This window comes from Candidatus Amarolinea dominans (assembly GCF_016704685.1).
In the GTDB taxonomy this organism is placed as follows: domain Bacteria; phylum Chloroflexota; class Anaerolineae; order SSC4; family Amarolineaceae; genus Amarolinea; species Amarolinea dominans.
Map to the genome: position 1 here is coordinate 57672 of NZ_JADIZS010000012.1, position 115343 is coordinate 173014.

General features: G+C 63.2%; 93 protein-coding genes (2 of these 93 cut by a window edge). 51 read left to right on the forward strand and 42 right to left on the reverse strand.

Going from position 1 to position 115343, the window contains the following annotated elements; translation table 11 throughout:
- From IPF85_RS08825 to IPF85_RS08855, 7 genes are all read right to left on the reverse strand, one after another.
- A protein-coding gene (locus IPF85_RS08825) for a hypothetical protein (protein WP_343407709.1) crosses the window boundary here: on the reverse strand, positions 1–836 show its 5' portion. Its footprint begins 1786 nt before the window's first position; 836 of the gene's 2622 nt are visible here — the first part of the coding sequence; it begins with the start codon at positions 834–836; its stop codon lies beyond the left edge, outside the window.
- A 161-nt stretch (positions 837–997) separates the two neighbouring features.
- Positions 998–1126: a hypothetical protein gene (locus tag IPF85_RS08830; protein ID WP_343407710.1), complete on the reverse strand. Its 129-nt coding sequence runs from the start codon at positions 1124–1126 to the stop codon at positions 998–1000.
- 167 nt (positions 1127–1293) lie between these two features.
- Positions 1294–3780, reverse strand: coding sequence for a Smr/MutS family protein (locus IPF85_RS08835; protein WP_343407711.1), 2487 nt, complete (start codon positions 3778–3780; stop codon positions 1294–1296).
- A gap of 112 nt (positions 3781–3892) precedes the next feature.
- Positions 3893–4378: a MaoC/PaaZ C-terminal domain-containing protein gene (locus tag IPF85_RS08840; protein ID WP_343407712.1), complete on the reverse strand. Its 486-nt coding sequence runs from the start codon at positions 4376–4378 to the stop codon at positions 3893–3895.
- A 383-nt stretch (positions 4379–4761) separates the two neighbouring features.
- Positions 4762–5664: a PfkB family carbohydrate kinase gene (locus tag IPF85_RS08845; protein WP_343407713.1), complete on the reverse strand. Its 903-nt coding sequence runs from the start codon at positions 5662–5664 to the stop codon at positions 4762–4764.
- Between the two features lie 8 nt (positions 5665–5672).
- A complete protein-coding gene (locus IPF85_RS08850; protein ID WP_343407714.1) occupies positions 5673–6464 on the reverse strand; it encodes a hypothetical protein in 792 nt (263 codons plus the stop codon).
- Positions 6465–6496: 32 nt separating this feature from the next.
- A complete protein-coding gene (locus tag IPF85_RS08855; RefSeq protein WP_343407715.1) occupies positions 6497–6715 on the reverse strand; it encodes a helix-turn-helix transcriptional regulator in 219 nt (72 codons plus the stop codon).
- An 81-nt stretch (positions 6716–6796) separates the two neighbouring features.
- On the opposite strand from IPF85_RS08855, the gene IPF85_RS08860 reads away from it, so the two are divergent.
- A complete protein-coding gene (locus IPF85_RS08860; RefSeq protein WP_343407716.1) occupies positions 6797–7684 on the forward strand; it encodes a DNA adenine methylase in 888 nt (295 codons plus the stop codon).
- An 86-nt stretch (positions 7685–7770) separates the two neighbouring features.
- Here the strand turns inward: IPF85_RS08860 and IPF85_RS08865 are convergent, their stop codons facing one another.
- The 3 genes from IPF85_RS08865 to IPF85_RS08875 form a co-directional block, all read right to left on the reverse strand.
- Complete coding sequence (locus IPF85_RS08865; protein ID WP_343407717.1) at positions 7771–8844, reverse strand: ABC transporter ATP-binding protein; 1074 nt, start codon at positions 8842–8844, stop codon at positions 7771–7773.
- A gap of 4 nt (positions 8845–8848) precedes the next feature.
- Positions 8849–11155, reverse strand: coding sequence for an iron ABC transporter permease (locus IPF85_RS08870; RefSeq protein WP_343407718.1), 2307 nt, complete (start codon positions 11153–11155; stop codon positions 8849–8851).
- A gap of 80 nt (positions 11156–11235) precedes the next feature.
- Positions 11236–12276 (reverse strand): ABC transporter substrate-binding protein, encoded by a 1041-nt coding sequence (locus IPF85_RS08875; protein ID WP_343407719.1) that lies wholly within the window; start codon positions 12274–12276, stop codon positions 11236–11238.
- Positions 12277–12579: 303 nt separating this feature from the next.
- On the opposite strand from IPF85_RS08875, the gene recN reads away from it, so the two are divergent.
- The 14 genes from recN (at position 12580) to IPF85_RS08945 (ending at position 26551) form a co-directional block, all read left to right on the forward strand.
- Entirely contained in the window at positions 12580–14388 is a 1809-nt protein-coding gene (gene recN / locus IPF85_RS08880; protein ID WP_343407720.1) for a DNA repair protein RecN, read from the forward strand.
- An 8-nt stretch (positions 14389–14396) separates the two neighbouring features.
- Entirely contained in the window at positions 14397–15023 is a 627-nt protein-coding gene (locus IPF85_RS08885) for a Uma2 family endonuclease (protein WP_343407721.1), read from the forward strand.
- 31 nt (positions 15024–15054) lie between these two features.
- Positions 15055–15963, forward strand: coding sequence for an NYN domain-containing protein (locus IPF85_RS08890; protein WP_343407722.1), 909 nt, complete (start codon positions 15055–15057; stop codon positions 15961–15963).
- A gap of 13 nt (positions 15964–15976) precedes the next feature.
- Positions 15977–17842 carry an oligoendopeptidase F gene (gene pepF / locus IPF85_RS08895; protein ID WP_343407723.1) on the forward strand — a complete coding sequence of 622 codons (1866 nt, stop codon included), beginning with the start codon at positions 15977–15979 and terminating at the stop codon, positions 17840–17842.
- Positions 17839–19221 carry a dipeptidase gene (locus tag IPF85_RS08900; protein WP_343407724.1) on the forward strand — a complete coding sequence of 461 codons (1383 nt, stop codon included), beginning with the start codon at positions 17839–17841 and terminating at the stop codon, positions 19219–19221. Before pepF ends, IPF85_RS08900 begins: the two co-directional genes overlap by 4 nt.
- A 30-nt stretch (positions 19222–19251) precedes the next feature.
- Positions 19252–19455 (forward strand): YwbE family protein, encoded by a 204-nt coding sequence (locus tag IPF85_RS08905; protein ID WP_343407725.1) that lies wholly within the window; start codon positions 19252–19254, stop codon positions 19453–19455.
- A complete protein-coding gene (gene rho / locus IPF85_RS08910; protein ID WP_343407726.1) occupies positions 19448–20542 on the forward strand; it encodes a transcription termination factor Rho in 1095 nt (364 codons plus the stop codon). The genes IPF85_RS08905 and rho overlap by 8 nt, the downstream gene beginning before the upstream one ends.
- Positions 20543–20576: 34 nt before the next feature.
- Positions 20577–21257: an NADPH-dependent F420 reductase gene (npdG, locus tag IPF85_RS08915; RefSeq protein ID WP_343407727.1), complete on the forward strand. Its 681-nt coding sequence runs from the start codon at positions 20577–20579 to the stop codon at positions 21255–21257.
- A 22-nt stretch (positions 21258–21279) separates the two neighbouring features.
- Positions 21280–21423, forward strand: coding sequence for a hypothetical protein (locus tag IPF85_RS08920; RefSeq protein WP_343407728.1), 144 nt, complete (start codon positions 21280–21282; stop codon positions 21421–21423).
- The gene (gene cofE, locus IPF85_RS08925; protein WP_343407729.1) at positions 21405–22166 is read left to right on the forward strand and encodes a coenzyme F420-0:L-glutamate ligase; all 762 of its coding nucleotides are present in this window, start codon (positions 21405–21407) and stop codon (positions 22164–22166) included. The genes IPF85_RS08920 and cofE overlap by 19 nt, the downstream gene beginning before the upstream one ends.
- 57 nt (positions 22167–22223) lie before the next feature.
- Entirely contained in the window at positions 22224–23048 is an 825-nt protein-coding gene (locus IPF85_RS08930) for a DUF4058 family protein (protein WP_343407730.1), read from the forward strand.
- A 40-nt stretch (positions 23049–23088) separates the two neighbouring features.
- Positions 23089–24033 carry a sugar ABC transporter permease gene (locus IPF85_RS08935; RefSeq protein WP_343407731.1) on the forward strand — a complete coding sequence of 315 codons (945 nt, stop codon included), beginning with the start codon at positions 23089–23091 and terminating at the stop codon, positions 24031–24033.
- The gene (locus IPF85_RS08940; RefSeq protein WP_343407732.1) at positions 24030–24842 is read left to right on the forward strand and encodes a carbohydrate ABC transporter permease; all 813 of its coding nucleotides are present in this window, start codon (positions 24030–24032) and stop codon (positions 24840–24842) included. Before IPF85_RS08935 ends, IPF85_RS08940 begins: the two co-directional genes overlap by 4 nt.
- Positions 24843–25213: 371 nt before the next feature.
- Positions 25214–26551 carry an ABC transporter substrate-binding protein gene (locus IPF85_RS08945; protein ID WP_343407733.1) on the forward strand — a complete coding sequence of 446 codons (1338 nt, stop codon included), beginning with the start codon at positions 25214–25216 and terminating at the stop codon, positions 26549–26551.
- A 91-nt stretch (positions 26552–26642) separates the two neighbouring features.
- Here IPF85_RS08945 and IPF85_RS08950 read toward each other — a convergent pair whose 3' ends face one another.
- On the reverse strand, positions 26643–27635 hold the full coding sequence (locus tag IPF85_RS08950) for a hypothetical protein (protein ID WP_343407734.1): 993 nt from the start codon (positions 27633–27635) through the stop codon (positions 26643–26645).
- Between the two features lie 592 nt (positions 27636–28227).
- On the opposite strand from IPF85_RS08950, the gene IPF85_RS08955 reads away from it, so the two are divergent.
- The gene (locus IPF85_RS08955) at positions 28228–29031 is read left to right on the forward strand and encodes a DUF1670 domain-containing protein (protein ID WP_343407735.1); all 804 of its coding nucleotides are present in this window, start codon (positions 28228–28230) and stop codon (positions 29029–29031) included.
- Positions 29028–29837, forward strand: coding sequence for a DUF1670 domain-containing protein (locus IPF85_RS08960; protein WP_343407736.1), 810 nt, complete (start codon positions 29028–29030; stop codon positions 29835–29837). The genes IPF85_RS08955 and IPF85_RS08960 overlap by 4 nt, the downstream gene beginning before the upstream one ends.
- Before the next feature lie 272 nt (positions 29838–30109).
- Here IPF85_RS08960 and IPF85_RS08965 read toward each other — a convergent pair whose 3' ends face one another.
- The 5 genes from IPF85_RS08965 to IPF85_RS08985 all read right to left on the reverse strand — a co-directional run bounded on the left by IPF85_RS08965 (position 30110) and on the right by IPF85_RS08985 (position 36219).
- Complete coding sequence (locus tag IPF85_RS08965) at positions 30110–30937, reverse strand: SDR family NAD(P)-dependent oxidoreductase (protein ID WP_343407737.1); 828 nt, start codon at positions 30935–30937, stop codon at positions 30110–30112.
- 44 nt (positions 30938–30981) lie between these two features.
- Positions 30982–32694 (reverse strand): thiamine pyrophosphate-binding protein, encoded by a 1713-nt coding sequence (locus IPF85_RS08970; protein ID WP_343407738.1) that lies wholly within the window; start codon positions 32692–32694, stop codon positions 30982–30984.
- Between the two features lie 90 nt (positions 32695–32784).
- Positions 32785–34110 (reverse strand): MFS transporter, encoded by a 1326-nt coding sequence (locus tag IPF85_RS08975; protein ID WP_343407739.1) that lies wholly within the window; start codon positions 34108–34110, stop codon positions 32785–32787.
- A gap of 64 nt (positions 34111–34174) precedes the next feature.
- Complete coding sequence (locus IPF85_RS08980) at positions 34175–35404, reverse strand: alcohol dehydrogenase catalytic domain-containing protein (RefSeq protein WP_343407740.1); 1230 nt, start codon at positions 35402–35404, stop codon at positions 34175–34177.
- A gap of 2 nt (positions 35405–35406) precedes the next feature.
- Complete coding sequence (locus IPF85_RS08985) at positions 35407–36219, reverse strand: sulfite exporter TauE/SafE family protein (RefSeq protein ID WP_343407741.1); 813 nt, start codon at positions 36217–36219, stop codon at positions 35407–35409.
- Positions 36220–36480: 261 nt separating this feature from the next.
- Between IPF85_RS08985 and IPF85_RS08990 the strand changes: the two genes are divergently transcribed.
- The 12 genes from IPF85_RS08990 (at position 36481) to IPF85_RS09045 (ending at position 54630) form a co-directional block, all read left to right on the forward strand.
- Positions 36481–38127, forward strand: a complete 1647-nt coding sequence (locus IPF85_RS08990) for an aspartate:alanine exchanger family transporter (protein WP_343407742.1) — start codon at positions 36481–36483, stop codon at positions 38125–38127.
- A 246-nt stretch (positions 38128–38373) separates the two neighbouring features.
- Positions 38374–39792, forward strand: coding sequence for a glycosyl hydrolase (locus tag IPF85_RS08995; protein WP_343407743.1), 1419 nt, complete (start codon positions 38374–38376; stop codon positions 39790–39792).
- Positions 39793–39972: 180 nt separating this feature from the next.
- Positions 39973–41064, forward strand: coding sequence for a sialidase family protein (locus IPF85_RS09000; RefSeq protein ID WP_343407744.1), 1092 nt, complete (start codon positions 39973–39975; stop codon positions 41062–41064).
- Between the two features lie 56 nt (positions 41065–41120).
- On the forward strand, positions 41121–43157 hold the full coding sequence (locus IPF85_RS09005) for a hypothetical protein (protein WP_343407745.1): 2037 nt from the start codon (positions 41121–41123) through the stop codon (positions 43155–43157).
- A 677-nt stretch (positions 43158–43834) separates the two neighbouring features.
- On the forward strand, positions 43835–47335 hold the full coding sequence (locus IPF85_RS09010) for a S8 family serine peptidase (protein ID WP_343407746.1): 3501 nt from the start codon (positions 43835–43837) through the stop codon (positions 47333–47335).
- A 458-nt stretch (positions 47336–47793) separates the two neighbouring features.
- Positions 47794–48801, forward strand: a complete 1008-nt coding sequence (locus tag IPF85_RS09015) for a PstS family phosphate ABC transporter substrate-binding protein (RefSeq protein WP_343407747.1) — start codon at positions 47794–47796, stop codon at positions 48799–48801.
- Between the two features lie 173 nt (positions 48802–48974).
- Positions 48975–49931, forward strand: a complete 957-nt coding sequence (gene pstC, locus IPF85_RS09020) for a phosphate ABC transporter permease subunit PstC (RefSeq protein WP_343407748.1) — start codon at positions 48975–48977, stop codon at positions 49929–49931.
- 31 nt (positions 49932–49962) lie between these two features.
- Positions 49963–50847 carry a phosphate ABC transporter permease PstA gene (gene pstA / locus IPF85_RS09025; RefSeq protein WP_343407749.1) on the forward strand — a complete coding sequence of 295 codons (885 nt, stop codon included), beginning with the start codon at positions 49963–49965 and terminating at the stop codon, positions 50845–50847.
- An 11-nt stretch (positions 50848–50858) separates the two neighbouring features.
- On the forward strand, positions 50859–51680 hold the full coding sequence (gene pstB / locus IPF85_RS09030) for a phosphate ABC transporter ATP-binding protein PstB (protein ID WP_343407750.1): 822 nt from the start codon (positions 50859–50861) through the stop codon (positions 51678–51680).
- A gap of 68 nt (positions 51681–51748) precedes the next feature.
- Positions 51749–52435, forward strand: a complete 687-nt coding sequence (gene phoU, locus IPF85_RS09035) for a phosphate signaling complex protein PhoU (protein WP_343407751.1) — start codon at positions 51749–51751, stop codon at positions 52433–52435.
- A gap of 61 nt (positions 52436–52496) precedes the next feature.
- On the forward strand, positions 52497–54167 hold the full coding sequence (locus IPF85_RS09040; protein WP_343407752.1) for a CHAD domain-containing protein: 1671 nt from the start codon (positions 52497–52499) through the stop codon (positions 54165–54167).
- 13 nt (positions 54168–54180) lie between these two features.
- Positions 54181–54630, forward strand: coding sequence for an arsenate reductase ArsC (locus IPF85_RS09045; protein ID WP_343407753.1), 450 nt, complete (start codon positions 54181–54183; stop codon positions 54628–54630).
- A gap of 36 nt (positions 54631–54666) precedes the next feature.
- Here IPF85_RS09045 and IPF85_RS09050 read toward each other — a convergent pair whose 3' ends face one another.
- The 12 genes from IPF85_RS09050 to IPF85_RS09105 all read right to left on the reverse strand — a co-directional run bounded on the left by IPF85_RS09050 (position 54667) and on the right by IPF85_RS09105 (position 68221).
- On the reverse strand, positions 54667–55356 hold the full coding sequence (locus IPF85_RS09050; protein ID WP_343407754.1) for a hypothetical protein: 690 nt from the start codon (positions 55354–55356) through the stop codon (positions 54667–54669).
- Between the two features lie 30 nt (positions 55357–55386).
- Entirely contained in the window at positions 55387–55623 is a 237-nt protein-coding gene (locus tag IPF85_RS09055; RefSeq protein ID WP_343407755.1) for a hypothetical protein, read from the reverse strand.
- Between the two features lie 79 nt (positions 55624–55702).
- Positions 55703–56584, reverse strand: a complete 882-nt coding sequence (locus tag IPF85_RS09060) for a nucleotidyl transferase AbiEii/AbiGii toxin family protein (RefSeq protein ID WP_343407756.1) — start codon at positions 56582–56584, stop codon at positions 55703–55705.
- 2 nt (positions 56585–56586) lie between these two features.
- Positions 56587–57189, reverse strand: a complete 603-nt coding sequence (locus IPF85_RS09065) for a type IV toxin-antitoxin system AbiEi family antitoxin domain-containing protein (protein WP_343407757.1) — start codon at positions 57187–57189, stop codon at positions 56587–56589.
- 229 nt (positions 57190–57418) lie between these two features.
- On the reverse strand, positions 57419–57577 hold the full coding sequence (locus IPF85_RS09070) for a hypothetical protein (RefSeq protein WP_343407758.1): 159 nt from the start codon (positions 57575–57577) through the stop codon (positions 57419–57421).
- Positions 57578–57908: 331 nt separating this feature from the next.
- On the reverse strand, positions 57909–58397 hold the full coding sequence (locus IPF85_RS09075) for a type ISP restriction/modification enzyme (RefSeq protein ID WP_343407806.1): 489 nt from the start codon (positions 58395–58397) through the stop codon (positions 57909–57911).
- Positions 58398–59353: 956 nt separating this feature from the next.
- On the reverse strand, positions 59354–61384 hold the full coding sequence (locus IPF85_RS09080) for a hypothetical protein (RefSeq protein ID WP_343407759.1): 2031 nt from the start codon (positions 61382–61384) through the stop codon (positions 59354–59356).
- Between the two features lie 128 nt (positions 61385–61512).
- Positions 61513–62679: a Fic family protein gene (locus IPF85_RS09085; RefSeq protein WP_343407760.1), complete on the reverse strand. Its 1167-nt coding sequence runs from the start codon at positions 62677–62679 to the stop codon at positions 61513–61515.
- Positions 62679–63953 (reverse strand): C-terminal helicase domain-containing protein, encoded by a 1275-nt coding sequence (locus IPF85_RS09090; protein WP_343407761.1) that lies wholly within the window; start codon positions 63951–63953, stop codon positions 62679–62681. The genes IPF85_RS09085 and IPF85_RS09090 overlap by 1 nt, the downstream gene beginning before the upstream one ends.
- Positions 63908–65881 (reverse strand): phospholipase D-like domain-containing protein, encoded by a 1974-nt coding sequence (locus tag IPF85_RS09095; RefSeq protein WP_343407762.1) that lies wholly within the window; start codon positions 65879–65881, stop codon positions 63908–63910. The genes IPF85_RS09090 and IPF85_RS09095 overlap by 46 nt, the downstream gene beginning before the upstream one ends.
- Positions 65882–66112: 231 nt before the next feature.
- Positions 66113–67267 carry a lipocalin-like domain-containing protein gene (locus tag IPF85_RS09100; RefSeq protein ID WP_343407763.1) on the reverse strand — a complete coding sequence of 385 codons (1155 nt, stop codon included), beginning with the start codon at positions 67265–67267 and terminating at the stop codon, positions 66113–66115.
- Positions 67268–67429: 162 nt separating this feature from the next.
- Positions 67430–68221: an SDR family oxidoreductase gene (locus IPF85_RS09105; RefSeq protein WP_343407764.1), complete on the reverse strand. Its 792-nt coding sequence runs from the start codon at positions 68219–68221 to the stop codon at positions 67430–67432.
- Between the two features lie 342 nt (positions 68222–68563).
- On the opposite strand from IPF85_RS09105, the gene IPF85_RS09110 reads away from it, so the two are divergent.
- Positions 68564–69187, forward strand: a complete 624-nt coding sequence (locus tag IPF85_RS09110; protein ID WP_343407765.1) for a histidine phosphatase family protein — start codon at positions 68564–68566, stop codon at positions 69185–69187.
- A 14-nt stretch (positions 69188–69201) separates the two neighbouring features.
- Positions 69202–70923 carry a DNA polymerase/3'-5' exonuclease PolX gene (gene polX / locus IPF85_RS09115; protein WP_343407766.1) on the forward strand — a complete coding sequence of 574 codons (1722 nt, stop codon included), beginning with the start codon at positions 69202–69204 and terminating at the stop codon, positions 70921–70923.
- A 15-nt stretch (positions 70924–70938) separates the two neighbouring features.
- Here the strand turns inward: polX and IPF85_RS09120 are convergent, their stop codons facing one another.
- From IPF85_RS09120 to IPF85_RS09135, 4 genes are all read right to left on the reverse strand, one after another.
- Positions 70939–71124 carry a dockerin type I domain-containing protein gene (locus tag IPF85_RS09120; protein WP_343407767.1) on the reverse strand — a complete coding sequence of 62 codons (186 nt, stop codon included), beginning with the start codon at positions 71122–71124 and terminating at the stop codon, positions 70939–70941.
- 22 nt (positions 71125–71146) lie between these two features.
- Entirely contained in the window at positions 71147–71551 is a 405-nt protein-coding gene (locus IPF85_RS09125; RefSeq protein ID WP_343407768.1) for a type II toxin-antitoxin system VapC family toxin, read from the reverse strand.
- Positions 71548–71823, reverse strand: coding sequence for a hypothetical protein (locus tag IPF85_RS09130; protein WP_343407769.1), 276 nt, complete (start codon positions 71821–71823; stop codon positions 71548–71550). The genes IPF85_RS09125 and IPF85_RS09130 overlap by 4 nt, the downstream gene beginning before the upstream one ends.
- A gap of 122 nt (positions 71824–71945) precedes the next feature.
- Positions 71946–74300, reverse strand: coding sequence for a glycosyl hydrolase family 18 protein (locus tag IPF85_RS09135; protein ID WP_343407770.1), 2355 nt, complete (start codon positions 74298–74300; stop codon positions 71946–71948).
- A 28-nt stretch (positions 74301–74328) separates the two neighbouring features.
- On the opposite strand from IPF85_RS09135, the gene IPF85_RS09140 reads away from it, so the two are divergent.
- Positions 74329–74673, forward strand: a complete 345-nt coding sequence (locus IPF85_RS09140) for a hypothetical protein (protein WP_343407771.1) — start codon at positions 74329–74331, stop codon at positions 74671–74673.
- A 188-nt stretch (positions 74674–74861) separates the two neighbouring features.
- On the opposite strand, the gene IPF85_RS09145 is transcribed toward IPF85_RS09140, so the two are convergent.
- The 3 genes from IPF85_RS09145 to IPF85_RS09155 all read right to left on the reverse strand — a co-directional run bounded on the left by IPF85_RS09145 (position 74862) and on the right by IPF85_RS09155 (position 80239).
- Positions 74862–77897: a hypothetical protein gene (locus tag IPF85_RS09145; RefSeq protein ID WP_343407772.1), complete on the reverse strand. Its 3036-nt coding sequence runs from the start codon at positions 77895–77897 to the stop codon at positions 74862–74864.
- Positions 77898–78308: 411 nt separating this feature from the next.
- The gene (locus IPF85_RS09150; protein WP_343407773.1) at positions 78309–79544 is read right to left on the reverse strand and encodes an ATP-binding protein; all 1236 of its coding nucleotides are present in this window, start codon (positions 79542–79544) and stop codon (positions 78309–78311) included.
- Positions 79545–79546: 2 nt separating this feature from the next.
- On the reverse strand, positions 79547–80239 hold the full coding sequence (locus IPF85_RS09155; protein WP_343407774.1) for a response regulator transcription factor: 693 nt from the start codon (positions 80237–80239) through the stop codon (positions 79547–79549).
- 161 nt (positions 80240–80400) lie between these two features.
- Between IPF85_RS09155 and IPF85_RS09160 the strand changes: the two genes are divergently transcribed.
- From IPF85_RS09160 to IPF85_RS09180, 5 genes are all read left to right on the forward strand, one after another.
- On the forward strand, positions 80401–81240 hold the full coding sequence (locus tag IPF85_RS09160) for a hypothetical protein (RefSeq protein ID WP_343407775.1): 840 nt from the start codon (positions 80401–80403) through the stop codon (positions 81238–81240).
- Between the two features lie 347 nt (positions 81241–81587).
- Entirely contained in the window at positions 81588–82736 is a 1149-nt protein-coding gene (locus tag IPF85_RS09165; protein WP_343407776.1) for a hypothetical protein, read from the forward strand.
- Positions 82733–83422 (forward strand): VTT domain-containing protein, encoded by a 690-nt coding sequence (locus tag IPF85_RS09170; RefSeq protein WP_343407777.1) that lies wholly within the window; start codon positions 82733–82735, stop codon positions 83420–83422. Before IPF85_RS09165 ends, IPF85_RS09170 begins: the two co-directional genes overlap by 4 nt.
- A 187-nt stretch (positions 83423–83609) precedes the next feature.
- Positions 83610–85640, forward strand: a complete 2031-nt coding sequence (locus tag IPF85_RS09175) for a (Fe-S)-binding protein (protein ID WP_343407778.1) — start codon at positions 83610–83612, stop codon at positions 85638–85640.
- Between the two features lie 505 nt (positions 85641–86145).
- The gene (locus IPF85_RS09180; protein ID WP_343407779.1) at positions 86146–91668 is read left to right on the forward strand and encodes a hypothetical protein; all 5523 of its coding nucleotides are present in this window, start codon (positions 86146–86148) and stop codon (positions 91666–91668) included.
- A gap of 110 nt (positions 91669–91778) precedes the next feature.
- Here the strand turns inward: IPF85_RS09180 and IPF85_RS09185 are convergent, their stop codons facing one another.
- A complete protein-coding gene (locus IPF85_RS09185; RefSeq protein ID WP_343407780.1) occupies positions 91779–92363 on the reverse strand; it encodes an MgtC/SapB family protein in 585 nt (194 codons plus the stop codon).
- A 170-nt stretch (positions 92364–92533) separates the two neighbouring features.
- On the opposite strand from IPF85_RS09185, the gene hrcA reads away from it, so the two are divergent.
- From hrcA to IPF85_RS09210, 5 genes are all read left to right on the forward strand, one after another.
- Positions 92534–93550 carry a heat-inducible transcriptional repressor HrcA gene (gene hrcA, locus IPF85_RS09190; protein WP_343407781.1) on the forward strand — a complete coding sequence of 339 codons (1017 nt, stop codon included), beginning with the start codon at positions 92534–92536 and terminating at the stop codon, positions 93548–93550.
- 35 nt (positions 93551–93585) lie between these two features.
- Positions 93586–94137: a nucleotide exchange factor GrpE gene (locus tag IPF85_RS09195; RefSeq protein ID WP_343407782.1), complete on the forward strand. Its 552-nt coding sequence runs from the start codon at positions 93586–93588 to the stop codon at positions 94135–94137.
- Positions 94138–94210: 73 nt separating this feature from the next.
- Complete coding sequence (dnaK, locus tag IPF85_RS09200) at positions 94211–96187, forward strand: molecular chaperone DnaK (RefSeq protein WP_343407783.1); 1977 nt, start codon at positions 94211–94213, stop codon at positions 96185–96187.
- Complete coding sequence (gene lipA / locus IPF85_RS09205) at positions 96132–97103, forward strand: lipoyl synthase (protein ID WP_343407784.1); 972 nt, start codon at positions 96132–96134, stop codon at positions 97101–97103. The genes dnaK and lipA overlap by 56 nt, the downstream gene beginning before the upstream one ends.
- A gap of 9 nt (positions 97104–97112) precedes the next feature.
- The gene (locus IPF85_RS09210) at positions 97113–98801 is read left to right on the forward strand and encodes a M3 family oligoendopeptidase (RefSeq protein ID WP_343407785.1); all 1689 of its coding nucleotides are present in this window, start codon (positions 97113–97115) and stop codon (positions 98799–98801) included.
- Positions 98802–98940: 139 nt separating this feature from the next.
- Here IPF85_RS09210 and IPF85_RS09215 read toward each other — a convergent pair whose 3' ends face one another.
- Positions 98941–99357, reverse strand: a complete 417-nt coding sequence (locus tag IPF85_RS09215) for a VOC family protein (protein ID WP_343407786.1) — start codon at positions 99355–99357, stop codon at positions 98941–98943.
- A 149-nt stretch (positions 99358–99506) separates the two neighbouring features.
- On the opposite strand from IPF85_RS09215, the gene IPF85_RS09220 reads away from it, so the two are divergent.
- Entirely contained in the window at positions 99507–100457 is a 951-nt protein-coding gene (locus IPF85_RS09220; RefSeq protein ID WP_343407787.1) for a site-specific DNA-methyltransferase, read from the forward strand.
- A 100-nt stretch (positions 100458–100557) separates the two neighbouring features.
- On the opposite strand, the gene IPF85_RS09225 is transcribed toward IPF85_RS09220, so the two are convergent.
- Positions 100558–102081 carry a hypothetical protein gene (locus tag IPF85_RS09225; RefSeq protein WP_343407788.1) on the reverse strand — a complete coding sequence of 508 codons (1524 nt, stop codon included), beginning with the start codon at positions 102079–102081 and terminating at the stop codon, positions 100558–100560.
- Between the two features lie 342 nt (positions 102082–102423).
- Positions 102424–103101, reverse strand: a complete 678-nt coding sequence (locus tag IPF85_RS09230; protein ID WP_343407789.1) for a Crp/Fnr family transcriptional regulator — start codon at positions 103099–103101, stop codon at positions 102424–102426.
- Positions 103102–103402: 301 nt separating this feature from the next.
- Between IPF85_RS09230 and IPF85_RS09235 the strand changes: the two genes are divergently transcribed.
- Positions 103403–103711, forward strand: a complete 309-nt coding sequence (locus IPF85_RS09235) for a hypothetical protein (protein WP_343407790.1) — start codon at positions 103403–103405, stop codon at positions 103709–103711.
- A gap of 37 nt (positions 103712–103748) precedes the next feature.
- Here IPF85_RS09235 and IPF85_RS09240 read toward each other — a convergent pair whose 3' ends face one another.
- Both IPF85_RS09240 and IPF85_RS09245 read right to left on the reverse strand, forming a co-directional pair.
- Positions 103749–104474 (reverse strand): response regulator transcription factor, encoded by a 726-nt coding sequence (locus IPF85_RS09240; RefSeq protein ID WP_343407791.1) that lies wholly within the window; start codon positions 104472–104474, stop codon positions 103749–103751.
- A gap of 23 nt (positions 104475–104497) precedes the next feature.
- Complete coding sequence (locus IPF85_RS09245; protein ID WP_343407792.1) at positions 104498–106069, reverse strand: ATP-binding protein; 1572 nt, start codon at positions 106067–106069, stop codon at positions 104498–104500.
- A gap of 140 nt (positions 106070–106209) precedes the next feature.
- Here IPF85_RS09245 and IPF85_RS09250 point away from each other — a divergent pair, with 140 nt between their 5' ends.
- The 7 genes from IPF85_RS09250 (at position 106210) to IPF85_RS09280 (ending at position 115294) form a co-directional block, all read left to right on the forward strand.
- Complete coding sequence (locus tag IPF85_RS09250; RefSeq protein ID WP_343407793.1) at positions 106210–107514, forward strand: O-antigen ligase family protein; 1305 nt, start codon at positions 106210–106212, stop codon at positions 107512–107514.
- A gap of 3 nt (positions 107515–107517) precedes the next feature.
- Positions 107518–108252 (forward strand): sortase, encoded by a 735-nt coding sequence (locus IPF85_RS09255; protein ID WP_343407794.1) that lies wholly within the window; start codon positions 107518–107520, stop codon positions 108250–108252.
- A gap of 29 nt (positions 108253–108281) precedes the next feature.
- The gene (locus IPF85_RS09260) at positions 108282–110024 is read left to right on the forward strand and encodes a polysaccharide biosynthesis tyrosine autokinase (RefSeq protein WP_343407795.1); all 1743 of its coding nucleotides are present in this window, start codon (positions 108282–108284) and stop codon (positions 110022–110024) included.
- A gap of 113 nt (positions 110025–110137) precedes the next feature.
- The gene (locus tag IPF85_RS09265; RefSeq protein ID WP_343407796.1) at positions 110138–111217 is read left to right on the forward strand and encodes a lysylphosphatidylglycerol synthase transmembrane domain-containing protein; all 1080 of its coding nucleotides are present in this window, start codon (positions 110138–110140) and stop codon (positions 111215–111217) included.
- Between the two features lie 5 nt (positions 111218–111222).
- Entirely contained in the window at positions 111223–112809 is a 1587-nt protein-coding gene (locus IPF85_RS09270) for a sugar transferase (RefSeq protein WP_343407807.1), read from the forward strand.
- Between the two features lie 87 nt (positions 112810–112896).
- Entirely contained in the window at positions 112897–113721 is an 825-nt protein-coding gene (locus IPF85_RS09275) for a hypothetical protein (RefSeq protein WP_343407797.1), read from the forward strand.
- Complete coding sequence (locus IPF85_RS09280) at positions 113693–115294, forward strand: DUF2723 domain-containing protein (protein ID WP_343407798.1); 1602 nt, start codon at positions 113693–113695, stop codon at positions 115292–115294. Before IPF85_RS09275 ends, IPF85_RS09280 begins: the two co-directional genes overlap by 29 nt.
- On the opposite strand, the gene IPF85_RS09285 is transcribed toward IPF85_RS09280, so the two are convergent.
- A protein-coding gene (locus IPF85_RS09285; protein WP_343407799.1) for a winged helix-turn-helix domain-containing protein crosses the window boundary here: on the reverse strand, positions 115206–115343 show its 3' portion. It continues 273 nt past the right edge of the window; the window shows 138 of its 411 coding nt (coding positions 274–411); its start codon lies beyond the right edge, outside the window; its stop codon occupies positions 115206–115208. The two genes, IPF85_RS09280 and IPF85_RS09285, sit on opposite strands and share 89 nt — an antisense overlap.

Below are 115343 nucleotides of genomic sequence, written 5' to 3' on the forward strand. Positions count from 1 at the left end.
AGTTGGTCCACATCGAGCGGCTGGCCGGTCAACCACATCTGAAACGAGGGGGCCGCCATCAGCCCGTTGAAGGCCATCGCCAGGTTGAAACGGTCCTTCTGGGGAAAGAACGTGTCCACATCGGCGACGCCCAGGGTGCGCACAGGCGGGTTTTGGATGGCGGCGATCAGCATGGCCAGGTCGAGGTTCTGGCCCTGACGCCAGAAATGCTCAAAAACGGTGGAAAGCAGGATGTGCTCACGGCTGCGCACCGGGTCGGTGCTGCCGCGCACCAGCCCAAGCAGAGCGGAAACGGTGCCGCTGATCTGCTCACGCACTTCTTCGGTCTGCTGTTCCCAGTCAACGTGCGGGGCTTCCAGGCTGTGCAAGATACTGACCGGCAGCCCGGCATCGCTGCCTGGCGTGTAGATGAGGAACTGGGCGCTGTCTCGCAGCAGGCGGATGCGCTCCGGCGTCTGTCCCCAGGCTGCCAGGCCGTCACGCCAGGTTTGGGCGGTGGCGGCCGCAAATTCATCCTCGGTTTGATTGCGCCGACGGGCATCGTCCAGGTTGATCCAGGCGCGAAAATCGGCGGGGCGCAGATCAGGAAAGGTCAACAGCAGGTTGGTGATGTCACCCTTGAGGTCAATGGCGATGGCTGGCACCCGATCAATCGCGGCCTCCTCCAGCAGGTCAATGCAGAGGCCGGTCTTGCCGCTGCCGGTCATGCCCACGCAGACGGCATGGGTGGTCAGGTCGCGCGCATCGTACATGATGGGGCGCTCCGCGGTCTGACCGGTTTTGAGATCGTAGGGTTTGCCCAGGTAGAAGAAGCCGAGACGTTCGATGTTTTCCATGACGGCGATTTTACCGCAAAAACTGGCGACGTGCAAGAACGTTTGTGCTGAGAATGGGCGTGCAGGCTCACTTAGAAATCTGCGGCAATACCAAAACGCAAAAAGAGACCGGGTTTCCGCCAGGAGACCCGGTCTCGACAGCTCTTTTTCAGGCAGCGGTATTACTGTAACTGCACAATCAGCCACAGGATCGCGACACTGATGACGACCCGCCAGCCTATCTGAAACCACAGTTGTTGCACGGCGTTGGGGGCCACATGAACGATCGTTTGTTCGTCTGGACGATTCACAGCTTCGGCTCCTCTCTCCTGGTTAGCATGAACAACGCAAGACAGAGGATAGCAGGATTGGCTTACATTCCAGATGACGTGACTGATTCTGACCTCCGCCTGGCATGAATCAGAACGAACCGAACCGCCAGCCGGTTACGGCCCTCTGCGTTCAGCATTCCGAACGATCACCCATCCTGATTGCGGATGAACTTGACGATGGTGACGCCGTCGCCGCCCTCGTTGAGTTCGCCGCTGTGCGATTCTTTGACCAGGGGATGGCGTCGCAGTTCGTCACGCACGATGCGGCGCAGGACACCGGCGCCCTTGCCGTGGATGATGCGCGCCCAGGGCAGCGCGGCCAGGAAAGCATCGTCCAGGTATTTTTCCAGGAGTAACAGCACATCTTCGGCGCGCTGTCCGCGCAGGTCCAACTCCAGGCCGGGCGAGGGCGGCAGACCGCCGCCGCCCTGCCGACTGTTGCTGGCGGGAGCGCTCAGGTCGGCCGCCTTGGCGCGCAGTTCCAGGCTGCGCACCGGTATGTTCATGCGGAAGGAGCCGATCATGACCTGGGCATCGGCGCCGTCAAGCGTCACCACTTCGGCGCTGGCTTGCAGGCTGGACACCCACACGCGGTCCCCCACGCCGATGGGGCCGTCGAGCGCGACCTCTGGCGCCTTCTCGATCACCTTGTCGGGCAGGCTGCGCTGCTCAACGATGAGGGTGGCCAGGGCAGATTCAGCCTGGGAGAGGAAGGCGCGGTGTGCCGATTGGGGTGAGCCGGGGACGCCCAGGCCGGCCATCTGTTGGCGCAGTTGGGTCAGCTCAGCGGCCAGGGCGTCCAGTTCACCCTGCGCCTGTTCGCGGGCCTGGTTGAGCACCACGCGCCGCGCCTCTTCGATGCGGGCCATCTGGTAGCGCAAATCGGCTTCGAGAACCTGCACCTGGCGCGCGCGAATCTCGGCCTCGCTCTGCGCCTTCAAGGTGGCATCCTTGGCCGTCTTGATCTCAGTCAGCAGCACTTCCGATTCCAGCGACTCTGGCCGCACCAGGGCCTCGGCCCTGGCCACGATTGGCTCCGGCAGGCCCAGGCGGCGGGCAATGGCCAGCGCATTGGAGCGACCAGGCAGGCCGATGCTCAATTCATAGGTAGGCGCCAGGGTCTCGACGTTGAATTCGACGCTGGCGTTCTTGATGCCGGGCGTGGCCTGCGCAAAGATCTTAAGCTCGGAGTAGTGCGTGGTGGCAAACGTGGTGACGCCGCGGTCGAGCAGAAAGTTGAGCAAGGCACGCGCCAGGGCCGAGCCTTCTTCAGGGTCGGTGCCGGCGCCCAGTTCGTCCAGCAGCACCAGGCAGCGATTGTCGGCCTCTTCCAGGATGTCAATGATGTTGGTGAGGTGCGAGCTAAAGGTGGAGAGACTCTGCTCGATGCTCTGCTCATCACCGATGTCCGCGTAGATGCCTTCGAAAACGCTGAGGCGACTGCCCTGGTCGGCGGGGATGTGCATGCCGGACTGGGCCATCAGCGCCAACAGGCCGACCGTTTTCAGGGCGACGGTCTTGCCGCCCGTGTTGGGGCCGGTGACGACCACGCTGTAGTAGGTGTCGTCAATCCAGACATCAATGGGCACCACGGTCAGCGGGTCGAGCAGGGGGTGGCGGGCGCGCTTCAGATCAATGGTGGAGCCAGGGTGCATAATGGGCGGCATTTGCTCATCGGCCCCTTTGCTTGCAGCCCTGCCGCGGCCGTGTTTGCCCTGCCCCGGTCGGGCCACCGACTGCGGCCGAAACGGCGCCAGCTCTGGTTCCACGGCCAGCATGCTTTCGGCAAAACGGGCACGCGCCAGAATCAGATCGAGTTCGGCCAGGGTATCCACGGTGCGTTGAATGGCGGGCGCTTCCGCGGCGACCAGCGCGGTCAGCTTGCCCAGGATGCGCTCGATCTCGTCCCCTTCGGCCAGTTGCAGTTCACGCCAGGTGTTGTTCAGATCCAGCGTGGCCAGCGGCTCGATGAAGAGGGTGGCGCCGCTGCCCGATTGGTCATGGACCAGGCCGGGGATGCGGCCCTTGAATTCGGCGCGCAGCGGGATGACGTAACGTCCTTGACGCTGAGTGACGATGGCTTCTTGCAGATAGGGCTGGTTTTGCGTGGCAGTCACCAGGCGTTGCAAGGTGGTCATCAGGCGATCGTGGGCCACCTTCAACTCACGGCGGATGCGCAGCAAGGCTTCGCTGGCGCTATCGAGCACATCGCCGCGCTCGCTGATGCAGCGCCCAATGTCGTTGGCCACCTCATCGCTCACATGAAGACGGGCGCCCAGGTCAGCCAGGTGGGGTGCGATGTCGGCAGCGCGCGTCATGGATCGCTGCAAGGCGCGGGCGCGCAGCAGCGTGCTGCGGATGTCCAGCAAGTCGGGCGGCCGCAGGGTCATGGCGCGTTCAGCCTGCACCAACAGCGGGCGCACATCGAAGACGCCGCCCAGGTGCAAGTTAGGGTTTTCGAGCAGCAGGCGGCGGGCCTCGTTGGTCTCGGCCTGCCAATCCTGGGCCTGGCGCAGGTCATCGGTGGGCAGCAGGGCCAACGCCAGCTCCTGCCCACCTGAAAAATCAGCAAATCCGGCCAGGCGGGCCAGGATTTTGCCGTACTCCAGGAGTTTGAGCGATCTCGGATTCATGGTTTATCTGTGGCTACTCAGGTTGCCAGGGGCAGAGACAGGATTTACGGGATCAGTGGCTCTCCGTGCCGGTTGTTCTGCCCAGCGTCGGGCGAAAATCCTGTTCATCCCGTCAATCCTGCCCAAACTGGGGCGCTGGTGCGGATTTTACCAGCACTTTCCAGGCGCCGCGCTGCACGATCTCGTCACGTTGGTTGAGCACCTGCATCTTGAAGGTGACGAAGCCGCCGCCCAGGCGCGGCATGGCTTTTTTGTCTTCGATGGTGGCGCGCAATCGCACGGTGTCGCCGATCTTGACTGGCCCGCGGAATTCCCATTCCATGCCCATGAAGGCTTGCACGGTGTCTTCCATGAAGCCCAGGCGCACGGCCAATCCGCTGGCAATCGAGAGCACCAGCAGGCCATGCGCCACGCGTTCGCCAAACAGGCTTTGCCGGGAATACTCGGTGTCGGTATGAATCAGGTTCCAGTCGCCGCTGAGCGCCGCGAAACTGACAATGTCGGTTTCGGTCACAGTACGTCCCACGCTGGTGATCGCATCACCGCTGACGAACTCCTCGAAAAAAAGCCCGGTGTTGCGGGCGAGTGCTTTACCCATCGCAATGCTCCTCTTGCTGACCTGTCCCGCCACGCACGACGCGAGACGGCTGCATTAGACCTTATCGGTAACAACGGCGTGCCACTCAAATCGTCAAGAGAAACTGCTGGTTGTGGCTCGGACTACAACTTGGCTTATTCCCGATAAGGTCTATTGTACCCGTATCAGCCGTTGGCGTCAATCAACACAAAGCCCGCCCAGCAGTTCCAAATGTAGCCTGGTTTTTAACCACAGAGATCACAAAGAACGCAGAGAAGTTGCCGATTTGCGTCTGATCTGCCGTTTCTTTGTGTTCACCAACCCCCGCATGTGCTCTTTGTGGTTGAATGTGTGCTACATTTGGAACTGCTGAAGCCCGCCGTAACGCAAGCCTCCGGCTTGCCTCATGGGCGTGCAGCCTGCAGATCGGCCGCCGACCCGCGCCAGGGGCCGGGCTGCTCCTGCTTCTGCGTGGTGACGATGCCGGCCCAGCGACACGCCTCGGCCGGGGTGGTGGTGAGGCGCTTGGTCAGATAGGTGGCAAAGCAGGTGTCGCCGCGGCCGGTGCGGCCAGCGAGAGAGCGCGGGGTAAAGGGCGCGGTGAAGATTTCGCCATCGGCGTAGACGGTGACGCCGGCCGATTGGGTCAGGACGATCTCGCGCGGCCCATAGCCGGCCAGGATGCGCGCGGCCGCGGCCAGATCGGTCTCGCCGGTCAAGGCTTCGGCCTCGGCGCGATCCACCTTGAGATAGGTGACGCGAGCCAGCCCCTCGGCCATCTGCGGCCAGGCGCGGAAGAGCAGCTCGCTGCCCACGCGGACGCGCACGAAGCCCTGGATGTCCAGCGCGACCGGGCCGCGGTCAGCCAACAGTTCGAGCAGCGGCAGCCCCACCTCGCCGGCGATGATGGGCGTGATGGCGTAGATGTGGGCCGCGAGGTCAGACGAGCCGGGACTGGGTTGGTTCCACGGCAGATCCGCGGGCTGGATCGGCCCGGCGAAGCCGAGCGGCACGCACACGCGGCGCTCCATGTCGGCCGAGCTGTAGTAGTTGGCGATGCCGGAGGTTTCGGGCGCCTCCGCGGCGAAGACGGTGACACCGGCGCGGCGCATCTCATCCAGGAGCGGAAAATGGGCCGCGGCCAGCCGCGTCACCACGCCGACCCGCGCGCCCAACCGGGCCGCGGCCACACCGCCATAATAAACGCCGCCGCCGGCCAGCGTTTCGGAGACGCCATCCACGATGACTTGGTCCACGGCAAAGTGACCCACAAAGAGAAGATCGAAACTTGTATTGGTTTCTCTCATCCAGAACTCTATGCCTCCCGACATGCTTCTTCCCAAAGTTGTGGGAACAACCCGGCTGTCTTCCGAATCAATTCATAGCCAGAACTGGCGTCTGGTAATGGTTCAAGACGAAACACGTCAGAATGCCAGACTGCGTCGCTCACCCGCGGGTAGTATTTGAGCTGACCGCCAGATGAGCCGTACCATTCGAACAGCTTGATGGATGCGGTCCGGCCCACCAATCGCTTTCCAGTGACTTCCCAAGTCAAACCCTTTGCGTTTGGAAACTGAGGTGAGAATTGAAGCAACTGATATTCGCCGGTTCTATGATCCCACTGTAAGGCCAGATGACAGCTACGCTGTACGTCTACTGCGCCGCCCCGGATGTAACTGACGCTGTCATGCCACTCCCCAATCAACCGTATGATCGCATCTCCCACTTCTGCAGGCCTCGTGTGGTAGTTTTGCTCATTCAGGCCCTGTTGCTTGAGCCTGGCCCAAAAGTAGCCAGCGGAATTGGAAACCTCGATTTTTGCCTGCCCGGTTCGTCTCATTTCCCGCAAGGTGTTGCGCATCTTGCACGAGATGCCTGTCTTGATACCCGTTGCAGGATCGGTCAACAGCACATCAAAGATTGCTTTGCTTTCCTGCGCCTCACCCCCAAAAGCCAGTGCAACGGCTCTCTCAAAATCACGCCATCCCGGCAGATTGCGCCCTGCCGTATTCAACATGCCAGTCCCGTCCTGGTATGTACTGAGGATGAGACGGAGTTTCTCCAATTCACCCTTTGTTGGTGAACGATCAGCAAAGGCTAATGACATCTGGTTCTTGTTTCCCCCTGACTTTAGATTGATTATTCATGCAGATCAAGCTCATCCTTTAGAAGCACATCTGTGGTGACATCGAAAAGGCGTGCTACGCTAAGAACGAAATCTACGGTTGGGCGCTTCTTGCCGGATTCGATTTCACTGATGTATCCATGCGCTGAGAGACCCAGTGCTGCGGCAAGATCCTTGAGCGTCATGTGGTGTTGAGCACGCAACCTGCGCAGTTTTTCGCCAAATCTTCGCATTACCACTCCGTTTCGTCTTGACAATGAACAAGAGATATGTTATACTCTGTCTCTGATAGAGACATCAGTGATGAGGCTAAAATGAATCTCGCAAACACCGACCATCAAATGGTCAACAGTCCATTCAAATGGGTTGGCGGCAAGTCACGCTTACGCAAAGAAATCGTCCAACTGCTGCCGCTCCATACCTGCTATGTCGAGCCATTTGCTGGCGCCGCTTGGGTCCTGTTTGGGAAATCGCCAAGCGACGTCGAAGTGATCAACGATATTGACGATCAACTGATCAACTTTTTTCGGGTTGTCAAAGAAAAGCCAGAAGAGCTTATCGCTTCTTTCGAGTGGGAGCTTGTGGCCCGCACTGAATTCGAGCGCCTGGCAGCACTAGACCCCACGAAACTGACTGATGTTCAAGCCGCTCACCGTTTCTATTACATCATCATGGCGGGATGGGGTGGCGAACTCAACTATCCACGTTTTGCAACCAGTATCACAGATGGCGGGCACGGAAACAGACTCATTGGGGCATTGAAAGGTCTACGCGAGCGAGTAATGCCTGTCCATGATCGCCTTCGCACCGTGATCATCGAGAATCTTTCGTGGCAAGAATGTATTGAGCGCTATGACCGTCCCAGCACGGTGATGTACATAGATCCGCCTTATCCTGATAATAAGTGCAACTACAAGCACAACATGCGCGATTGGGAAGACCATTTGGCGCTCGCCGAACGTCTGAGCCGAACGCGCTGCAAATGGATCTTGTCTTCGTACGACACACCGCCTATCCATGGTCTATATGACCGGTATCGCATCCGACTGGTTCAGTCATTCTCTGGCATGAAAGCCAAAAAGAACGGCGAAGAACGCGTACTCAACAAAGAAGTTCTGATCACGAATTACAACCTTGCTGACGAAATGCCGGTTAGCGTCGAAAATCCCCGGCAGTTCGGATTCGATCTACGCGTCAGGTAACCGCCAAGAACCCGCGATACCAAGCTCAGCCCAACGAACCAACTGCTGATCCGCCACTGCGCTCTCAAGTCATCATACAGCGCGTTTCATCTCGGCAGCACATACAAACAATCCTCTAAGAACCGCAGTCCAACCTGGGTCCCTTCGGGGTGCAGGGTCATGCGCCGCGGGTCGCGCTCGACCAGGGCCAACAGGCGACCGGCGATCTCCACGTCGTACTCGATGACGTTGCCCAGGTAGGCTGCGCGGCGCACGATGCCGTTGAAAACCGGCTGCGGCGGGTTGATTTCCACCATCTCCGGGCGTACCACCACGGTGGCCTGCTCGCCCACGGCGAAACCGTCGGACGAAACGGGCGCGGCCAGGACTCCCCCAAGCGTCTCTATCACCAGGTGGTCGCCTCGGCGCTGGCGCACGGTGCCTTCGATGAAATTGGCCTGGCCGATGAAGTCGGCGACAAAGCGGGTGCGTGGCCGGCGGTAGATCTCGTCAGGCGTGCCAATCTGGACGATCTTGCCCTGGTTCATCACGACGATCTGATCGGAGAGGGTCATCGCTTCCACCTGGTCGTGGGTGACGTAGACGCTGGTGATGCCCAGTCGCTTCTGGATGCGGCGGATTTCGGTGCGCATCTGCTCGCGCAGCTTGGCGTCCAGGTTGGAGAGCGGTTCATCCATCAGCAGCACCTTCGGCTCCATCACCAACGCACGGGCCAGGGCTACGCGCTGCTGTTGACCGCCGGAGAGTTGGTTGGGCGCGCGGTTCTCCAGACCGGTCAGCTCCACCAGTTCCAGCACGCGGGCCACCCGGCGCTTGATCTCATCCCGGGGCCGTTTCTGCACGTCGAGGCCGTAGGCGATATTCTCGAAGACGTTGAGGTGCGGGAAGATGGCGTAGCTTTGGAACACCATGGACATGCCGCGTTGGTGCGGCGGCAGGTCGTTGATGGGCGCTCCGTCCAGCAGGATTTGGCCGCTGTTCGGAAATTCGAAGCCGGCGATCAGCCGCAGCGTCGTCGTCTTGCCGCAGCCAGACGGCCCCAGCAGCGTCACCAGGTCGCCCTGGGCAATACTGAGCGACACGCCGTCCACCGCGTTGACCTCTCCCACCCCGCCGCGCGAGGTAAAAGTCTTGACTAAATTCTCCAGGACAAGATACATGGCATCAAACCCCCAATGTCAAATCTACATCTCCGCGGCTGCCGAGGAGTTTGCGCGTAACAAAGTAAAGCACACCGATGGCGATGAACACCACGAAGATGATGACCGTGGAGTAGGCGGCGGCAATGCTGATGCCGCCCTGCTCCCACTCGCTGAGGATGGAAGCGGTGACGATACGCCAGCGCGCGCTGATTAGAAAAATGATGGCGGACAGGCTGGTCATGTGCCGGGTGAAGGAGAAGATCAGGCCGGCCAGCAGCGCGGGCATGATCAGCGGCAGTGTCACCTTGCGGAAGGTCACCTGCGCGTCGCCGCCCAACATGGCGGACGCCTCCTCGATGCTGGGGTCAATCTGCTGTAGCGCGGCCACACCTGCGCGCACCGAGGCCGGCAGGCTGCGCACCACGAACGCGGCGATGATGATGAACGGCGTGCCCACCAGGGCCAACGGCTTGCCCATGAAGCACAGCGCCGCAATCAGCGCCAGCGCCAGCGTCGTCAGCGCCAGGCGGGAGCGTCCCGTTGCCTTGCTCAACGCCAGCCAGGAGAGGAAGGTGTAGACGATGGCCAGCAGCGGGGGCGGCGTCTGAAAGAAGACCCGGATGTAGTCGGCCATCTGGAAGACGGCATTGCTCCAGAAACCGCGCGCGATCGTCCGGCTCAGATCGGCGATGGGCTGCGTTGCAAATTCGACCAGATCGTAGCTGAACAGATACAGCCCCATGCCGATCAACAGCCAGCCGATTCCCTTACTGGTCGCGGGCTGCCGCAGCCAGGTGAAGAGACCCAGCGCCACGTAGATGCCGCCCAACAGATAATACAGGCCGACTGCGCCCAGCGGCTCGCTGAGGAACGCCAGACCGATGCCGGCGCCGGCGCCGATGATCAGCGCCAACCACTGTTGACGATGGTCAGCCAGCACGGTGCGGGCCAGGTAGAGCGCCAACAGCGCGTAGAGAATTCCGGCCACAGCCAGCGGCGGGGTGCTGAACGCCAGTACAAAACCGATGCCCAGGATGGTGCCGGGCACGGCGCCGCCCAGGTTGGAGACGAAGTCCAGCGTATCTTTGCCAGAAAATCGCTTGCGCACCACGAGGAAAGCGATCACCATGCCGGTCAAGGCCGCGATGGGTGTGGCGAACGCGCTCAGGAAGGTGGTATCCAGCACCGACTCGACCCCGCGCGTGATCATCAGGCGCCACCATGTCAGGGTCGGTGTGAAATCGGTGCCCCACGCGGTGGCAAATGAGCCGTAGATGATGGTCACGTAGAGCACGATCACCAGCAGGCAGGTCAGGTAGGTGACGATGATGAACGGCCCGCGGATCCACGGCTCGCGCACGGTGATATGCCCGCCCGTGGGTTTGCCGGTCACCGAGACGTAGGAGCGACGGGTGACGTAGTAGCGCTGCACGAGAAACACAAGGAGCGTGGGCAGGAGCAGCACGAAAGCCAACGCCGATGCCTTCTGGTAATCGTATTCGCCGGCCACGGCCAGGAAGATCTGCGCCGAGAGCACGGTGAAGTTGCCAGAGATGAACAGCGGGTTGCCCAGGTCTGCCAGTGACTCCACGAACAGCAGTAGAAATGATCCCGCGATGCCGGGGATCAACAACGGTAGGGTGACGGTGCGGAAGATGTGCAGCTTGCCTGCGCCCAGGCTGTGCGCCGCCTCCTCCATGCTGGGATCCAGCCGTTCCAACATGGCCCGTACGATCAGGTAGGCCACCGAGAAAAAGGTGATCACCTGCACGAAGACCAGTCCGTCCAGGCCGTAGACATCGTTGATGCCCGGCCCCACGTTGATGCCCAACAGCTTGTACGACACCAGGCCGTTACGGCCGAAGAGCAGGATGGTGCTGAGCGCGAGCGCGAAGGGCGGCGAGACGGTGGGCACCAGCGCCAGCAGATGAATCAGTCCGCGGTAGGGTGGATTGCAACGCACGACCGTGTAGGCGAAGATGAAGCCCAGGACGGTACCGCCGGTTGCGGTGAGCAGCCCCATTTCGAGGGTGTTCCAGAAGACCTGGCGTGCATAGGGGCCGTAGTATGAATCGAAGTAGCGCGCAAAAAACTTGAGACTCAGGCGCGTGTACCACGGCCCGGAGATCGTTGCATCCAGAAAGCCGTTGGCCGTGCCCCGGTAGAGTGGGTAAACCACGAAGATGAAGAGAAAAAGGCCACAAAACAGCAGGCCAATCATCAGGACCGGGTCACGGGCGATGAGGGAAAACTCGCGGTAACGCCGCTGCAAGGAAGCCAGGAAGCGGGATGGCGCCCGGTTTGGCGCGGCAGGTGTGGAGACAGCCATGTCGTGCTCCTGGGACGGAGGTGTCCATGAAGAGAAGCCGGGTTTCTCTGCGAAACCCGGCTTCGGCAACGGGTGGGTTACTACTTTAGTTGGTCGGCCCCGGCGATCTCGTTGGTGAACTTGTCAACGAAGACCTTCTTGTTCTTGCCGGCCCAGTCGAAGTTGTAGTCAATCAGGTTGACCTGGAGCAGCTCGGGGTGCGACAGCGCAACGCCCTTGACCGTCGGCGCCTGATAGGCCTTGTACTTCGGTCCCAGCGCCTGTGCCTCAGCGGTCAGCGCCCAGTCGAACCACTGCTTGGCCGCCTGCATATGCTTGCCGCCCTTGAGGATGCCCATGCCGCCGATTTCATAGCCGGTGCCTTCCTTGGGGAAGGTGAGCACCAGCGGCAGCTTGTTGTTATCAATCTCATTGACGATGTCGTGAGAGAAAACGATGCCCACGGCCGCCTCGCCCTGGCCGACAAACTTGGCCGGCGCCGCGCCGCTCTTGGTGAACTGCGCCATCTGTCCGGCGTACTGTTTGAGGTACTCCCAGCCGGGCGCTTCGCCGCGAATCTGCAGGACGGTGGCCATGGCGGTGTAGGAGGTGCCGGAGGTGGACGGATGCGCGACCATGATCTGGCCCTTGAACTCAGGCTTCAACAGGTCATCCCATGATTCGGGCGCCTTGACGCCGGGATTCTTGGCTAACCAATCGGTGTTGGTGCAGAAGCCCAGGGTTCCCACGTAGATGCCCGCCCAGGTGTTATCGGCGTCCTTGTACTTCTTTTCATCGAGGAGGTTCTTGTAGTTTGGTGAGTTGTACGCTTCCAGCAAGCCCTCTTGTTTGGCAGCTACGAAGCTGTCAATGGGGCCACCCCACCAGATGTCGAACTGAGGGTTGTCCTTCTCTGCCCTGATGCGGGCCAATGACTCGCCGCTGGACATGCGGACATAGTTGACCGTGATGCCGTACTTAGCCTCGAACTCCTGCTTCATACCCTGGCACCATTCCTCCTGCGGGGTGCAGAGGACGTTGATCTCAGTATCCTTCTTGGCTGCGCCGGCACAGCCCGAAAGGGCCGCCATGATCACAACCAGCATGAGAAGGACAACAACAGAATAGCTACGAGAACGCATGGTCTTCCTCCTTGAAGATGGGACGGAGATGTGGTAAGGAACGAGAATTTCTCAACTGTCTGGTTTAACGGCCCACGGGGTGGCTATGTTCGGACACTTATTTAATTCTCGTTCCTAACTGCGCACAGCCGCAGTCATGAAAGGAATATAGCACACAGACGCCCAGGTGTCAAAGCACGGCGGCAAAATCCCAGGTTCGTGATTTGGGCTGAAGAATTTTGATCTTCGGTTTTGGGATTTGGACTTTTGGCCTTATAATCGGCCCTAGAACAACTGTTGCATACGGAGAGGACGTAACGATCTGTGCTTGCCGAGCTGACGATTCGTGACTTTGCCATTATTGACCAACTGCATCTGACCTTGGGGTCTGGCTTCAATGTGTTGACCGGTGAGACGGGCGCGGGGAAGTCCATCATCATTGACGCGATTGGCCTGCTGCTGGGAGACCGCGCGTCGCCCGATCTGGTGCGCGCCGGCCAGGAGAAAGCCCTGATCGAGGGCATCTTTGCCTTACCAGCCGCCCTGGCCGCGTCCCTGGAACCGCTGTTGCGCGACAACGGCCTGGAAAGCGACGGCGGGGAGCTGAGCATGGCGCGCGAGATTCGCCGCGGCGGCCGCAGCATCAGCCGCATCAACGGATCAACGGTCAACACGGCCCTGCTGGCGGAGATTGGCGGCGCGCTGGTGGATATTCACGGGCAGAGCGAACATCTGTCGCTGATGAATATCAAGCACCATGTGGATCTGCTCGATCGCTACGCCAACCTGGGGGAGTCGCGCAGCGCGCTGGCGCGCGTGGTTCGTCAACTGAACGGGGCGCGCCGCGAGTTGATGACCCTGCAGCACGATGCGCGCGAGCTGGCGCGACGGGTTGACCTGCTCACCTATCAGGTCAACGAAATCGGCGCCGCGCGGCTGGCGCCCGGCGAGGACAAGGCCCTGGAAATGGAACTCAGGCGCCTGTCCAATGCCGAACAGTTGCTCAAATTGACCCAGCAGGTCATCGGCGCCCTCGAAGATGGCGGCGACGAACAGCGCGCCGCGGTGGACATGCTGGGCCAGGCCAGCCATGCGCTGGGGCGCTTGATTCGCATTGACCCCACCCTGGAGGACTTGCAGCGCCAGTTGGGCGACCTGACCGAGCAGATCGTTGACATTGGCCGCGAGGTGCGTCACTACGGCGACGGCGTCGAATTCAATCCGGAGCGCCTGCAGCAGACCGAAGAGCGTCTGTCGCTCATCTATAACCTCAAACGCAAATATGGCGAGTCCATTGGCGACATCCTGATCTTCGGCGAGCGCGCGCAGGCGGAACTCAACGGCATCACCCACGCCGGCGAACGGATCGAAGATCTTCTGAAGGAAGAAAAGCGCCTCCTGCGCGAGATCGGCGCCCTGGGCGTGCAGATGTCACAGGCGCGGCGTGCAGCCGGTGAGCGCCTGGCACGCGCGGTGGAGCAGGAACTGGCCGATCTGCGCATGGCACGCGCCAGCTTCGCGGTGGACATTCGCTGGCAGGAGAGCGCCGATGGCGCGCCGCTGCCCGCGTCGGCCTTTCCCGGCGCCGCGCCTGCCGCCGGCGAGGAAGACAAGGCGCTGCGCCGCGTCAGCTTTGACGGCACTGGCCTCGACCGGGTCGAATTCCTGGTCTCGGCCAACCCCGGCGAACCGCTGCGACCATTGGCCAGGGTGGCCTCCGGTGGTGAGACGGCGCGGCTGATGTTGGCGCTCAAAACGGTGCTCAGCCACGCGGATGAGACACCCACCCTGATCTTCGACGAGATTGATGTTGGCATTGGCGGCCGCGTTGGCGCGGTGGTCGGCCAGAAGCTGTGGAGCCTGAACAGCAACCACCAGGTGCTCTGCGTCACCCATCTGCCGCAGTTGGCAACCTTTGGCGACACCCATTTCAGCGTGGCCAAGGACATCCATGACGGCCGTACCATCACATCGGTGCGTCCGCTGGCCGGCGCCGCGCGTATCGAAGAACTGGCTCAGATGCTGGGCACGCCCACCGATGTGGGACGCGAGAATGCGCGGGCGCTGCTGGCTGACACCGAGCGGATCAAAACCACGCCGCCAGCGGCCGTAGATTTCACGCAAAGGGGGTGACACTCACGATGACGATCAAGACGCGGGCAGCCGTGTCAGGCCCGTTGCCAGAAACGGTGTGGGACAGCGCACCGCCGTTCAGCAGGCCGCGGCCGTGGACCGAGCTGGAATACCTGGCGCTGGAAACGAATCACCTGGTCGAATTCTCAGACGGTCACTTGGAGGTGCTCAGGATGCCGACGCGTAGACACCAGCAGATTGTTCTGTGCCTCTATCGGCTGCTGTTCGAGTTTGTCACGAGCCGTCATCTCGGCACCCTCTTGATTGCGCCGTTTCGCGTGCGGCTGTGGCCCGGCAAGTTTCGTGAGCCGGATTTGATCTTCATGGCCGCTGCCCATCGCGCGCGTGAACACAACGATTACTTCGAGGGCGCTGACCTCGTGGTGGAAGTGGTCAGCGGGGATGCCAGCGACCGGGAGCGTGACTTGGTAATCAAGCGCGATGAATACGCGCGGGCCAGGATTCCGGAGTATTGGCTGGTTGACCCGCAAATGGAAACGATCACCGTCCTGACCCTGACCGACGCCGCCTATATTCCATACGGCATCTTCAGGCGCGGCGAAACGGCTCATGCGCGGCTGTTGACCGGGTTCACCGTTGCTGTGGATGTTGTCCTCGATGCGGCCCTGGCGTAAGCAGCGTTAGACATGGTATACTCCTGCCATCATGTCCCTGCTGATTGACGGTCACAATTTGATTGGCGCGCTGCCCTCCATCGAGTTGGGGGCGCGCGACGATGAGCAGCAGCTCATCGTGCGTCTGCGCGCTTATCATGGATTCAGCGGCAAGGCACTGATCATCTTTTTCGATTCGGGCGATGCACCCGGCCGCGCCGATCATCTTTCCACCGCCGGCGTGCAGGTGCGTTTCGCACGGCGGCCGCAAACGGCCGACGACCTGATCTTGGCCTTCCTGCGCCAGAGCGCCCAACCCGGCCAACATGCCGTGGTGACGAACGACCGCGAACTGGCCGGGCGCTCACGGCAGTTAGGCGCCAGTGTCATCAGCGCACGCGATTTTGCCCGCAAGCTGTCGCCGGCAAATCGGGCTGCCCCGGAAGCTGCGATGGCAGACCAGACCCCAAGCCCGCGCGATCCTGCTTTTGCCGATCTCTACAGCGCCTTCCTGGCAGCCGAGAAGGACAGCGCTCGGCTCAGCGGCCAGTCGGCGCACGGTTTTGCCTGGTGGCAGGAGCACCTGTACGGCGAGGATGTGACGCTGGCGGAGAACGCGGTCCACTGGCTGCGCCGCTTCGCCGAACCGGCGCGTGCGCTGCCCCTTCTATTGGATGCCTTGACGCACCAGCAGGCGCGGGTGCGCGCCGCGGCTGCCCTGGCGCTGGGGCAGATGGCCGCGCCGGCCGCAGTTGAACGCCTGGCCGCCTGCCTGCACCATGATGGGTCATCCCTGGTGCGTGAAGCCGCGGCACAGGCCCTGGGGCAGATGCCCACGCCCGCCGCGCTGATAGCCTTGCAAGCGGCCTTGCACGATCCAAAGCACAAGGTGCGCAAAACGGCCGCGGCCATGCTGGAAAAGCATAAATCGAACGTCAGATTGAAAAAAATCACTCAGTGAGGAGAACGCCATCGTGACCGAACCATCTCTTCCCCCGCGTGCCGAGATTCCGCTGTCTTACCAGTGGAACGCCGCCAGCCTCTTTTCTTCCTGGGCCGCCTGGGAGACCGCGCTGCGCCAGGTGCAGGCTGACCTGGACAGCGTGCGCGCCTTTCAAGGCCGCCTATCCGCCGGGCCAGCTACGTTGCTGGCCGGGCTTGCCGCCGTCGAAGGGGTCATGCGCCGGGTAGGGCATCTGTACACCTACGCCAGCATGGCCCATTTCGTGGACATGACCGATCAAACCGCCGGCGCCGCCTTCAGCCAGGTCATTGGCCTGGTGGGGCAGGCGCGCGCGGCCGTCTCTTTTGCTGATCCTGAGCTGCTCAGCCTGGGTGCGGAAACCCTGGCCGCCTGGCAACAAACGGAGCCGGCGCTGGCCGTCTACGCCCATTACTTCGACAATCTGTTCCGCAAGCAGGCGCATGTGCGCTCGGCCGAGGTCGAGGAGCTTCTGGGCATGCTGGCCGAGCCGTTCGCCGGCGCCGAGTCTGTCGCGGAGCATCTGCGCAACACCGAGATGAAGTTAGCCCCGGCCAGCGCATCCGACGACCGCCAGGTGCAGGTGACCTTCAGCAACCTGGGCGAGCTGTTGACCGATCCGGATCGCCAGTTACGCCGCACGGCCTGGGAAAGCCAGACCAACAGCCTGTTGGCGGTCAAAAACACGCTGGCGACCGCGCTGGAAACATCGGTCAAGCAGAACGTCTTCGACATGCGCGCACGGCGCCATAGCTCCACGTTGGCCGCCTCGTTGTTCAATGTCAATGTTCCGGTTGAGGTCTTCCACAACCTGATTGCCACCTTCCGCCGGCATCTTCCCACCTGGCACCGCTACTGGGCGGTGCGCCGGCGGGCGCTGGGCGTCGAAACCCTGCATCCGTTTGACATCTGGGCGCCGCTGACCGGCGAGAAGACGCAGATCAACTACGACCAGGCGGTGGACATCATCGCGGCCGCTCTGCAGCCGTTGGGCGACGATTATGTGCAAATCCTGCGCCGGGGCGCACACGAGGACCGCTGGGTAGATGTGCTGCCGAACGCGGGCAAGGTAGGCGGCGCCTTCTCCACCGGCGCGCCAGGCGCCCATCCCTTCATCCTGATGAGCTACCACGGCGACCTGTTCAGCCTGAGCACCCTGGCGCACGAGATGGGCCACTCGATGCAGTCGTACCTGACCTGGCAGCAGCAGCCGTTTGTCTATGCCGACTATTCCTTGTTCGTGGCCGAAGTCGCCTCCAATTTTCATCAGGCCATGATGCGCGGCTATCTGTTGACCCAACCCAACACAGCGGCCTTTCAGATCGCTGTCATCGAGGAGGGCATGTCCAATTTCTTCCGCTACTTCTTCATCATGCCCATCCTGGCGCAGTTCGAACTGGAAGTGCATCAGCGGGTGGAGCGCGGCCAGGGGGTGACGGCTGACGACATGATCGCCCTGCTGGCCGATCTGTACGCCGAAGGCTTTGGCGACCAGGTTGCGCTCGATCGCGAGCGGGTGGGAATCAACTGGGCCGCGTTCGGGCATCTGTTTGCCGATTACTACGTGTACCAATATGCCACCGGCATTTCGGCTGCCCATGCCCTGGCCAGCCGCATCCTGCGCGGCGAAGCGGGCGCGGCCGCAGCCTACCGCGAGTTTCTCAAGGCCGGTAGTTCGCTCTACCCGCTCGAGGCGCTCAAGCTGGCCGGCGTAGATATGACGACGCCGCAAGCCGTGGAGGACACCTTTGCCGTGCTGGCCGACATGGTCACACGCCTGGATGAGTTGACTGAGGGCCAAAAGCCCGGTTCAGTCCCGGCCACCGCACAACCTGACAAGAAGGACGACGACTCATGAGCACTGCACGCGACGCAGCGTTGGCATTTGCCCGTGCGCAACAGCCGCGTTTTCTCGATCAATATCAGGAATTCCTCACCATCCCCTCCGTGTCCACCGACCCGGCGTACGCGGCAGATGTGCAGCGCGCCGCTGCCTGGGTGGCAGACCGCCTGCGGGCTGCGGGGGTGACGCGGGTCGAAATCTTCCCCACGTCGTTGCATCCCGTGGTCTTCGGCTCGTGGCTGGGCGCCGGGCCGGCCGCGCCCACGGTGTTGATCTACGGTCATTACGATGTCCAGCCCACCGACCCGTTGGCCCTGTGGGAGAGCGACCCCTTCACACCCACCATCGTGGGCGATTTCATCCACGCCCGCGGCGCATCGGACATGAAGGGCCAGGTGACGGCCGTCCTGAACGGCGTCGAGGCGGCGCTGCACGCGGGCGGCCTGCCGGTCAACCTCAAGTTCCTCATCGAGGGCGAAGAAGAGATCGGTTCGCCCAGCCTGCCCGACTTCATCGCCGGCCAGCGCGAACTGCTGGCCAGCAGCTTCTCCCTGAATGCTGATGCCGGCGGCCTGGTCAATGGCATCCCCGCCATCGGTTACGCTCTGCGCGGTTTGACCTACTACGATCTCTACGTCTACGGCCCGGCGCGCGACCTGCACTCCGGCGGTTTTGGCGGCGTTATTCACAACCCCGCCCAGGCGCTGTGTGAATTGATTACCGGCATGCACGATGCCAGCGGCCGCGTCACCCTGCCCGGCTTCTACGACAAGGTGCGTTCATTGAGCGCGGAAGAGCGGGCCGAACTGGCGCGTTTGCCCTTTACGGATGATCATTTTCGCCAGCAGGCCGGCGTGACACATCTGTGGGGCGAAGCTGGTTTCTCCGCAGCCGAACGGATTGGCGCGCGGCCCACGCTGGAGGTCAACGGCCTGCTGTCTGGCTTCACCGGTGAAGGCTCCAAGACAGTGCTGCCGGCCTCGGCGCTGGCGAAAATTTCCATGCGCCTGGTGCCGGATCAGGACCCGCGCGAGGTGAAAGAACAGCTCTTGCGCTACCTGGAAAGCCATGCGCCGCCGACCGTTCGCTGTGAGGTCAGGGAGCTGAACGTGGCTTACCCGGTGTTGACCGACCGCGCCATGCCTGAAGTGCGCGCGTTGCAGGATGCGCTGCAAACGGTCTGGGGCGTGGCGCCGGTCTTCACGCGCGGCGGTGGCACGGTGCCGGTCGTGGCCGATCTCAAGCATCTGCTGGACATTGATTCCGTGCTGACCGGCTTCAGCCAGCCGGGCGACCGCATCCACTCGCCCAACGAGCGGCAGTATCTGCCGAACTGGTCGCGCGGCGCCGAGGCCATCATTCACTTCTTGTACAACTTAGGGGGCCTGATGTGAAATCCGCTTCCTCGAACCACTGGAGGTTCAATGAGTTTACCGTTACGTCGTGATATCCGATCTGGCCTGAAGGTGCAGATCGTGGAAAAGCAGAATCAGCGCAGCGGCGCCGTGACCGAAGGCGTTGTGGCTCGTATCCTGACCAGCAGCCCGGCTCATCCCCACGGCATCAAGGTGATGCTGGAGGACGGCCGGGTTGGCCGGGTGCAGGCGATCGTGATGACCGATGTCTGACATCGGCAGCGGTATTTTGAGCAGAGGTCGCGACGGACTGCGCCTGGTCAACGCGGTGCAGCCGGCCGCGGGCGACATCAGTGTGTCGGCACAACTGATGCAGGAACATGGCCTGGTTGAGGGAGCTACCGTGACCGGGCCAGTTCAGCAGGGCCGGGCAGGCCGCGAACTGATGGAAGTCACCTCGGTCTGCGGCCTGTCTCCTGCGGCCTTTCGGGCGCGCACCCCCTTCACACAACTGGTTGCGGTGGACCCCAACGAGCGCTTCAACCTGGGCGCGGGCGGCGACGTTGCCATGCGCGCGGTGGATTTGCTGGCGCCCATCGGCAGAGGCACCCGCGGCCTGATCGTCGCCCCACCCAAGGCCGGCAAGACCACGCTGTTGGAACAGATCGCGCGCGCCATCCGCGCCGAGCGACCGGCCGCGCGCATCGTCGTCTTGCTGATTGACGAGCGCCCTGAGGAACTGACCTACTTCCGGCGCACGGTGGCGGCCGAGGTTTTTGCCAGCTCCAGCGATCAAAGCCCGGCCGAACACACGGCCCTGGCAGAACTGCTGCTGGCGCACATCCGCACCGAACTGGAATGCGGCAATGACATCGTGGTGCTGCTCGACAGCCTGACCCGCCTGGCGCGCGCGTTCAACCGCCGCAGCAGCGGCAGCGGGCGCAGCCTTTCCGGCGGCATGGACGCCGCAGCCCTGGAGACGCCGCGGCGCTTCTTCGGCCTGGCGCGCAACATCGAAAACGGCGGCTCGGTCACGATCCTGGCCACCGCCCTGATCGAGACCGGCTCGCGCATGGATCAGCTCATCTATGAGGAATTCAAGAGCACCGGCAACAGTGAAATTGTGCTGGACCGCGACCTGGCCCAGGAACAGTTGTACCCGGCCATTGATGTTCACCGCACCGGCACCCGCAAGGAAGAACGGCTGGTCAGCGCGACCGACATGGCGCACCTGGTCACCCTGCGGCGCACCCTGGCCGGCTACCCGCCCCAGCAGGCGCTCACCCATCTCCTGACACTCCTGGCCCAGTATCCGACCAACACTGAGCTGCTGCAGCACCTCCCGCCGGCCAGGCGGTAGCCTATGAAGTATCTTTGCCACATGAAGGTGAATCATGAGTGAATTGCATAACCAAACGATCGCCATACTTGGCGGCACCGGCGCGGAAGGCGCCGGCCTGGCGATGCGCTGGGCGCGGGCCGGACTCAGGGTGATCGTCGGCTCGCGCCTGGCCGACAAGGGCGCTGCGGCCGCGGCCGCGTACAACGAACGCATCGGCGCCGTGGCCCATCCGCTCGTCGGAACCGACAACCTCAGCGCAGCACAAGCGGCGGACATCGCCGTGCTGACCGTGCCCTACGCGGCGCACCTGGCGACCCTGGGCGGTCTCAAGGACGCGCTACAAGGCAAAATCCTGCTCGATGTGACCGTGCCCCTGGTGCCGCCCAGGGTCAGCGTCGTGCAGCTCCCCGCGGCCGGCTCGGCCTGCCTGGAAGCGCAGAACTTCCTGGGCGAGGGCGTTCAGGTCGTGGCCGCGTTCCAGGACATCTCGGCCGAGCACCTGGGCGACCCCGATCATGACCTGGACTGCGATGTGCTGGTGGCGGGCAACAGCAGGGAGGCCAAGCAGGTCGCCATCGAGCTGGCTCACCTGGCCGGGCTGGACGCGTTCGACGCCGGACCGCTGGCCAACGCCGGCGTCATCGAAGGCATGGCCGCCGTGCTGATCGGCATCAGCATCCGTCACAAGATCAAAGGCGCGGGCATTCGCCTCACCGGCGTCCCGCGCGGTTAGGGCGCAAAACAGCGTTCAGGGCATGGTTGCCATCTCGAACTACCAGTGCGACCTGATGGAAGATCTCTACCCGGCGCCCAAGTGGATCAAACACGTGGCGGCCGCCAAGACCATTCACTCGACCAAAGGCACGCGCATCGAAACACTATGGACCAACTTCAACTAACCGCCCTCGCCGATATTCCCCTCATCCGACCGGGCGACGACCTGGCTGCCATCGTCCTGGCCGGACTGGCGCGGGCGGAGTTGACCTTGCAGGATGGCGATGTGATCGTCATTGCCCAGAAAATCGTCTCCAAGGCCGAGGGGCGCCTGCTGCATTGGCGTGAGCTGACCCCCTCAGCGCAGGCGCTGGAACTGGCCGCGCTGACCGGCAAGCACCCCGGCCATGTGCAGGCCATCCTGGACGACAGCCTCAGCATCGTGCGCGTCGCGCGCGGCGTGCTCATCACCGAGCAGCGCGCCGGCTGGATTTGCGCCAACGCCGGCGTGGATCATTCCAACGTGGACGGCGACAGCGATGACCTCCTGACCCTGCTGCCGGAGGACGCCGACCGCTCCGCACAGTGCCTGCGTGAGCGGCTGGCTGACGCGACCGGCGCGCAGATTGCCGTCATCATCAACGACACCCACGGCCGCGCTTGGCGCATGGGCGCGGTGGGCGTTGCCATCGGCGTCGCGGGCATCATCCCGGTCACCGACCTGCGCGGCCATCCCGATCTGTTCGGCATGACCCTGCGCAGTTCCGAGGTGGGCACGGCCGATGAGATCGCCTCGGCCGCCTCGCTGCTGATGGGGCAGTCAGACGAAGGCCGCCCGGTCGTGCATGTGCGCGGCGCGCCTTTCCAGGCCGGCGAAGGCTCCGCACGCGCAATCGTGCGTCCCCCGCAGCTCGACCTGTTCCGCTAGATCGGGCGAGTGGAATCGAGTAGAATTGTAGTCGAATCGAGCAGAAGGGAGGGACTGATGCGTTACTTGTTTCCCGGTATGGATCCATACCTCGAAGGTTACCTGTGGCCGGATGTGCATCTGGCCCTGGCCGCCCAAATACGCCGCCAACTCGAACCCTTTCTGCGCCCCAAATACGTGGCGCGGCTGGCCATTCGCATGGTGGGAGATGCAGCCGAAGGCATCGAAATCGCGCCGACCAATGGCGACAGACCGGGGTCTGGCAGCCAACCGGACATCGAGGTCGTCAAGCGGATGCCGCCGGCGCGTGCGGCGGTCCCTTCAGCCCCCTTCGCGCAGAGCAGCCTGCCCATCTCACCGCCAACCGCAGTCCTCACCCTGCCGGAGCCGATTCAGCGCCGCCTCGTAACCGTGGAGGTGCGCGATGCCGCTTCGAATGAGTTGGTCACAGCGATCGAACTGATTTCGCCAACCAACAAGCGCATGCCCGATCTACATCGTTACCGCAGCAAGCGTCGGGCGCTGCTGACGGCCGGCAAGAACCTGCTCGAAATTGACCTGATTCGCCGGGGAACGCGGCCCTTTGCCTTCTCTGGGATGCCGGCCGCAACCTACGCCGTCGCCCTGACTCGCAGCGACAATCCCAACCGGGTGGAATTTTGGGCACTGAACCTGCCCGATCCGCTGCCGGTTCTGCCGACGCCCCTGCTGCCGCCCGATCCTGACGTGGCGCTCGACCTGGGAAGCGCCCTGCGCACGGTGTACGAAGAAGCCGACTATGACTTGAGCCTCGATTACACGCAAGCGCCCCCGCCCCCGGCCTTGCGCGAGGCCGACGCGTCGTGGCTGGCAACCTTACTTTCGGGATCAGGATTGCGTTGAACGCAGAGAACTCGTCGCACGCCAGAGCATTGAAATCGCCTTGGGCGGCGGCGTCACCGCGGAGGCCGGTCGGCGCAGGCCGACCTTGGGCGAAGCCCTTGAAATCGGCGGCCCTGAGCAGCTGCGTGAAAAACACCTCGCCGTCGCCGTTGGCCTGGCGCCGGCCGGCCTCGTTGGCCTCATCTTCGTCGTCATCCCGCTCGCCATTTCGCTCTACGTCAGCCTGTGGGAATGGCCCCTCCTGCGCCCTGGCCGCGAATTTCTCGGCCTGGGCAACTATGCCCGCCTGCTGCAAACGCCTGATTTTTGGCGCGCCCTGCGCGTGACACTGCTCTACGCCGCGGGCGTGGTTGGCCTGGGCACGCCGCTGGCCCTTCTCCTCGCGCTGGCGCTGCACCAGGTGCGTCGCGGGCAGACCCTTTACCGGACGGCAATCTTCTTGCCTGTCGCCATCACCACCGTGGTCGCGGCCATCTTCTGGCGCTGGCTCTATCAACCCTACGCCGGGCCGCTGGCGCTGCTGTGGCAAGTCCTCGGCTGGCGCCCCATCGCCTGGCTCAACGATGTGGCCTTGCCCGCGCTGATCCTCATGGCGCTTTGGAAACAGACCGGCTACTACGTATTGGTCTACCTGGCGGGCTTGACCGCGCTGCCGGCTGAGGTGCATGAGGCCGCGCGGCTGGATGGCGCAGGCTGGCTGGCCGAAACCTGGTACGTTACCCTGCCGCTGCTGCGCCCCATCACCGCGTTCGTGCTCATCACCGGCAGCATCTTCGCCCTGGAGAGCTTTGGCCCGGTCTACGTCCTGACCGGCGGCGGCCCGGCCGGCGCCACCACCACCCTGGTGCTCTATCTGTACGAACGCGCCTTCGCCTTTTCCGAGCTGGGCTACGCCGCGGCCCTGGGCTGGGCGCTTTTCGTGCTGCTCATTCCGTTGATCTGGCTGCAATTCCGCCTTTGGGGCCGCGCCGAGGTTGCAGCATGAAGCGCCGATCCGTCGGAACTTTCCTGCTGCACGCCGGTCTGACCCTCGCCGGCCTGAGCGCCATCTTCCCCTTCCTGTGGATGCTGCTCCTATCGCTGCAAGAAACCTCCCTCACCCTGACCGCGCCGGCCCTGCGCTGGCCCTGGCCTCCGTCGTTTGCCAACTACATAAACGCCTGGCACGCGATCCCCCTGGCCCGCTATTACGCCAACAGCCTGCTCGTCGCCGGCGCCGTGGCGCTGGGCCAGGTCATCACCGGCCTGCTGGCCGGCTACGTCTTCGCTCGCCTGCAGTTTCGGGGACGCGACCTGCTCTTCCTGCTCTTCCTGGGCACCCTGCTCGTGCCCACCGAAGTGACCCTGATTCCGAGTTTCCTGCTCATGCGCTGGCTCGGCTGGGTTGACCGCCTGCCGGCGCTGACTGTGCCCTTCCTCGCGCATCCCACCGCCATCTTCCTGCTGCGCCAATATCTGTTGACCCTGCCGGGCGCGCTCGAAGACGCGGCGCGCATGGACGGCTGCTCGCATCTGCAAGTTCTGTGGTACATCTTCATCCCGCTGGCCCTGCCCGCGGCCGGCGTGGTTGGCCTGTTCAGCTTTCTATGGAGCTGGAAGGCCTTCGTCTGGCCGTTGGTCATCATCCAGACCCCGGCACGCTACACCATCCCGGTCGGCCTGGCCATGCTGCAAAGCGAGCTGGGCACAGATTGGCCTCTGCTAATGGCGGCCACCGCCCTCGCCACCCTGCCGGTGCTGCTGCTCTACGCGGCCATTCAGCGCCGCGTGCGCGTGTTCGATTACGGCTTCTGAGAAATTACACGGCTTTCGCCGTTGCCTGTATGCGGCAGGAGCAAGCACCTGCCAGATACTGATGGTTCGGAGGGAAACCTATCACCTTTCGCTGTAATCGTGGTTGATGTGAAAACGGCACTCCCAAACCGTAGTAGGACACGTCTCTGGCGTGACGATGCCGTCTGCGTCAGAGTATGCTTCCCTGCGCCAGCGTTGTCCGGCCAGGAGACCGGACCTACGGTGACGGGTGCATTTCAGTCCTGGGCCCGGCCCACGCAGGTGGGCTTCGCAATCGTTGCAGCGACTTGCAGTCGCCGGGCGACGAACTGACTGCACAACTCCTGACATCAAGGCTTTTTGGTGCGCCGAAACTCCCAAAGGAGATCGTTATGCTTGCGTTGACCAGGCCTGCGCGCCTGCTGTTCGTCTTGTTCCTGGCCGTTCTCTTGGCGGCCTGCGTCCCTGCGTCATCCACCCCGACCGGCCCGGCGACCCCGGGCGCTCAATTCCCCACCACCCCGCCGCAGACACCAGCGATTACCGTCACGCGCCTCACCCTGTGGCACGCCTACGGCGGCGCCCTGGGCCAATCGTTCGACGCGCTGGTGCAGCAGTTCAACCAAACCCACCCCACCATCCAGGTCGAGTCGAGCTATGGCGGCACCCTCTTCACGATGCGCGAAAAGCTCGTCACCGCCCTCGCGGCCAAGTCCGGGCCGGACATGGCGCAGATTGACCAGTTCTGGTCGTCAGAGCTGGCCGATGCCGGCGCGCTCGTCAGCCTGGACGAGTTCATCGCAGGAGATTCCAGCCTGGCCGGCGCCGACATCTGGGACAAAGCCTGGCAAACGGCCAGCTACCAGGGCAAGCGCTGGTCCATGCCCTTTGCGCTCAGCAACATCGCCCTGTACTACAACAAGGCGCTCTTCCAAAAAGCCGGGCTGGACCCCGATCAGCCGCCGGTCACCTGGGAGATGCTGGCCGCGATCGCCCGTCAACTGACGCTGGACGCGGACCAGAACGGCACGCCGGAGCAATGGGGGATCACCATGCCGCTCAAGGCCAACGAAGGCAACGTCTATTACTGGCTGGCTTTCTTGTGGCAGAACAACGGCGCGCTTTTCAGCGATGACTTCAAGGCGGTACGCTTCGACGAAGCGGCCGGTGTGGAGGCGCTGCAATTCTGGGTTGACCTGGCGAAGAAGGATCGTTCGCTGCCGCTGGCGCCGCCGGAAAACGGCTTCGAGGGGGGCAAGGTGGGCATGGCCATTGCTTCCACCGCGCGCCTCAGCGCGCTGCGCAAGGCCCTGGGGCCGGACAACCTGGGCATGGCGCCCCTGCCCGGCCACAAACGGACCGCCACCGGCGTGGGCGGCGCCAACCTCGCCATCCTCAGTCGCGCCAAAGATCAGGCCGCGGCCTGGGAATTCATCCGCTGGATGACCAGCCCGGAGACCAACCTGGCCTGGAGCATCGCCAGCGGCTACCTGCCCTTGCGCCAGTCCGTGGTGCAGTCGGCCGCTTATCAGGATTACCTGAAACAGACCCCGCAGGCGCAGGTCATCCTGGATCAGATGGCGGTCGCGGTCGTGCGCCCCAACGTGCCGGCCTACACCCCGGTTTCGCGTGAGATCGGCCTGGCCATCGAAGCCGCCCTCTTCACCGACATCAGCGCCCAGGCCGCGCTCACCGCCGCCGCGGCCAAGGCCGCGTCTGCAATCAAGTAGAAAGGCAAACCGCTATGAACGAAAAAGATATTTCGACGCTTTTGGAAACTGACTGGGAACGTCTGGACCGCATGACAGACGACGATATTGACTATTCAGACATCCCACCGCTGGGGGATACGTTTTTTACCCAGGCGCGCGTGCGTATCTCTGACCGCCGCCACCAGCGCAAGACCCGCAGGCCGCGCAGGGTGTTCCAGCGGCCGGGCTGACCCACCTTCTCCATGTAGAAGAAGACCTGTCCGGCCCAGTTGGTCCCCTGTTTCCAGCGGCCATCAGGCGTTTGCTTGCTCAGCAGGAGCTGCACAGCCTCGGTCATGCGCTCGTCCGCAGGCGCGTTGACCGCCTGGAAGTAGTCGAGGGCGCGCAGGAAATCGTAGTGCCAGCGCGGCGGGAAGTAGATGCGGATAAACGCGGGATCGGCCACCTGGCCGGTGCGGTGCGAGCGATAGAGCCGGTGCAGCCAAAGAAACTCGTGCGCCCGATCTACCGCTGTCTGCACCGCGCTGGCCCCGTCGGGCGCCAATTGGACGTATTCGTGCAAGGCTTCTAACACCGACAACGTGGTGTGGAACGAGCCATGTGTGGCGCCGCGTGGTCGTTCGCAGTTCCAGCCGCCGTCTTCCATCTGCTGGCCGAGCAGGTGCGTCACGATCTGGGGTACGCGCTCATCCCGACACTGGAAGTAGCTGAGCAGCGCCAACACCATGCCGGTCACGCACGTCTCACTGAACTTGTACGACTTGAAGAAGTTGATGCCGCCGTCGCGGTAGAACCCCTTTTCCAACAACAGCATACAGCCCTCCTGGGCCTGCGCGTTGTCCGGCGGCAGGCCCAGGTGGCGCAGCGTCAAGAGGGTGTAGGTGGTCGAAATCCACTTCGGAGAGTAAAGCCCGCCGCCCCAGGTGCCGGCCGGGTCTTGGCGGGCGAGCAGCCGGGCGCCCCAGCCCGTCAGCGCGACCTGCGCCCGGTCCGCGGCCCAGAGCGCGGGTGGTTCATCCAATAGATCACGGCGAGTCTGCCAGCGAATGGCCGGGTCGCCCGCCAGCAGCCAGTCAATCACCGCTGCATCTGCACCTTCCATTGGAATTCTCCTTTCGCCATCAGCAGTTCCAAATGTAGCCATCCATGTGACTGGCCAGCGCCAGGCCGTCCTGGTGGGCGCGACGCGTCCCGTAGGGACACCTGACCTTAGCCATCCATCATCGCACGAGCCGTATCCGTCCCGTAGGGACGGTTGAATCCATCCCCCGCGGTCGTGGTATAGATTGCGCTCGGGGCGGCCTCATTCAATCGTCCCTACGGGACGACGGGTGTGGGGGGGCATCGCTCGCTCAAGTCAAGGTGCCCCTACGGGGCGCCGCATTTCCAAATGTAGCTCTCCAACGCCCACAATCCCTCTTGCTGCCCACCTATCTCGGGGATTTTGGGCCAAAACCGCCCGAATGAGGAGCGCAGGCCCATTTACGGGCAGCCATTCCGTTCACATTTACGTTAGGCTCAAATGACCCTCGGGATGTAGAATAGGGCGACGATCTTCGTTTCGGCCAGCAGCTCCCGCCGGATTTGGCAATCCGGCGGCCACGGCGAGGATTTGGCAATCCCAGCCGAGCAAATGGTCCAAACGAAGATCATCACCTAGAATAGCGTATGACGCAGCATCCCAGGAGGAGCACATGGAATCTGAAGCCATTGCCCGCTTACAGACCAAAGAAGCGGGGGAAGCCATCATCGAACGTATCCAGCGCGATTTTCAGTTGGCGCCGCTGGTGGCGCGCACCTTGCTCGAGCAGTTGCGCCGTTATGACGAGGACTACTATCCCCAACGGCGTGAGAACGGCCAGTTGACCTACCTGGCCGTGAGTAAGGCCAGTCCGGCGGGCCAGAAGCTGACCGCATGCCAGCGGGTGGCCGTGAAGTTGACGTTGCACAGCCCGGATGATTTGATCGCCTTGGGCACTGGCGTCGCGGCGCTGCGGCAGCAGCGGCTCTTACGGCTCACCGAAGAGGCTGAGGCGCAAGGCGGGCTGCTCAGCCACGAAGACCTGGCCTGTTTGCTGTGCAGCAGTCTGGCGACGATCAAACGCGACGTGCATGAACTGCGGCAGCAAGATCTGCGGGTCCCGACACGCGGCCAAGTCAAAGACATCGGCAAGGGCGTCAGTCACAAGGTGCAGATCGTCGGTGATTATCTCGCCGGTTACACCTTCAGCGAGATCGAGCGCCGGCGGCATCACAGTATCGGCGCCATTCGACGTTATTGCGACGACTTCGTGCGCATCATTCGCTTGCAGGCGCAGCACTTGGACCGCGCCGCCATCCGCAGCGCCACCGGGCTGTCTGAACGCCTCATTCAGGAGTACCTGACGCTGTATCAAGAATGCCCGGCGGCCAACGACCGCTTGCAGATCCTGCTCGGCACGCCCGACGCGGCCACGGCCACGCCGGCCGAGATTAAAAGGGGGCGTTTGATCCCATGAAAACCCAAACCAGTACGCCTGAAACGCGCTGGGCCAAACGCTCCTTGCACCAGCAGTTGCTCCACAAGTTTCTCAACGAGTACGGTTACGAGCGCGGCCCCGTCGTGGCGCACGCCATCATCGCCGATATTCTGACGCTGGTGGAGCAAGCCTACGCCACCGACCTGCCGCCCCGGCATGTCTACTGGCCCGCGGTGGCGGTGGCCAACGGGGCCACGGGCAAAACGCCCGAGATTCGCGACCTGGTGCATGTCCGCCTGCACCTGGTCACCGACGCAGAGGTAGCGCTGCTCAGTGCGGATCAGGGCGTCGATCAGCCGCCGGCGCGCCGCACCTTCAACCAGCAACGCTTTGTCCGCTGGTGTCAGGAGGCGTATGACCAAGGGGGCGTCCTGACCCTCTTGGATTTGTCGTTGCTCAGCGGTCTGGCCGAGTCCTACGCGGGTCAGTTGCTGCGCCAATATGAGCAAGAACATGCCATGACCGTGCCGATCCGTGGTACAGTGCATGATATCGGCCCCTCGGTGTCGCACAAGGCCGAGGTGATCCGCCGTTATCTGCGTGGGCAATCGCCAGCCGACATTGCCCGCGAACTTAACCACTCGCAGCACGCCGTAGATCGCTACATCAAGGACTACGAAGTCACCCGCACCCTCGCGCAGAAGTTCCCGCTGCACGAGATTCCGGCGCTCGCGAAGCACGCCGCGTCACTCGTGCGGGAACACGTCCAGTTGATCCGCGAGTATGAACCCAACTTGGTCTTCTACTCGCCTGAACCGGCGGTGGCCGCACAAGCGGCCGCCTGAGCGCCCCGAGGCTCATTTGACCTTATTTGGAATTCCTGTTTCGCCATACCCCCCGTTGACGCACCGAAGCATGATTTGCCGCAGACGGCGTCGTCACGCCGGAGACGTGACCTACGGTGCAAGCGAGTTGGGCGAGAGCCGAGGCGCCGTCAATTAACCCAACCTTGCGCAGGCCCGCCGGGTAAGGAGCCTTTCTCGTCAAGATCGGTTCTGGCTTGCCCGACGATGGATGGACCAGCCAGCCAGCGCAAGGGGATTCGGCGCCCAGGGTCTCACGTCAGCTCGCGGCCGCCGGTGATGTTGTAGGCCTGCCCGGTGATGAAACTGGCCTCGTCCGACGCCAGCCAGGCCACCAGGTGCGCCACATCCGCGGCTGTGCCCAGGCGGCCCACGGGGATGCGGGCGACCTGGGCTTGAACCACATCCTCGTAGGGTCGGCCCGTGACCTGCGCTTCCAACTGCAACCCCCACTGCTTGAACGCCGTGTCAATGTCGCCGGGCAGCACCGCGTTGACGGTGATGCCGAACGACGCCACCTCCTGCGCCAGCGATTCGCCCAGCGCGATGATGGCCGCCTTGCTGGCCGCGTACGCGCTCATGTAGATCCGGGGTCTGCGTGCGGCCAGCGACGACATGTTGATGATGCGCCCGCCGCGGCCGCCCTGGATCATCGCGGGCAGCGCGGCCTTGCAGCACAGGAATGTGCCGGTCGCGTTGATCTCCAGCGTGCGTCGCCAGGCCTCTTCGGCCATCTGCGCCACCGGCGCCGGGCCGATGGTCGCGCCCGCGTTGTTCACCAGGATGTCAATGCGGCCAAAAGTTTGCATGGTTGCGGTGATCATCTCTGCCACGGACGCCGCTTGAGTCACATCCACGCGCAGCGGCAGGCAACGCACACCGAGAGCCGCAATCTCTTGCGCCACGGCCAGCATCTCCTCCCACTGCCCGGAACCGCCGTGCAGCAGCGTGGATGGCGGCGCCGCCAGGTCGGCAAGGACGAGATGCGCGCCCTCTGCGGCCAGGCGCTGCGCCACCGCCATACCGATGCCGCCCCGACGTCCGGCCCCGGTGACAATCGCGACTTTGTCTTGAAGGTTCATGGTTGTTTTCTTGTTCCCCCGCCTGTCCCCCGCTCATTGGGTGGCTAATCGGTGGCCCGGTAGACCAGGGAGCCGAATTCAAGCAGGCCGGGCGGCGCCATGTTGATCTCCGGGTCCACCATGACCTGGATGAGCGTGGGACGGTCGGCTGCCGCGGCGCGTGCCAGGGCCGGCTGCAAGCCGTCGAGACTGGTCACCATCTCGCCATGACAGCCGAAGGCGGCGGCGATCTGGTCATAGCGGATGCCAGGAGATAGCTCGGTTTCTACGAACGCCGGCATTTGCGCCATCATCTGCGACGAACGCTCCATGCCCCAGCCTTCATCCACGGCCACGATGACGATGATCGGCGCGCCGTGACGCCGCGCCGTCTCCAGTTCCTGAATGTTGAAGCCGATGGCGCCATCGCCTGAAATCAGGTAGACCGGGCGTTCGGGCGCGGCCAGCTTGGCGCCGATGGCATAGGGCAACCCTGTGCCCAGGTGACCAAACTTGGCCGTGTAGAGATAGCTGCGCGGCCCGTAGATGGGGTGATAGCTGGCGCACCACAGGCTGGTGTTGCCGCCGTCCTGCACCATGATGCTGTCACGTGAGAAGAACTCGCGCACGGCCTTGACCATCTGCCCGGAGTTGATGCCCTGCCGGCCCGGCCGCAGGGCCTGCGCCAACTGCGCCTGCAACTGCGCCGTGGCTCGGCCGTAGCGGGCAAAGCCATCGTGCAACGGCCGCGGCGCGGTCTGGGCCTGCACCTGCACCAGCAGCGCGGCCAGCGCGGCCTGCGCATCGCCCACGATGCCCACATCCACCGGGCGGTTGAGGCCGATGGACGCGGGGTCCGCGTCCACGTGAATCAGGGTGGCGCCCTCGCTCTGACCCCACAGCGGCGGCTTGCCCCAGGCGTCCAGCTCGCCCAGCCGTGCGCCCACGACGAGCACCACATCGGCCTCGCCGCGCGCCGCGGCCAGGGCATCCTGGTTGAGGATGTGGATGTACTGCGGGTGATCTTCGGGGACGACGCCGCGTGCGGCCAGGGTGGTGGTCATGACCGCGCCCAGGTGTTCGCCCAGGGCGTTGAACGCCGGCGCGGCGCCGGCCCAGGTGACGCCGCTGCCCGCGTGCAGCAGCGGGCGCTTGGAACCGGCGAGCAGCGCAGCGGCTTTAGCCAGCAGCGCCGGGTCGCCTGGCCCCAGGCGGCCGACGCGATAGGTGTCTGGCGCGTAGATGGGGGCATCGGCATCATCACCGGTCCCGCGCAGCAGGTCTTCGGGGATTTCGATGTAGACCGGGCCGGGGCGACCGCTGGTGGCCATGCGATAGGCCTTGCGCAGCAGCTCCGGCAGGCGCCGCCAGTCGCGCAGCCCGGCCGCGAACTTGGTGACAGGGCGGTAGAAATCCACCAGGTCGAGCACCTGGAAGGCGCCGCCGCGGTCGGGATCAATGATGGTGCGCCGCCGCTGGCCGGTGATGGCAATCACGGGGCTGCCCTCGGCGTAGGCGGTGGCGATGCCGGAAACCATGTTGGCCGCGCCAGGGCCGATGCCGCCGATGACGACGCCTGGCTCGCCCCGGATGCGCGCCCAGGCTTCGGCCATGTGCGCGGCGGCCGCTTCGTGACGAGCCGACACGAAGCGCATGTCATACGCTTGCAGTTTGGTGAGGAACGAATTGTGACTGCCATCGAGCAGTCCGAAGATCGTGCTGACTCCCTCGGCCTTGAGGCATTTCAGCAGTAATTCTCCACCGGTCATCTGAGTCATGAAAAACAAACCTCCTTGTTTTCGAATTTCGTCGGTGGATGGGCGGGGGCTTTGCCCGAATTTTCCGAATTTTCACGAATTATTTTCGTGTCAATTGGTGGTGGCATAGGCGGCGGCGGTGGCGCGGCCGCGCTCTTCGTTGACGAAACGCAGCATGAACAGGCCGGCCGCCAGGAAGACGGCGATGGACAGAATGGCGATGCGCTGGCCCATCTGCTCGGCGCTGGTCACCGCGACGCCCTGGCGCTCATACCAGAGCGCGGCTTCGGCGGCCAGCCAGCCGTAGACGGCCGGGCCGATGAAGGATGAGGTGCGCCCGACAATGGAAAAGAAGCCGTAGAACTCGCCGCTCTGCGCCGGGGGCGTCAGCGCACCCACCATGGTGCGGCTGACAGACTGCACGCCGGCCATGGCGATGCCGGCAAAAGCGCCGATGATGAGGAAGCCGGTCTGGGTCTGGTTGAAGTACAGCCAGATGACGACCAGGATCATCATGCTGATGGACAGGGTCAGCGTGCGCTTGCAGCCGTAGCGGTCGGCCAGGATACCGAAGAAGTAGGCGCCGACCACGTTGGTCACCTGGACGATGATGACGAAGACGATGAGCATGGTTTGATTCATGCCGAAGAGGACCGCGCCGATGATGGCGGCAAAGTCGAGCGCCATGATGATGCCGTCATCGTACAGCAGCACCGCCAGCATGAACTTGAGAAACTCGCGGAACTGGCGTGCGGTGCGGATAGTGCTTTTCACCTGCTGCAAGGCCATGCTGAAGTAAGTCTCGCCCGCAGGGAGCTGCTGCGCCCGGCCGCGCTCGCGCAGCCACAGGAAGATGGGCACGGCAAAGACGGCAAAGAAAAGTCCGGTAATGACCAGCGACACCCGCACGATGAAGGCGCCCTTGATGAACACGATCAGGGGCAGGATGATGAGCAGAATCACGACGCCGCCCGCGGAGCCGATGGCCCAGCCGGTGCCGGAGACGCGGCCGATCTCGGCCGGCGCCGCGATCTCGGTCAGCAGGGCGTTGTAGAAGACCTGCGCACTGCGGTAGCCGATTTCGGCCAGGATGAAGAAGATCATGCCCATGACGATGTCGCCCTTCTGCACGAAGAAGAGCAGACTGGTGAACGCGCAGGTGATGGAGGTGAAAATGAGCAAGAAGCGTTTCTTGCTGGCGGAAAAATCAGCGATGGCGCCGAGGAAGGGGGAAAGAATGGCGACCACGATCATGGCGATGGAGATCGAGAGACCCCACAGCCGTGTTCCCTCGGCGCCGCCCACCACTTCGTTCTTGAAGTAGGCGGAGTAGACGGCCAGCAGAACCACGGCGGCGTACGACGAGTTGGCAAAGTCGTACAGGTACCAGGCCCAGCGTTCGCGGTTGGTGGACAATGGTTTCATCACAGCACTCATCAGCAAAGCTCCTTTCTACACGACTCAACACGACGACGGCTTGTTGCGCCCGCAGCCTGGCAGTTTACGCTTCCGCGGTGGAGGCTGCCAGCCCCTCGAATGCAACCTTGATTGAACGGGCCTGACGTTTGTCCAGGGCGGTGGCAAACGCCTGGCGATAGGCGGACAGGGGAAAACGATGCGTCAACAGGGGATCGGTGCGCAGATCACCGCTCTGCAGCCAGCGCAAGGCCAGGTCGAAGGTGGAGATCTCCTCGCCCTGCCAGGAGACGATGTCATGGCCCACCGCGCCCAGCAGATTGACTTCCTGGTACCAGACGGGGGTCAGGTCCACGTTCATGCGGTGCAGGTTGACGCCCACCAGGACCACGGTGCCACGCGCGCGCGTCCAGCGCAGGGCGTTGGTCAGCGTGGCGGGGATGCCGACGACATCGAAGATGATGTCGAAGCCGCCCAGCAGCATACGATTGCCAGCGCGACCGTGGTAGAGACGAGCGCCGGTGCGCGCGGCCGTCTCAGCATAGCCATCGGCCTGGGCCAGAAAAACATGATCGGCGCCGCACGCGCGCGCCAGGTCGGCCTGCCAGGGGAACTCGGCCACCGCGCTGATGACAGAGGCTGGCTGCACCGCCCGCAAGACCTGGATGAGCAGGAAGCCGATGGTGCCCACGCCGAGCACCAGCATCTGCTGGCCCGCCTGCGGCAGGCAACGCCAGGCGGCGTGGATGGCGACGGCGGCCGGTTCGGTGAAGATGGCTTGCTCGTCGCGCACCGCGGGGGGCACAGGCACCAACGTGCTGGCGGGGGTGATGAAGGTGTCGCCAAACCCGCCGCCGATGGGGTGATGCTCGCGCGGCTCGGACGCGCGCTCGCACAGCACGCGGTGCCCACGCGCGCAGGCCGGACAGCGGTCAGGCAGACCACGGGCCGCGCAATCATCGGCGCGACCCCAACGCACCACCCGGTCACCAGGCTTGAATTGGGTCACGGCCGGGCCGGCCTCGATCACCTCGCCCACCATCTCATGACCCAGATAGATGCGGCGGTGCGAGGGCAAGGCCACAGGCGCCACGTCGAGACTGGCATCCAGGAAGATCTGATGCAGGTCACTGCCGCAGATGCCGCACAGGCGATTGCGCACGCGCACCCAATCGGGCCGGGGCAGGGGCGGGTCGGGCAGAGTCAACAGGCGCAGGGGAGAGGAGCGGGCAAAGAAGGCCGCGGGGCTGATGCGGCTGAGCAGTTGCGTCAGCACAATGCGGGGGATGTCCATGTCTATCACCAACGTCTGCATGGTCAAACCTTTCGTGACAGTTCCTGCGCAATCAACACCAGGCCGGTCAGCAAGATCATCACGTTGAGGACCTGGCGAAAGCGGTCATGATCGAGTCGGCGATCCACCTGTGCGCCCAGGCCGACGCCGAGCAAGAGGGCTGGCAGGCCGATCAGGTAATGGGTCCACACCGTGGCGGTGAGATGGCCGGCCACCAGGTGTGAGGCGATCACCAGGGCGCTGCTGAAGAGAAAGAGCGCCTGCAAGATCGAACGGAACTCGTTGCGCGGCCAACCCTGCAGCGTGCCATAGATGATGACCGGCGGGCCGGGTGTGTTGTAAGCGCCGCCCAACAGGCCAGCCAGGAAACCGGCCAGATAAACGCCCGCGCCGGCCAGGACGAAGGCGCTGCCGGCGCCCCCGGCGCGCCCGGCCGTTGGCGTCAGGCTTGTAGGGGCGGGGGTGAGCAGCGGGCGCAGCAGGGAATTAAGGGCGTAAAGGATCAGCACCGCGGCCAGAATTAGCTTGACCACGGTTTCGTTGACCGTGGCAACCATCCAGATGCCAAGTGGAATCCCACAGGCGGCCGCCAGGGCCAGCCGGGTGACGGCATGCCACTGCAGCGCCTGCCGATAGCGCAGGAGGTTGACCGCGTAGAGGGTGAACCCGGTCATGGCGACCAGCGGCGCGGCGATGCGTACGCCCATCACCCCAGGGGCGGCCACAGAGAAGGCCAGCGTGGCCAGGGGCATCGCGAGCAGGGCAAAGCCAAAACCCGAAATTGTCTGTAACAGCGCGGCAAACAAGACGATGATGGCAAAGAGAATGGTGGTCATACGCCTCTGGCCTGGCCGATGACCCGTGCAGGTGGTAATCGCACGGGCCTGACGACATGGGGACGTTGCAAACAGTGTACCATAAGATGTAGGAGACCGCTATTTTCGGTAACGGGTGTTGCCAGTAATGCCAGTAAAGAAGGATTGAAGTTTTCCTGACTCTGTGCTAGAATGGAGTCCGGTCCTTCTCATGATACTCTGATCTCTGATCTCTGATCTCTGATCTTCGATCTCTCACAGAGCGGGAGTTATGAACACCAAATGATCGAAATCCTTCTCGCCAATCCCCTCCTCTTACTCTTTCTCGTCGGCGCAATTGGCTACCCGCTGGGCAGCATCAAGATTGGCGGCAGCAGCCTGGGCGTTGCGGCGGTTCTCTTCGTCGGCCTGGCGTTCGGCGCGCTGCATCCCGATATGAAATTGCCCGAACTGGTCTATCAGTTGGGGCTTGTGGTCTTTGTCTACACCGTGGGCCTGAGCAGCGGCCGCCAGTTCTTCGCCTCATTTCGCCGCCGCGGCCTGCGCGATAACCTGTTCATTCTCGTCATGTTGATCTTTGCCACCGTTTTGGTGGGCGCTGTGGGCACGGCGCTGCGCCTGTCGCCGGGCGTCACCACGGGCATGTTTACAGGCAGCTTCACCAACACCGCCGCGCTGGCGGCCGCCCTGGAATACATCAAGAGTGCGGCGTCACCGCAGTTGGTACAACAGATGCTGGCCGAGCCGGTCATCGGTTTCTCCCTCACCTACCCCATGGGCGTCATCGGCATGATCCTGGTCATCACCGTGCTGCAGCGCGTATGGAAGATTGATTATGCCGCCGAAGCCAGCCGCGTGCATGACGTCGCGGCCAGCAGTCGGCGTCTGGTCAATCGGACTATCCAGGTGACGGAGCCGGCCGCAATCGGTGTCACGATCGCTGAGCTTTTGCAGCGCCAGCATTGGGACGTCGTCTTTGGACGGCTGCAGCGCGAGGAGAAATTGACCATCGCCGCCGCGGACACTCAACTGCATCTGGGCGACCTGGTCAGCGTGGTAGGCACCGCGGAGGAACTTGACAAAGTGGCGGCCAGCCTGGGCCTGGTCAGCGAAGAGCATCTGGAGCTTGACCGCGGTGAGTACGATTTCCGGCGCGTCTTCGTCTCCCGGCCGCACGTGGCCGGGCAGCGTCTGCGTGACCTCAACCTGCCACAGCAATTCGGCGCGGTGGTCACCCGCGTGCGTCGGGGCGACATCGAACTGCTGGCCCAGGATGACTTAATCCTGGAATTGGGCGACCGCGTGCGCGTGGTGGTGCGGCGCGAAAATATGGACGCGATCACGAAGTTCTTTGGCGATTCCTACAAGGCGCTGAGCGAAATTGACATTCTGCCGTTCAATCTCGGCCTGGCGCTTGGCATCCTTCTGGGCATGTTGCCCATTCCGCTGCCAGGTGGGGTGACGCTCAAGCTCGGCATTGCCGGCGGGCCGCTCATCGCGGCTCTCATTCTCGGCGCCATTGACCATACCGGCCCGTTGGTGTGGAACCTTTCGTACAACACCAACCTGACGCTGCGCCAGATCGGCCTGGTACTTTTCCTGGCCGGCGTCGGCACGCGCTCCGGTTACGCGTTCGTCAGCACGCTGCAGCAGGGCGGCGGCGTCACCATCTTCATCGCCGGCGCGTTGCTCACCATGTTGATCGCCTTCCTCACTCTGTGGATCGGCCGCCGCGTCTTCAAGATTCCCATGGGGCTGCTGCTCGGCATGACGGCCGGTTTGCAGACACAACCGGCCGTCTTGGGCTATGCGTTGCAGCAAACGGGCGATGAACTGCCCAACATCGGCTATGCGGCCGTCTACCCTATCGCGCTGATCAGCAAAATCCTGCTGGCGCAGATCTTGCTCGCCGTCCTGTTGCGCCTGTAGCCGGCGACTTTTTGGGGCAGCCAGCCTGCACAAGGGGAGTTTCACGTCTCCTGTGCGCAAAAAGGCGATTGACAGGGCCGATGGGGGGTGTTATACTGACGATGTGAGACGCATCAGCCGTCTGCACCGGTTGACTGTCAAACCCATGAACACTTCGAGGAGGTTATCATGACCCCTAACCCACCAGGTGAAGCACGCAGTGCATGGCCGCTGCTGGCGCTCGCCCTTGTCAGCGGACTGATCACCATGGCCCTCTCTGCGCCGAACGGCGACGCCACCCGCGAGGCCGGCGCCGCCGGCGACATGAGCCGGCTGCTCTTCAACTCGCCCATCCAGACGCCCCGGCCGATCGGCGTCATCACCGATGACGCCCTGGCCCGCGTGTTGGGCGAGCGCCGCTATGCATACCCCAAGCCGACACGTATTGGTACTCTCACATCCACCCCGCAGAGGACTGCCACCGTTACTCGAACACCTGACGGTATTCGTACGATTACGCCACCATCTGCGGTGATCTTGTCGCTGCCACAGACAACTCACCTCACTTATCTTCCACATGTCAACGTTTTCTATGGCTGGAAGGGGGTGGGAAATGCCATCAAAGAAGGTCAGCATTGGTCGGACACCTCTCATCTCGACAACTTCAACCTGGGCTGGTGGTACGACTGGGGAGACGACAGCAGTTATGGCGAGTATGATCACCTCGGCTTCGTGCCGATGGTGTGGTGCGGATTCTTCGGGAATTCCACTGACCCCTTGCGCGCGCTTGTTGCGCTGCATCCGGGACGCACCTGGTTGGTCTTCAACGAGCCGGATCACCCTGCGATCAGGCTGCGTGCGACGCCGATTCCAAGCGTTACGCCAAGCGTTACGCCCACGGCCTATTACGTCTACCGACAATGTGCAGAAGTTTTCTGTGCCAATACGTCTGATGTAACTTGTCAGTGGGGCGAGAATGTAACACCCGCACCTGACCTAAACGCGCAGACGCAAAAGCTGGCGGTGAAAACCGCGCAAGAATACGCCAGGGTGTATTTGGCAATCAAGGAAGTAGACCCTACGGCTCGTGTTCTGTGCTGTGGGCAATATCATGCTGATCGAACCAACTGGTGGGTAGCGTTCATCACTGAACTGCGACGACTGCGAGATGGAGACGCCACGACTACTCCAACGCCATCGCTCGGCTTCGATGGCATCCATCTGCACGTCTACCCCTATACAGGCAGCACTGAATGCAATTCGGGACCGATTAACGAGGTGTTTGACTCATGCTTGCGAACCAAGCTTCCAACTTATGTGGCTGCTTTTCGGGCGACTGAAACCGTTGAGGTCGGAGATAGACCGTTTTGGATTACAGAGTATGGCTATTTGTATGGTCCTCCGTCAGTTACTGGGACCCCTACTCCCACCCCTTCGCGACTAGATGTGCGAGACTACCTGATGAAACCGATGGCGGGGTTCATGGGGTCGTCTGAAAATCCTGGTTATCGCCGCCTTTCCTGGTTCAGTGTGGCTGATGGTGATGCGCGAACGCGCTTGATGGAACCCGAAGCAACCGGCACGCCGCCTTATCGGTTGACGATCTTAGGAAACGAATGGGCCAGTTACGATCCCGGGTGGCCGCCGACGCCGACAGTGACGCCAACGTATACGCCAACACCGTGAAGGGAGGGGCCAATGCGGCGAATCAGGCCGTTGATGATAATACTTCAATGGATCACGGTTGCATTCCTCATGATTTCTAACAACGGGGTAGATGGGGCGTTGTCCGGCGCAGAGCCAAACGGCGCGCATTCTACGTTGCCGTTGTGTTCGTCTGTTCCATATTTGTATTGGAGCAATCTCGTGCCTTCTCCAGTTTACGAGGAAGATCGCACGCTCTTTTTTGTCTACTCTCCACAACTCTGGCGCAGTCGGGACAACGGGACTACCTGGCAAATGATCTATCGTGCATCAGTCATTGGCGAAGAAGCCTCCGACCTGGCTGTCGTTCGTGCGTCTGAAGACGCAGACGTAACGCTTTACATTCGACATTGGCATTACCGGCGTAAAATCTATGGGATTGCGCGCAGTACGAACGCAGGCATCACCTGGCAAGAACGTACAGCCTGTGATCCGAATTGCCTAGGCATGTTTACTACGGATCGTGCAGAAACGATCTTTGCGGTTCGCGCTGAGCCATTGTTCCCCACTGAATCCGGTTTGGGTATTTTGCGCTCCGACGACGGCGGTTTGAGTTGGCAGGCGGTGTGGGACGAGACCAACGCCTATTTCTTGTATGTGTCGCCAACTTTTGCCGAAGACAGCACTCTGTATAGCCTGGCGGATTATCTGATAAGATCCACGGATGGCGGCATGACCTGGCAGCGGCCTGAAGGAGAACCAGGGCCAGGCTACCTGATCATGTTTTCGCCGAACTTCGCCCGCGATCACACGGTATTTGGGGCGCAGGTGCAGACCTTGTTCAAGAGTCAGGACGGCGGGGTGACTTGGCAACCGGTGTTTGGTCTTGGCGGCGAAGCTCATATAGCAGACCTGGATCTTTCACCCAATTTTGTCGAAGATCGCACGCTGTTCATTGCGACCGAAAATGCTGTGCTGGTATCCTACGATGATGGCGCGAACTGGTCGGTCATCGCGAGCGGTGTGCAGAAACCACGCCTCGATGTCAGGAGGTCGGCAGGTGATTCCAACCAGGTTGCACCGGGTAATGGCGGTCTGCGCCAGCAGGGGAGCGGTCCAGAAGGTGTCGCGTCGCCTGCGGTCCGTGCAACGTTCAGTCACCAGGCTTACTTACCTTTGGCCGGCAAGACTGGGCTCCGTACCCGGCCGTTGAGCCTGTTTCTTTCGACCCAGGCTGGCAGCAACTTTCACTACTATCATTCAGACGACGGTGGGTTGACGTGGAACTGCCTGAATGCGCCGCCGGTGTCTTGACAGAAACCCGTTTTCTCCAAGAAAACGGGTTTCTATCTGAAAAGGATTCAACAACGATGTTCAAACCCTGGATGTGGCTGCTCTTGCTCCCGGTTCTCTTGCGCACCAGCGGCCTGGTGCAAGACGGCGCCCCCACGGTCTGGCCGCAGGAGAACCTCATCCTGACAGCCCAGGTTGCCGGGGATGTCTCGAGCGTGGCGCTGACTGGTTCCTACGCGGCAATCGGCCTGGGCCAGACGGTGACAGTGCTGGACATCGCTCACCCCACGATGCCCGTTCTGGTCGGGCGGTCGTTGGCGCTCTCGGCCCCGGTGGTCGCGATGACGTTTGCCGCGGTGGCGCCCGCACACGTCAACCGGCGCGACCAGCCGCCTGCCTTTCTCTACCTGGTGACCGGCGCGACTCTCTCCATCGTGGATTTCACCGATCCCCTCTCGCCCACACTGGCGAGTTCCCTGGCGCTTCCGGCCGCGGCCGAGGATGTGGCCGCGGCCGCGGTTCCCACTGCGACCGGTTCCTGGTCGGTCTATGTGTACGTGCCGGTGGGCGAGGCCGGTCTGCGCATCGTAGATGTCAGCGACCCAACCCAACCGCGGGAGACTGGCTTCTACGACACGCCGGGCCATGCCTGGCGCGTGGCCGCCGATCTGACCAGCGTACCGGGGCAGGTGTACGCCCATGTCACCGATGAACACCGTTATTACTACATCGTCAATGTCACTGATCCCGACCAGCCGCTGTTGACGGCCAGTTATAGTGGCTACATGGGGATGATGCAAAGCGGCGATGTCGCTTTGGCCGGCGGCTACGCCTATATTGGCGGCGATTCCGGGATGGACATCATGGATCTCAGCGATATCACCCAACCACGTCGCGTGGTGGGAGCTTCGATGGTATCCATCGGATTCATCTCCAGGCTGGCAGCGGCGGAGCGCCGCGTGTTCGTCCTTGCGGACAGCGGGATCGTGAATACTATCAACGTCGCCAATCCACAACGCCCGCTGGTCAGTTGGCGCTATTACGATACGCTGGGAGAGGCGGGTGAGGTGGCGCTTGCCATGCTGCCAGGGCAGGAGACCCCCCTGGCATTTGTTGCCTGCGGCAGCCGGGGCCTGCAGGTCATCAGCGGCGCCGATCCCACCGCCCCCATGCGCGTGGGCTGGTTCAACCTGCCGGGGCGTGCGTATGGGGTCAGCCTGGCGTCGCAGTCGGTGTGTGAGGCCGGTAGCTGCACCCCCCAGGTGTTGGCCTATGTGGCGGATCATGATGGCAGCATGCACATCGTGAATGTCAGCCAACCCGACCAGCCGGCGCAGATGGCGGCATACGACAGCACGGGTATGGCCTGGAACGTCACCCTGGACGAGCAGATCGCTTACGTGGCGGCGGGACCGAAAGGGATGCGCATCGTGGATGTGCAGGATCTCGGCCAACCGTGGGAACTGAGTTTCTTTCAACCCTACGATACCTTTATCCGGGATGTTGCGATTGCGGGGCGCTATGCCTATGCGGCCGATCGCATGCACGGCCGTCTGTACTCACTTGACATGAGCGATCCGGTTCATCCTGCGGAGATCGGCCTCTTCGACTCGCCGGGAGGAGCGTATGCGGTCACGGCGGTGGACAACCTGGTCTACCTGGCGGACGGGGCGGCGGGGCTGCGCATCGTGGACGTTTCCAAGCCCGACAGCCCGTTCGAGGTCGGTTCCTGGCAAACGCCGGGGGTAGCGGTGGAGGTAGCCATCAGCGGCACGTTGGCCTTCGTGGCCGGCCGTGAGGAAGGGCTACACATCGTGGATGTCTCCAACCCGGCGCAGCCGCAGCTCGTGGCAACCTACGACACGCCGGGCCTGGTGTGGGGCGTGGCCGTGGAGGGCGCGTGGGTCTACCTGGCCGACGGGCCGGCCGGTGTGCGCCTGCTGGACGTGAGCGACCCGGCGCGGCCGCGGGAGACTGCAGCCTATGTCACCCCTGGCTACGCCTGGAATGTGGCGGTGGCGGGGGATCAGGTGTACGTCGCGGCGGAGAGCGGCGGCCTGGTCATCCTGCGCCACGTCGTGCTGCAACCCCTGTATCTGCCGCTCGTGCGATAGCCCACCGAATGAATTCGGTGTCTGATATGTGAAACCCGCTCAAGCGGGTTGCGCTGGTGGGAACTGGTCTTGTCAGGTCGCGGTGGTTGGGGTTGTGAATTCGTTCTCCACAAGTCTTACGAATTCAGCCGTCGCACCCAATACCAACCTGCTTTAGCAGGTTTTGGTGTATCAGACCGTGAATTCAGCCCACCGAATGAATTCGGTGTCTGATATGTGAAACCCGCTCAAGCGGGTTGCGCTGGTGGGAACTGGTCTTGTCAGGTCGCGGTGGTTGGGGTTGTGAATTCGTTCTCCACAAGTCTTACGAATTCAGCCGTCGCACCCAATACCAACCTGCTTTAGCAGGTTTTGGTGTATCAGACCGTGAATTCATTCACTGATATGTGAAACCCGCTCAAGCGGGTTGCGCTGGTGGGAACTGGTCTTGTCAGGTCGCGGTGGTTGGGGTTGTGAATTCGTTCTCCACAAGTCTTACGAATTCAGCCGTCGCACCCAATACCAACCTGCTTTAGCAGGTTTCGGTGTATCAGACCGTGAATTCATTCACGGGGGTGTATCAGACCGTGAATTCATTCACGGGGGTGTATCAGACCGTGAATTCATTCACGGGGCTCTCGGCTTGCCCGGCGATTCGTGCGGCAGCCAGCCTGCGCAAGGGGAGGAAGGAGTATCTTATGCTAACTCGGTTTTCTCAATTTGACAGGACGCGGCGCCTGCGCGGGCTGGCGCGACTCATCATCCTCAGCCTGCTGTTGACTGGTTTGCCGGCCGGCGCGGCGCCGCCAGCGCCTGGCGGCGGCAATCATTTCGTGCGCATCCCCGACTTTGCTGTCAGCGAGGTGACTGCCCTGGGCCTATCCCCCCAGGCCGCCATCAACTACGGCAGTTTTCGCTGGCTGCAGTTGAATGCGGCCGATCTCGCCCGCCTGCGCGCCAGCGGCCTGCCTTTTACCCTGGATGAAGAGGCCGGCCAGGTGCGGGTGCGCGAGTTCGTTTTCGACCCGTTGATCGCAGGAGAGCCTGATCTGCCGGAGGCCATGCAGACCCTGGACGCCGGCCCGGCCCTGCGCCTGGTGCAGTTCGCCGGCCCCATTCAGGACGCCTGGCTGGCGGACCTGGCAGCAGCCGGGCTGAAGCCGCTGCAGTACTACCCCTCCAACACCTACCTGGTCTGGGGCACGGCGGCGCAGGCTGAGGCGGCTGCCACGCAACCCTTTGTGCGCTGGCAGGGCGCTTTTCATCCGGCCTACAAGCTCAACGCAGACCTGCACAACCGCCGCGGCCGCATCGAAAATGTGGACGTGATGTTCTACAACGACGGCCAGCCCGATCAGATCCTGGCCGCGCTGGCGAAGTTCGGCGCTCAGCTTGTGCAGGTTTTTCCCTCGCAGCCGGACCGGGCCTTCTTCGACGCCATCGTCACGTTGGACGCCGACGCACTGACTGCTGTCAGCCAACTCGGCGCAGTCCTGGCTGTGGCCTATGCCAGCCCGCAGCCGCAGGTGCAGGATGAAGCGGCCGATCAGATCCTGGCCGGCAACTACGCAGCCGGCCGGCCGTTTCCGGGCTATCGCGCCTGGCTGGCGGACCTGGGCTTCGATGGCCGCGGCGTCACCTGGGCCGTGATTGATACCGGGGTGGATTACGATCATCCCGACTTCAGCGGCCGCATCGTGGGGGGGGCCGATTTCCCCGGCGCCTGCAGCATCCCCGGCCAGCCGGGCAGCGACTGCGCGGGCGGCGGTCATGGCACGCACGTCGCCGGCACCATCGCCAGCAGCGGCGCCGGTGGCTTTGGCAATGCGCAGGGTTTTCTGTACGGCCTGGGTGTGGCGCCTGGCGCCAACATCTTCGCCATGAATCCTCTCTCGGGCAACGTCTGGCCGCCGGCCGGCGGCTGGCAGGAGATGAGCCGGCTCGCCATCCTGGGCGGGGCGGTCGGCGGCAGCAGCGCCTGGACCAGCGGCGAAGGGATCAATCATGGCTATCAAGCCACGGAGCGCATACACGATTTCATCGTCCTGGACGGCAACTTCGACACGCCGACCATCGCCGAGCCGTTCGTCGAGGTCTTTCCGTCCGGTAACAGCGGCTATCTCGCCAACACGCTGACCGCGCCCGCCGAGGCCAAGAACCTGATCGTTGCCGCCAGCAGCGTGAATCCCCTCTTCGGCTGGGGTGATGACATGAATGCCACTTCTGAGTTCAGCAGCCGTGGGCCGACCGTGGATGGCCGCTATGGGCCAACGCTGGCCGCGCCGGGCGAAAACATCGCCTCCACGCGCAACCACCTGGGCGGCGATTGCAGTACAGCCATCCTTGGAACCAACAACCTCTACGCCTACTGTTCAGGCGCCAGCATGGCCGCCGGCCACACCTCCGGCGCGCTGGCGCTGCTGACACAGTGGTGGCGCAGCTTCGATGCCGGCGCCAATCCCAGCCCTGCGATGGCCAAGGCGCTGTTGGTCAACGGCGCCGTGGACATGGGCAGCGGCGCCATCCCCAACATCCTGCAAGGGTGGGGGCGCATCAACCTGACCAACGTCATCAGCAGCGGTCTGGCCATGGTCTATCATGACCAGTCCACCGTGCTACGCGACACGGGCGAATTCTGGGAAATCACGGTGGGTGTGCCCGACCCGACCCGACCGCTCAAAGTGACGCTGGCCTGGAGCGACGCGCCGGGCGCGGTGGGCGCCAATCCCGCCCTGGTCAACGACCTGAACCTGACCGTGACCGATGGCGCGGTCGCCTACAAAGGCAACGTCTTCGACCGCGGTTGGTCAACCAGCGGCGGCGCGGCCGACGCCAGGAACAACCTGGAAAATGTCTACCTGCGCAGCCACGGCGATGTTGTCACCATCCGGGTGGAGGCTGCCAACCTGCCGGGCGATGCGGTGTTGTACAACGGGGATGCCACCGACCAGGGGTTTGCGCTGGTGTGCGCCAACTGCACCGTGCGACCCGATTTCACCCTGGCAGGCTTCCCGACCCGCCAGTCGGTCTGCGCGCCGATCAGCGTCGCCTACACGCTGACCGTTGGCGCCATCCTGGGCTTCGACCAGCCGGTGAGCCTGAGCGCCAGCGGCGCGCCGGCTGGGGTCATGATCGGGTTTAGCGGCAATCCCGTCACGCCGCCGGTCACCCCGACGCTGACGCTCGGCAACACGGCCGCGGCGCCGCCAGGCGCCTACTCGATCAACGTGGTGGGCATGGCGGTCAGCGCCACGCACACCACCACCGTGGGGTTGGATGTCTTCGACGCGGCGCCGGCCGCGCCGGGGCTGCTCGCGCCGGCCGACGGCGCGCCGTTGCAGCCGCGGCGACCGACCTTCACCTGGGACGCGGCCAGCCAGGCGCAAACCTACGCCATCGAGATTGCGTCCGATGCCAGTTTCAGCACGATCGTCGCTGCCGCCAGCGGCCTGACCAGCGCCAGTTTTACACCGGGCAGCGACCTGCTCACCAGCACACGCTACTACTGGCGCGTCCAAGCGTTCAATACGTGTGGGGCGGGCGCAACCTCGACCGTGTTCAGCTTCACGACTCTGAACACCCCCGGCGCCTGCGGGCCAGGGACGGCGCCGGTTGCGCAGGCCATGTACGACTTCGACGGGCCTCATGCGGCCGACGGCTGGACCGCCGTCACGGTGAGCGGGCCAAACCAGTGGGGGTTGGCAACCAACCGCTGGCACAGCCCGCCGCAGTATTGGCACGCCGGTGCGCCGGCCGCTGTCAGCGAGGTGCATCTGATTTCGCCGCGGTTCAGCCTGCCCAGCGGGCAAGCGCCGCTGACGCTCCAGTTTTGGAACAGTCAGATATTCGAGGACGGCACGGCCGGCTGTTACGATGGCGCTCTGCTGGAAATCACCACCGATGATGGGGTGACCTGGGCGCAGGCGCCGAACGAAATGCTCTTGACCCAGCCCTACAACGGGGTCATTTCGTCCGATTTCGACAACCCGCTGGCCGGTCGCCTGGCCTGGTGCGGCGATCAGTGGGAATACCTGCACAACATCGTGGATCTGAACGCATTCGCCGGGCAAACGGTGCGCTTTCGTTTTCGCGTCGGCACTGATCGGACGGTCGGCCGGCCCAGCGGCGGCTGGGAGATAGACGACCTGGCCGTGCAATCGTGCCAGTCGCAGGTTCGATACTTCCCCCTGGCGCCGTAGCGTCCCCCCCTCGCAGGGCTGCGGCCAGACGACGACCTCAGAGGGGATCCCCCTCGCAGGGCTGCGGCAAGATGACGAACTCAGAGGCACGCAACGTCGTCACAAGTCAACGCTGCGATGTCCATTGGCCCCTGCGAGGGTTGTTGGCCGAAGAATCGCCCAACCTTGCGCAGGCCCGCCGGGTAAGGAGCTTGCGCCGCGGCGGGCGTTGTCGGCTGGCCCGGCGATGTGTGCGGCAGCCAGCCTGCGCAGGGCTGCGGGCAAGAGACGTTATCAAGCCTTAATCCACAAATTACCAATCATTAACCGTCGCATAATGCCGAGTTAAATCAAGCCGGCTATCCTCAGCGTGCGGATCGAGATCTGCGTGCGCCTGCCTTTCGATAGGGCAAGGGCCGCGGCAGCCTTTTCACCGCATGACGTAAACCTGTTAAGGTCAACATCGAGGAGAAATTTCTATGCGTACGAGATTCGTTTATGCCCTCACTCTGCTGGCGCTGACGTTGAGCGCGTGCGGCGCGCCCGCAGCCACTCAGGCGCCCGCAGCCACTCAGCCGGCCGTAGCCACTCAGCCGGCCGTAGCCACTCAGCCGGCCCAGCCGACCGCTGCGCCCATAGCCGAATTGAGCGGCGACATCGCCATTGATGGCTCTTCTACCGTCTACCCCATCACCGAAGCGATCGCGGAAGAGTTTGGCGCCGTGCATCCCAAAGTCAAGGTAGCCGTGGGCATCTCTGGCACCGGCGGCGGTTTCAAGAAGTTCTGCAACGGCGAGACCGACATCTCCAATGCGTCGCGCGCGATCAAGGATTCCGAAAAAGAAGTCTGCGCGCAGAGCAAGGTCGAGTATACGGAGTTTCTGGTTGGCCTGGACGGCTTGACCGTCGTGGTCAATCCCAAGAACACCTTTGCCCAGTGCCTGACCGTGGCCCAGTTGAAGGCTGTTTGGGACACCGGCAGCGCGGTCAAGAATTGGAAGGACGTTGATCCCAGCTTCCCGGATCAGCCGCTGACCCTCTACGGCCCCGGCACCGATTCTGGCACCTTCGACTTCTTCACCGAGGTCATCAATGGCAAGGCCAAGCAATCGCGCGCGGACTACACCGCCAGCGAAGATGACAACGTCCTGGTGCAGGGAATCGAAGGCGACGCCAATGCGCTCGGCTACTTTGGCCTGGCCTACTACATCGAAAACAAGGACAAGCTGCGCGCCGTGCAGGTTGATGGCGGCAAGGGCTGCGTCGAGCCGAACTTCGACACCGTCAACCAGGGCGCCTATGCGCCGCTCTCACGGCCGCTTTACTTCTATGTCAAGAACAGCGCGCTGAGTCGCCCGGAGGTCTTTGAGTTTACCAAATTCTACATTGACAATGCGCAGTTGATCGTAGATGAGGTCGGTTACGTGGCTGTACCGCAGGCGCGTTACGATGAAGGCAAGGCGGCCCTGGCCAAGTTTGCCAAGTAAACGTTGACCAGGGCCTGTTTGCGAGGCTCAAGTACAACGTAATGACACCATGCCAGCCCGGCGCCGGGTTGGCATGGTGTTGTGTTCAGAGTGGCGCAGAATTTCAACTTGGCGTAAAATTATGCTCAATCACGAGCTTGTTCAACTGACTCGCCAGGGAGACTGGCAGCAAAATGATGGATCAACTACAGGCGAATAGGACCGCGCAGCACGAGCGCGCTGCCCCTGGCGCGCCCCTGGTGGGCAACCGCTGGCGCTCAATGCGCGAGCGGATCATCGGCAGCGTGCTTTTTCTGTGCGCTGCCGTTTCTATCTTGACCACGGCCGGCATCGTGGGCGTCCTGATTTTCGAGGCCCTTGAATTTCTACGCGCCGTGCCCTTACTCGATTTTCTGACCGGCACCGTATGGACGCCCCTTTTCAGCCCGCCCAGCTTTGGCGTTCTACCGCTCGTGGCCGGCACCGCCGTCGTCTCGCTGATTGCCATGCTCATTGCCCTGCCATTGGGGCTGTTGGCGGCCATCTTCTTGAGCGAGTATGCCAGCCCGCGCGTGCGCCGGGTGCTCAGACCGCTTCTGGAAATTCTGGCCGGCGTGCCCACGGTAGTATACGGCTATTTTGCCCTGACCTTCATCACACCCCTGCTGCGTCAGTTGTGGCCCGACATGCAGGTTTTCAACGCCTTGAGCGCCGGCATCGTCATGGGCATCATGATCATCCCCCTGGTCTCATCCCTCAGCGAAGATGCCATGACCGCTGTCCCGCGCGCGCTGCGTGAAGCGGCCTACGGCTTGGGCGCCACCAAGCTGGAGGTGACGCTGCGCACGGTCGTGCCCTCCGCCCTGTCTGGCATCACCGCGGCCTTCATTCTGGCGATTTCCCGCGCCATCGGTGAAACCATGATCGTCCTCATCGCCGCCGGGCAGAGCACCATCATGCAGCTCAATCCGCTCAAAGCGATGGAGACCATGACCGCATTCATCGCCCGCGTCAGCCTGGGCGACAATCCGCAGCAGAGCATCGAATTCAAGACCATTTTCGCCGTCGGCATGCTGCTCTTCATCATGACCTTCGCGCTCAACCTGATCAGTCAACGCATCCTGACCCGCTATCGCCAGGTCTATCAGTAGATTTGTACCGCAATTAGGGTAAAAGAAATAGATGGACATAGCATCCAACCCAAATCTTGAGTTTCGCCGGCGCCTGGCGCGACGCAAGCGCGCCGGGCGCATCTTCGCCGCCGTGACCTTTGCCGCCACCCTCATCGGCCTGATCGTCCTGGCCGTCCTGCTGTTGGATGTGCTCAACAAAAGCCGCGGCTGGCTCGATTGGCAATTCCTGACCAGCTTCCCCTCACGTTTTCCACAGAAGGCCGGCATTCTTTCCGCCTTTGCCGGCTCCCTCTGGCTTGTCGGATTGACCGCGATCTTCGCCTTCCCCATCGGCGTGGCCGCGGCCATCTACCTGGAGGAATACGCGCCGCAGAATTGGGTCACGAATTTGATCCAGATCAACATCGCCAACCTGGCCGGCGTGCCGTCCATCGTCTACGGTCTGCTGGGCCTGGGCATTTTTGTGCGCACCCTCATGCTGGGACGCAGCCTGCTGGCCGGCGCCTTGACGATGAGCCTGCTCATCCTGCCCACGATCATCATCGCCTCGCGTGAGGCGATGCGCGCGGTGCCGCCCTCGCTGCGCCACGCTTCACTGGCCCTGGGAGGCACGCGTTGGCAAACAGTCTGGCGCACCGTGCTCCCGATGGCCTCCTCTGGCATCCTGACCGGCACGATCCTGGCGCTCTCGCGCGCGGTGGGCGAAACCGCCCCGCTCATCACCATCGGCGCCTTGACCTACATTGCTTTCTTACCCGAAAATATCTTCAGTCAGTTCACCGTGCTGCCGATCCAGATCTTCAACTGGACCTCGCGGCCGCAGGCTGACTTTCGCAACCTGGCGGCCGCAGGCATCGTCATCCTCCTGGCTGTTCTGCTGACCGCCAACGCCATAGCCATCCTGCTGCGCGATCGCCTGCAGAAGCGTTTCTAGCGAGTAACTCAATGCAACGAGAATCAGTCATTTTATCGCCGCCAGCTACAGGCGCCGCCTTGTCCAGCCAGAGCGCCTTTAGCGTCGAAGGCCTGAACTTTTGGTATGGCGCCAGCCAGGCGCTCAAAGACGTCACCCTGGAGATTCCCGAACGCAAGATCACCGCGATCATTGGCCCCTCAGGCTGCGGTAAGAGCACTTTCTTGCGCTGTTTCAACCGCATGAACGAACTGATCCCCGCGACCCGCGTGGCGGGCAGAGTCTTGTTCCAGGGTCTTGATCTTTATGCGCCCATCGTTGACCCGGTGGAAGTGCGCAAGCGCATCGGCATGGTCTTCCAGAAACCCAATCCGTTCCCGCAGTCCATTTTCGATAACGTAGCCTACGGCCCGCGCGTCAACGGCTATCACGGAGATATGTCCGAGTTAGTTGAACGCTCCTTGCGCCAGGCTGCGCTGTGGGACGAGGTCAAGGACAAGCTGCGCGCCAGCGCGTATGCCCTGTCCGGCGGACAACAGCAGCGCCTGTGCATTGCCCGCGCCCTGGCCGTGGAACCCGAGGTCATCCTGATGGATGAGCCGTGTTCCGCGCTTGACCCTATCGCAACTCTGAAAATTGAGGAATTGATGGTAGAATTAGCTACACAGTACACCATCGTCATCGTGACGCACAACATGCAGCAGGCGGCGCGTGTCTCCGACATCACCGCGATGATGATGCTGGATGACAATCGCAAATCAGGCACGGTCATCGAGATTGGCCCGACCCGCGCTATTTTCACCTCCCCAAACGACAAGCGTACCGAGGATTACGTCACCGGACGTTTTGGTTGAGTCATGCAACTTTGCGGCGCCACCTGCCGGATGGCGCTTGCAGGCCGACAGGCAAGCAGGAGCAGATCGTGTCAATTCGTCAGCACTTTGAACGTGAGATCGAAAAACTGCAGGCAGATGTCCTTCTCTTGGGCAGCATGGTCGAGAAGGCCATTCTCGATTCCGTGGACATTCTGCAACGTCGCGACCTGGATGCCGCCCGACAATTGGTCGCGGACGACCGCCTGATCAACGAGAAACGCCTCGCCATCGAGGACAACTGCCTGGCGCTGATCGCCATGCAGCAACCGATGGCGAGCGACCTGCGCACGCTGGCGTCCATTCTGGAGATTGCCACCGAACTGGAGCGCATGGGCGACTACGGCAAGGGCATTGCCCGCATCACGTTGATGCTGGCCGACGAACCGCTGACTTTCCCACTGCATGATATTGACCTGATGAGCCGCAAAGCGTGCGACATGCTGCGCCGCGCCCTTGACGCGTTCAACCGCCGCGATGTGCAGGCCGCACGCACCCTGCCGGCTGAAGACGATGAGGTGGACGCCCTCTACGTGCGCACGCAGAATCGCCTGATCAGCAGCATCGTGGCCGACCCGCGCACCATTGACCAGGCCATGCGCCTGCTGTGGGTGGCGCACAACCTGGAGCGCGCGGCCGACCGCGTGACCAACATCTGCGAGCGCACCGTGTTCACGATCACCGGCCGCATGATCGAACTGGACGTTCTGGATTCCGCCCAAAGCTCCCCCGGCTAAACATCACTGTGGCGCAATCCGCCGGATTGCGCAATGACCGGATTGTCAACGAGGTGATGCCATGTCCGATAGCCCAGCCTCTGCCCTGGCCCAGGAAGTGGAGCTCAAGTTTCGCATTCCTGGCGAAGATGAGTTCAATCATTTACTCGCGCTCACACGCCTGGACGATTTCACCCTGCACGACAAGGGCGTGAAACGCGGCGAGGATGTCTATTTCGACACGGCCGAGCGCAACTTTCTGCACGCCGGCTTTGCCTGTCGCCTGCGCCCACGCGCAGATGGCGCCTGGCTGGTGACGCTGAAAGGTCTCCATGCCGGCGGGGACCAGGCGCAGGGCCTTCATCAGCGCAGCGAGGTTGAAGTCAGCCTGACCAGCCCCGGCCCGCCCGAAACCTGGCCGGATGGCCCGGCGCGCACCCTGGCCCAATCCCTGGCTGCGGGCGATGCGCTGGAAGAGTTGATCCGCATTCAGCAGACGCGCCACGTGCGCCAGGTCGCGTTGGCCGGCCGCGTGGTGGCGGAGATGAGCCTGGATGCGGTGTTGTTCAACGCGGCCGATGAACCGCTGTGGCTGGCGGAGATCGAGTTGAGCCAGGACGGCAGCCAGGCGGAATTGCAGATGTGCGGCGCGGCGCTGCAAGCTGCCTTTCCCGCATTGCAGCCGGAACCGCGTTCCAAACTGTTCATTGCCCTGGCGCTGGCCGGCGCCGCCGAGACAGAACTGGCCCTGGCCGCGGGCGAAGAGGTCGGCGTTCCCGATACGGCCAGCGCGGACAAGGGCGGCCGGGCGCCGGGCGTGCGCAGCGATGACCGCATGAGTGAGGCGGGGCGCAAGACTCTCCGTTTTCATTTTCGGCGCATGCTGCGCCAGGAAAAGGGCGCGGCCAAGGGCGAGGACATCGAGGCCCTGCACGATATGCGGGTGGCGACCCGCCGCATGCGCGCCGCGCTGAAGATCTTCGAACCTTATTTCGATGAGGATGCCCTGCGCCCGTTTGCGCGCAATCTGCGCCGCACCGGGCGCGCCCTGGGCCAGGTGCGCGATCTGGATGTGCTGCTGGATAAACTACAGCGCTACACCGCCAGTTTGCCTGAGGCGGAGCGCGCCGGGCTGGAACGACTGCGCCTGGCCTGGGAGGCGCAGCGCGCCGCGGCGCGCCGCGCCATGCTGGCCTTCCTGGAGAGCAACCGCTATCGCCAGTTCAAGCGCGATTTCGAGGCGTTCCTGACCACGGCGGACGCGGGCGCGCGACCGCTCGTTCGCAATCAGCCGCAGCGTGTGCTGGTCTGCCATGTGGCGGCCAGCACGGTCTGGCTCGATTTCGAGTCTATCCGCGCGTATGAGTGGGTGCTCGATCGGCCGTCGCTGGAGATGCTGCACCAGTTGCGTATCGAAATCAAGGGCTTGCGCTATCTGCTGGAGTACCTGCGCGAGGTGTTGGGCCACGAGGTCGCGCCGGTGATTGCAGAGCTGGTGCAAACGCAGGATTTGCTGGGCGATCTGCATGACGCCGATGTAGCCGTACACCTGCTCAGCGATTTCCTGACCCAGCAGACCGGCCTGCCGGAGGCGCGCGCGGTCAAACAACCCGAGATGACCGGGGTGGTGGCCTATCTGACGAGTCAGGAGGCGCAGGTGCGCAAACTACGACGCCGCGTGCCCGCGGCCTGGAAGCGGCTCAATGCGCCCAGGCTGCGGCGCCAACTGGCGCTGGCGGCTGCAAATCTGTGAGCAAGGGGATTCGATGAAACGCCGCGTTCTTTTCCTGTGTACCGGCAACTCCTGCCGTTCCCAACTGGCTGAGGCCATCGTCAACGCGCGGGCGGGCGACGCCTGGGCCGCGGTCTCCGCCGGCACGCAGCCCACCGGTTACGTTCACCCGCTGGCGCTGCAAGTCCTGGCTGAGATCGGCATTGTTCCGGCGCAGGCGCGCTCCAAACACGCCGACGAGTTCCGCCAGACGTCATTCGACCTGGTGATCACGGTATGCGACGACGCCGCGGAGAACTGCCCGGTCTGGCTGGGGCCAGGACGCCGCCTGCACCTCAGCTTTCCAGACCCGGCCAAAGCGCAGGGCAGCCCCGCAGAGATCCTGACCGCATTCCGCCAGGTGCGCGACGACATGACCGAGCGGGTGCTGATGGCGCTGCGCGCAGCGACCGCCTTTGGAGTCTCGCAGACCTCACGGGTCTGACAACCCGGCGCTGCACCATTTTCCCCATGACGCAACTCAATTCTCGCCCGCACTGACGCCCCACTCCTGCCGCCACAGTGGGTGTGCGACGGTCAGATGCTTGCCCACTTCCGGCGGTTGGGTGACCTCGATGTCTACGCCAGCCGCTTCGAGGATCTCCTGAAGCAGCGCCGGATCCGAGAGCGCGTCCAGGATGGCTGTGTGGCGCGCCCAGGTGGCGCGCAAGGCGGCTTCATCCCACACCCCCCAGTACCCGCCATCATCGAGGACCGCCCACTCGGCCATAAACGGCGCGACGATCTGCAGCAGATCGCATACCTGCATGTGTACTTCGGGTGAGCTGAACTGAGTCTTGGTGAAGAGGTGCTCGCGGATCAGCCCATAGCGCCCCGGCGTTGAATCGCCGAACGGCGCGGCGCTGTATTCGATCAGCCGGCCGGTGCGCCCGAAGGTGAGATAGAGCGTTTCACAGCCCGGCGGCGCGATGACGACCCCCCGCACGTGATCGTCCACTGGCTCGACATCAATCTCGAACGTGCTGGTGGGGATGCCGTCATCGGTCTCGATCTCGATGCTCCGGTAGCGCTCGCCTGTTCCCAGGATGCGCTCGTCCACGACCCTGCACGGCCATCTCAGCCCCGCGCAGGCGGCCTCAAGTCGGGCGCTAAGCTGCGGCAGTTGGCCCAAGTCACGCAGAGCGCCCTGATAAAAGATCGTAATGCCCACGATTACCTCCTACAAATGATGCGGACGGACCTATCGTATCGGCCACCCGCCGTGCGCCTCGATCACCGCGTCGATCTCCCCCATGACCCGGATCGTCTCGTTGAGTGCGACCACCACGCGCTGGTAGTGCGCGATATCCTCCGCGGACAACGTGGCATACGCCACCTTTTCGGCCGTGGGGGCCGCGGGGTCGGCCCAGGTCGTGATGTGCTGCGTCAGGTGGGGGAAGGTTTTGATCGAGCGGAGGTGGTTGGCGTGGGTGGGCATAGCAAAGGCTCTACTCTCGCCGCACAAACGGCCCGATCAGCAGATGCGGATTGGCGATGGTGCGTCCCAACGCCGCTCTTCAGACCCAAGCTTGTTCTTCCGGCGACCAGACACCCTGCACCTCCCCGCTCAGGATCGGATCAATGCAACGTCGAGCGATCTGATCGGCCTCCACCAGTGTGGTACCCCTCAGCCCGATCTCCTCTGCCATTTTGCGAAACGTCAGTGCCCAAGATGGAGGCGGCGTGGGGAGGCTCGGTGGGGGTTCACCTCCCCCTTGGGCCATGAAGGTAGCCTGGATTGCTGCGCGGAGGGCCGGACCATTGATCGTCATACGCGTAGCAATCAGAAGGATATCCACGAGGTCTTTAACCCGTGTGCCCTCTCCTGTCGCCCTGGGACGGACATAAGCATGCACCTTCTCGGCCAGATGCTGGGTCAGCGGATAGCACGGGACCGTCACAGGAGGGATGCCGGCAAAGGCCAGAAGACGAGGTGTCTCCAGCTTCTCGGCCGGCTCGATCACTGGATCGCCACTGCCCACGTCAACGTGAAAACTCTCGAACGTTCGTCCGGCAATCAACGCGGTCACAAAGAAGCGCAACCCACCATGACCTGTTCCGGGTAGGGCAACGGTATCTGGCCGGATGGCGAAGGAAAACCAATCTTGCAGATCGAGCAACGCGACTCGCGTCAGGATCTGCGGTACTTCACCCTGCGAGGACAGCAAGAGAAGATCAATGTCCTTGGTAGTCCGGGCGTGATGGCTCAGGCGCAGTTGCAGTACTAAGCCGCCTTTCAGAAGCCAGGCATCCGGCTCAGCTTGCACAAGGCGTGCCAGAAAACGATCAAAGGCAACCAACTTGCGTAGCCGAACCAGTGGTGTCTGGGACATGGCGCTCTGGTTTGCCAGGCGATCTTCCAATGCGCGGCGGAAAGCGGCACCTGAATGATAGTTCATCGTCACAAATCCTGTTTCGGAAGTTGCCCGATCCGTTCGAGCGCTCGACGTATGATTCCCATCACCCGCGGGCCGCGGGGTTCGGCTGCTGCGAGCAGAAGCGCAGGTGTTGTCAGCCCATTCCGGACGGCTTCCTGCGCCGCCTGCTCGACCAGTTCATCCGCCATGCCTGCCAGAGCTACATCCGCGATAGTGCGCGTCACAGTCGTCACCGGCAACGCGTCGTAATGGGTGATCTCCTCAGCACGAATCTGACTTGTATGCAGGCGCAGACCCGCGTGGCGGCGTGAGGTAGTGGGTGACACAGTCACGTGAATGGCTGCCGGCAGCGCATCGGATAGCTCGTAGAGTGCCAGTGCGCTGTCGTGAGAAATGACTGAATCGGGACCCGTCTCCAGCCAGGCGACAAAAAGATCCTCGTGTGGTGATCGCGGGAATGGCGCCAGGCGATAAACGCCGCGCCGGATACGATCGAGACGTCCCATGATTGCGTACCGCGCCAGGCGCTGGCGGTCCACACCCACAGCGGTAGCCTGGGTGGTTGTGAAGTAGCCGGCCTGCGCTTCAGCAATCTGGTAAAGCTTGTTGTAGGTATCGAGATGCATGGTGATTCAACCACATGTGCATATAGTAGTTCGTTCAAGCGACCAACTGCACATATGGTAGCTCATCAGGCCGTATTATGCAAATGCAAGTCCTGTCTTGCTTACTGAAACGCCATCTTGCCAGGTCTCACATGTGCATATGTTTAGCCGCGCACTACTCCGTCCGCCGCGGCCAATTCTGAATCGCCTCCGCAAATGCGATCCACACGCTTGTCGAGTGCGTAGCGCTTCAGCGCAGTAATCCCAGGCGTTCCGTATGGGCCGAGTCATCGCGGCCAAACGCGGTGATTTGGCGCGTGACGGGGTCGAAGAGGTTGCCGTTGAAGCCCTGCCCGGTTTCCGGATCGTACATCTGATCGTTCAGGCTGTACCAGGCCCAGCGCTGCACCAGGCGATCGTTGTCTGGAGGATATCATAGCGAACCGTCTGCACGAACTCGACGGCGCCGCGCTGATCGAACCATGCTGGTGCGCAGCCAGGCAACCGTCCTACTCCAAGAGCGAGGCTCCGATGTCTCGAAATTGAAGCCCGTCTCGGCTCCGGCATGAGTCACACCTACATCTCGCCCGCGCTCCGGCAGGCCGTGGCTGAACGGGCCGGATATCGTTGTACCGGTTGAATCGGCCTGCGTTGGTCAATGCGCGCCGGTTATGGCTTCAGATCGGCAGTCATCCGTCACCAGACTAATCCCCTCTTCCATAAGAAAGTCACAAGGCCATCTATCGTATCGGCCACCCGCCGTGCGCCTCGATCACCGCGTCTATCTCCCCCATGACCCGGATCGTCTCGTTCAGCGCGACCCCCACGCGCTGGTAGTGCTCGATCTCCTCGGCCGACAGCGTGCGCCCCTTGCGATCCTTCAGCCACTTCTCGCAGACCTGGTAGCCGCCGATGTGGAAGTTCCAGACCGGTTCCGGCACGCCGCGGAAGCCGGCCGTCTGCGCCTTGTCGAGCCAGACCGCGCCACCGGCATAGCTCACCTTTTCGACCGTGGGGGCCGCGGGGCCGGTGTAGGTCGTGATGTGCCGCGCCAGCGCCGGCGATTCCAGCAGGTGCAGACCGACCAGCTCGCCGCCGAGTGTCGCCAGGGAGCGGAATAACTCCAGGCTGCTCGTGAGCGGGACGCGCGGGAAGTCAATCTTCAGGAATTCGGCGTAGCGGGCGCGGTAGGTGGGGGCGTGGAAGATGGCATAGATGTAGTAGAAGATGTCTTCGGGTCAAGCCTGGGCGAGCTGGAAATCGCGGTTGTCGCTTTCGAAGCCGACCTGCGCCGCACCGCCTGCCTGCGCACTGGCAGGCTTTGCGATTCCTCGGTTTCCAACCGCGGAACAGTCCAATCAACTGTTTGTCAAGATATTTGCCCCGCCCGAACTGGGAAACCCTGTATCGCCTCAAAGCGTATTGCTGTTACACGGTGGCGTGTAAGATAGAGATAGCGTATCCAGCGTTCCGCGTCTTTTGTGAGACAAAGACGGGTGAGGTAGGAAACGAGCACGTTTTGCCATTGCCTCACCTAACGATTTGACGGCACCAGGTGAAAACCGATGTTCCGCCCTGCAACATTTGATGACCTCTGGGCGTGGCATACAAAATGAATCCGCGGGTGACGGCGGTGTAATAACCATTTCGTCAACCGGCCGATAGCCAGGATTGGTGCATATCTCTTAATGCTTCGTCGGCATGTTCCGAGATCAAAACCGTCAAAATCAGGCAATCTCATAACGTCTCCAAGTCGATTTCCTCGTTGCTAACACTTGATTCCAGCAGGCCGGCAAAGTCTGGCCTCGAAATCTGCTTCTGACTTCACTCGAAACGAAGCTATCGCATCGCCGGACGATGCCAACCGATTACCAAACAGCTGAATACCGTGGGATCTTCCAGCCGAACTCGAATTCCTGCCAGGCAGGTCGGGATTTGCGGCACAAAAGATAGAAAGTTGGCTTCGTTGCAAACTCGATCCAAAGCATCTCCGCCGCTGCGTGTATGCAACATGGGTACTTGGCAGCCGCATGCCCCACATATCGTAATGAAGTAACGAGTTTTGAGCACCTCCAACTGTCCGACAAAACAATGCAGACCGAGACGCCCTGTTGGATATCAAATACGTTCTCGTCTTGCGAGCCGTCAGGACAGGTATCCTGCTTTCTTGGCGCTTCCGTGCAGGTCAAGGATCCCAATTTCCGAGGAACGCCAGCATAGTGCTGGCGCATCCTGCCGAAGGTAAGATCGTCCAGGTAGGCGTGGTTGGTGATAAACGACAGGACGCCGACGCCTGGGCATCCCAAAGGTACTGGCCCAACCGGATAAACTTGACGAAGTCGTCATCAAGATTTAGGCTTTCGCTCGCCCAACGGCGCGCCACTCCTGGTAATAGGATCGCAGCAGGCTCAAGAATCCATTCGCGTTCAACTGCCCAGGTCCTGGAATACGGCGGATTCCCGATCACCACCGTAAACCGCTGCCACCGCTTGATCGCGTTCACCGCCTGCGCCTCGTGGGCCAGCGCGGGCGTCCAGCCGGCGAAGGCCAACTGCCCACGCTCGTCGTCCGGCGGCTCCAGCGCGTTGGTCAGGTAGACGCGCACGCGCTCGACGCTGCCGAAGCGGTAGCCGGTCTCGTGCAGCTTCAGGCCGATCTTCATGTGCGCGATGGCGTAGGGCGCCATCATCAGCTCGTAGCCGTGCAGCCGGGGCAGCAGGTGGCGGGGGACGTAGTCGTTCCAGTAATCAGCAAAGGATGAAGGCTGAAGGATGAAGGTTGAAAGGCCGGGTAGCTGCTTGCGCTCCGGAGAGTCCCACTTGGCCCGCAAATGTCGGTAGATCACCTCGATCACCTCGACCAGGAAGGTCGCCGTGCCGGTCGCCGGGTCCAGGATCGTCACGAACGGCGACGCGGGGTCCGTGCCCTCCGGAATCCGAAAGCCGCCCTCTGTCCCCTGACCCCTCGCTGCCATCTCGCCCCACGTCACCGTAGACGCCAGCCCGTCCGCCAGCCCGAACTCAGTCTGCAACAGCTCGTGGACGCTGCGCACGATGTAGGAGACCACCGGCTGCGGGGTGTAGAAGATGCCGCGCTGCACCTTCAGCTTCTTGTCGTAGGCGGCCAGGAAGTGCTCGTAGAAGTGGATCACCGGGTCTTCGCCGCGCGTCCGGTTGCCGAAGTCGCGCAGGATCGCCGGCAGGTCGGTCTCGTCCCCGCGCAGCAGATCCACCACGTCCTGGATGCCCAGCTCGTCGAAGTTGATCCCGCCCTGCTGGCCGCCGATGTGCAGGAAGGTCTGGAGCATCTCCTTCAGGAACGGGTTGGTGATCGGCACCACCTCGGCCAGCATGTCGGAGTAGAGGGTCGTGTCGTGACGGCCCCCTTGCAGGTCGGTGCGCTGGATGGCCGCGGTCAGCAGCCCATAGGTGACGGTCTGGGCGTAGGTGTCGGCGAACTGTTCTTCGGTCAGGTCATGGATCAGCGCGGTCTGGAACGCCCGGTGCAATTGGCGCAGCGGCCCGCGCTCCGATTCGTGCGCCATCAGAGTGTTCGCGGCCCCGCGGGTGCGCCGCGCCAGCTCGGCCAGCCGCTCGGCCAGCGCGTCCGACGTGCGGATCACGTGGCCCAGGCGGTGGCGGAAGGCGTCGGCCCACTGCTGGCGCCAGGCGTCCGCGTCCGCGGGATCGGCCGGCCAGCAGAGCCGCTCGTGCAGCACGGCCGCCACGTAATCCAGCTTCAGGCCGGTGTCCGCGCCGTCCCAGCCCAACACGCGCAGCGTGGGCAGGTCGCCGGCCTCCTGGCGGAAGTGTGCGAAGGCGATCTCGCGCTGGTCGCTCGCCTCATCGCCGAACGCGGAGATGAAGAGCAGATCGCCCAACGCCCAGGCCGCCGACCCCGCCCGGTTGGCGCCCGCGCGCTGCTTCAGCGCCAGGTGGCTCAGGATCCTACGGAGCACCACCACCGGCATCCGTTTGCGCTCGAACTCCACGAAAAAGATGCCGAAGGGTTGGCCGTCGGCCATCGGCCGCAGTTGGTGGATCGTCTTGATCTTGGCCGCGTCCTCGTCCCGCAGCCCCAACTCGGCAGGAGAGTACTCGAAGGTGAGTTCGTCGAAGCCGTATTCCTGCAGCGGCCAGTCAAGCTCGTCTTCCAGGTAGCGCACCAGGTCGGGGAAGGTTTTGATAGAACGCAGGGTGTCGGCGTGGGTGGGCATGGAATAGGCTCCTGTGGTTATGATACTTTTCGACCCAAAAGTATCATAACCGCTTCGCAATTGTAGTTAAGTACAACAGCACGGTGAGCAATTGTACTTTTTTCCCGAAAACGACAATGACTTACTTCTCAGCTCGTGGTGATTTCCAGGATTTCGCGTGCTGAGAATAGCTTGCCTGCAGATTGATCAGACACCTGAGTCAGGATGCCTGCGTGCAACAATCGCTCCACATGCCGTTGCGCGCTGTGATAGGTCACACCTAACAACTTCGCGACGTGCGGAATCGTAACCATCGGTGATCGGAAGAGCTCGTCAATCAGAACCAGCGTCAATGCTGGCGCTCGCGCATGTATGATGTGTGCGCGCCACTCGGCCTGCAGATCTTGCAAGCGCTTCGCTCGTGCGCTGGCATCCCGGGCCTGCTCTGCAACGCCGTGCAAAAAGAACAGCGTCCAAGACCGCCAATCGCCATCGGCATTCACCCGCCACAAGAGATCGTAATACGTCTGCCGCTCGCGCTCGAAATATGCGCTCAAGTAAAGCAGCGGCAGGGGCAACAGCCCCCACTCCACCAGCAGCAGCGAGATCAACAGGCGGCCGATCCGGCCGTTGCCATCCAGAAAGGGATGGATCGCTTCGAATTGCTGGTGAATGAACGCCAGCCGCACGAGCCGCGGCTGTATGTCATCCGTATGCAAGTACTTCTCAAAGGCATCCAATGCGGCCAGCACCTCATCCGGCGGAGGTGGCACATACTCGGCTTCGTTCAGGCTGCACCCCGGCCGGCCGATCCAATTCTGACTGCGCCGAAATTCGCCGGGCGTGGCATGTTTCCCGCGCACGCCTTGCATCAGCCGGCCGTGCAGTTCTCGCATCAGTCGCAGGCTGACCGGCAACGAAGCAAGCCGCGCCAGGCCATACTCTAACGCCTCAACGTAGTTAGCCACTTCGCGCACGTCGTCTGATGATTGCGTGGCAGCCAGTCCAGACAACCGCCCTGCTTCGTAAGCATACAGATCAGCGACGTCCGCCTGCGTGCCCTCGATGCGCGAAGAAAGCACCGCCTCCCGCCGCACGAACGGCCCGATCAGCAGATGTGGATTGACGATCGTACGTCCCAGCGCGGCCAACTCGCCCACGGCATAGGCCGCATCGGCCGACGCCAGCATCAGTTCAGCATCCGGCGGTAGATCGGGCGGCAGCGGATGGGGCACGAAAGCCCAGTACGCAGCATCATCAGGTCCAGCGCGCACCAACCGGCCCGCTGGACTATTGCGGAAACGCTCGATGTCCATTAGTTCAACTCCATCCAACACTTCAAGATCGGCGTGACCCCCACCGGCGCTTGCAGCGGACGCAGATAGTCGGCGACCACCTGCCGCTCCACCCGCTTGCGCAGCTCGGAGAGCGCCGCGCGATCCAGGGCGCAATGCCGCGGGGTGTCCGGCTCGGAGCGGATCAGGTTGGCGATGGCGCCCGGCTCGGTCAGGACGCGGCTGCCTTCGAGGTCGTAGCAGAGCCAGACCGTGAAGCCGGCCGCGTCGCTCCAGCGCGGCTGGCCCGGCTCGGCCTCGATCAGATTGGGATCGGGCCGCGGGATGCGATAGCAGAAGAAGACGGCCCGCGCATCCGCCCGCGGCGAGACCCGGCCGGAGAAGACTTTGAGCGGCAGCTTCGCCAGCGTCGCGGCCAGCGCCGGGTGCGCCCCCACCAGCGCCGTGTATTCCAGCCGCAACTGCTCCGCCTCTGACAGTGTGCCGTCGCACTGCTCGTTGATCTCCTTGATCGGATCGAAACGGTCGTCGGGGGTCAGCAGCGTGCGGCCCTCGATGCCCAGGGTGCGCGAGATCACCAGCGTCTTGCTGGTGACGCGCTGGAAGAGGTGCAGCAGTTCGTCCAACTCATCGGGCGGCAGGAAGTTCCAGAACGCCACCCTCCCGCGCAGCGGCTTCAGCTCCGGGTGATCGGCCACCAGGCGTGCCTCCACCGCGGGATTCATGCGCCGGTCCACGCGGCCGATGCGCTGCATCAGGCGGACGGGGTTCCAGTGGAGATCGTAGTTGATCAACCGGGTCGCGTCCTGCAAGTTCAGGCCTTCGGAGAGCACATCGGTGGAGATCAACACCCGGATCGGCGGCTTGCCCTGGGCGGCCAGCTCGGCGCTGCTCAGGCCGTTGTAATACGGTGCAAAGCGGCGGATCACATCGCTGCGCTGGCGTTGATTGCTGCCGCCATCAATGCGCTGCAAACCTGTGATGCCGGCGGCCGCCAACTCCCGCTCCAGGTAGCGCGCCGTGTCGGCGAACTCGGTAAAAATGATGACCTTCTGCGCCCTGAGCACCGGATCGGTCTTGAGGAGCTTGATCAGCGCCTTGAGCTTGTCATCCCGATCTGGCGTCACCCGCCCGACCTCGCGCAGGAAATCCACGAGTTGATCCAGATCGTCGAACGTGTCGTCCAGGATCTCATCCACATCGAACTGGGCCGGGTCACGCCGCTCGATAGCGCCGAGGATGTCCTCATTCAGGAACTCCTCGACCTCGTCCTCGTCGGCTTCTTCGGGCCACAATCCAACTGGTGCGCCTGGGCATAACCGATCAACTCCCCGTTCTTGATCCGCCAGCGTTCCAGGCGGCGCCGATCGTGCTCGGACGTCACATGCACCGTGACCCAGGCCAGCAGCTTTCGCAACAGCCGCCAACATGACCCCTCGAACGCCCGCGCCGAGCTTTCGAAGCGTTTGAGGAACAGGGTTCGGATGAGCATGACGACCTGACGCTGGCGATTCTCGTCGAACGACTTGTAGGTGACGCTCTCTTTGTCCCCGCGCCAATAGGCCAGGGGATAGTAGATGCCCAGGACGAAGAGCGGCCGCTCCTTGTGGAAGGCGGTGCGCACACTCTGCAGGAGCACGCCATAGGTGGATTTGATGCTGTAGGGGACGACCTTCGGCGGTTCGCGCTCCGGGAAGAGCGCGCCGTTGCCGCCGTCGAGGCGCTGGCTTTCCTTCACATAGGCCCGGCTGCGCTGCACCACCAGGGCATCGAAGACCGGGTCGCGGCGCAGCGCGCGCTCCGCCTCTTTGATGTCCGCTTCGACCAGCAGGCTCATCTGCTCGGACGCCGGCAACCGGCCGAGGATCTTCTTCTCAAGATCAATGAAATGCCGGCGCAGACTGTGGATGCCCAGGGTGGGCGCGAAGCGCCGCTCGTCCCCGCCGGTGTACAACTCGATCATGTGCCGAAAATCATGCACCGAGTTATTGACCGGCGTCGCCGTGAGACAGAAGACCTGCTTGGGCCGGTCGCTATCCTGCAGGTAGCCCTGCAACAGGCGGTAGCGCGATGGCGTCTTGATCCCTTCGCCGGCAATGCCGGGGTTGCGGAAGTGGTGCGCTTCATCAATGATCACTGCGTCCGCGTCGCGCACGGTCATCTCGATCTCCCTGGGCCACTTGCCGTGCCGCTGCAGATCGGTATGGTTGTAGATGACCAGGTTGACGAAGCCGCTGAAGACCCGTTCCAGATATTGCCTGAGCACCGGCTCCCACACATCCTCGCGGGCCGCCTTCGGCGCGAAGAGGACGACCTGCTTGCCCTCCTTGAACACCAGCCGCTCGATCAGCATCAGCCCGACGTAGGTCTTGCCCAGGCCGACGCCGTCGCACAGGAACGCACCGCCGAAACGGTCGGCGATCTCCAGCAGCTTGCGGTAGGCGTCCTGCTGATATTTATCGAGCAACGGAAATACGAACGAGCGCTGCTGATCCCAGGCGTCCGGTTCCAGTTCGCGACCCCGGAAGAATTCATCCAGCGCCTTGAACCAGATCTCGAACGGCGTGCGCGGCTGGGTGTGCCGCTCCACCGTGCGCAGGATATCGGGCGTGATGTCTTCCGCTTCTTCCCAATACTGCTCGTACCACTCCTGCAGCAGCCCCACCTCCGGCCCTTTGATCTGCACGTTCAGTTCGACGTTGTCCACCAGCCCCGGATAGGTGAAATTGGAGGACCCGACCAGGGCATACGACCCCAGCACGGCCAGCCGGCCATGCGTGATGTACGCCTTGGCGTGAAATTTGTCCCGGCTATAGACCCGACACTCGATTTTCCCCGATCGGATCGCCTCGACGATAGCCGGCACGCCTTCCAGGAAGTCGTTTCGGACCTTCTCGCCCTCCAGGCTCTGCTCCAACTGGCCCTGGATGCGCTCCAACCCACGCGCAAAGGCTCGTTTGGTGCGAGACGACACTTCGTCGCCCATCAGGATGCGGATGTGATCCACCGTCTGCCATTTCTCCTGCAGCCCCAGCAGCGCGCTGATCTCGAAGTAACCGGTCGCGATGTCAATGGCCGACGACAGCTCGCACCAGTCGGAGAGGTAGGAACGGACTTTCCAGTCCGTATCGCTGTTGTCCACGATAAAGAGATCGCCCCCGCGACCGGCGGGCTTGATAGAGGATGTTGCTGGCGGGCGACGTTGGGATGATGGGTTGGACATAGGCGCTATTCTTTCGGTCAGATTCGTGGAGCAAATTTGTTCGTTGGGATGTTGGGTTGCTGTGGTCAGGGAGTATAGCACGGTTCGTGGCGAGGAGCAAAGGGCGTGGGAATCAGGAGATCGTTCGTCAGTATGCACTTCAGCGCACTGAAGTGCGTACTACGAACCGTTCGTGGTGCGCATTTCAGCGCGGCGAACAGGGCGCGAAGGGGTTGTCAATCCCCTTGCGCGCTACAACTGTCCGCGCAGGGTGCCCACGTACCCCGTCAGTTCCACATAGCCCTGACCGGTAATCGGTTGGCCGGCGCTCTCGCCCTGGATGGCGACCGCGCCTTCCCAGTAGGTTTGCGCCAGGCGCAGTTCCTGGTCGGCCTGGCGCGGGGTAATCTCCAGGGTCAGGCCGTAGGCGGGCAGCGTGACACGCCAGCGCGCCGGGTAACGCCCGCCGCTGGCCGCGCTCTGCCAGGTGTCGAGCACGCTGATCTGGACATCGCTGCCGGCCAGGTGCTGCACGCGGCCATCGGCGGCGATCAGGCTGCCGCTCGACTGCGGCTCGATGCTGCCATCCTCGCGCCGAATCTGGTAGACCATCAGCTCACGGCCATCGTCGAGCTGCAGGGCAAACCAGTCCCAGCCGATGGCCCGCTCGCCCAGGGCCGTGGTGCCGAACTCGTGATCCATCCAGCCGCTGCCGGTGACAGCAAACGTCTGGCCGTCGAGGGTGACGGCGCCCTGCAGCGGCAGACGCGTCAGCGAGTAGTACATGGACGCGTTGCCCGCCTCCGGCCCTTTCTGATGCAACCCGGCCTCGCCATGCAGTGCCGGCGGCTTGCCCCAGGCCAACGTCAGGTCAAGGGCCACACTGTTCTGTTGCGCCAGCAGGTGCTCGGTCTGCGGCCCCACGCCTGTCACCGACCAGTCTTCCAGCCAAACCCGGTAGGGCTGCGCCTGCGCGCCGGCCAGCCCGGCCGCGCCGCGGCTGAAACGGTCGAAGGCATAGAACTGCTGCCCGCTGATGTCGCTCAGAGCAAAGTGCGCCATGTAGACCTGGTTGGTGGCCCAGTCCGAACTGCGCGCGGCCGTTTCGGCGCTCAACGCGCGGCGAAAGAAGGTCAACTGAAAACCGAACTGGCGCCCGTCCGCGCTCACCAGGTTGCCCACGTAATACCACCATTCGGTCAAATAAGCCGGATGCGCGCCGTGGTCGCGCGGAAACTCAAGGCTCAGCGGCGCGGTGACCCGCTCAAACCCGACCGTGGATGGCGCCGCCGCCGCCACCACCTGCCCACTGACCTGCCCATCCGCCTGCGGTCGTCCCAGCCACCAAACCCCGCTCACAATCAACAGCACCACCACAATCAGCCAAAACGCGCTACGACGCGTCATGCGATCTCCGATTCACGATTTGCGATTTTCGACCTCCGGTCTCCGCTCTCCGATTTTCAATTTCAGATTTTCGATTTTCGGTCTCCGCTCTCGCACACGAATCTCCGCTCTCTGCACTTTGCACTTTGCACTCTGCACTTTGCGCTCTCCGCTCTCCGCTCTCTACTTCAAAAACCTCGCGGCCGTCGCCAATCCCCAATCGAACACGCCGGGCAGGGTGTGGTTCAAGAACACGGCGAAGCGGGCCGTGCGCGTCAGAACAAGCTCATGCTTGCCGCGCGCGGCCGCGTCCAGCGTCAACTCGGCCACGCGGCGGGCGCTCATGCGGCGCAGCGGATTGCGCGGTTCGAAGCCACGCCCGGCGACGTTCCGGCTGAAGCCGGTGCCGCTGGTGAAGAACGGACAAACCGTCAGCACACGCACGTTGTGCTGCGCCACTTCCGCGCGCAGCCCCTGCGAAAAGCCGTTGACCGCGAACTTGCTGGCCGCGTAGATGCTGTCGCTGGGCGTGCCCACCTTGCCGGCCACCGATGAAACGTTGATGATGAGACCCCGCCGCCGCGCAATCATGCCGGGCAGCGCCAGCCGCGTCGCGTAGATCAGCCCAAACAGATTGGTGCGGAAGAGATCCTCCACCGGCCCCATCGTCAGGTCCTTGGCCCACACGCCCAAGCCCTGGCCGGCATTGTTGACCAGGACATCGAGACGGCCGAACGTCTCCTGCGTGACATGCATCAGGCGCTCGATCTGGCCGTAGTCGCGCACATCGGTCGGCACCACCAGCGCCTGACCGCCCGCGGCTCTCAGCTCGGCCGCCAACTGCTCCAGCGCGTCCACGGAACGGGCGGCCAGCACCACCGTGGCCCCTTCACCGCTGAACGCCCGCGCCAACTCGCGGCCGATGCCGCTCGACGCGCCGGTAACCACCACAATCTGATCTTGAAATCGTTGCATGACATCCCTCACGTGCTTGAAACTATACGGGAAGAAATTCTTACAAGCCGCCATCACTTGGACTCGCGGCCGCAGCCTGGAGTCACCAAGCCCACTCTCACCGCAGCCAGCAGTTCCAAATGTAGCCTGGTTTTTTACCACAGAGATCACAAAGAACGCAGAGAAGTTGCCGATTTGCGCCTGATCTGCCGTTTCTTTGTGTTCTCTGTGCTCTTTGTGGTTGAATGTGTGCTACGTTTGGAACTACTGCAACGCAGCGCCGCGATTTGACAATCACCGCCAGGCGTCTACACTGGACTGGCACACCCTATTGACGAAAGGTTGAAATCAATGCGTCTTTTCATGATACGACACGGTCAGAGCCTGGTCAACCTGGAGGGCTGGAACCAGGGCAATACGGACGAAGGCTTGACCGACCTGGGCCAACGCCAGGCTGCGGCCCTGGCCCACTGGCTGCCCACCAAACTCCCCACGATGGACATCCTCTATTGTAGCACCATGCGCCGCGCCCTGGAAACGGCTGCCCCACTCTGCGCTGCCTACAACATCACCTTGCAGCGCGAGGACCGCCTGCGTGAGGTCGGCAACAACCGCCTCGACCATTCCCCCTATCCGAACGATGACCTACCGCGTGACTACGCCGATTACTGGGGCAGCGAGCGCCCTTTCAACTCGATCACCCCGGCGATGGGCGAGGGCGAGAGCTGGATGCACTTCCGCACACGCGTCGGCTCCTTCCTGGAGGAAATCGTGCAGCGCCATCGGCAGCAGACCGTCGTCGCGATCTGTCACGGCGGCGTCGTCGAGGCCGCCTTCGACCACATCTTCAACGTGGGGCCGTGGCGTCGCTGTGAAGTCTGGCTGCGCAACAGCGGCATCACGCAGTTCGAATACGTGGAGCACCCGCGCCGCGAAACCTGGCGCCTGCACTACCACGACCGCGCCGACCACCTCAACGACCTGTGACGACAGGCAAACCCATGACCAACCACGAGCTCGCCAACACCTTTCGCCTGATCGCCGATCTGCTCGACATCCAGGGCGAAGTGATCTACGTCACCCTGGCCTACCGCAAAGTGGCCGACAGCCTGGAAACCCTGGGCCGTGACATCGCCGATGTCTGGCGTGAGGGCAAACTGCGCGAGGTGCCGGGCGTGGGCAAAGCCATTGCCGAAAAAATGGATGAACTGCTGCGCACCGGTCAGCTCGGCTTCCTGGAACGTCTGCAGGCAGAGGTGCCCGCGACCCTGGCCGAACTGCTGCGCGTACCCGATTTGGGGCCGAAGAAGATTGCCCTCTTCTGGCGCAGCCTGGGCATCACCACCCTGGCGCAGTTGGAAGCCGCGGCGCGCGGCGGTCAACTGCGCAGCCTGGCCGGCATGGGCGCCAAATCAGAGGCCAAAATCCTGGCCGGGCTGGAATCGCTGCGCCGGCGCAGCGGCCGCACCCCGTTGGGCATGGCTTACCCGGTTGGCGTCCAGATGCTGATCGGCCTGCGCACTGTGCCCGGCGTGGTGGACGCGGCCCTGGCCGGCAGCCTGCGTCGCATGAAGGCCACCGTGGGCGATCTCGATCTGCTGGCGGCCGCGGCCGATTCCGCGGCGGTCATGCAGGCGTTCGTCAGCCAGCCAGGCGTGGCGCGCATCCTCGGTCAGGGCAACACCAAGTCCAGCGTGGAATTCGTCAACGGCCTGCGCGCGCAACTGTGGGCGCATCCGCCGGCACGCTTCGGCACCGCGCTGCAATACGCCACCGGCTCCAAAGAGCACAACGTGCGCCTGCGCCAACTGGCCCTCGACCGCGGTCTGTCCCTGTCGGACCAGGCCTTGACGGCCGCGGACGGCCGCGAAATCCTGTGCGCCAACGAGGAAGAGGTGTACGCCGCGCTCGGCCTGCCGTGGATTGCGCCGGAGCTGCGCGGGGACCGCGGCGAGATTCAGGCCGCGCTGGCCGGCCGCCTGCCCAGGCTGATTACGCCGGGTCAGCGCCGCGCAGAGCTGCACAGCCATTCGACCTGGAGCGATGGCCGGGCCTCGATCCGCGAGATGGCCCTGGCCGCACGCGCGCATGGTCTGCAGGTGCTCGCCGTCACCGATCATTCGGGCGGGCTGGGCATCACCGGCGGCCTGAAGGTGGAGGACATTGCGCGTCAGCGCGCGGAGATAGACGCCGTGCAGCAGGAAGTGGGCGATTCGCTGCGCCTCCTGCAGGGCGCCGAGGTGGAAATTCGCGCGGATGGCTCGCTCGACTACAGCGACGAGGTGCTGGCGCAGTTCGACATCGTCGTGGCCTCGCTGCACACCAGCCTGCGCCAGCCCCGCGACCAGGTGACGGCGCGGCTGCTCAACGCGGTGCGCAACCCGCACGTGGACATCATCGGCCACCCCACCGGCCGCCTGATTCCCGACCGCGAGGGCGCGGACCTGGACATGGACGCCATCCTGGCCGCGGCCGCTCAGAGCGGCGTCGCGCTGGAGATCAACGCCAATCCCAGCCGGCTCGACCTGGACGACATCGCGGCCCGCCGCGCCATCGGGATGGGCATCCGCCTGGCGATCAACACCGACGCGCACGACCCGGAGCACCTGGCGCAAGAGCTTTTCGGCATCGCCACCGCACGGCGGGCGTGGGTCGAGCCGCAGCACGTCATCAACACCTGGCCGCCGGATGCCCTCCTCGCCTGGTTACGCAGCCGCGCCTGACAATTCTTGCTTCGTCTACCCTCCATCCCACTGGCCGGCGATGATGGCGACATCCGCCAGCGTCACCGCGCCGTCGCCATCCAGATCATACCAGCGGTCGAAGACCGGTTGGGCTGCGGTCTCGCCCCAATGCACAGCGACGGACTGCACATCCACCACGTCGGTCAGGCCGTTGCCGGTCAGGTCGCCCTGCGCATACATAACCTGAACTAACGCGGGTTTCTCACCAAATGGTTGGCACAATGGATGCCTGAATCTTCCGATCTCGGCTAATCAATGGCACACCCAAAGATAAAGCGGTAGCAGCAACGATACGATCAGGAAGGTCTGGAACCTGGTCACGCTCGATTCTTCGCATCATGTCGGCCACCACGCGGTCAAAGGGGATTTCAACCAGGGTCGCGTTCGGTTGGGACAGCATCTCAATGACACGTTCAAAGGAAGTTGACGCAATCTTCCCCTTCTCGATCAGATATACCAGTTCCGCCAGCGTAATCGAGGCGATTGCGATTTGATCACCACCCTCATCAATGGCATCCATGAACGTTGTTGCCGCTTTGGACAGGCGAGAATCATTGTAAAGATACCAAAGCAGTGCATGAGTATCAGCAACGACGCGAATTGTCATGCCTCACTCTCTGCAAAAGTTGACCACATTTCCTGTTGCACTTGGTCAATATCCTCTGCTGATGGCGCTGTACCTAAGTCGGACCATAAGCCGCGCAACGGAATACGAGACGGCGGTGAAGAAATGGATTCAATTTTCATCAACAACCATTCAACTTTCGGTGCAAGTCGAACCACTAAACGAGCTTGGTCAACAGGGCGCAATCGTTGAGCAAGCAGAACTACTTGTTCAAAGGTTACTTCATTAACAACCGCCAAAACACCAGAATTCATCTTTTCGCCCCTTTCTTGGAATCATTGTACCACGGATTTCATCTCCTGGCACGTAAGATGGTTTTCATCCTCCCACCCCCGTGAAAATTCGTGAAATTCGTGGCAAAAAATCCTCGCTTCTTCTATCCTCCATCCCACTGGCCGGCGACGATGGCGACATCCGCCAGCGTGACCGCGCCGTCGCCATCCAGGTCGTACCAGCGGTCGAAGACCGGTTGGGCTGCGGTCTCGCCCCAATGCACAGCGACGGACTGCACATCCACCACGTCGGTCAGGCCGTTGCCGGTCAGGTCGCCCTGCGCGTAGAAGCGCCGCCACGTTTCGATCCACTGCCAGGCGGCCGGGTCCTCATGGCCCAGGCGCCAGATGGCGATGCCCGCGATATCGTAGGCGTCTGCCAGGCGCAGCCGGTGACGCACCGCCAGCCCATCGAAGAACCAGACCTCGTGCGCGCCGTAGCTGAACCACGGCTCCTTGACATGCCCGCTGCCGTCCGCATCCTGCCATTGCAGGGTCGCGCCGTGACTGGCCAGCCGCGCCATCGCCTCGGTCCAGGTGATGGCCTCGCCGCTGCTGCCCACCCAATCGTAGCCGTAGAAAGGTACGCCCAGCCAGATCAGCGCGGGGTCCACCACGCTCACAGCAAAATCGAGCACATCCTCGCTCCAGGCCAGCGGCGCCAGCGGCCCGGCCGGGCTGGTTGACCAGTGATAGTCGTAGACCATGATGCGAAAGCGATCCACCACGCGTCCCAGCGCCGCGTAGTCCTGCGCCTGTGGGCCGCTCCATGTGCCCGGTTCCGAGGTCTTGGGATGCACCGCAATGCTGACGCGCTTGCCCTGGCCGTGCAGGCTGCTCGCCAGCTCGGTCATGAAGGTCGTGAACGCGTCGCGGTCGCCGGCGTAGAGGCTTTCGTAGTCAATGTCAATGCCATCGAAGCCCCAGGCGTTGATCTGCGCCAGGATGGTCTGGATGTGCGCCTGGCGCAGGCTGGCGCTGTTGATGATCGTGCTCACACGGGCCGGGTCGAACTGATTGGTGATCGTGGGGAAGATCAGATGACCGTTGGCGTGCATCTGACTGACGAGGCCGGCGTTCACCGGCGCCAGCGCGAGCAGGCTGCCATCCGCGGCCGCGCTCAGCTCGTACTGGAACGGCAGGATGTCATCCAGCGCGGCGGCATTGGCCTGGTAGCTCGCCAGCGCCGCGGCCTGATCCCAACTGACCGGCATCCACGGCGCCACGCCCCGCCGCCGGTCGAGGTTGGCGTAGCCGTCGTAATCATGCACCGCCACGCCGCCAAAACCGGCCGCGCCCGCGTACGCGTTGCGCGTCACGGCCAGCTCGCCCAGCATCACCCGGCGCCCCTCCTCGTAGAAGGTGATGTAGGCCGGCTGGCCGCCCGGCGCATTGGTTTCCACGCCCACGCGCACCGCCTTGCCCGCGCTGCCCGCAAACGTCACCTCACTGGCGGCCAGCGTCACCAGGCCGTTGCCGCCCCAGGCATGGTCGCGGTAATCCATCAACGTGGCAACGCTGACCCGGTTGAGCACATGCTCGCTCAGTGGCCGCGTCTGCCCGTTGTAGGTGACGATCCGGCCGTCGTACCAGAAGGGGATGTCCACCACCAGGGCCAACCCCGCGCCGCCGGCGGTTAGGCGGCTGCTGACCGCATCGAGCAGCGCCAGATACTGCTGCGCCGTGCCCTGCGGATCGGTTTGCCAGGCGGGCAGGGTGTGCGGCTCCACGTCCAGGTGAACGGCCGCGGGCCGGCTGCCGAGCGGCAGGGCCAGGGTCTGCGTGATAGCGCGGTCAATCAACTCCAGCAGATCGGCATGGTTGGGGGTCAGCGCCCAGGGCGCGTAGCCCAACAGCCATTCGACCTCCAGCCCGTGGCTGTTGGCCTCGCCGGTGAACGCGCCGAGTGCGGCCGCGTTGCCGCGCAGGTAGCTCTCCGATTCGACGTAGAGGGCGTTCAGGCGCTCCTGGCCGGCGAAGGCGAAGAGCGCCTGGCGTGCATTGCCCGCTATCACGTCGTTCCAAACCCACAGGCCGCGATGGGTCTCAGGGCCGGGCGTGGGGGTTGGCGTAGCGGTTGGCGGCGGGCCATTCGTGCCCAGGATGCTGATGTCGTCCAGGTAGAAGGTCGCCTCGCCGCCGCCGTTGCCATCGTAAACGTTGAGACGATTGAACTGCGTCGGCGTGGCCGCGCCGTCGTGCAGCAGGACGGCCAGGGGAATCGTCACCTCGGTCCAAGCGTTGGGAGGCGTCACGCCGCCGGGCAGAAAAGGCGCCAGGTAGATCCAATCGAACTCCGGGTTGCCGGCGCTGTTGTCGCCCAGGCTGACGGCCAGCACCTGCCCACCGCTGGCGCCGCCGTGCAGCCAGAAGTGCAGCGCGGTGTAGCCAGGGGCGGGGTACACGCCGGCGTTGTGCGCCAGCGAAAAGCCGCCCCAGCCCGTGAAACTGACGCGCATGGCGTAACTGCCGCTGTGAACCTGCTCTATGCTGCTGAAGTCCAGCGTGCTCGTGGGCGCCTGCTTCCAGAGCGCCCTGCGCCATGGGGACCCAGGGCGTCTAGGCAAAGGGGCAGGGTCGGGGGCCGCACCGCAGTGGCCAGACAATCACAGCAAAACCGATGATGGCAGCGAGCAAGTGATTGACTTCGAGCCGCTTCCTCCGTCATGCGGGGCGCCTGCAGATGAAACGTTGTTTGCCCAGAAGACTGACACCGGCACGATCGAATGGCCGAATGGCGCTGATCTCAACCCGGTGATTCTTCACGACTGGCCGGAATACAGCGAACAGATCATCGCTGAACGCCGAGCTCGCTATGCCGCGATAGTCTGAATTCCGAGGCGGGACGGATCGCACTGGAGTCAATTGATACAACAGGCGCCGGTTGGAACCAACCGGCGCCTGTTTTTATGGCAGCGAATCGTTCAGTGGCCACACCGGTCGGGGCGTGATGTGACCGTCATGGGGCCGGGGAGTTTCCGGCCGGCCCCATGAGTTTACATGATCGTCATCGCGGTGGTTTAGCGGGCGGTGCGCTGACGCAGCGCCATGCCCACAACCGTCATGAGCACCAGGGCCAGGGCCAGCGGCAACCACAGGTTGGTCGCGGCGGGTGCGCCGCTGTCCAGGCTGCTCAACTCCACACCGGTCGGCGGCGTCGTGGGCGTCGCAGTCGGTGTGCTCGTCGGCGGCGGCGTCGTTGCGGTCGGCGTGGGGGTGGCGCCAGTTGGCTGACATGACTGCACCGTCACGTCGTCAACGTCCCAACCGGTATCGCTCACCGAGGTGTCGGAGCCGAGGCGCCCGCGGAACTGCGCGGTCTGTCCGGCCAGGCTGCTGACGTCGGCGATGGTCTGGAAGTAGCTGGTCCCATTGCACCAGGCCTCCAGGCCGGCCAGAGGATTGCTGAAGCTGGCGGAGACCAGACCGGTGTACGGGCCGGCCAGCAGGTTGGCATTCGGCACCTGGGTCCAGGTGGCGCCGCCGTCGGTCGAAGATTCCAGGATACCGCCGTCGTAGCAGGCGGTGGCGCCGCTGCTCTCCAGGTTCGGCAGGTGCCAGAACTTGATCACGACCGGGTTCTGGCCGCTGGGCAGGGCCACAGCCGGCGAAACCAGGCGCTGATCAGAGACCGTGGCCGGGTCGAGACCGCGGAAGTGCGAAGCGCCGCTGTGCGGGTTGGTCGTGATGATCGCCCAACTGTCGGCGCCGCTGGCTGCGCTATGGGTCCAGCCGGCTTCGCCAGCTTCGAACCCGTACTCATAGAGGATATTGGCGGTGGTGCCGGGGCCGCAGTCGCCAGGCGCGCCCTGGGTGGTGAAGCTGAAGGTGCTCGAGTAAGCGCCAGCGCCGCAGGCATTGTTTGCCTTGACGTGCCAGTAGTAGGTGGTGCTGGTGTTGAGCGAGGCGCCGTTCCAGGAGGTGCCGGTCAGGCCAGTGGCCGAAGCCACGATGTTGGTGAAGCCGGCATCGGTGGCAACCTGAATGTCATAGGTCGTCGCGCCGCTCACCGCGTCCCAGGTGAAGGTGGGTGTAGCGCCCACACCGGTCGCGCCATTGGCCGGCGCGGTCAGGTTCGGCGCGCCGGGCGCAGCCGCCTGCACGGTCAGCCCAACCGGGGCCTGATGCACGTTGGGGCCGGCGGCCGTGCCCACGACGTTGAAGTTGTAGGTACCCGCGGCCGCGCCGCTGATGGTCATCGTACTGCTGCCGGGCGGGGTGACCGGGTTGGCGCTGAAGCCTGCCGTGCCAGGGTTGCCCGAGGCGCTCAGAGTCACCGGGCTGCTGTAGCCGCTGACGCTGCCGATGTTCACGGTGTACGCAGCATTGGCCCCAACGCAGATTTCCTGGCTGGCTGGCACTGCGGCGATCGTGAAGTCAGCCGTGCCGCATTCGTTGAACTTGAAGGCGCCAATGCGCAGGCGCCAGCCGTTCGAGCTGGTGGTGGGCACGTATTCGTTGACGTACCAGAAGGTGCAGTCATCCACCGGGTCCACGGTCATGGAAGTGTAATCGCCCCAGCGCTGGCTGCCGGTCTGGGAGCCGGTGCCGTTGATGACGGACGCTTCACCCTGCGGCATGGTGCCCAGCGGGTCGCCCGAGAGGCGGCCGGTGTACCACGAGCTTGGGAAGGTGGTGGTGCCGTTGGAGGCGCTGTAGCCCAGCGCCATGTTGCCGGCGCTGTCCATGGCAATCGAACCCATCCAGCGATGGATGGTGTCGGAGGTGCCTGGGGCGTAGGTGCCTTCCTGGTAGATGACCGGGCTGGAGTTGGGGCTGCGGATTTCCCACCAGCGGATACCGGACATGGTGGCCGAGGCCTCGACCGACTGGTTGGTCACCAGCGACTCATGGGTACCAAAGTTGCGGTAAGCCAGGCGGAATGTGGGGCGCTGGCGATAGCCGAGGTGATCAATCTTGTTGGCGGTGCCCGGCTGCGGTATGCAGGAGCGGCCGGAGCAGAAGACAGGCGACGAATCGAAGGCCGCGACCGGAATGGTGTTCGCGAGGGTGAACGTCGAATTGGCCGGTGTGACAAAGTCTGCGTGGAACTTCCACAGGGTCAGCGCGTCCTGAGGCGCGCCGTAGGGGCCGCCGTTGTCCATGGAGCCAACGAAGTAGTTGGGCGAACCAGCCGGCGGCATGGTGCTGCCGTCCATGTCCGTGGGCAGCAGACCATCGCCGAGGTTGAAGGCGCCGCCCGCGGAGGCCGGCGTCGCGAGGAAGGAAATCACCTGCGCAGCCGGATTGCCGGAGATCAGGTCCGCACGCTTGACCGCGTAGGCGCCGATACCCGTGAAGGTCGAGCCGCCGGCAAACTCACGCGTGCTGATGTAGAGCGCATCGGGCCAGAAACCGTACTTGGGATAGTCCGGGAAGTTGGTGCCGGTGCTGAAAGCCCAGCGATAGTAGGTTCCTGTGGGGTCGGACGTGGTCGAGACGGCCACGCAGTTGAAGTAGGTGGGGCCTGAGGCCGTGAACTGGCTCAGCATCCAGCGGTCCGAGACCTGGTCGTGCAGGACGACCGGATCGCCGGAGTTGTCGGTCTGGCAGTCGCCGCCAAAGCCGGCCCACAGGGTGTTGTTGAGCGCCGGGCCATAGAGCGAGGTGCCAGTCTTGTTGAAGACCTGGAACGACAGGTTGCTCATGACCACGACGTGGTTGGGGCCAACATCGCCATTGGGATCGGGCGGAGAAACACTGGAAACGTTGGGAGGGCCATCGAAACTGACAATCGGGGTGGGGATCAGCGCCGGTCCGTAGATGGTTTGCAGGGCCGCATCGGCGTCCTGCGGGCCAAGCGCGCCTTCGAGGCCAGTGGGGCGCTCGGGAATCTCGCTGAATCCCTCCGCAGGCTTGGGAAGCAGCGGTGTGATCGAACGCAGGGGGGCCGAGATGTCAAAGCGAACGGCGGTGCTAACGCCACGGTAGATGCCGGTGGGAACTTCACTCCCTTGGGCGGTAGGGGCGGCGAGCGCGGGAACGACAAGGGACGGGACCATGACAACGATCATGATCAACACCAGTGAACACGAGGCTAGGAAACGACGGCTCATTGCATGTCTCTCCTTATGATATTGCCCATGCTGGGCGGCGACGAGAAAGATGGGGAACTGCCTGACGGAGACTCACAAACTGTGGGGAGCAGGATTATAGCATCTGGCGACGGTAATAGCAAACAGCCCTACCGCCGGGCGCGTCAGGCTGGGGTCGCCACCCTCCCCTTGCGCAGGCTGGCTGCCGCACACATCGCCGGGCCAGCCGCAAACGCCCGTCGCGGCGCAAGCTCCTTACCCGGCGGGCCTGCGCAAGGTTGGGCGATTTTTCGGCGAACAACCCTCGCAGGGGCCAATGAACATCGCAGCGTTGACTTGTCACGACGTTGCGTGCCTCTGAGGTCGTCATCTTGCCGCAGCCCTGCGAGGGGGAAGTGGAATCCCCTTGCGCAGGCTGGCGAGGGGATTGGATCAGGCGACAGGCAGGGTGAAGAAGAAGCGGGCGCCCTGACCCGGAGCGCTTTCAGCCCAGATCTGACCGCCGTGCCCCAGGATGATGTGGCGAGCGATGGAAAGCCCCAACCCCGCACCGGTTTCACTACTGCGCAAGCGGGCGCGGTCCCCCTTGTAGAAACGCTCGAAGATGCGAGGCAGCTCACTGGCCGCAATGCCGGGGCCTTCGTCCCACACTGTGAACAGCGCCCACTGGCCGTCGGCCAGACCGACGGGCGGGGTCGGCAAGGGGATGTCAGTCGTCGCGGTGATGGCGCCATCCTGACACTGAATGGTCACCAACCTGATACCCACGCGTCGCCCCACGGCGCTGAACTTGATGGCGTTGTGCAGCAAATTAGCCACCACTTTTTGCACCTGTTCAGGGTCCGCCAGCACCGGTTCCGCGCCCGCCAATGTCAGCACCACCTGCAAGCTCTTGCGGTCAGCCTGGGGGCGCAGGCGCTCGATCACCGGTTCGACGATGGCGAGCGGGGCAATCGGCACAAATTTCAACAACACCTGCCCCGACTCGATCTGGCTCAGATCGAACAGCTCGCTGGCCAGTTGTTGCAGGGCATCGGCCTGTATACACATGTTCTCCAACAGGCGACGCGCCATGGAGGGATCATCGAGCGCACCGTTACGCAAGGTCTCCAGGGTCAACTGCAGGGCGGCGATGGGGGTGCGCAGATCGTGCGAGATGTTGGCCACGAATTCACGGCGGGCGCGCCCCAGGCGTTGCAGTTCGCTGACATCGTCCAGGGCCAGGACGACGCCCTGCTGGCGAGCCGCCCACGCGCGCACACGCCACAGACGCGCCTTGAACGCCACCTGGCGCTCCATCAGAGCGTGGCGCTCCAGGGCATCATCCACCGCCTGGCTGATCTCATAGCTCGGCAGCGCCTCGATCAGCAGATTGCCGGGAGCCATGTTGGGGTTGATGAGCTGCTGCGCCTCCTCGTTGAGCCACAGCAAACGGCGGTCATCATCCAGGATCAGCAAACCGCAGGTAGCCACGATCCCCAGCGCCTGACGCTGCACCTGGCCGGCAGCCAACGCGTCGCGTAGTTCGTTGTAGGCGCGCTGACGGCGCGCCAGTTCATACTGCGACGCGACCAGGCGCGCGCGCAAACGTTGAACCCACCACGCCAGGCCCAGGCTGACCGCCAGCAAGGCCAACGCCAGCCAGCCAATGGCTGAGATGCTTGTCATGGTCAAGCCTCGAAACGATAGCCCAGGCCGCGCACGGTCTGGATGTGAACAGGGTGCGCCGGGTCATCCTCGATTTTTTCACGCAGCCAGCGCACGTGTACATCCACGGTGCGATCGTCGCCAAAAAAATCCTGACCCCAGACGTGACTCAGCAGCAAATCGCGTGAGAGGACGGCGCCGCGGTGGCGCATCAACTCGGCCAGCAGGCTGAACTCCTTCGGCTTCAACGCCAGTTCCGCGCCGTTGCGGGTGGCCCGGCGCGCAATCAGATCGAGCACCAGGTTGCCGGCCTCCAGGGTATCGCGCGGCGCGCTGCTGCGCGTGCGGCGCAGCAGCGCGCGCACGCGCGCCAACAACTCCCCCAGGCTGAACGGTTTGGTCAGATAATCGTCCGCGCCGGTCTCCAGGCCGATGATCTTGTCCAACTCGCCGCCGCGCGCGGTCAGTATCAGGATACTGCAATCGGCGGTTGCCGGCTCGCGACGCAAACTGCGGCAGACCGACAGCCCGTCCAGTTCAGGCAGCATCAAATCCAGAATGATCACGTCCGGCGCCAGCGTCCGGGCCAGCGCCAGCGCCTGCAAGCCAGTGCTTGCCTGCGAGACCGCGTAGCCTTCCTTATTCAGGTTGTAGACCAGGGCTTCACGCAAGGTCGCTTCATCTTCTACCACCAGAATCGTGTGTGTTTCCTCCACGCCATCCCCTCCTGTCGGGCCTGGAAATTCCAAATCCCAAATCCCAAGTATAACACCATTCTAACACAGAACCGGGCGCGATTCGAAAAAGCGTTGACGTAGCAGGCGCTTGATGATATAATGGGGCCAAGTCGAGTGCGGTAAACAAGGTAGGTGTCATCATGAATCAAACTCAACAGCAAGCCTTCGTTGACGTGTGGCGTACGGGCATTGCGTTGGTGGATGCGGTCAACCGGATGGATCAGCGCAGCGCACAGCGCCAGGTGGCTGCGCGTAGCCGCCTCGACACGCTGATCGAGGTGTATGGCATCGGTGCATTGGTGCCGCTCTTTTACACTCACGTAGAGGGCGGCGGGCATTATCCCCACAGCTTTGCCACCCTGAGCAGCCATGAGGCGCTGTTGGAATTGGGGCGCTGTCGCGACATGCAAACGCCCGCGGAATCTACCTTCGCCTACGTGTCGCTGCACCTGCGCCGGCACGGGCGTCAACCCTGGCTGGCGGTGGATGTGCGGCCGCTGCCGCTGGCTGCCAACCTGGATCGCGCGGCCTGCGAACAGAGCCTGGCCGCCGGTGAGGGCGATGCCCTCGTACTCAAGCTGTTGACCGGTCGCCTCTACATGAAACCGCGACGCCAGGTCAGCCTGGACCCGGTGGAAACTCGCCTGGTCGAGGAGATGCCCAAGTCGCATTTCAGCCTGCCAGAACAGGTCTGCGCGCTCCTCCTATGGCGTGATTTTCAGCACGAAGAGGGCAAGTTGGACATGGCCGCCGTTCCGGCCTGGGCAGCAACCGTGCAGCACGTGGTCGGTGTTCTCAACGGCCACGGACTGAGCAGCGCCCGCAGCGCCGCGTTGTACGACGTTGACACGATGCAGGTGCGCAGCCTGCGTCAGCACCTCATGCAAACTGTCAGGCTGAACAATAACGCCGATCGTTATACCGTGTTCGACCCCCCGCCGGCGCCGAAGTTCCAGGGCGCGGCCAAAGCTGCAGCCTGACGCTGTCAGCCTCAGCCTGCCTGGAATTCAGACAGGATTCACAGGATTGACAGGATATTCGAACTCTCGTGCCGATAGTTTTGCACACCACAGAGCAAGAATCCTGTACATCCTGTTCATCCTGTTCATCCTGTTCATCCTGTCCAAATCGGCCTGCAGGGTGAGCAGTTACCGTTATCCCGGCTTGCATCCCTGCGTGTGAGCCGGGAATCATGGCAATTCGTGTCTGAATCCGCAGGTTGTAAAACAGTTTACAGACCGGGACGTGAACCACAGCGATAATCAGCCCACGAGTACCCCTTGCAGTTTCGTTATCAGACAAGTTGGCAAGAAGTGGGTTACCGCTGATGGCTCTTTCCGCGCAAATGACCGCCCTGCGACTGTTTCGAATTGCGCTCTTCGTCAAGGTGATCACCATCTTGGCCAGCCTCCTGGTCGCGCTGGCCCTGGGCGAACGGGCGGCACAGCAACATCTCAGCCTTGCCATGTTCCTCACCACCCTGCTGCTCGTCCTTTTCGGCACCAACTGGTTGGAAGCGCGCCTCGGCGCCGCCTATTTTCCACTGGCCTTACTGCTGGCGATACCCCCGCAGGCGCTGGAGTGGGGACTGCGGCCCCTCGTGCCCGGTCAGAACCTGCTGACCGATTTTGGCGCCGTCGAACCGTTCCTCTTCCTCGTTCTGCTGGTTGTCTTGGCCGCCGGGCGCTATGGCTTTGGCGCGGCCTTGCTGGCCACCGTCGCGGCCGCCATCGCACACAGCCTGGCCGTCCTTTGGTTCGATGGCCTGGCGCACGTGGATCTGATTAGCCTGGCGGCGCGCCTCTTCATCCTGGGTGCGGCGGCGATGACGACCGCCTGGCTGCGGCTGCCCCAACCGGCCGCAACAGACACCCATTCGCTGCCTGTGCCCGTCACTGACAAACTGTCCGCCGATGATTTGCGCCGGCGCCTGGCCCGCGTCCTGCTCGAACTGGATGCCCGCGTCGAAGGCATCGAAAACCGGTTCGCTGACGACGGGACGCCGCTGGGATACGCGCTGGCCCTCACCCGCCTTGACATCTCGCACGCACGGGCGCTGGCTAACCTGGCCGATCCGGCCTGCACGTGTCGCCTGGGGCTTGAAGAAGCGCTGCGCCATCATGTCGCGACCTTCCGTGAACGCACGGGCGCCAACGTGGCTCTGCAACTCTACCTGGCGCCGGACAGCTTGGGGCCGGAGCAGGCCGCGGCCGCCTTTCACATCGTGGAAGAAAGCCTCAACAGCCTGGCATCCAGGCCGGACGCGCAGGCCAGCGTCTCCTTGAAATGCAGCGGCAGCCATGTCGCGCTCAGTGTCCACGGCCAGCAAGACGGCGCCGATGCTGTGTTCTCTGCCGCTGACGCGCGCCTGAACGCCTTGCGCCAGCGCGTCGAAGCGGTCGGCGGCATGTTTTGCATCAGCCACCAGGCCCAAAGCGGCACCACCGTCGCTTGCGTCTTTCCGCGGCGCGTGTGACTACGCCACCCTGGCAGCCCAAAGCCATCCTACGCCTGCTCCTTCTGGCGCTCCTCCTGCTGACCCTGGGCGTGCTCTACGGTCCCGCGCTGATTGACCTGGTCCGCGATCGGGCACGCGTCGAAGCCTGGCTGGCCGCGTTTGGCCCCTGGGGCCCGCTGGCGCTCGTCCTCCTCAACACCCTGCAGATCGTTATCGCGCCCATTCCTGGCTACTTCGTGCAGGCGGCCGCCGGCTATCTCTTTGGCACACTGGCCGGCGGCATCTACGGCACGATTGGCATGGTGACCGGCGGCGCACTGGCTATGAACCTGGCACGCTGGTATGGGCGACCCCTGGTCGTGCGCCTGGCCGGACCAGAGCGGCTGCAGCGTTGGGAAGGGGTCATCCACAGCGATTCGATCTGGCCCTGGTTCATCCTGCTGCTGGGGCCGGTGGGCGACATCCCGTACTTCATCGCCGGCCTCACCCATGTGCCGATCTGGAAGATCCTCCTCATTGCCCTCGTGCTGCGCGCCCCCTCGGTCTTCGTGGCTGCGGCCGTCGGCGCCGGGGTCATCGTCCTCCCGCCGGCATGGTGGCTTGCCTTTGGCGCCATCCTGGTCGTGATCGCCTCGCTGCTGCACCGCTACCGTGAGCGCCTCGAACACTGGATGGATCACCTGCTCCTGCGCCGCGTCGCCTGAATCTCCCCAGCCGTCGGACCGCGAGTCCCGAACTTGTTCGGGTTATTTTCATATGAGGTTAGCGCAAATTTCCACGCTAAATGTGATTTACATCAGCCTATTGTCTACGGTGCCTGTGATAAAATAGACACATCCCGTGAAAGGATCTGTTTTCTCTCTTGCAAACCTGTAGAAAGGCGTTCATGATATGCTCACGCTGCCTGAAAAAATCCTCTTCATTCTGTGCGTCGCCGCTGCGCTCTACTATGGCTATCTAGGCTTCAAGAAAATCTACCTGGTCATCCGTCGTGGGCAAGGCGAGCTTGACGCGAAAAAATTCGTCGCCCAACTGTTTGACGCCGCCATCAACTGGCTGGCTCTGCTGCCAACCTGGCGCGCGCGTAAAGTCCCCAGCATTTTCCACGCCATGATCGCTTGGGGTTTCACCTTCTACTTCCTCGTCAACTTCGGCGATGTCGTACAGGGCTACTTCCCCATCACCTTCATGGGCAACGGCCTCATCGGCAACGTCTACCGCTTCCTGGCCGACATCTTCAGCATCTCCGTCCTGGTCGGCATGGTCTACTTCCTGATCCGGCGCTTCATTGTCAATACGCCGGCGCTCACCTATCGCAGCAACATCAAGCTGATGGACCGCATCAAGGCCGGCGGCATCCGCCGTGATTCGATGATCGTCGGACTCTTCCTCCTGCTGCACATCGGCTTCCGCTTCCTGGGTGAATCGTTCACCATTGCCGGCGAGCGCCTGGCGACCGGCGCCGGGGATGCCAGCCAGCCGTTTGCCAACCTGGTCAGCGGGCTGTGGGGCGGCATGAGCGCCGGCGCCATCGAGGTGATGCAGCATGTGAGCTGGTGGGTGGCGCTGGGCCTGATCCTGGCCTTCATCCCCTACTTCCCGCGCACCAAGCACATCCACCTCATCATGGCCGGCGTCAATTTCTTGACCAAGCCCAAGCGCACGTCGCGCGGCGCGCTGGAGCCGATCAACTTCGAGGATGAGTCCATCGAGCAGTTCGGCGTCGCGCGCCTGGAGCAGCTGCCCTGGACGCACCTGGTTGACGCCTACGCCTGCATCATGTGCAACCGCTGTCAGGATGTGTGCCCGGCCTATATCACCGGCAAGGAACTTTCGCCCTCCGCGCTGGAGGTGAACAAGCGCTACTACATCAATCAGCATGTGGATTTGCTGGCTGCGGGCAAGGAATCGCCTGACCGCATGCTCGATTTTGCCATCAGCGAGTCGGCAGTGTGGGCCTGCACCGCCTGCGGCGCCTGCATCGAGGTCTGCCCGGTGGGCAATGAGCCGATGTTCGACATTCTCTACATGCGCCGCAACCAGGTACTGATGGAAAGCGAATTCCCCGAGCAACTGCAGCCTGCGTTCAAGGGCATGGAGCGCGCCGGCAACCCGTGGAACCTGGCCCGCGGCGATCGCATGGCCTGGGCAGCCGGCCTTGATATTCCGACCGTGGAAGACAACCCGGACTTCGATGTGCTTTGGTGGGTGGGCTGCGCGCCCTCGTATGACAGCCGGGCGCAGAAGACCGCGCGTGATTTCGCCAAAGTCCTCAAGGCCGCGGGCGTCAACTTCGCCATCCTCGGCGAGATGGAAAACTGCACGGGCGACAGCGCCCGCCGCGCCGGCAACGAAGCCCTCTTCTTCGAACTCGCACAGGCCAATATCGAAACCCTGAATGAGTTCAAGCCCAAGCGCATCGTAGCCACTTGCCCGCACTGCCTGCACACCCTGGGCAAGGAGTATTCGCAGTACGGCGGCAACTTCACCGTGATCCATCACACCGAACTGATCGCCGAACTGATCGCGGCCGGCAAGCTCAAGCCGGACCTGGCTGCGGTCGGCCCCGTCACCTACCATGACCCCTGCTACCTGGGGCGTCACAACGGTATTCTGGACGCGCCGCGCACCGTCCTGGCGCAGTCGCAGATCAACCTGGTGGAGATGGCACGTAACCGCAACCAGTCCTTCTGCTGCGGCGCGGGCGGCGCGCAGATGTGGAAGGAAGAAGAGCACGGCAGCGAGGCGGTCAACATGAACCGCTACATCGAGGCGGCCGGCACCGGCGCTAAGACGATCGCCGTGGGCTGCCCCTTCTGCCTGACCATGCTGACCGACGCCAGCAAGCAGGCCGACCAGGGCGTGCAGGTCAAGGACATCGTGGAACTAGTGGCTGCGGGTTTGCCCAACCCCAACGGCTAAGCGACAGGATCCAAAGGGTCGGGGCATCTGGGGCTTAGCCGGTTTGGGCCTGGAACCCGGGCAGACCGGCTGAAGCCCGCGGGTACATTGGGCGGCTAAGCGAGGGTAGGCTGATCAAAATCCAGGGGGGGCAGGTTACTTAACCTGCCCCCCCTGCAGATTTTGCGATCAACTCGGTCAAGCGTCAAAAAACACGAGTTTCTCAGCGCGGCCAGGCCTTGTCAAGGGGATGACAGCCTCGGCCATGCTCAGACCACTATCCAGAAGCCATTTGACTTCCTCTCTGGCGCACGCGGCTGTCACGGTAGTTCCTTCTGTGCCCGGCTGCAGCAGAAGCACCTCATCCAAACCGATACCGCTGTACAGCCTCTCGTGCGGGACAGCGGCGTTGTGGCACAATGGACATGTTGGCGCAACCAGCGCCCTATCGCCAACGTCATGCTTAGTACGCGGCGCGCACATTGGTGTGGCGCGCCCGTTTGTCATGGAACCCAGGAGGTTGACCATGAAACGCTCACGTTGGATTCCGTTCGTCGTCGCATTGCTCCTCACATCGTTCCTGCTCACCCATCATTCGAACCCGAGCGACGCGGCGCCGTCTTTGGCCGGCGCGCCTGTCGGGTCATCTGTGGTATCACAACCGGCCTGGCGCAGCGGCGGCCCCTACGATGCCAGCCAACAACCGATTGCCATTGGCGACGTGGCCGCGTCGCCGGCCTACGCCAGCGATGGCACCCTGTTCGCCGCCGGGCAAAGCGGCGTCTACCAAACCACCGACCGCGGGACGAGTTGGCAGGTCGCGCTGCCGCTGCCCGCACGCGGCGACCATGCCCAGGCCACCCATGTGCGTATTTCGCCCGGCTATGCCACCGACGGCACGGTGTTTGCCACCTTTGTCAATGGCGCCACCTGGGTGTACGGCCTGGTCAAATCCACCGACCGCGGTCAAACCTGGACGTTCGACACCAGCCACGGCGAGATGCGTGCCCTGGCCCTTTCGCCCGCCTATCTGACCGATGCCACGCTGTGGACGGCCAGGGGTGACGAGGTCTTCAAGTCAACCGATGGCGGCGCCGCCTGGTCGCCCTATCGCCTGGCGCCGCCCGGCGATAGCTTCGACGTGTTCAACCTCGCGGTTTCGCCCGCGTTTGCCAGCGATCATACCCTGTTCGCCACCGGCTATGGCGCCACGCGGCGCAGCACGGATGGCGGGCAGACCTGGGCCAGCGTGGGCGGCTATGCGCCCGGCTATGGCGTGGCTGTTTCCCCGCTCTACGCGCAGGACAACACCGCGTGGACCACCTATCGTTTCATCGAATCGCCCGGTGATGGCACGCCGGAGAGTGCGGTACAGCGCACGACCAATCGCGGCGCCTCGTGGGCGCTCACCGCGACCGGGTTGCCCGGCGATTATGAGCCATTTGCGCGCAGCCTGGCGGTGTCGCCCGCCTACGCGAACGACCGCACGCTCTTCACCGCGCTCGGCGGCCAGTTGGTTTCTGGTCTCTCCCACAGCCTGTTTCGCAGCCTGGACAGCGGCAGCACCTGGCTCGATCTTGGCCCCGCGCCCGGCAACCCGGATACCCATGCCCTGGCTGTCACCTCGACGGCGCTCGATGGATTGATGACCCATGTCGCCACGTCGGCCGGCGTCTGGCACTTCGGCGGTTTGTGCGAGGAGCGCCTGGTCAACGGCGGCTTCGAGTACGACGCGGCCTGGCGCTTCCCCCAGACGCCCCATCCGGCCGCTTACAGCACCCGCGTGGTGCGCAGCGGTCAACGCAGCGGTCGCAGCGGCATTGACCAGGGCCGCGATGTCTACAGCTACTCCAGCGCATCGCAGACCGTGGCCCTGCCGGCGGGCGCCAACATCACCCTGACCTTGTGGTGGTACCCGGTCTCGGCCGAGGTCAACCTGCGGACGCCCGGCGATGCCCCTGCTCCGGGCGCGGCCGCCCTGACCTGGGAAACGCCCCTGGCCGGCGATCGCCAGTATGTGCTGATTCTCGACAGCAACGGCGCCATTCTGCGCACCCTGCTGTGGACGCGCAGCAATGCCCGCGCCTGGCAGCGGCTGGACGCCAACCTGGGCGACTTTGCCGGCCGCACCGTGCAGGTTCACTTCGGCACGTTCAACGATGGCGACGGTCGTAGCACGGCCATGTATGTGGACGACGCGTCGCTCATCGCGTGCGCGCCGAGCGTCAGCAGCAGTCACTTGCCGTTCGCCCCCAACCGTCTCGCACTCAATCCTCCCCCGACGCCCACCCCCACGCCGACCCCCACGCCGACTGTGCCGCCCAACCTCCTGCAAACGCGCTACCTGCGCTCGTTGGTGACCGCGCCCGGCGAGGGCGGCGCGCTCTACGGCCTGACCAACGAAGGCTACCTGGTGAGGAGTGATGATCGCGGCGAGAACTGGAGTTACCTGCCGCTGCCGGCGCTCATCAGCGGCGCGCCGCTGCGCAGCCGCGGCTACATCGGCATGGACTACAATCACCCGCAGACGCTCTACATCGGCGCCAGTTATCAGGGTTTGTGGCGCAGCACAGACGCCGGCGCGTCTTGGGCCAGGCGCAGCGATATTCAGGCCGGGCCGGTCACTGTCAGCCTGGACAATCCCGATCAACTTTTTGCCGGCGTGCCCTGGTCGAGCGCCATGCAAACGACGCTCGTCACCAGCACCGACGGCGGCCTGACCTGGGCAGAGGCGGGCATGGGCCTGAATGGCGACGTGACCAGTCCCATCGTGATTGACCCGCAGGCGCATAACGTGATGTTCCTCATCACCAGCACAGGGCCGCGCGGCGGCGCCACCCTCTACCGCACCACCGCGGCCATGTGGGAGCCGCTGCCCACCGCGCCGCTCGGCTTTCCGCTCAGCGGCGGGCCGGGCTTCGGCCTGATGCTCGATGGCGGGTCGCGCGGCCTGGTCGTGGGCAACGATGATGTCCTCTTCATCAGCCACAATGCCTTCTTGCCCGACCGTTACGCCATCACCTGGGACTACATGCACGATTTCGCGGCGCCTTTCCGCGCCTTGCCGTTGGCCGTGGGCGGTGTATCGGTCAACACCGCGCTGTACGCCTCGCTGTACGATTTCGTCAGCGCAAACGGCCGCACACTGCGCAGCGACGACTACGGCGCAAACTGGACGCCGCTCGACATTCCGCCCTACGAGCAGCTCATCCTGCCCGGCGGCCCGGCCGCGCGCGTCTTTGGCTACCCCTGGAGCAACATCATTCAGGCTGATGTGCTGGCCAGCCCCAACCGCCTGCTCTATCGCTCCACCAACGCCGGCGCGATCTGGTCGGAGATGGGCGTCGCGCTGGCGGAACACACCATCAGCAGCGCCTTTCCCGACATCCTGTACGCGGGCGAGGGCTATCCTTGCTACGCGGGCGGCGACCCCACGCCCTTCTGGCGCACCACCAACGGCGGGCAGGCGTGGTATCAACTGCTCAGCGGCCTCAACCTGAAGCCGCTGACGGCCAACTCGCTCGATCAACGCCTGTACGCGGCCGGCTGTGACGGGCCATACCTGAGCACGAACGCCGGCGATTCCTTCACCCATCAGCCCAGCCCGCTCTTTGGCCTGTACGATGTCAAGGCGATGGCGCCGGTCGAACCAGGTTGGAACACGGTCTGGGTTGGCGGCGTGAGCGAGGGCGGCGGCGGCGCGGTCATCCTCAGCACCAACGGCGGGGCCACGTGGACGCGGTCCACCCCGCCGGAGTTCGACATGGGCTGGTTTGGCGATCTGATGGTGGATCGTTGGACGGCCGGACATGTCCTGGCCGCGGCCGCCAACGGCGTCTTCCACACGTCCGACAACGGCGCCAGTTGGCTGAGCATCTCAACCGGCTTGGCCGATGAGCTGCCCGGCGGGCTGTTCTCCCTGGCGCAGATGCCGGCCGACCCGCAGCATCGCTACCTGTTGGGCGCCAGACATGGCTTGTACGTCCGCACGCCAGCTTCCATGCAGCACTGGGCGCGCGTGACCGGAACCTCTTTCGACAACCTGGAGGTGCGCGACCTGCTGGTGATGGACGCCGCGCCCTACGATCTGTATGTCACAACGCCTGCCGGTGTCTTCATCTTTGATCTGCACAACCTGGCCGCCGCCCCCACGCCCACCCCAACCAGCGCCAACACCGCCACCCCCACGCCCACTGCCGCGGCCACATCTACCCCCACGCGCACGCCCACCGCGACCGTGCCGGTGACATCCACCCCCACGCGCACGCCAACGCCGACTGCAACTCCTTCAACCATCCCGACAGCGCTGCCGGGGCAGGCGCCAACGCCCTACTGGGCGGGTCGCCTGAATCTGCCGGCCGGCGCGCATCCGCACGGTATCGTGCTCAGCGCGGACGGTCTGCGCGCCTACGTGGCTTTTCATGGGGATGAGCACAGCGGCCGCACGCTCGGTGTGATCAACACCAGTCCGCTCGCCCTGCAGACCCAGGTCAACCTGGCGAGTGAGGCCAATGAAGCCACCGGGCCAAACGGCGTGGCCTGGATCAGCCCCAACGGCTGGCTGGGCGTGACGAACCGCCAGACGAACAACGTCAAGATCGTGGATGCGAACACCAACACGGTCGCCAACACCGTGACGGCCGATCTGCTGCCCAACGGCATCGTGGTGCAGGGCAGCTACGGCTATGTGGCAAATTTTGGCAGCGATACGGTGACAGTGTTCGACCCTGTCTCGCTGGGCGTCATCCGCACCCTGCACGATGTGGGGCATGAGCCAAGCCTCTTCGCTGCGGATCCGGTCACAGGCGATGTCTATCTTTCGGCCCACGGCGCCGATGAGATTGCGCGGCTGCACGACGGCCTGACCGTCGGTCACTACACCGGCATCCCCCGGCCCTACGGCCTGGCTTTCGACCCGGTCAGCCGCTATCTGTACGCGGCCAATCGCGGCAGCGCGCACACCGTGACGGTGCTCGACACGCAGGCGGCAGCCGTGGTGGCGACGCTTGCCGTCGGCAAAGAGGCGTTCGTTCTGGCGGTCAATCCAGACAGCGGGCATCTCTTTGTGGTGTGCGGTGACGAGGTCAGGGTTTACCGGACGGATGACTGGGGCCTGGTGACCGTGATTCCGCTGCCGGTTGGAGCGGAGGAAGGCATTGCGCTCGACTCGGCGCGCGATAAGGTTTACATCACCAGCGGCGACGGCAACGCCATCACCGTGATTCAGGATCAAGGCCCGGCGCAGGTGGTGTTTGCCAGCAACCGCGATGGCAACAGCGAAATCTACCGCATGCTGCCCGACGGCCGTGAGCAGCGGCGCTTGACCTTCACCAACGACGCGTATGAAACCTCGCCGGTTGGCTCGCCCAACGGCCGCTGGATTGCGATGGTGCGCGCCGATGCCAGCGGCCCCGGCCATCTGTGGCTCATGAGCCGCGATGGGCGCAATGCACGCCAGTTGACGTTTGGCAGCGGCCATGATCAAGACCCGACCTGGTCCGCGGACAGCAGCCGGCTGGCGTTCAGCAGCGATCGCGATGGCAATTGGGAAATCTACACGGTGGAGGTGACCAGCGGCGCGGTGACGCGCTTGACGAATCACCCGTCCGCAGACCTGGGGCCTGACTGGTCACGTTCGAGCGGCCGGATTGCGTTTCAGTCGAACCGCATTGGCCCGAACTCGGAGATCTTCAGCATGGCGGCCGACGGCAGCGACGTGCGCCGCCTGACGGTCAACCCCAACGGCGACGCCAGCCCCAGTTGGTCGCCCCTGGCCAATCGTTTGGCCTTCTGGGGCACGCGCGAGCAGCAGGGGCTTTACACCATGGCCGCGGATGGCAGCAGCATTGTCTTGCTCGTGCCGCAGGCGCTGCGACCGAGTGCGCCGGCCTGGGGTTTTGTCGGCGAGACCATCGTCTTCAGCGGTTATCGGGCCGGCAGTGGGCACAGCGAGGTGTTTCGCATCGGGGCCAATGGCAGCGGCCTGGCCCTGCTGACATTCAATGAAGTGGATTTCGACTACGCGCCCGATTGGCTGCCGGGGTGGTAATGCAAGCCTCCGGCGTGCCTCGTTGGCGCACGGAAGCGTGATTCGTCGCGGGGGGCGTCGTCACGCCGGAGGCGTGACCTACGGTTGAGAGTGCGAATTTACGGCGGGGGCTAGTGATGATCGGCGTCGCCGTTCTCGCTTTCTTCTCCGTCCTCTTCACGCCAGGCCCAGGGGCTGTCGGGGGGAGTTTTGCCGTTTTTATCGGCCAGTCGGCGCTGACGCTGGCGCTGGCGTTCTTTGGCGCGCTGTTCCAGGTGATAGCTGACCGGCGCCAGCACCACCAGGCCGGCGATAGTCAGCAGGGTGGTGAAGATGGCCAGGGCAAAGGCGCCCACGCCTACCGCCATGCCGATAGCAGCCACCAGCCAGATCGTGGCCGCGGTGGTCATGCCGCGGATGCTGCTCTTTGTCTGCACGAGAGCGCCGGCGCCCAGAAAACCGACGCCGGTGACGATCTGCGCGGCGACACGGGCCGTATCGCGCGAGGTGCCCTCCATCGGAAACCAACTCAGGGACAGGATGGTGAAAAGACACGAGGCCACCGCGATGACCATGTTGGTGCGTAGCCCGGCCGGATGTCGTTTCCAGATGCGCTCCAGCCCAATCAGGCTGCCGAGCAAAGCAGCCAGCGTGACCTTGAACGCCACTGGCCCCAGGCTGGAAAGTTGTGCTGCGAAATCAAGAGTTGAATCCATGAACAGAAGTATACAAGGAGCCATGCATGCCGTCAACTGGCGCGGGCGCGCAGGGCGTTAAAATTCTTTTGACATCCGCTTGCCTTCATGGTATCATTGTGCCCGGTCGCCTTAGCACTCTGACGACGAGAGTGCTAAAAATTCAACCGGCACGCTGAGAACAGACAAGAATGACAGATGAACTGAGCGCTCGACGGCGTACGATCATGGGCCTGGTGATTCGGGAATACATTGCGTCTGGTATCCCGATGGGTTCGCGCGCCATCCTGGAGCGTTATGAGTTGGGAGTGAGTCCGGCCACCATCCGCAGCGAAATGGCGGCGCTGGAGGAATTGGGCTTCCTGACGCATCCGCACACCTCGGCCGGACGTGTGCCCACGGAAGAAGGCTACCGTTTCTTCGTTGAACATCTCCTGGGTGACATGACCTTGCCGTCTGAAGAGCGCCTGCTCATTCGCCATCAGTTCGGCCAGGCGCGGGCGGAGATGGATCACTGGGTCAAACTGGCGGCGGCAGTGCTGGCGCACACGGTGCATAATGTGGCCCTGGCGACGGCCCCCAAGGCGATCAACAGCCGCTTCAAACGCCTGGAGTTGATCGAAATTCGTGACGGTATTGTGCTCCTGGTGTTGGTCACCATGGAGGGAAGCGTCAAGCAGCAGATGCTGAGCTTGCCCCTGCTGCAAGAGGAGTTGCATCGCGTCACGAATGAACTCAACGAACAGTTGACCGGTCGCACGGTGGCCGAGATCAAAGCGCAGAGTCCGATCTTGAGCAGTTGGGCCGCCGACGTGGCCAATCTCATGATTCCGATCATGGAGCGGCTCGATTCACGGGTGAGCGATATTTACCGCGAGGGCTTGAGCCATGCTCTGACTGAGCCAGAGTTTGCCGAAGGCGATATGATCCGCCGCGTGGTGGAGATCATCGAGGCGCGACCGCTGCTGGAGAGCATTGTAGCCAAGACACGTGAGAGCGATGGCGTACAAGTCATCATCGGCGGCGAAGGGCGTTGGCGCGAGTTGAGCCAGGTCAGCCTCGTGTTATCGCGCTACGGCGTGGATGACGATACCACCGGCGTTTTGGGCGTATTAGGGCCGCTGCGCATGCCGTATGGTCGCACGATCAGCGCGGTGCGCTACGTGGCAGATCTAATGAGCGAACTGCTGCGCGAGTTTTACGGATAGCGATGATGCAAGAAAATACGACCGTGGGAGAGATCATGGCAGACGAATTGAACACAAACGGCAGCGACGCCGCGGAGGCGGCGCCGGTCATCGAAACCCCGGCTGACAGCGCGGCTGTCCTGGCCGCACTGGAAGCAGCCGCGCAGACTGCGCAGGACGAGGCGGCCGATTATAAGGACCGCTGGTTGCGCGCCACGGCTGAGGCGCAGAACATGCGCCGGCGCTTCGAGCGTGAGCGCGCCGACCTGATCCTCAGCGCCAACGAACGCCTGCTCCTGCGCATCCTGCCGGTGCTGGACGATGTCGCCCTCGCCTTCGCCCATATTCCGGCCGACCTGAATGAGCAGGATCAGCAGTGGGTCAACGGCTTTGCGCTCATTCAGCGCAAGTTGAGCCATATACTGAGCAGTGAGGGTGTCACGGTCATCGAGACCGACGGCCAGGGTTTCGACCCAGCCTTACATGAGGCGATCACTCACGAAGCAGTCGAAGGGTATCAAACCAATCAGATCATTGGCGAAGTGCGCAAGGGTTATAAATTGGGCGAGCGGATCTTGCAACCGGCTCTGGTGCGCGTGGCGCAGTAAGACGCCAGTTGGTGACAGAGGGAATCAAGCAGACGGCACAAGGGCCGGACAGGAATAAGGAGAAAATATCATAATGGGAAAAATCATCGGCATTGACCTGGGAACAACAAACTCAGTGGTGGCTGTCATGGAGGGCGGCGAAGCGGTCGTCATTCCGAGCAGTGAAGGGGCGCGCCTGATACCCTCGGTGGTGGCTGTCAACCCCAAGACGGGCGAGCGCCTGGTGGGCCAGGTGGCCCGGCGTCAGTCCATTACCAACTCGGATAACACGATCTTTTCGGTCAAGCGCCTGATGGGACGCAAGTTTAGTGACCCACAGGTGCAGCGCGCCCGCCAGATACTTCCCTACAAGATTGCCGAAAAGCAAAACGGCGATGCCTGGGTGGTGATGGGTGGCAAGGAGTATTCGCCGCCGGAGATTTCTGCCATGATCTTGCAGAAGCTCAAGGCCGATGCCGAGGCCTACCTGGGCGAGCCGGTGACCGACGCGGTCATCACCGTGCCGGCCTATTTCAACGATAGTCAGCGTCAGGCGACCAAAGACGCGGGCAAAATTGCCGGTCTCAACGTTTTGCGCATCATCAATGAACCCACCGCATCCTCACTGGCCTACGGGATGGACAAGAAGAAGGATGAGAAGATCGCCGTCTATGACCTGGGCGGCGGCACGTTCGATATCTCCATCCTGGATGTCGGCGACGGCGTGTTCGAGGTGCTCTCCACCAATGGCGACACGTTCCTGGGCGGGGATGACTTCGATCAACGCATCATTGACTGGATCGCCGACGAGTATAAGAAGGAACAGGGCATTGACCTGCGCCAGGATCGCATGGCGTTGCAGCGCCTCAAGGAAGCAGGCGAGAAGGCCAAGATCGAACTTTCGACGGTGATGCAGACCGAGATCAACCTGCCCTTCATCACCGCAGACGCCGGCGGGCCTAAGCACCTGACCATGACGCTGTCACGGGCCAAGCTGGAGCAGTTGACCGGCGACCTGATCGAGCGCAGCATTGTGCCTGTGCGCCGCGCGCTGGAGGATGCCAAGCTGACGGTGAAGGACATTGATGAGGTGGTTCTGGTCGGTGGCATGACGCGTATGCCGGCGGTGCAGGAAGCGGTCCGTCGCCAGTTTGGCAAGGACCCGCACAAGGGCGTCAACCCGGATGAAGTGGTAGCCGTGGGCGCGGCCATTCAGGCCGGTGTGCTCAAGGGTGAAGTCAAGGACGTGCTCTTGCTGGATGTCACACCGCTGACCTTTGGCATCGAGACGCTCGGCGGGGTCATGACGGCGCTGATCGAGCGCAATTCCACCATTCCGACGAAGAAGAGCCAGGTCTTTTCCACTGCATCCGATATGCAGACCAGCGTCGAGATCAAGGTCTTCCAGGGCGAACGTCAGATGGCCGGCGACAACAAGATGCTGGGCAATTTCATCCTGGACGGTATTCCGCCGGCGCCGCGCGGGATGCCCCAGGTTGAAGTGGCGTTCGATATTGACGCCGACGGCATCTTGCACGTCTCTGCCAAGGACAAGGCGACCGGGCGCGAGCAGCAAATCCGCATCACGGCCTCCAGTGGTCTCAAAAAAGATGAGATCGAGCGCATGGTCAAGGATGCCGAGCGCTTCCGCGCAGAAGACCAACGCCGCAAGGATGAAGTAGAGGCTCGTAATCACGCGGATATGTCGGTCTACCAGGTGGAGAAGTTTGTCCACGAGAACAGCGATAAGATCACGGCCGAGGACAAATCCATGCTGGAAGGCAAGGTGGCCGCCACGCGCTCTGCCCTGCAAGGTCAGGATGGCAGCCACATTCGCAGCGCCAGCGATGAGCTGATGGCGGCCTGGCAACAGGTGGGCACACGCATGCATCAAACCGGCAGCGGGCCGGCACGCCGGCGATGGCGGCGATGGCGGCCCCAACTCCAACCCCGGCAGCGGTGGCAGCGGCGACGACTTCATCGAGGGCGAGTTCCGTCCGACCTGAAAATAGATCATGACTCAATCTGCCTCTGTGCCCATCGAACTGAATCCGGAGCCGCCCCGGCATGACTGGCATCATGAACACTTGACGCCAGGCCGGCGGCCAGACTGGCTGCGGGTGCGCGCGCCGGACAGTTCCAAGTACGACGAGCTCAAGGGCTTGTTCCGCGGCAAGACGCTGCACACGGTGTGCGAGGAGGCCGGCTGTCCCAACATTGGCGAATGTTGGAACGCCGGCACTGCCACCTTTCTGCTGCTGGGCGATACCTGCACGCGCTCCTGCGGCTTCTGCAAGATCAAGACCGGCCGGCCTGAGTTTCTGGACCTGGCGGAGCCACAGCGGGTGGCCGATTCTGTGCAGGCGATGGGACTGCGCCACACTGTGCTGACGTCGGTCAACCGCGATGAGTTGTCGGATGGCGGCGCAGGCATCTTTGCCGAAACCATCCGCTGCATCCGGGCGCTGATGCCGGAGACGACGATCGAGGTCCTGATCCCCGATTTCATGGGTAACATGGACGCCTTGCAGAAGGTGATGGCGCAGCAGCCGGAAATCTTGAACCACAATGTAGAAACCGCGCCGCGGCTGTATCAGCGGGTGCGGCCGCAGGCCAAGTACCCTCGCTCCCTGCAGGTGCTGACTGCGGCCAAGCAGATGGATCCGGGCGCGCTCACCAAATCCGGCCTGATGGTGGGGCTGGGCGAGCGCTGGGATGAGGTCTTGCAGGTGATGGATGATCTGCGCGACCACCAGGTGGACATCATCACGATCGGCCAGTATCTGCAGCCGAGCCGTTTTCACCTGCCGATCGAGCGTTACTATTCACCGGACGAGTTCGCCCAACTGCGCGACGAGGCGCAGGCGCGCGGCTTTCCGTGGGTGGAATGTGGGCCGTTGGTGCGCTCATCCTACCACGCGGAGCGCGCCGCGCACAGCGCCCAGCGTCTGCAGCGGCGAGCACCGGTTACAGATCAATTGCGATAGGATGGTACCATGGCATATCCACACATTGATATCCTCGATTGGGGGACCTTGCAGCCGCTGTTCGACCGGCTGCAGGCGGCCGAGCTGACCGTCGAAACCGCCGGCGCCTGGCTGCAAGAATGGAGCGACCTGAACGCGGCCTTGCATGAGGGCAGCGCGCAGATTAACCGTGCGGTATCGGAAAACACGGCAGACGCCGCGGCCGAGGCGCGCTTCAACCACCTGGTGGAGGACATTGTTCCCAAATCGTCCACCGCCAACCAGGCTCTGAAGCAGAAGTTCCTGGCCCTGAGCGACTATGTGCCGGCGGCCGACACGGCGATGCTGCTGAAGCGCTTTCGCACCGAAGCCAGCATCTTCCGCGAAGAGAACATCCCGCTGGAAACGGAACTGGTCAAGCAAGGCAACGAGTACGACAAGACCGTGGGCGCCATGACCATCGAGTGGGATGGACAGGTGGAAACCCTGCCGCAGGCCGGCTTACACCTGCATGAGCGCGACCGCGCGACACGTGAGCGCGCCTGGCGCCTCTTGATGGATCGTTTTCTGGCCGACCGCGCCAGGCTGAACGAGCTTTACCTCAGCATGCTGCCCAAGCGACGGCAGATGGCACGCAATGCCGGATTTTCCACCTTTCGATCCTACATGTGGCAGGCTTATAACCGTTTCGATTATACGCCGGAGGATTGCTTCACATTTCACGATGCGATCGAGCATGAGGTCGTGCCCGTGGCGACGGCGCTCAATCAGCAACGGGCGACCAAACTGGGACTGACTACGCTGCGCCCGTGGGACATGGAGGTTGAAACCGAAGGTGAACCGCTGCGACCGTTCAACGACGTGCGCGATCTGGAAGCCGGGGTGCAGCGCATGTTCAACCAGGTTGACCCGCTGTTGGGCAAGCACTTTGCCACGCTGCGCGACGGGTTTCTGGATCTGCCCTCACGGCAAAACAAAGCGCCCGGCGGCTATTGCGCCAGCTTCCCGGTCAGCCGGCGTGCGTACATCTTCATGAACGCGGCGGGGACGCATGATGACGTGCAGACCCTGCTGCACGAGGGCGGCCATGCCTTCCACTATCTGGAGTCGGCGCGCCAGCCGCTGGTTTGGAACCTCAACGGCCCCATGGAATTCTGTGAGGTGGCTTCGATGGGCATGGAACTGCTGGCGGCGCCCTATCTGGCGCAAAGTCGCGGCGGTTTCTACTCAGAGGCTGACGCACAGCGGGCCTACGCCCAGAAGCTGCGCGGTATCATCACCTTCTTGCCCTACATGGCCGTGGTAGATCGTTTCCAGCATTGGGTCTATGCCGAGGCGCCGGACAATATCACGGCCACCGATCTGGATGCCAAGTGGAGCGAGCTGTGGGATCGCTTCATGCCGGGAATTGACTTCACTGGCCTGCAGAGGGAGAAGGAGACCGGTTGGCAGCGCAAGGGGCACATCTTCACCGTGCCATTCTACTACATCGAATACGGCCTGGCTGAGGTTGGCGCCATGCAGGTGTGGCGCAACGCCCTGCACGATCAGGCGCAAGCGGTGGCTGACTATCGAGCCGCGTTGGCCCTGGGTGACACGCGCCCATTGCCGGCCCTTTTCCAGGCGGCAAACATCCGCTTTGCTTTCGATCGCGACACTGTCGGCGAGCTGATGCGCCTGGTTTCGGGTAAGATACAGGAACTGACCACGCCCAATTGAGGGATTGAGGGAGACCTGGAATCCACCGCGGAGAGCGCAATCGTAGGTCACGCCTCCGGCGTGACGACGCTGTCTGCGGCAGAGCACGCTCTCCTGCGCCAGCGTCGTCCGGCCAGGAGGCCGGACCTACAGCAGAGCTTCACCAGGTTTGAATGTTCGGGCTGTGCTGTCCTTCCCACAGGAGAAGGCAAAAGCCATCGGGATCGGCCACGACCATCTCAATCGTGCCCCAGGGCTGGGGGCTGGCTTCCTGCAGGACTTGACCGCCGGCGCGCTGAATCAGGCTGCTGAGTCGTGTCAGATCGCTGGCGTGAATATGCAGAGCAACCCCCACGCCGTTGGCCGCCCCCACCGGCCAGGTTGACGCAAGCTGCTCAGTGGCAGCCTGCGCGGCGTGCAGATGAATCTCGACATCACCCAGGCGTAGGGCCAGGAATGTATCGGTATCGCCATAGTCGAACAGGGACACGGCGCCCAGGCAGTCCCGGTAGAAGGCAGCACTGGACGCCACATGGGTCACATGCAAGACGATCGCGGTCAAACGTGGAACTGGCATGACCAACCTCTCCAACACTGGACAGACATGGCTGAAAACCGGGTTTCTGACCTTGCAGCAGCCGACTGCGTACTCACCATACCATAAGTTGACAATCCTGACAAGCGCCCGCACACGAAGGCACGAAGACGAGAAAGGAAACAGGACCGGTGTCGCCACCACGTCGCAAACCACGCACGATCACCAGTAACTTCGGCTCCACGGGGCGCGCCAATCATGATGCCACGCCGTTTTATGCCAGCCGCCTGGTGGCAGAATTGCCGCTGTTGGACACGCCAAGCGGGGCGCCCTATGCAGAAAATCCACTGCCAGCGGCCGCGCTGGACAGCATCTTCTGCAAGAGCTGTGAAGCGATGGATGACCTGCCCGATGCCAGCGTCCACTTGATGGTCACCTCGCCGCCGTACAACGTGGGCAAGCAGTATGACGACGACCTTTCGCTGTCGGAATACCTGGCCTTTCTGACGCGTGCGTGGCGCGAGGTCAAACGGGTGTTGGTGCCCGGCGGTCGCGCCTGCATCAACGTGGCGAACCTGGGGCGCAAGCCGTACATCCCGCTGCATGCCTTCATCCTGGAATCCATGCTCGATTTGGGCTTTCTGATGCGCGGCGAAATCATCTGGAACAAGGCCGCGGGCGGGAGTCCATCCACCGCGTGGGGCAGTTGGATGTCGGCCACCAATCCCATCCTGCGTGATGCGCACGAGTACATCCTGGTCTTTTGCAAAGACACTTACACCCGCCACAACCCCGGGCGCAAGAACACGATTGGCCGCGATGAATTTCTGGAGTACACCAAGAGCGTCTGGACTTTCGCGGCCGAGGCAGCCAGCAAGATCGGTCATCCCGCGCCGTTTCCGATCGAACTGCCGCGGCGCCTGATTCAGCTCTACAGCCTGGCCGATGAGGTGGTGCTCGATCCGTTCATGGGCAGCGGGCAAACGGCCATTGCCGCTCGCAAAGCCGGGCGCCATTTTGTGGGCTATGAGACCAACGCGGCCTATGTCGAACTGGCAACGCGGCGGCTGGCGGACGTCAGCTTCACACCGGCGCCAGTCAGTGACACCGAATCGCCTGCGGCCGCGTCGGCCAACGATTGAAAACCTGAAGAATTGACAAAAAAAAGCCAGGCCTCTTTGCAGAAGCCTGGCTTTCTTGTTTCAAACGTTCGGGAGCCGAACTACACCCGCGGGTTCAACGTTAGTTGGTGCCGCGGCGCCAGCGCCAGACAGAGACGCCGGTTACAGCCATCAAAACGGCCAACATCCAGGCCCAGGTCACCGTGCCATTGCTGGCCGAGACATCGTCCAGGTCAACCGCGGTGGGCGGAGCCTGGCAGGCCGTGACCGCGACATCGTCCACTTCCCACCACCAGTCCCAACCGGCGATGTAGTGCCAGCGGATGACGGTATTGGCGCTGGTGGAGACGAAGGTGCCATCGTAGGTCTTGGGGCCGCGATCATCGACCGTCCAGGTGGTGATGTTCGACCAGGTCGAGCCGCCGTCGGTGCTGAAGTCCAGCGCGCCGGAGTCCGCAGAACCGAGGTCGTTGTAGTCATACTTGAAGACGATGCGCGGATCGGTGTAGCCGGTCAGGTTGAGCACAGGTGACCACATCTGGGCGTTCATCGCAACGCCGCTGCCGCAGGCATCGCTGTCCGCGACGGCGAAGAGGCCGCTGCCGCCGGTGAGGTTGCCGCGGGCGCCAGGATCGGTGTTGGTCCAGTCAGGAATGCCTGTGCAGCTTGAGGTGCTGTTGGCCACGACCCAGCCGGCGGGCGGGAAGGTGCCTTCGAAGCCTTCGTTGACCAGCGTCACTTCGCTGAAGCCGGCGGGGCAGCGCGGCGGGAGCGGTGTGGGAGTCGGAGTCGGAGGCGGCGGAGTCGTAGGCGTGGGGGTGGGGCCGCCTCCGCTGCTGCTGCCTTCGATCATGAACGGCAGGTCTTGCGGGAAAGTGGTGTCAAGTAGGGCGACGAATGCTGCACCGGCAATGGATTGCATGGCATTGGCGCCCGGTTTGCCCGTCTGACCCACGATCGAGACAGGGGGCGCCCAGGGACCAGAGGCCAACGTGCCGCCGGTCTGCCAGTCGAGCCAGTAGGTGCCGGCGGTCAGCACGGTGCCCACCGTGGTCACCTGGCCCATGATGGGGCGGTTGTTAACGGTCAGGCCCGTATCGAGCACGCGGTAGTCGTTGGTGAAACTGGTGCTGGCCATGCGGTTGGTGGTGGTGTCGCCGAAGACGATGCTGCCGACGTCCGGCATACCGCTCCAGATCCGCAGATTGACATGATTCATGGTCGAGGTAGTCGTCGAGCCAGTCTGATACGCGTAGAAGGTAACCGTGTTGATCGTCCAGGTTTCGCCGGCCGGGACAGTGAAGTCATCGGCGACGCGGTTATTGGCCGAAAGCTGGTGGCCAGCGCCGTAGACAGTCAGGCCGATTGCGGTCTGCACGGCGCTGGCATCGGCGCCGCCGAAGCCGCCGCCCGGATGCGTGACCAGGGGGCCGTTGTCGAACAGGATGGCGCCTGGCGCCATCGGTGCGTTCGGGACATTGTGGCCAGGAACGAACTCGACCTTGCCACCGGCGGCAGCAGCTACATCCTGGGCGCCTGGGGCCACAGGGCCGGCAAGCTGGTTAGCGCCTGCAAAGGGCGCCACGATCGCCATGGTGGCGAGCAACAGCACAACGAGTAGGACATACAGTCCAGTTTTACGCATGATGAAAGTTTCTCCTCTGGGTGATGCACTTGGGGTGCCGAACAGTCGAACGAACACGATGGTCAAGGCGCAGACAGGTGTGAACACCCTGACGGTTGCTGTCACTAAGATGGGGCGCCAATTCTCCTTTCCTGCTCAGGGCCTTCTGCCGGCGACGCACGGGCGCCGCAATAGCAGAAATGCCAGAACACCAGGGTGATGGTCTATAACAATACCGGTCTCGCGGCGAGTGCCGTCACGCCGGTTGAAACAAGCATCGGGTACGGGTGCGACAGATTGTTCGAGAGGGCAGTCAGGCGACTCGTCCTGGAGCAGCCTGCGGGATTGGGGGGTTGGATTCGGTTAGGACCCGGCGACGGCCTGCAGCCGCTGTGGGTCCAGAATCACGATGTGTTTGCGGCCGATCTCAATCAGGCCCTGCACCTTCAGGTCGTTGAGGACCTGGGTGGCCGTCTCACGATAAGTGCCCACCGTTTCGGCCAGGTCCTGATGCGTCAACCCTTTGATGTCGTCACTGTTTTGCTCCACGCGTACGCGCAGGAGCAGCGAGGCCAGGCGAGCGGGGATGCCTTTGAAGGCCATGTCTTCCAGGCGCTTTTCCGCCTCACGCAGGCGGCGGCCGGTAATCTCCAGCACGCGCAGCGCCACCATCGGTTTGTTCAGGAACAGCCGCTCCAGGTCCGTGCGGCTCATGACGCAGATATGGCAATCATCGGTGGCTTCGGCAAACGCGTTGTGCATCTGTTGGCCCAAGAGGGCCATTTCGCCAAAAAGGGTGCCAGGTCCCAGCGTCGTGATGACCAGCTTCTTCCCCTCGGCCGAAATGCGATACAGTTGCACCTTGCCCTTTTTCAGAATGAAGAGAACCTCGCCCGTTTCTTCTGGGCGATAGAATACCTTGCCCTTCTGAACCTGGCTGATCGTCGTGATACGATCTATCTCTTGGATCTCGCGAGGGGAGAGATCTTGAAAGATCTCGATTTCTGACAGATAGCCAATTTTGTCGCGCGGTGCAGACATTTTTTCTTCCGCCAGCTGTGCAAGAGGTTGACTTTATACTGCGGCAGATTATACACAACTGTACGCCACAATGCAAACCGGCCATAGCAAAAGAACGTTTTGATTGCTGTTCTCACTGGAATGGTGTAGAATGAACAACATGCTTGTACAAATACGAAAATGCTGTTCGAGAAACCCAATCCATCGCATCCCGCTTGTTCTGGTTCTGATGATCCTGTCGGCCGCCTGCACCCGTCCGACGCCGGCCGCCCCCCTGCCAACAGCCGATTCGCGGCCGACGCCGCTGACAACTGCCACCAGCATGCATAGACCACCGCTGATGCCGCATCCGCTGCTCAACAACATGGACTGCACTGCCTGCCACAACCCACGCAGCACTGTGCCTATCCCGGCCAATCATGCGCTCTATACCGGCGCTGAATGTCTGCGCTGCCACGAGGCGGCTCTGCCCTCCACGCCAGGCCCAACGCCCACACCGCAGCCGATGGCCCATCCAATCGAAGGGCGCGAGACCTGCTCGTTATGTCACGCCGCTGATCGCCTTGAGCTGCCGGCGGACCACCGCGCTGACACGGACGAAAAATGCACCGAGTGCCACACCGGGTCGTAAGTCAGTGGGTGATGAATGGCCCGGCGGCCAAACTTCGTCACTCGCCCGGCCTGCGCTTGAAGTCCACGAAACTGTAGCCCACCCCGCGTTCGTTCATGATGTAGCGCGGGTGGGCGGGGTCCGGCTCGATCTTCTGCCGCAGATAGGTGATGTAGACGCGCAGCAGTTGATGTTCGTCGCGATACTCCGGCCCCCACACCCGCGCCATCAGCGTTTCGCGCGGCACCACGCGGCCCGCGTTCTGCACCAGGTGGTACAACAAACGATATTCGGTGGGGCGCAGCTTGATGCGCACACCATGCACCAGCACCTCGTGGCGCTCCAGATCAATGCTCAGCCCATCGTCCACCCGGATCAACTCCTGGGTCGCCAGGCTGCGATCGTCCGTGCGCCGCAGCACCGCGCGGATGCGGCTCACCAATTCCTGGGGATTGAACGGCTTGGTCAGATAATCATCGGCTCCCAGGTCAAGCCCATGGATACGGTCGCTCACTTCGGCCTTCACCGTGACCATGATGACCGGCACCGAAGAAATCTCGCGCAGCAGGTGCAAGGTCTCGAAACCGTCCATCTGCGGCATCGCCACATCCATCACCACCAGGTTGGGCAAGTCCTCGCGCACGCGATCGAGCGCCTGAAAGCCGTCGGCTGCCTCGATGACATCGAAACCTTCCAACTCCAGATTCATTCGCTCCAGGCGGCGAATGCGCGCTTCATCATCTACAACCAAAATGCGTGGCTTTTCACTGCTTGCTATGGCCATGCTTGCCTCCGCCTTTCGCGGCATCACACCGCACCCAGGGGCAGCGTGAAGAAAAATGTGCTGCCTTTGCCTGGTTCGCTCCGCACCCAGATGCGCCCATTGTGAGCCTCGATGATCGCTTTGCACAGAAAAAGTCCCAGGCCGGCGCCCTGCGTCTTGCGTCGCAGGCTCGAATCCACCCGGTAAAAACGCTGAAACAGATGCTCCTGCTCCTGCGACGGGATGCCAATGCCCTGGTCCGCCACATAGACCGTCAGCAATTGGCGCGCAGCATCGAGCCAGCCGCCGATGCGGATCACCCCGCCGTCTGGCGCGTACTTGATCGCGTTGCTGATCAGGTTGTTCAACACCTGGCGCAGGCGTTCCTGGTCGGCCAACGCCGGCGGAAAGTCCGCCGGAAAATCAAGCTCAAAGGTGTGCTGCGCACTCTGCAGTTTGAATCCTTCCACCAGGCGCCCCGCCAGACCCGGCAGGTCAACGTCGGCCAATTCCAACTGCAACACGCCGGCCTGAATGCGCGAGACATCCAGTAAATTATCCACCAACCCGTTCAGCCGATCGGCCTCTTCTTCGATCACCGTCAAACTGTCGCGCAGGGTGGTGGAGTCCCACTGCGCATCGGCCCGGCGCAGCGTGCTGGCGTAGCCTTTGATCAGTGAGATCGGCGTCTTGAGTTCATGCGTGATGACCGACACGAAGGTGCTCTTCATCTCTTCGGCCTCACGGAAGCGCGTAATGTCCACCACGTTGACGATAATCTGCTGCAGCGCCGCCCGTTCATCGAAGAGCGGCGTGTAGGTCACTCCCACCGTGATGCGCGAACCGCCGGGGCGCACCAGGTCGCCTTCGGCCGTCACCGAACCGCGCCCGGCCAAATCCAACGGTGTACCCATCTCCTGGCACAGATCGGCGCCCTTGACATTTTCCAGGGCCAACACCTGGTAACAGGGCAGCCCCTGGGCCGCGGCAGGCGTCCACCCGGTCAGCGTGGCCAGCGTCCGGTTGATCACCTCGATCTTGCGCTCCGGGGTCAGGATCATCACCCCGTCGGCGCTGTTCTGAATGATCGTGTCCAGGCGGCGCCGTTCATCGTTGACCGCCTGGTAAAGCCGCGCATTGCGTACGGCAATGGCAGCCTGATCCGCAAAATCCTGCAAAACCTGCCGGTCATTGGCGGAAAAGGCGGCGCCGCCGCTGCGCACGATGTAGATCAAACCGAGCAGGTCCTGATTGACCTGTAAGGGCAGCGCCACCACCTGGCGCAACGGCAAACCCGTGGCGGTGGACACCATGTGCAACTTCAGCGCCAGGTCGGGGATGGTCAACGCCCGTTCCAGCAGGTTGGCCGAGCGCCGAATATCGGTCAACAGCGGAGCAAAGAGGGGCAGCAGCCGGTGGGGAATGCCGTAGTACGCCTCGACGCGATAGCTGTCATCCGGTTGGCTGAGCGCAATCAGGCCCACCTCGCCCTGCACCATCTCCGCGGCCGCGCTCAACGTCAGGCGCAACAACGGCGCCAAATCGAGGTTTGACGTCATGGCGCGCGCGATTTTGAGCAAATAACTGCGTTGGCGTAACTCGTACGTGGTCTGCATGGTTCCATCTTAGCAAACTGCCGTTCAAATGTCAAAGCAAAATAAGTCAACGCCATTTGCCTTTTGAGTCATCATCGGCTACAATCATCGCGTCGCACGGGCGGCATATTTTTTTGACGAATCCTGTTGCACACACGTCAATGCTAAAACGAAGCCCACGTTACGTAGCCGATCTTGTCCTGCGTTACGAAGGCGTCGTTTTGTTAGTGGCCGCACCGTTCTTGCTCTTTCCCAACTCGATCACGCCGTTTGCCCTGGCCCTCTTGGCCCTGCCCTGGCTGCTGCGCTGGTGGCGGCACGGTTTTCTGACCCGGCGCACGCCGCTCGATTGGCCCCTGGCCCTGCTGGCGTTGATGGCTTTTGTCGGCGCCCGTCAGGCGGTTGATCCCGCGCTGGCGCTGCCCAAGCTGCTCGGCATCCTGCTCAGCCTGGCCACATTTTACACCGTCATCAACACCACGCACCACATCCGTCACGCCTGGCTGTGGATAGCCCTACTGCTGATCCTGGGCTTGGGTCTGGCCCTGCTCGGCGCCCTGGGTGCTGACTGGTTCGAGCGCAAAATTTTCAACCTGGGTGGCCTCTATCGTCACCTGCCCCGCCTGCCGGAGGCGCTGCGCCAGCGTCTGCAGGGCGGAGATTTTCACCCCAACGAGATTGCCGGCATGATTAGCCTTTTCTTGCCGTTATCATTAGCCATGTGGTGGGGCGCGTGGCGGCGGAGCAGCGATCCGGCCTGGCCACAGCGGGCATTGCCCGCACAGCGTCTGCTCCTGACTCTCATCGTAGCCATTCTCGGCAGCGTCCTGCTGCTGACGCAGTCACGCAGTGCGATTCTTGGCCTCCTGCTGACGGCCGGCGTGGTGGCCCTGGTCTGGCAATGGCGCCTGGTGGTCTTTCTGCCTGTGCCAGGCGCCGGCGTCTACTGGTTGTTGCGTGACAGCAGCCAGTGGCTCCTGGCTCAACCTGGCGCAGATCCGGCCAATCTGGTGGGCAGGATGGATATCTGGCAGCGGGCGCTGCTGGCGGTGGCCGATTTCCCCCTCACCGGCATTGGCCTGGGAACCTTTCGCCGCCTGGCCATCGCGTATGCGCCCTTCTTCGATGTGGATCCCGTCCTGGCCGATGTGGGCCATGCCCACAATATCTTTTTGCAGACGGCCCTGGACATGGGCATTCCGGGCCTGGTGGCCTATGTGGCGGTGCTCTTGCTTGTCGCCGGCATGGGTTGGAGTCTCTACAAACGGACTACCAGCCCAACCGGGCGCCTGCTCAGCGCCGGGCTATTGACGAGCCTGTTGGCTTTTCACATTTTCAGCCTGACCGACGCCGTTGCGCCGGGCGCCAAGCCTGTTTTCACCCTGTGGATGTTTGTGGGGATGATCGTGGCCCTGGGCCAGGCCAACGTGATCGGGAATTTGCCGCAAAGGGACCTGAAAACCTAACGCATGAAATCGAAATTCAGTTTGGGCATTGCTTGCGTGGTGATGATAGCCGTGGCCCTGGCCGGCTGCGGTCGGCCGACACCCGCGCCGACCACAGCCCCCACTGCAGCCCCCACTACGGCCCCCACTACGATGGAGACCCGCCCTGGCGCCACGGACACCCCCGTGCCACAAATCACTGCGGCGCCCACCGCAACGGCGGGGGCAGAGGCGCTCACACCGCCCGTCCCGGTGACGCCCCTGACCGAGTCCGTGCAAGCCACGCGCCTGGTCATTCCGGCCCTGGCGCTGGATGTGCCGGTGACCGAGGTGGGTTGGCGTATTGTCACTGCGGCCGACGGTCAGCGCACCACGGAATGGGAGATTGCCGACAACGCTGCGGGGCATCACATCAACAGCGCGGCGCCGGGCACCGTTGGCAACGTGGTTGTTTCTGGTCACAACAACATCAAAGGCAAGGTGTTCGAAGCGATCAGCCTGGATGTTGACCGGCCGACACCGCGCCTGACACCCGGCAGCGATGTTGAACTCTACACCAGCAACGGGCGGCATCTGATCTATCGGGTGACGAAAATTGACCTGGTGCCGGAAACGGGCGCCCCGTTAGCGCAGCGCCTGGCCAATGCCCGCTACCTTGAGCAGACGCCAGACGCCACCTTGACCTTGATCACGTGCTGGCCTTCGTTTGGCAATACCCATCGTGTGATTGTGATCGCCAAACTGGCGGTTGTTCTCTAGTCAGACGATGACGAAATAGAGGTTTTTTGATGGAATTACGTCAATATGGAGCCATTCTACGGCGATGGCTCTGGTTTGTGCTCTTGGGGACACTGTTGATTGGCGGCATGACCTATGTCATCAGCCGCAACACCACGCCCGTCTACCTGGCAACCGCTACGATCTTTGTGGACCAGGCAACCAACGCCAACGAGAGTGTCTATGGAACGATCATCGCCAGCGAACGCCAGGCGCAAACCTATGCTCAGTTGATGTTGACCCGCCCGGTGTTAGACGCGGTGACAGCTCGCCTTGGTTTGCCCGAGCTGACGTCCATGATCAGCGTGGAACCGATTCAGGATACCCAACTCATTCGGGTAGATGTGGAGGATACTGACAAGGAGTTGGCCACGCAAATTGCCAACACCATCCCCGAAGTCTTTGTCGAGCAGCACACCGAACGCCAGCTACAGAAATTCACAGGATCGCGCGAAAGCCTGGACAAAGAAATCCGCTCACTCTCCACGAACATCTCCCAGGTGCAAACCAAGATCACTGAGTTGGAAGCGATTCAGAACCGCACCAGCGCACAGGATGCCGACCTCTCCCGTTTTCAAGACAGCCTGCAGCAATACCGCAACAGCTACGCGAACCTGGTCAAGAGCTTCGAAGACCTGCGGCTGAACGAAGCACGTGCCACAGACACCATCTCCACCGTCGAACCGGCCGAAGTGCCCAAGAAACCGGTGCGCCCGCGTGTCCTGTTGAACACCGTACTGGGCCTGCTCGTCGGTATGGTATTGGCAATCGGCGGCGTCCTGCTCATCGAATACCTGGATGATACCCTGAAGAACCCGGACGACGTTGTCCAGGCGCTCAAGCTGTCCACCCTGGGCGCCATTCCGCGTACGCGGCAAGACAATGGCGACGCCGATGCTGAGCGCCAGTTGGTAGCCTTCCTCAATCCCAAGTCACCCGTTGCCGAGGCGTATCGCATCCTGCGCACCAACATTCAGTTTTCCAGCCTGGATAAACCGATCCGCACGCTGCTGGTGACGAGCGCCAATCCTAGCGAAGGCAAGAGCACCACCGCCGCTAACCTGGCGGCCATCATGGCCCAAACCGGTCAAAAGGTGGTGCTGATTGACACCGATCTGCGTCGCCCGGTCATTCACAAGGTCTTCAACGTGCCCAACAACCTGGGCCTTACCAGCGCACTGCTGACGCCCCCGGATGCGTCCACGCTGCCACACCTGATTCAACCTACACTGATCAAGAACCTGTCGGTGTTGACCAGTGGACCGCTGCCACCGAACCCGTCGGAACTGCTCGGCTCCCGTCGCATGGCCGACCTCATCGAGGTGCTCAAGAGCGTGGCCGACATCGTCATTTTTGACAGCCCGCCGGCCCTGGCCGTGACCGATTCGGCCGTGCTGGCACGGCAGTTGGACGGTGTCCTGCTCGTGATTGATTCGGGCGAAACGCGTGAGCCGCTGGCCCGTCGCGCGATCCAGGAGTTGACCAAGGTCGGCGCGCACATCCTGGGCGTGGCGCTCAACCGCCTCAGCCCGACCACAACGGACGGCTACTACTACTACTATTACCATCACTACTACGGTGATACTGACAAGGGCGACAGTGAGAAGCAATCACGCAACACGAACGGTACCGGGAGTAGCACCGGTGATGGTGGAACTGCGAGCGAAGGACGCGCACCCCGCAGTGGCAAAAGCACCTTGCGCTCTGCCGCCCGTCGTTTGGCCACGATTTTTCCGTCCAGCCGTTCAGAATGATGTTTGCCAGGCGCTTGACCGGCTGCGCCCGGCCGCGACTACAGCCGCCGAGGTGGCTGTAGTCGCACGCCTGACGGCCGGCTGCGTGTTTTTTCTGACTCGCCAGGCTGCCAATGATGGACATGGATGACCGGACGCCAGCCGTTGCCCCAGGCTGGCGCTGGGGGCGCTATGCACAAGTGGGGCTTGGATTAGCCGTCAGCCTCCTATGCCTTTGGCTGGCCCTGCGCGACATGGCGCCAGACGCCGTGCTTCGCAGCCTGCGTCAGGCAGAGCCGACCTGGGTGGCCCTGGCGTTGCTATCGGTCTTGCTCACCAATGGGGCCAAAGCTGCACGCTGGCGCCTGCTCTTCTATCCTCACCACCGTCATCTGCCGCTCCGTTCCCTCTTCGCCATCCTGCTGAGCGGCCAGGCGGTTTCATTAGCCATTCCACTGCGCGGCGGTGAATTGGTGCGCGCTTACCTGGTCGGTCAGCGTTTTGGCGATAGCAAAGCGCGTACCCTGGCCACCGTCGGCGTTGAAAAGGTCATTGACCTGGCGATGCTTGCGCTGTGCGTCCTCATCCTGACCCCCTTGCTGGTGACAACCGGCGCGGCCGCGCTGACAAGTCGGCGCACCGCCCTGACGGTTGTGGCGCTGTTTCTGCTGGCCGGCGCCATCATCGGCCTGCTCGGGCGCCGGCACTGGTTGGCCCTGGCGCGCCGCCTGGCCGACCGCCTGCCCAACCAGCGCGGTATGCGCTGGATCGGCCTGCTGGACGCCGCGCTCCACGGCCTGGACGCGCTGCGCTTTCCTTCGGTGGTCATCCAGGTGACGGCCTGGTCGTTCCTCATCTGGCTCCTGGCTGGCTCCACCAACTTTTTGACGCTGCTGGCGTTACATCTGCCGGCCGATTGGGTGGTCTCGTTCACCTTGCTGGCGGTGCTGCAGGCCGGCGTCAGCGTGCCCAGCTCGCCAGGCAAGGTCGGCATCTTTCAGTACCTGTGTCAGTTGACCCTGGCCTGGTTCGGCATCGCGGCCGTGCAGGGCTTTGCCGTCGGCGTGCTGCTGTACGCGGTGGCGCCGCTGACACTGATGATCGCGGGCGGCCTGGCCTTGCTGTGGGAAAGCTGGCAACTGCGCCGAGAGGCGCCCGTCGCCGTCGCACCCTGGTCAGGGGAGCCACGGGAACCTGGGGAGGCGCCGACTTGATCTCCGTGGTCATTCCAGCCTACAACGCCGAACGCACGTTACCCGCCGCGCTGCGCGCCCTATCCGCGCAGATCGAGCAGTGGCCGCAGCCGGTCGAAGTGATCGTCGTGGACGATGGCTCGCAGGATGGCACCGCCGCGCTGGCCCGCAGCCTGGGCGCCCTCACCATCGAACAGGTGAACCAGGGGCCGGCCGCCGCACGCAATCAGGGCGTGGCCGCGGCCCAGGGCGACATCGTCCTCTTCACCGACAGTGACTGCGAACCCGCGCCCGGCTGGCTGGCCGCGATGGCCGCAGCGTTTGCCGATCCCGAGGTGATCGGTGCGAAGGGCACCTATCTCACACGCCAAACCGGCCTGGTGCCGCGCTTTGTGCAGATCGAATATGAGGACCGCTACGACCGCATGCGAGGCCAGGCCAGCATTGATTTCGTGGATACCTACTCAGCCGGTTACCGCCGTGCCATTTTTCTGGAAAATAGCGGTTTCGACACCATCTTTGCCACCGCGTCGGTTGAGGATCAGGAGTTTTCATTTCGCCTGGCGCAGAAGGGCTATCGCCTGGTCTTTGTGCCACAGGCCCAGGTCTATCACACGCACGATCGGGTGCTGGCTGAGTACATCCGGCGCAAGTTCTACATCGGCTACTACAAGGCCCTGCTCACCCGCTGGCTGCCGGAGCGCCTGCTGAGAGACTCGCACACGCCGCAGGTGCTCAAAGTGCAGATGGCGTTGGTGACACTGACCCTGGCTGCTCTGCCGCTGGCCCTGCTCTGGTCACCGGCCCTGTGGGGCGCGGCCGGGCTGGCGCTGGCCTTCCTGTTGACCGCCCTGCCCTTCACGCTCAAGGCCCTGCGCAAGGATTGGCCTGTGGGCCTGGCCACGCCTGTCATGCTGGCCGTGCGCGCGTTGACCCTGGCCGCTGGTTTTGGCGCCGGTCGTATTCACTTCCGCGGTGAGGTGCAGGGCGCGCGTTTGCCGGTGCTCAGCGGCTGGCAGCGCGCCGGCAAACGTCTGCTCGACATCGCCGGCGCCGCCATCGGTCTGGCGATCAGCCTGGTCCCCATGGCCCTGATCGCCATCGCCATCAAGCTCGATTCTCGCGGCCCGGTTTTCTTCAGCCAGACGCGGGTTGGCGAAAATGGACGCCTCTTCCGGGTGGTCAAATTCCGCTCCATGGTGGATAATGCCGAAGCGCGCCGCCATGAGGTGGTTGACCTGGACGCCCTGGCCGAGCCGGCCTACAAGATTCGCGACGACCCGCGCGTCACGCGCGTAGGCCGCTGGCTGCGCCGCTTCAGCCTGGATGAACTGCCGCAGTTCATCAACGTTCTGACCGGCGACATGAGCCTGGTGGGGCCGCGGCCAGAAGAGACAGATCTGGTTGCCCGCTACAACGACTGGCAGCGCCGGCGTCTGGCCGTCAAGCCGGGCATGACCGGCCCCATGCAAATCAACGGCCGCGGCGATTTGGCGCTGGCCGCACGCGTGGCGCTTGAAGTGGAGTACATCGAGCACTATTCGTTGTGGCACGACGTGATCATCCTGCTGAAAACCCTGCCCGCCGTCGTGCGCGGCAAGGGGTCGTACTGAGGTCATCCGGCCAGCCGGGCGAGGTAGGGGCACGCCCGCCGGGGCGCCGCAATTGTGCGCCGATCTGTTCCTGCAATGAGGTGTTCTATGCGCTTAGCAAGAATGATTCTGGCCGCGCTTTTGCCCGCCGCCATCATCGCCATCATCGTGCTCCCCACGCAGGTGGCGGGCAAGGAGGCCGGCCACGAGTGGTTCCAAACCGTGCCGACGCGCACGCCCACGCCGGCGCCGCCGACCGTAACGCCGACCGCGCTGCCGCCCACCGTCACACCGACGGCCCAACCGCCAACGGCCACCGCACCGCCTCCCACGGTGACACCCACTGACGCGCCTGCCACCGTCACCCCGCGCCCAGGGCCAACGGATACCCCAGAGCCTGGTGCGACGGATACGCCGACCGCGCCGCCGGCCACGGTCACGGGCGCGCCGGAGACAGGCACGCCCACCCCCACGCCTGCAGGCACACCGACGCCCACACGGCCGCCGGCCACGGCCGGTCTCAGCGTGGCCATCACCGGCGCCGTCATGGTGATGCCCGGACGGGCCTTCACGGTCAGCGTGGTGGCTGTCAACATCGGCAATGTGCTGCTGGAGCAGGGTGAGGTGCAGGTCATGATGCCGCCAGCCTTCACCTTGACGACGGCCCGGGCCTCCACAGGGAGTTTCGATGCCGGTCGTCGCCTGTGGCGGCTGACCAACCTGGCGCCCAACCAACCGCAGCAACTGACGCTGGTGCTCAGCGTGGGCAGCGGTGTGCCGCTTGGTTCCGTGCTGGACATCGAAGCCCAGGCCGCCGGCCGTACCGCCCTCTTGACGGTGGGTCTGCCACCCTCCTTCCTGCCGCCGGTGGGCGGCAATCCTGACCTGGCCGCGCAAGGTAGTCATGGTCGTCGCCGCGCCCCTGGACGTTGACCAGGTCGGCGCGCCGGGCATGACACAGGGAACGCCGGTCATCCACCGCGCGGCCGCGCCCGCGGCGCGACCAGCGCTGGCTCCGTCGCTGCTGGTGGGGCTGACCAGCCTGGTGGTCTACCTGCTCACCCTGGCGCCCTCCATCACCTGGCAGCACCACGGTGCAGACAGCGCAGAACTGGCCGTGGCCGCGGCCGTTCTGGGCGTGCCGCATCCGCCCGGCTATCCCACCTGGACCCTACTCGCCTGGCTCTTTACCCATCTCCCCCTCGCAGAACTGGCGCAGCGCGTGGCCCTGCTCTCTGCTTTCAGCGCCGCCGCCACGGTTGCCATCGTCGTCTGGCTGGTGCAAGCCCTGTGGCCACACCAGCCCGGCCAGCGCGCGGCCGCGGTGCTGGCCGGCCTGACCCTCGCCTTTCAGATGACCTTCTGGTCGCAGGCCATCCTGGTCGAAGTCTACGCGCTGCACACCCTCTTCGTCGCCCTGATCTGTGCATTGACCCTGCCCCAGGCGCCCGGCCATCCCGGCCGGCGACGCGTGGCGGCCTTCCTGTTCGGCCTGGGTCTGGGCAATCATCTCTCGCTCATCTTCTTCGCTCCATTGCTTCTGTGGGACGGGTCCCCCCGGTTTGACGGCGGCGCTATCGTTTCAGCGGCGCAAAGTAGAGGGTTTAGAGACCTGACCCTACTGCCCCTGCCCCTGCTGGCCGGGCTGGCGGTCTATCTCTACCTGCCCCTGGCTGCCGGCCGTCACCCCGTGCTGCTCTGGGGTGACGCCACGACGCCCGGCGGTTTCTGGTGGCTGGTCAGCGGACAACTCTACCGCGGCGCGCTCTTCGGCCTCACGGTCCCGGAAATGCTCATGCGCGCCCAGTCCTGGCTGAGCCTGCTGGCGCAGCCGTTGACCTGGCCAGGGCTGATCCTGGCCGCATTGGGGCTGTGGCGCCTGGCAACGCAGGCGCGACGCCTGGCCCTGCTCACGGTCGGCGTGGCGCTGATGGTTGCCATCGTCGCCCTCGGCTACGCCACCGCCGATGCCTTTGTCTACCTGCTGCCCTTACAAGTGTTGGCCGCGCTGTGGCAGGCGGCTGGGGTGCTGACCCTGGTCGCATGGTTGACGCGCGGGCGCGCGGGCGGCTGGATTTGGCTGCTCTGTCTGCTGCCTGTGGCGCTGCTCTGGCACAACTGGGCCAATGTGGACCTCAGCCGCGACACCGAGGCCCGTCAGTATGCGCTGGCTGCACTGGCCGCGGCCGCGCCCGACGCCCTGCTGATTGCTGACGGCGATGAGCACGCGTTCGCGCTGTGGTATGCGCAGGACGGGTTGGGAGAACGACCCGATGTGGCAATCGTTGAGCGCACCCTGTGGAACTTCGACTGGTACCGCCGTCACCTGGTGCAGCGCTGGCCCGATCTGTCCGCTGCCGCGGGGCCGGATGTGAACGACCTCATCGAGAGCCAGCGCGGCCGGCGCCCCATCTTCATCACCGATCCCGATGAAGATATGGCTCTGCGTTTCGAGTTGAGACCGGTCGGGACTCTATTTGAGGTGGCATGGCCCGGTTCACCGTAAACTGGTCGGGAGCATGTCCCAGCGCCGCCAGTAGTTTCCCGATCACCTG

Coding starts and splice junctions, on each gene's coding strand:
- IPF85_RS08835 (WP_343407711.1), bottom strand. CDS start 3,780: ATGAATCCGAGATCGCTCAAACTCCTGGAGTACGGCAAAATCCTGGCC.
- IPF85_RS08840 (WP_343407712.1), bottom strand. CDS start 4,378: ATGGGTAAAGCACTCGCCCGCAACACCGGGCTTTTTTTCGAGGAGTTC.
- IPF85_RS08845 (WP_343407713.1), bottom strand. CDS start 5,664: ATGAGAGAAACCAATACAAGTTTCGATCTTCTCTTTGTGGGTCACTTT.
- IPF85_RS08850 (WP_343407714.1), bottom strand. CDS start 6,464: ATGTCATTAGCCTTTGCTGATCGTTCACCAACAAAGGGTGAATTGGAG.
- IPF85_RS08855 (WP_343407715.1), bottom strand. CDS start 6,715: ATGCGAAGATTTGGCGAAAAACTGCGCAGGTTGCGTGCTCAACACCAC.
- IPF85_RS08860 (WP_343407716.1), top strand. CDS start 6,797: ATGAATCTCGCAAACACCGACCATCAAATGGTCAACAGTCCATTCAAA.
- IPF85_RS08865 (WP_343407717.1), bottom strand. CDS start 8,844: ATGTATCTTGTCCTGGAGAATTTAGTCAAGACTTTTACCTCGCGCGGC.
- IPF85_RS08870 (WP_343407718.1), bottom strand. CDS start 11,155: ATGGCTGTCTCCACACCTGCCGCGCCAAACCGGGCGCCATCCCGCTTC.
- IPF85_RS08875 (WP_343407719.1), bottom strand. CDS start 12,276: ATGCGTTCTCGTAGCTATTCTGTTGTTGTCCTTCTCATGCTGGTTGTG.
- IPF85_RS08885 (WP_343407721.1), top strand. CDS start 14,397: ATGACGATCAAGACGCGGGCAGCCGTGTCAGGCCCGTTGCCAGAAACG.
- IPF85_RS08890 (WP_343407722.1), top strand. CDS start 15,055: ATGTCCCTGCTGATTGACGGTCACAATTTGATTGGCGCGCTGCCCTCC.
- IPF85_RS08900 (WP_343407724.1), top strand. CDS start 17,839: ATGAGCACTGCACGCGACGCAGCGTTGGCATTTGCCCGTGCGCAACAG.
- IPF85_RS08905 (WP_343407725.1), top strand. CDS start 19,252: ATGAGTTTACCGTTACGTCGTGATATCCGATCTGGCCTGAAGGTGCAG.
- rho (WP_343407726.1), top strand. CDS start 19,448: ATGTCTGACATCGGCAGCGGTATTTTGAGCAGAGGTCGCGACGGACTG.
- npdG (WP_343407727.1), top strand. CDS start 20,577: ATGAGTGAATTGCATAACCAAACGATCGCCATACTTGGCGGCACCGGC.
- IPF85_RS08920 (WP_343407728.1), top strand. CDS start 21,280: ATGGTTGCCATCTCGAACTACCAGTGCGACCTGATGGAAGATCTCTAC.
- cofE (WP_343407729.1), top strand. CDS start 21,405: ATGGACCAACTTCAACTAACCGCCCTCGCCGATATTCCCCTCATCCGA.
- IPF85_RS08930 (WP_343407730.1), top strand. CDS start 22,224: ATGCGTTACTTGTTTCCCGGTATGGATCCATACCTCGAAGGTTACCTG.
- IPF85_RS08940 (WP_343407732.1), top strand. CDS start 24,030: ATGAAGCGCCGATCCGTCGGAACTTTCCTGCTGCACGCCGGTCTGACC.
- IPF85_RS08945 (WP_343407733.1), top strand. CDS start 25,214: ATGCTTGCGTTGACCAGGCCTGCGCGCCTGCTGTTCGTCTTGTTCCTG.
- IPF85_RS08950 (WP_343407734.1), bottom strand. CDS start 27,635: ATGGAAGGTGCAGATGCAGCGGTGATTGACTGGCTGCTGGCGGGCGAC.
- IPF85_RS08955 (WP_343407735.1), top strand. CDS start 28,228: ATGGAATCTGAAGCCATTGCCCGCTTACAGACCAAAGAAGCGGGGGAA.
- IPF85_RS08960 (WP_343407736.1), top strand. CDS start 29,028: ATGAAAACCCAAACCAGTACGCCTGAAACGCGCTGGGCCAAACGCTCC.
- IPF85_RS08965 (WP_343407737.1), bottom strand. CDS start 30,937: ATGAACCTTCAAGACAAAGTCGCGATTGTCACCGGGGCCGGACGTCGG.
- IPF85_RS08970 (WP_343407738.1), bottom strand. CDS start 32,694: ATGACTCAGATGACCGGTGGAGAATTACTGCTGAAATGCCTCAAGGCC.
- IPF85_RS08975 (WP_343407739.1), bottom strand. CDS start 34,110: ATGAGTGCTGTGATGAAACCATTGTCCACCAACCGCGAACGCTGGGCC.
- IPF85_RS08980 (WP_343407740.1), bottom strand. CDS start 35,404: ATGCAGACGTTGGTGATAGACATGGACATCCCCCGCATTGTGCTGACG.
- IPF85_RS08985 (WP_343407741.1), bottom strand. CDS start 36,219: ATGACCACCATTCTCTTTGCCATCATCGTCTTGTTTGCCGCGCTGTTA.
- IPF85_RS08990 (WP_343407742.1), top strand. CDS start 36,481: ATGATCGAAATCCTTCTCGCCAATCCCCTCCTCTTACTCTTTCTCGTC.
- IPF85_RS08995 (WP_343407743.1), top strand. CDS start 38,374: ATGGCCCTCTCTGCGCCGAACGGCGACGCCACCCGCGAGGCCGGCGCC.
- IPF85_RS09005 (WP_343407745.1), top strand. CDS start 41,121: ATGTTCAAACCCTGGATGTGGCTGCTCTTGCTCCCGGTTCTCTTGCGC.
- IPF85_RS09010 (WP_343407746.1), top strand. CDS start 43,835: ATGCTAACTCGGTTTTCTCAATTTGACAGGACGCGGCGCCTGCGCGGG.
- IPF85_RS09015 (WP_343407747.1), top strand. CDS start 47,794: ATGCGTACGAGATTCGTTTATGCCCTCACTCTGCTGGCGCTGACGTTG.
- pstC (WP_343407748.1), top strand. CDS start 48,975: ATGATGGATCAACTACAGGCGAATAGGACCGCGCAGCACGAGCGCGCT.
- pstA (WP_343407749.1), top strand. CDS start 49,963: ATGGACATAGCATCCAACCCAAATCTTGAGTTTCGCCGGCGCCTGGCG.
- pstB (WP_343407750.1), top strand. CDS start 50,859: ATGCAACGAGAATCAGTCATTTTATCGCCGCCAGCTACAGGCGCCGCC.
- IPF85_RS09040 (WP_343407752.1), top strand. CDS start 52,497: ATGTCCGATAGCCCAGCCTCTGCCCTGGCCCAGGAAGTGGAGCTCAAG.
- IPF85_RS09045 (WP_343407753.1), top strand. CDS start 54,181: ATGAAACGCCGCGTTCTTTTCCTGTGTACCGGCAACTCCTGCCGTTCC.
- IPF85_RS09055 (WP_343407755.1), bottom strand. CDS start 55,623: ATGCCCACCCACGCCAACCACCTCCGCTCGATCAAAACCTTCCCCCAC.
- IPF85_RS09060 (WP_343407756.1), bottom strand. CDS start 56,584: ATGAACTATCATTCAGGTGCCGCTTTCCGCCGCGCATTGGAAGATCGC.
- IPF85_RS09065 (WP_343407757.1), bottom strand. CDS start 57,189: ATGCATCTCGATACCTACAACAAGCTTTACCAGATTGCTGAAGCGCAG.
- IPF85_RS09080 (WP_343407759.1), bottom strand. CDS start 61,384: ATGCCCACCCACGCCGACACCCTGCGTTCTATCAAAACCTTCCCCGAC.
- IPF85_RS09085 (WP_343407760.1), bottom strand. CDS start 62,679: ATGGACATCGAGCGTTTCCGCAATAGTCCAGCGGGCCGGTTGGTGCGC.
- IPF85_RS09095 (WP_343407762.1), bottom strand. CDS start 65,881: ATGTCCAACCCATCATCCCAACGTCGCCCGCCAGCAACATCCTCTATC.
- IPF85_RS09100 (WP_343407763.1), bottom strand. CDS start 67,267: ATGACGCGTCGTAGCGCGTTTTGGCTGATTGTGGTGGTGCTGTTGATT.
- IPF85_RS09105 (WP_343407764.1), bottom strand. CDS start 68,221: ATGCAACGATTTCAAGATCAGATTGTGGTGGTTACCGGCGCGTCGAGC.
- IPF85_RS09110 (WP_343407765.1), top strand. CDS start 68,564: ATGATACGACACGGTCAGAGCCTGGTCAACCTGGAGGGCTGGAACCAG.
- polX (WP_343407766.1), top strand. CDS start 69,202: ATGACCAACCACGAGCTCGCCAACACCTTTCGCCTGATCGCCGATCTG.
- IPF85_RS09120 (WP_343407767.1), bottom strand. CDS start 71,124: ATGTATGCGCAGGGCGACCTGACCGGCAACGGCCTGACCGACGTGGTG.
- IPF85_RS09125 (WP_343407768.1), bottom strand. CDS start 71,551: ATGACAATTCGCGTCGTTGCTGATACTCATGCACTGCTTTGGTATCTT.
- IPF85_RS09130 (WP_343407769.1), bottom strand. CDS start 71,823: ATGAATTCTGGTGTTTTGGCGGTTGTTAATGAAGTAACCTTTGAACAA.
- IPF85_RS09135 (WP_343407770.1), bottom strand. CDS start 74,300: ATGCGCGTCAGTTTCACGGGCTGGGGCGGCTTTTCGCTGGCGCACAAC.
- IPF85_RS09140 (WP_343407771.1), top strand. CDS start 74,329: ATGCTGCTGAAGTCCAGCGTGCTCGTGGGCGCCTGCTTCCAGAGCGCC.
- IPF85_RS09145 (WP_343407772.1), bottom strand. CDS start 77,897: ATGAGCCGTCGTTTCCTAGCCTCGTGTTCACTGGTGTTGATCATGATC.
- IPF85_RS09150 (WP_343407773.1), bottom strand. CDS start 79,544: ATGACAAGCATCTCAGCCATTGGCTGGCTGGCGTTGGCCTTGCTGGCG.
- IPF85_RS09160 (WP_343407775.1), top strand. CDS start 80,401: ATGAATCAAACTCAACAGCAAGCCTTCGTTGACGTGTGGCGTACGGGC.
- IPF85_RS09165 (WP_343407776.1), top strand. CDS start 81,588: ATGGCTCTTTCCGCGCAAATGACCGCCCTGCGACTGTTTCGAATTGCG.
- IPF85_RS09175 (WP_343407778.1), top strand. CDS start 83,610: ATGCTCACGCTGCCTGAAAAAATCCTCTTCATTCTGTGCGTCGCCGCT.
- IPF85_RS09180 (WP_343407779.1), top strand. CDS start 86,146: ATGAAACGCTCACGTTGGATTCCGTTCGTCGTCGCATTGCTCCTCACA.
- IPF85_RS09185 (WP_343407780.1), bottom strand. CDS start 92,363: ATGGATTCAACTCTTGATTTCGCAGCACAACTTTCCAGCCTGGGGCCA.
- hrcA (WP_343407781.1), top strand. CDS start 92,534: ATGACAGATGAACTGAGCGCTCGACGGCGTACGATCATGGGCCTGGTG.
- IPF85_RS09195 (WP_343407782.1), top strand. CDS start 93,586: ATGGCAGACGAATTGAACACAAACGGCAGCGACGCCGCGGAGGCGGCG.
- dnaK (WP_343407783.1), top strand. CDS start 94,211: ATGGGAAAAATCATCGGCATTGACCTGGGAACAACAAACTCAGTGGTG.
- lipA (WP_343407784.1), top strand. CDS start 96,132: ATGACTCAATCTGCCTCTGTGCCCATCGAACTGAATCCGGAGCCGCCC.
- IPF85_RS09210 (WP_343407785.1), top strand. CDS start 97,113: ATGGCATATCCACACATTGATATCCTCGATTGGGGGACCTTGCAGCCG.
- IPF85_RS09215 (WP_343407786.1), bottom strand. CDS start 99,357: ATGCCAGTTCCACGTTTGACCGCGATCGTCTTGCATGTGACCCATGTG.
- IPF85_RS09225 (WP_343407788.1), bottom strand. CDS start 102,081: ATGCGTAAAACTGGACTGTATGTCCTACTCGTTGTGCTGTTGCTCGCC.
- IPF85_RS09230 (WP_343407789.1), bottom strand. CDS start 103,101: ATGTCTGCACCGCGCGACAAAATTGGCTATCTGTCAGAAATCGAGATC.
- IPF85_RS09235 (WP_343407790.1), top strand. CDS start 103,403: ATGCATAGACCACCGCTGATGCCGCATCCGCTGCTCAACAACATGGAC.
- IPF85_RS09240 (WP_343407791.1), bottom strand. CDS start 104,474: ATGGCCATAGCAAGCAGTGAAAAGCCACGCATTTTGGTTGTAGATGAT.
- IPF85_RS09245 (WP_343407792.1), bottom strand. CDS start 106,069: ATGCAGACCACGTACGAGTTACGCCAACGCAGTTATTTGCTCAAAATC.
- IPF85_RS09250 (WP_343407793.1), top strand. CDS start 106,210: ATGCTAAAACGAAGCCCACGTTACGTAGCCGATCTTGTCCTGCGTTAC.
- IPF85_RS09255 (WP_343407794.1), top strand. CDS start 107,518: ATGAAATCGAAATTCAGTTTGGGCATTGCTTGCGTGGTGATGATAGCC.
- IPF85_RS09260 (WP_343407795.1), top strand. CDS start 108,282: ATGGAATTACGTCAATATGGAGCCATTCTACGGCGATGGCTCTGGTTT.
- IPF85_RS09265 (WP_343407796.1), top strand. CDS start 110,138: ATGATGGACATGGATGACCGGACGCCAGCCGTTGCCCCAGGCTGGCGC.
- IPF85_RS09275 (WP_343407797.1), top strand. CDS start 112,897: ATGCGCTTAGCAAGAATGATTCTGGCCGCGCTTTTGCCCGCCGCCATC.
- IPF85_RS09280 (WP_343407798.1), top strand. CDS start 113,693: ATGGTCGTCGCCGCGCCCCTGGACGTTGACCAGGTCGGCGCGCCGGGC.